The organism is Pararhizobium sp. DWP3-4 (assembly GCF_049898205.1).
In the GTDB taxonomy this organism is placed as follows: Bacteria; Pseudomonadota; Alphaproteobacteria; order Rhizobiales; family Rhizobiaceae; genus Pararhizobium.
Window position 1 is genome coordinate 280,987 of the sequence record NZ_JAFCXF010000003.1, and the last position, 113,491, is coordinate 394,477.

Below are 113,491 nucleotides of genomic sequence, written 5' to 3' on the forward strand. Positions count from 1 at the left end.
CGGCACATCGGGCGCGACCCTGCGCGTCTATATCGAACGCTACGAGCCCGATGCTTCCAAGCATGACACCGAAACCCAGGAAGCCCTTGCCGACCTGATCACCGTCGCCGACGAGATCGCCGGCATCAAGACCCGTACGGGGCGCACGGAACCCACTGTCATTACCTGACCGGATGTTCTAAGGGAGGCATAGCCTCTCTTCACCCTCTCTTGAGGGGGAGGGTCGGCACACCGTGCCGGGGTGGGGTGGCCACCCAGAGCTCAATCGCCTCAGATCACCGACCAAACCCAGCTGCACAAGGAAACGCGACAATGACCGACGACGATCTTGTCGCCCTCTACAAGGCGGGGAAATTCAAGGAAGCGCTGGCTGCGGCCATCGGCGAAAACGGCAAATCCAAATCCACGCCAACCCGCCTCGTCATGGACAAGCAGGCAGGAAAGCTGCGCTGCTACCGCGGCAACAAGCGCGTCGAGAAGGACGCCAACGGCGAGTGGCAGCTGGTAAAGCTGCTGGGGTGATACGGTTTCCGGTTGATGAGTTCCGCTCAATCCGAAATCCCGGCGGCTTAACCCCCTCTGTCACTTCGTGACATCTCCCCCTCAAGGGAAGATTATTCTTTTCCCTGGCGATTTTGGAGGCTGATGTTGATCTCCCCCCTTGAGGGGGAGATGTCGGCGTCGCCGACAGAGGGGGTTGAGCCTCCTCAATCTCAGAGGCGATCAACCGGAAACCGTATGAATGCAGCCAGCCATACCGTCAAATTCCGATTTTACGCCACCGGCCGTCCGGTCGCCACTTCCAGAACCTCAAACCAGTCCTGCAGCTCAAACTCGATCTCCACCGCACGCGCCAGCGCCCTCACCCGTTCAGGGTCGGTCGAGCCGATGATCGGCAGCGGCTTCGACGGCAGGCGCAACAGCCAGGCAAGCGCCACCGTGCCCGCACCGTGCACGCCGTATTTGTCTGCAAGGGCGCTCAACAGATCGACCAGAGCCGGGTTGCCTTTCTCCCGGTCGAACAGGCGCCCTCCTCCCAGCGGCGACCACGCCATCGGTGAAATCCCGTAATTGACGCAGTCGTCCAGCGTCCCGTCACAGATCGGCGCGGTATGCGTCACCGAAAGCTCGATCTGGTTGACCATCAGCGGAATGGGCAGCTTCGATTGCAGCATCGCAAATTGTGACGGCGTATAGTTCGAAACCCCCACAGCCCGCGTCTTGCCTTCCGAAACCAGCGCTTCCAGAACCTCGGCCACCTCGGCTGCATCCATCAGCGGATCGGGCCGGTGCAACAGCAGCAGATCGACATGATCGGTCTTCAGGTTGCGCAGCGAGTTTTCCAGCGACCAGCGGATATGAGCGGCCGTGCTGTTATAATGCTTGACGCGATGCTCCGGCCGCGCCGGACCAGTCAGGGCAATGCCGCATTTCGTGACCAGCTCGATCCGGTTGCGCAGGTCGGGACGGGTTGCCAGCATCTCGCCGAACAGCGCCTCGACCCTGTAGCCGCCATAGATATCCGCATGGTCGATCGTGGTGATGCCGGCATCCAGGCAGGTATCGACGGTGCGGGCGATCGAGGCGATCCCGCTCGTTTCCCGGTTGTCGGCAATACGAAAGGCGCCCCAGACCATGCGCGAAAATTCCGGGCCGTCGCGATGGATCTTGATACGGGATGACATGGGCACTCACTCGACGGTTGGTGAAACGGGGAAATTATTGGGGCACGGCTGTGACCGCCAACGTATAGAGTCTCGGCAAACCCGGCACAACGGATGCGCGCGACGTTGGCGGATGAAAAAATTCATCCCCGCAAATCCCCGCCCTCAAAACCCGTGCCATCATCAGTGCGTCTTGTCATCGGCGAGACTGCTAGGCGTAGCGGTGAGACAGGGCCGGTGCCGGGTGAAGGACAGACGTAAGCCTTTGCCGGTGGATGGTCAGAAAGTGGTTTCCCTCTCGTCTGCAAAATGGCGGGGCGTGCCTGTGAGGCACACATGAGGACCGGCGACTGGTGTGTCGAAAGACAGGCCTTTCGCGGCGAGACGGCGAACAGCCGTAAACGCCGCCCCGTATCAAAAGGGCGCCGCCATCCCCGCAGAGAAACCGGAGTTGCCCATCGGCAAACACTGAACGGGGCGCTGGAAGGCGTCATATAAACAAACTTAGCTCCGGCACTTTCCAGCGCCCCGGCCAAGTTAGTATCACAAAAAACCACGGCGGATTTTTCCGGGCGTGGCTTGAGGTGTTGAAGGTTCGGCGATCTCCCTCTTCTCCCCCGCGGGGAGAAGGTGGCCCGCAGGGCCGGATGAGGGGGGCGAAGCCATTGACTCCAGAGTTTGCCGAACCGCCCCCTCATCGCCTCGCATACGCTCGGCACTTCTCCCCGCAGGGGAGAAGCGTAGCTCCCATCTCCCCCTCAAGGGGAGGGTAAAACATACCGCTTGCAAGATCCCCCAAAGCAGAGACAAATCACTGTCAAACCAATCTGATACGCAACCGCAAAGCCCCGCCAGTTCATCCCAAGGTGACCCCGATGCCGAACCCTCTCGCTTCTTCCCTCGGCGCCACGCTCACCGCCAGCGGTACGACCTTCGCGGTCCGGTCGTCCTCGGCCTCCGGCATCGAGCTTTGCCTCTACGACGCGACCGGCGACCGCGAACTGCGCCGCCTGCCGATGCAGCGCGGCGCGGATGATGTTCACAGCCTGACCGTCCCGGATGCGCGGGCCGGAACCCGCTACGGTTTTCGCGCCTCGGGGAGCTACGATCCCGATCATGGCCTCTGGTTCGACCCCGCCAAGCTGCTGGTCGATCCCTATGCCCGCGAACTCGACCGCCCCTTCCATTACGATCCCCGCCTGTCGGCCTTCGGTGACGACACTGCCGATCTCGTTCCCAAGGCGATCGTGACGGAACCGCAGAGCGCGCAACGGCAAGCCCCGATTTTCCAGGCCGGCGGCCTGATCTACGAGGTCGCTGTCCGACCCTTCACCATGCTGCATCCGGAGGTGCCGGAACAGCAGCGCGGCACCGTCGCAGCGCTCGCCCATCCCGCCGTCGTCGCCCATCTGAAGCGCATCGGCGTCTCCGCCATCGAGCTGATGCCGATCACCGCCTGGATCGACGAGCGCCACCTGCCGCCACTTAAGCTCACCAACGGCTGGGGCTACAATCCGATCGCCTTGATGGCGCTCGATCCACGCCTCGTGCCCGGCGGCATGACCGAGCTGCGCGAGACCGTTGCAGCTCTTCATGCCGAGGGCATCGGCACCATTCTCGATCTGGTCTTCAACCATTCCGGCGAAAGCGACCGCTTCGGCGCAACGCTATCGATGCGCGGTCTCGATAATCACATCTATTATCGCCACGCCACGGATCGGCCGGGCGAACTGGTCAACGATACAGGCACTGGCAATACCATTGCCTGTGATCACCCGGTGGTGAGCCAGCTTATCCTCGACAGCCTGCGCCACTTCGTCCTTGCCGCCGGCATAGACGGTTTCCGCTTCGATCTCGGCTCGGTCCTCGGCCGTGACATCAACGGCTTCAACAGCGATGCCGTGCTGCTTTCAGAGATACGCGCAGACCCGGTCCTGAAAGACCGCGTGCTGATCGCCGAACCCTGGGATATCGGCCCCGGCGGCTACCAGCTCGGCAATTTCCCCGCCCCCTTCCTCGAATGGAACGACCGGGCGCGCGACGACCTGCGCCGCACCTGGCGCGGCGACAGCCACACGATCGGGGACCTGGCGACGGCGCTGGCCGGCTCATCCAGTATCTTTTCCCGCAATGGCGGCGAACAGACCCGTAGCGTCAACTTCATCGCCGCCCATGACGGCTTCACGCTGATGGACCTGGTCTCCTACGCCGGCAAGCACAATGAAGCCAATGGCGAGGACAACCGCGACGGCCATAACGAAAACCTTTCCTGGAACAACGGTGTCGAAGGCGCGACCGCCGACGCCGAGGTTCTCGGCTTTCGCCGCCGCGATGTCATGGCGCTGCTGTCGACCCTGTTTGCCACGCGCGGCGCCATCATGCTGACCGCCGGCGACGAGGGCGGCCGCACTCAGCGCGGCAACAACAACGCCTATTGCCAGGACAATGCCATCACCTGGGTCGATTGGAGCACTTTGGACGAGACGCTGATCGCCCATACAGCATCCCTTTCGCAGATCCGCGCCCGCTTCGATGTCTTCCGCGACACCACGTTTTTCACCGGAAACGGCGATGTCGAATGGCTGCGGTTCGACGGCCAGCCGATGACGACGGGCGATTGGGAAAGTGCCACGGCCGATCATCTGGTCATGCTACTCTCAACCGGCGACAGTGTGCAGAACAGACGAACCCGGCTCGCCGTCGTGATCAATCGCAGCCACGCGCCGCATCCGGTGCAGTTGCCGGTCCGGCACGGGTCCGGCTGGCAGAGCCTCTTGCCATCCGCCACGGCGGGTATCGGCACCATCGCGGCGCGCAGTGTCGGTTTCCACGTCGAAATTTTATGAACCTGTACTGCTCCCCCGATTGCCGTTTTTCCCCAGAGCGGCCTATAGAAAACCGGGGGGATGTTTTTGATCGGAAAAGAGAATGCCGCAGGAAATTTCGCTAACGGACGTCAAGAACCTGGTGGGCACCGAGGTCGGCATTTCCGACTGGATCACGGTCACACAGGAAACCATCGACAGTTTTGCCGGCGCAACCGACGACCACCAGTTCATCCATACGGATCCGGCCCGCGCCGCCGCCGAAACCCCGTTCGGCGGCACGATCGCCCATGGATTCCTGTCGCTGTCGCTGTTGTCGGCAATGAACTACAATTGCCTGCCACGCATACGTGAACAGACGATGGGCATCAACTACGGCTTCGACAAGGTGCGGTTCGTGGCACCGGTGAAAAGCGGCGCCAAGGTGCGCGGCCGCTTCACCATGGCCGAAGCCCGCTTCCGCGGTGCCGGCATGCTGATGGTCACCTATGAGGTCACCGTCGACATTGAGGGCGAACGCAAACCGGCGCTCACCGCCACATGGCTGACCATCATCCAGTTCGACCCGAAGGATAGGCCTGACGATGCCTGACTCAAAGACGACAGAGGACAGCGTCCGTCTCGCATTCGTCCAACAGGCGAGTTCCTGCCGCGAGCTCGGTTCCCCCTTCACTGCAAGTCTCTGCGCGCTTACCGCAGAGCGGCTGACCGGTGACCACCCGGTTGGCGCAAAAATTCTGTCCTGGTCCGGCGACCCTTCGCCCGGTGGCGATTCCGTGCCGCTGCGCCTTGCCGGCGCGCTGCATGCGCTGGTGCTGTCCGGCTCGGACAAACAACTTGCCTCAGTCTATCCGCCTCACGCGGCAGGGGCGGATGATCTCTGGAGCTCCATCGACAATGCCCTGCGTACGCATGCCGCCTTCATCTTCGACCGGCTGAAATCGGCGCCGCAAACCAACGAAGTGCGCCGGTCCGGAGCTCTGCTTCCCGGTTTCCTGACCATTTCCAGCATGTTCGAAAAACCGCTCGTCCTCTCGGAAGTCGGCGCCAGTGCCGGACTCAATCTTCATTGGGATCGCTACGAGTACCGGCTCGACGATAGGACCTGGGCTCTGCAGCCGTCACCCGTGCTGATCGCACCGGAATGGCGCGGGGTCCATCCGCCCAACGTTCCCCTTCACATCACCAGCCGCGCCGGCTGCAATCTCAACCCGCTGAACCCGGCAAACGAAGAGGACGCCCTGCGGCTTTTGTCCTATCTCTGGGCCGACCAGACGGACAGGATCGAGCGCACCCGCTTTGCACTCGCCATTGCCGCCACCAACCGTCAGACGGTCGATCGCGCCGATGCCGTGGATTGGCTGGAAAAACGTCTGCAAGAGGTCCACGAGGATCAGGTTCACGTGGTCTACCACACCATCGCCTGGCAATATCTGCCCGCGCATTCAAAGGCAAAGGGCGAAGCCCTGATCGCCGCCGCCGGAGAGCGCGCAACGGAAAGCGCGCCGCTGGCACGCCTGCAGATGGAAGCAGACGATCAGAAACACAGCGCAGCACTGACACTGCAAGTCTGGCCCTCCGGCGAAAAACACCTGATCGGCCGCGCCGATTTTCACGGCCGCTGGGTGGAGTGGATCGGCTGGCCCGGAGCACATTGAGGCTGGGCCAACGATATCAGTTCCCCGCATCCTCGGCAGCTTCCGCTAGAAGCGTCGACACATAAGGCGAAAACGATCGCCAGCATTCGACCCGGAACGTTTCCTCGGCGGTGCGCAACAGCACAATTTCCGCCTTGGCCAGAACCGTGCGCGAGCAGGCGCCGACCGGGAATGCTGCCAGCGACAGGTCCTGCGGGCAACCACCATTGATCGCCACTTCGGCGCCACGTCCCTTAACGATCAGTGCCGTGTTGCGATGGGAAATATCCGTTGCCGAATGCAGCACGTTGCTCGACGCCACCGCCGCCATCAGATCGGCCTCGTTCTCGTCGATGACCAGCCATTCGTCCGGCCCGAGCCAGAGCGCATGGCGGCCGTTTGCGGACGTCGATGTCTTGGCCTTCACCGGCAGCGAAAGGCCAAGCGCACCGGACAGTGCCGAGACGGCATCGGGCTTTGCCCGCAGCGATATCCGGGTTACGGGTGCCGCGACGGAAAGCGAAGCGGCGCCGGAGCCGCCGTGGAAACCGGACAGCGGCAGGGTGCGAGTGGCCAAATCAGCCCCAATCAAATCAGCCATTGATGCGGCCTCCTTCCTTGTCAAAGAACACCATGTCGCGCACCTCGACGGCGATCGTCTTGTCGGGCATCGGCACATACAGCGTCTGGCCGACCTTCGCCTTGCCGCCGGCAACCAGCGCCAGAGCAATCGACCGGCCGCAGTTTTCCGACCAATAGGCCGAGGTCACATGGCCGATCATCGTCATCGGCAGCGGCTGGTTCGGATCGGCAACGATCTGCGCGCCCTCCTCCAGCACCACCTTCGGATCCTTGGTCAAAAGCCCGACCAACTGCTTGCGGCCATCGGCGACCAGATCGGGACGGCGCAGGCCGCGAATGCCGACAAAATCGGTCTTCTTCTTGCCGACCGCCCAGCCGAGTGAGGCATCATCGGGGGTCACGGTCCCGTCGGTGTCCTGACCGACGATGATATAGCCCTTTTCGGCGCGCAGGATGTGCATCGCCTCGGTACCGTAAGCGCAGGCGCCGAGCGCCTCTGCCCTCTCATGGATCGCCGCCCAGACGGCCGGGCCAAAATCGGCGGGAACGTTGACTTCGAAGCCGGTTTCGCCGGTGAACGACATACGGAACAGCCGGGTCGGCACGCCGCAGATTTTGCCTTCGCGAACGCTCATATGCGGGAAGACTTCGTTCGACAGGTCGATGCCTTCGACCAGCGGTGCAATGATCTCGCGCGCCTTCGGTCCCTGAACCGCGATGACGGCCCACTGTTCGGTGGCCGAAGTCAGCCAGACGTTCAGATGCGGAAACTCGGTCTGCAGATAGTCTTCCATGTGGTTCATGACACGGGCGGCACCGCCCGTCGTCGTCGTCACGTGGAAGCGGTCCTCCGCCATACGGCCGACGACGCCGTCGTCATAGACGAAGCCATCTTCGCGCAGCATGATGCCGTAGCGGCAGCGGCCTGGCTTCAGCGTATCCCAGCTGTTGGTGTAGATGAGGTTGAGGAACTGCGCCGCATCCGGGCCAACCACTTCGATCTTGCCGAGCGTCGAGGCATCGAAGATGCCGGCGACATCGCGCACGGTCTTGCACTCGCGGTTGACGGCCTGATGCATGTCCTCGCCGGGCTTAGGATAGTACCAGGCGCGCTTCCACTGACCGACATCCTCGAACACCGCGCCTTGTGCTTCTTCCAAAGCGTGCATCGGCGTCTTGCGCGTCGGGTCGAACAGCTCGCCGCGCGAATGGTTGATCAGCGTGCCGAACGTCACCGGCGTATAGGGCGCGCGGAAGGTCGTCAGGCCGACCTTGGGAATTTCTCGGCCAAGCGTTTCGGCAGCGATCGCAAGGCCGTGGATGTTGGACAGCTTGCCCTGATCGGTCGCCATGCCGTTGGTGGTAAAACGCTTGATATGCTCGATCGAGTGCATGCCTTCGCGCACCGCAAGGCGGATATCCTTGGCGCAGACGTCGTTCTGGAAATCGATGAAGGCCTTGACAGTGGTATCCGGTCCCGCTCCCTCGGCCGCACCCGCCATGCCGCCGGTCCAGGCAAACGCATTCGCACCCTGAAGCGCCAGCTTTTCCTGGGCGGTAAACCCGGACGCATTCGACATCAGTTCGCCGGCAGCCAGCGATTCCTCGATGGTCGCCTGCAGGTCGTTGGTGCCGTTGCAGGCGCCGACGGAGAGGCAGTCCTGGGCATAGGTACCGGGCAGGAAACGCTCGGTCTCGAAGTCGTAAGCCACCTTGCCGCGCGACTGCGAGAACATGTGCACCGACGGCGTCCACCCGGCCGACATCAACAGTGCGTCGATGGCGATCTTGCGGGCGCTGCCGCCGCCATTGCGGGCGACCGACATGGAGGAGACCCGGAGCTTGCCGCCGGTATCGACGACGCCATGACCGGTGAGAACCTCGATACCAAGCGAACGGGCCTCGGCAAGCACTGCCTCGCCCGGCTGTTCGCGGCTATCGACGATGGCAGCAATGGTAACACCGGCCCGCTTCAGGTCGAAGGCTGCTTCATAGGCGGAATCATTGGCCGTATAGACACCGACCTTATTGCCGACGGCGACGCCGAAATGATTGAGGAAGGTGCGGGCGGCAGACGCCAGCATGATGCCGGGACGGTCATTGTTGGCAAACACCATGTGACGCTCGATGGCGCCGGTGGCGATGATGACGCGCTTGGCACGGACCTGCCAGAGACGTTCGCGCGGCAGTTTCCTGTCGGGCTTGGCCAGATGCTCCGTCACACGTTCGTTGAGACCAACGAAATTCTGGGCGTAATAGCCGAAGGCCGTCGTGCGCGGCAGAACCGTGACGTTGCCCATCTTCGCCAGATTGGCTGCCGTGCCTTGCGCCCAGGTGAAGCCGTCCTGACCGTCGATGGTGACGCTCTTGTCGTAGTGCAGCGCACCGCCGACTTCCGGCTGCTCGTCGCAGATGATGACGCGAGCACCGGTCTTGGCGGCGGCCAGCGCTGCCGAGAGGCCGGCCACACCGGCACCGATCACCAGCACGTCGCAATGGGCATAACGGCTGGAATAATGATCGGTATCGTCCTCGGTCGGCGAAACGCCGAGACCGGCAGCAGCGCGGATCTGCGGCTCATAGACATGCTTCCAGGCCTGCTTCGGCCACATGAAGGTCTTGTAGTAGAAGCCTGCGGCAAAGAAAGGCGCCAAAAGGTTGTTGACCGCGCCGACATCAAAGGCGAGCGACGGCCAGCGGTTCTGCGAGATCACCTTCATGCCGTCGAACACGTCCTGCACGGTGGCACGCACGTTCGGCTGCTTGCGGGCAGCGTCGCGCTCGACGCCGATCAATGCGTTCGGCTCTTCGGCACCGGCCGACACGATACCGCGCGGACGGTGATATTTGAACGAGCGGCCGACGAGATGGACGCCATTGGCAAGCAGGGCCGAGGCGACGGTGTCACCTTCCAGTGCCGCATAGCTCTTGCCGTCGAAGACGAAACGGGCGGTTTTTGCAGGGGTGAGACGGCCTGCACCGGGGATACGATTGGCGCCGCTCATTTCGCGTCTGACTCCGTGGCTTCATAGGTTTCGACCGTCGCTTCCGTTGCCGGACGCAGCGTGCCGAGGTCCGGGCGCGGCAAGCCGGCCTTGTAGGTGGTCAGGAACTTGTCGCTGACGGTATCGCGGGCCGCATTGAAGAAACGGCCGCAGCCGTTCAGGTGCCGCCAGCGCTCAAAGGTCAGGCCCTTGACGTTGTCACGCAGGAAGAAGAACGCCTCAAAATCCTCGTCGGTCATCCCGGTCATGTTGGTGGGGCGGGCGATATGGGCGTCGCCGGCCTGGCGGAATTCGAGCTCGGAACGCTCTTCCTCGCAATAGGGGCAGTAGATCAGAAGCATGGGAGACTCCCTGCCGATTGGGCATGACGAAATGGGATGACAAATTCAGCATCGTCTGCGGGGAGACTTACCCCCCTCTGCCCCTCATGGGGCATCTCCCCCTCAAGGGGGGAGATCAGCCGCTGACTTTTGTGCCTATAAGGAAAAAGAATGATCTCCACCGTTGAGGGGGAGATGTCACGAAGTGACAGAGGGGGGTAACCACGAACTCTGAGCATCCTGATCCCCTCAGTGCGCAACGGCGGCGGCGGCCGCTTCGTCGATCAGGCGGCCCGAGCGGAAGCGCTCCAGCGTGAACGGCGCGTTGATCTTGTGCGGCGCGTCGTTGGCGATGGTGTGGGCAAAGACATTGGCCGAGCCCGGCGTTGCCTTGAAGCCGCCGGTACCCCAGCCACAGTTGACGTAGAGACCGGAAACCGGAGTTTTGGCCAGGATCGGCGAGCGGTCCGGCGTCACGTCGACGATACCGCCCCAGGACCGCATCATCTTCATGCGGCGGAAGATCGGGAAGAGTTCGCAGATGGCGTCGAGTGTGTGGGTGATGATCTGCAGGCCGCCGGTCTGCGAGTAGGACGAATACTGGTCGGTGCCGGCGCCGATGACGAGTTCACCCTTGTCCGATTGGGAAATGTAGGCGTGAACGGTGTTCGACATGACGACGCAGGGGAAGATCGGCTTGATCGGCTCGGAGACCAGAGCCTGCAGCGGATAGCTGACCAGCGGCATGCGCACGCCGGCCATTTCCATCAGCACCGAGGTGTGACCGGCAGCAACGACGCCGACCTTCTTGGCATTGATCTGGCCGCGATTGGTATCGACACCGGCAACCGAACCATCCGGATTGCGGCGGATGCCGGTGACTTCACAGTTTTGGATGATGTGCACACCGCGATCGGCGGCGGCACGGGCATAACCCCAGGCGACGGCATCGTGACGGGCGGTACCGCCGCGGCGCTGAAGGGCGGCACCGTTGATCGGATAGCGGGCGGTGCGGGAAATATCGAGCGGCGGGCAGAATTCCTGCGCCTGCTCTGGCGTCAACCATTCATTGTCGATGCCGTTCAGGCGGTTGGCATGGATGTGACGTTTGAACACCTGCTGGTCATGGATATTGTGCGACAGCATCATGACGCCGCGCGCCGAATACATGACGTTGTAGTTGAGATCCTGGCTGAGGCCATCCCAGAGCTTCAGCGCGTGGTCGTAGATCCCCGCACTTTCGTCATAGAGATAGTTGGAGCGGATGATGGTGGTGTTGCGGCCGGTATTGCCGCCGCCGAGCCAGCCCTTTTCAAGCACGGCGATGTTGGTGATGCCGTGCTCCTTGGCGAGGTAATAGGCAGTGCCCAGGCCATGACCGCCGGCGCCGATGATGATGACATCATATTCCTTACGCGGCTCGGGCGAGCTCCACTGCGCCTCCCATCCCCTGTGGCCGCGCATCGCTTCGCGAGCGACAGCAAAAACCGAATATTTGCGCATCCGCTTTCACACTCCGTAGTCCTGCCGAAAGGCCGGTGAATTTCCTGTGGTCGATCTAGAAATCGCAAATCCCGGACTTCCGCAACGTTTCTTTTGCGACGCGAGACGGCGCTTGTCGCACGAGTTGCGACATGCAGTTCCCCGCGCGCAATATAAGGCAGCACACATATTGAGAAAGCACGATACGCCCGCACCACACGGCGTCGCCTCCTCTCCATTCCTATCACCGAGACCTTAGAACCAGCGTTTTGCGGCGCTTTCAGCCGTGGAAGGCAACTCGCGGCTGGACTTTGAGCAACCGATCTGGTATCCGCTCTCCCAATCGTAAAGCTCTCGGGCTCCGCGAACCATATTTTTTTGCCTCGTTGACCTGACTTCATGAGGCGATCACTCGAAACTGAAGGAACGGGATTCACGTGCAGGTACTAGTCCGCGACAACAATGTCGATCAAGCGCTTCGCGCACTCAAGAAGAAGATGCAGCGCGAAGGCATTTTCCGCGAAATGAAGATGCGTGAGGCCTACGAAAAGCCATCCCAGAAGCGCGCTCGCGAAAAGGCTGAAGGCGTTCGTCGCATTCGCAAGCTGGCCCGCAAGCGTTTGCAGCGCGAGATGGGCATCGTTACCCCCCGCCCTTCGGCGGCGGCGGCACGCTGATCGGCGTTCACTGCGCATCTAACGCGTAAATCGGGCGGGGGCGACACGATCGCCACCGCTCTTTCTGTTTCAATCGCATGGTGCCGGATTTAATTCCGGATACAGGCGACCAGCGCGCAGAGCGTGCTACACTGTCTTCGGACGCGAAACGGCACCCATGATGGTGTATCTGCCGTGCCCCAGGACTTTGACACTGCTGGCCCGATCCGCCGTTTAAGGCCCGGGACATGCCGAGACGCTTCGCTTAATTGAGGGAATCAATCTTGACATCGACTGCCAGGACTGCGGACTTTTCCGACCATACCGGCTTTGCCGGGCGCTCCAATCGGCGCGGTGTTTTCCTCGCCTCCATGCTTGCCGTGACCGGCGCGCTGATGCTGTCAAGCTGCACCACCGCAGACACGCCGAGCAACATGATGCGCGTCGAGCGGGCGCAGGGATCAGACGAGAACATCGCCTCCCTGTCCACCGTGATCTCCGCCAATCCGAGCGACCCGGAAGGCTACAATGTCCGCGGTTCGGCCTATGGCCGCGCCGGCGAATTCCGCCGGGCTCTGGCTGATTTCAACAAGGCGATCGAACTCAATCCGCGTTTCTACCAGGCCTATGCCAACCGGGCGCTTGTCGAACGCAACATGGGCGACCAGTCTGCGGCGCAGTCGGACTATAACATGGCTCTGCAACTCAATCCGCGCTACGACGTAGCCTTTATCGGCCGCGGCAATCTCTACCGCCAGGCCGGTCAACTGGATCAGGCTTTTGCCGATTTCAACAAGGCGATCGAACTCGATACGACGGACCCTCGCGCCTACCACAATCGGGGCTTGATCTATCAGGCCCGCAAGCAGCATGCGCAGGCGATCGAGGACTTCTCGACGGCGATCTCGCTGTCGCCGAATGCCCCAGAGCCCTATAACGGCCGCGGCATTTCCTACGTCGCGACCAATGACGACGACAATGCGTTTGCTGATTTCAACACGGCCATCAACCTGAACGGCAAGATCGCCGAATCCTGGGCCAACCAGGCGCTGGTCTACGAGCGCCGCGGCGACAAGGCGAAAGCGGCAAAGTCCTATGGCCACGCGCTGTCGCTGGATTCCAAGTATGAACCAGCCCGCGCCGGTCTCGCACGGGTGAAAGCCGCCGGCTGACAGCTCACCCAATGTCCGGACGAAATTGGACTCGCTGCCACCGCAGCGGGTTTTTTATTGCCTGTTTGTCGCACCGCAGCGGAACCATCCATCCCGCGAGCCGTTATCAGGCCGTCAGCGCATCGTTTCCAGAGTTAGGATGCGCACAGCGAAATACACGCCCTCTGCAACCGGATTGCAGGTCCGGGTCGAATAGGAGTAAAATCATGGTAAAACGCGCAATCATCGCCGCCGCCGCACTTGCTGCGATTTGGGTCGCACCGGCAGGTGCCGCGAACTACGTGACTGTTGGACGGCTGGTTTGTGGCTCTGAAGGCGGCGTAGGTATGATCGTCACATCCGAGAAGGCGCTGAGATGCACCTATACATCGGCGGCCGGTGGCCCGGCTGCCGTCTATGACGGCAAGATCCAGAAATTCGGCATCGATCTCGGCCAGACCGGGAAGAGCGTGATGATATGGGATGTGCTGGCCAAGACCGGCGCCAGCGATGCCAACTTCCCGCTGAGCGGCGAATATTATGGCGTTGGCGCCGACGCAAGTTTTGCTGCGGGTGCAGGCGCCAAAGTTCTCGGCGGTGGGATCGATAAGGCCTTCATGCTGCAGCCAGTCAACGTTCAAGTCCAGGAAGGACTGAATATTGCTGTTGGCGTCGAGAAGATAACGCTGGCACCGGCTGCCATCTAAGCCAAGCATCCTGACCTCCAGTCGCAAAAATGCCCGCCTCGCCGGCGGGCATTTTTGTGTTCCAGCATCTGCGAAGAACCGTCAGCGGTTCATCATCAATGGTTCATGGCCTTGACGATATCGTCGGTCATCTTCTTGGCGTCGCCGAGCAGCATCATGGTGCCGTCCTTGTAGAACAGCGTGTTGTCGATACCGGCGTAACCGGAGCCGAGCGAACGCTTGACGAACAGGCAGGTCTTGGCCTTGTCGACATCGAGGATCGGCATGCCATAGATCGGCGAGGTCTTGTCGTCGCGCGCCGCCGGGTTGGTGACGTCGTTGGCACCGATGACATAGGCAACGTCGGCCTGGGCGAATTCGGAGTTGATATCCTCCAGCTCGAAGACTTCGTCATAGGGCACGTTGGCTTCGGCAAGCAGCACGTTCATATGGCCCGGCATACGGCCGGCGACCGGATGGATGGCATATTTTACCTCGACGCCGTTTTTCTTCAGCGCATCCGCCAGTTCGCGAACCGCGTGCTGCGCCTGCGCCACCGCCATGCCGTAACCCGGAACGATGATCACTTTCGACGCATTGGCCATCAGGAAGGCGGCGTCATCGGCCGAGCCCTGCTTGACGGTGCGCACGACGCCATCATCGCTGGCAGCCGCTGCAGTATCGCCACCGAAGCCGCCGAGGATGACCGAGATGAAGGAACGGTTCATGCCCTTGCACATGATGTAGGACAGGATCGCACCCGACGAGCCGACCAGCGCGCCGGTGATGATCAGCGCCAAATTACCGAGCGTAAAGCCGATACCGGCGGCGGCCCAGCCGGAATAGGAATTCAGCATCGAGACGACCACCGGCATATCGGCGCCGCCGATCGGGACGATCAGCAGAACGCCCAGCGCCAGCGACAGAACGACGATCGCCCAGAAATCGAAATGGCTTTCCGAAGCCGCAAGCCCGACGATGAAAAAGATGATCAGCAACAGAAGCACTGAGTTGATGACATGGCGGAACGGCAGCATGATCGGCTTGCCGGACATGCGGCCATCGAGCTTCAGGAAGGCGATGATCGAGCCGGTGAAGGTGATGGCGCCGATGGCGACACCAAGCGCCATTTCGACCAGCGCCTGAGCATGGATTCCGCCGATCTCGCCGATGCCGAAGGAGGACGGGGTATAAAGTGCGGAGGCCGCGACCAGAACGGCGGCAAGGCCGACCAGCGAATGGAACCCGGCGACCAGTTGCGGCATCGAGGTCATCGGGATCGAGCGGGCGATATAGGCACCGGCACCGCCACCGATGGCAAGGCCGAGCACGATCAGCACCAGTCCGCCAAACGACGGGGTGGCGAGCAGGAGTGTGGTGACGATGGCGATGCCCATGCCGACCATGCCGAGGATATTGCCCCGGCGCGAGGTGGTCGGATGCGACAGGCCGCGCAGCGCCATGATGAACAGGACGCCGGAAACCAGATAGAGGAAGGCTGCGATATTGGCACTCATGACGGCAGCCTCACTTCTCTTTTTTCTTGTACATGGCGAGCATGCGCTGGGTCACCAGGAAGCCGCCGAATATATTGACCGAAGCGAGAACCAGCGCCACGAAGCCGAAGCCGGTGGCAAGGCCGGAGGCAGAGATGCCAACGGCCAGAAGCGCGCCGACGACGATGACCGAGGAAATCGCGTTGGTGACCGCCATCAGCGGTGTGTGCAGTGCGGGGGTTACCGACCAGACGACATAATAGCCGACGAAGATCGACAGGACGAAGATCGCCAGCTGGAACACGAACGGATCGATCGCGCCGCCGGACAGCCCGTGGACAACATTGCCGGCGGCATCCGGCACATATTCGGCGGCGGTGCGCACCGCCTCGACCGCCCGGTCGAGGTCTCCGATCGCCTTGTCGAGCATCTCATTGGCCATCATATCTCTCCCTTAGGCAGCCACGCTTCTCCCCGAAGCACGCACGCTACCCTCTCCAATTTTAAGCTGTTGCTGCGACCACGGGCGCTGCGGCGAAACTCGGATGCACCACGGCACCGCCATGCGTCAGCATCGTCGCCTTGACCAGTTCGTCCTCGACATTGAGGGCAAGCACCTTGGTTTCCTTGCCGACCATGGTCTCGAGGAACGTCACGAGGTTCTTGGCATAGAGCGCCGAGGCGGAAGCCGCGATGCGGCCCGGCATATTGGTGTAGCCGACAACCTTGACGCCCTCGACCTCGACCACCTGATCGGCCACAGCACCTTCGACATTGCCGCCGCGTTCGACAGCGAGATCGACGGCGATCGAGCCGGGCTTCATGGCTTTCAGCATGTCGCGGGTAATCAGGCGTGGTGCCGGACGGCCGGGGATCAGCGCCGTGGTGATGACTATATCCTGTTTGGCCAGATGCTCGGCGGTCAGCGCCGCCTGCTTGGCCTTGTATTCGGCCGACATTTCCTTGGCATAGCCGCCAGATGTTTCGGCCGCCTTGAATTCCTCGTCCTCGACCGCAATAAATTTAGCGCCGAGCGAGGCGACCTGCTCCTTGGAGGCCGGACGCACGTCGGTCGCGGACACGACCGCACCGAGACGCCGCGCCGTGGCGATCGCCTGCAGACCGGCAACGCCAGCGCCCATGACGAAGACTTTCGCCGCAGGAACAGTGCCCGCAGCCGTCATCATCATCGGCATGGCCCGGTCATATTCGGATGCCGCTTCGATCACCGCCTGGTAACCGGCAAGGTTTGCCTGCGACGACAGCACGTCCATCGACTGGGCGCGGGTGATGCGCGGCATCAATTCCATCGCAAACGCCGAAACGCCGGCCTTGGCCATATCCGCCAATGCCTGCTCGTTGCCATAGGGATCCATGATTGCCAGCACGATGGCACCGGGCTTGTAACCTGTGACCTCTGCGGATGTTGGGCGCCGTACCTTCAGCACCACATCGGCGCTCGCCGCATCGGCAGCGGAACCGATCCGCGCGCCGGCTTTCTCGAACTCGCCGTCCGGAATGCGCGACAAGGTGCCGGCACCGGCCTGAACGACAACCTCGAAGCCGAGGGTCTTGAGCTTCTTCACACTTTCGGGTGACGCCGCGATACGGCCCTCGCCCGGAAATGTTTCCAACGGTATGAATACGGTCTCTGCCACAGGTTCCTCCCTGACACGGGCTGGAACACGGCGGGCCGCGATTTCCACTTTCCCGTACACTCGATAATCGCGCCTTGAGCCGCCCTTTGGTGGCCTGCGCGCATGTCTCTCCCGGCCCGGCAATCACCGGGCCATGGAAAAGCCGGCACCTCACTCCCAAGTGCCGCTTTCATCAAAACTTTGGAAAACCGGTCAGCGCAGAAGCACGAAACCGGCGATATTGAGGAGAACGAAGAGGACGAAGGCGGTGAAGAAACCGGCGCTGGTGAAGAAACCGGCAGCCATGGCGATCAGCAGCGCGACGCAGAAGATCGTGACAATTTTCGTCGCCTCAAGGAAGAAATTGTATGTCTTCTCGTGTTCGGCATAATCCATCGGTGCGCCCAGTTCGGCCGGTCCGGAATGATGTTCAGCCATCGTCCATATCTCCCTGAAATTCAGCCGCACCCTACTCTGCCCTTGGCGGCGAGCGCGGCATCTCGTCTCTCTTCCATTCTATGCGCATCCAGAGTGCCCGGAGACATCGATCGCGCATAGGTGGCCTTACACAAAGCCACGGTCAAACGCAACGAAAACTGCAGGCGCGCCATGCGGCATAACGGTTGATCAGACGACTGTTGCAACAACACGAAAGCCTGATCAGGCCTGGCTGCGCGCGCGGCTCTGCATCGTCAATGCCAGGCGGGCTGTCGGCAGCACCGTCAGCGGTGCATACTGGGTTTCCCGGTCATCCCCAAACATCATGCGCCGCTCGAACGGTTCCGAATCGAAGAATGGAAAACGGGTATAGAGCCAGGGCCGGATTTCGCGGACGCGGGCAGCCAACAGTGTCAGGTCGATCTTGTAGTTGCCGCAATTCTTTTGCGGGGAGACGATCGTGTCGGCATCGAAGACCCGCTTGTAGAAGGCGGCATGCTGCGGCTTGACCAGCGACAGGCAGCGGTCGACGTCGAAATGCTCGGACGCCATGGTGGCGACGCGCAGGGTGAGATAGGGGATGGCCGGCATTTCCCGCAGGATTTCGGGATCGGCGGCAAGCCGGACCGGATCGATCAACGACAGGCCCGCGTCCAGAAAGCTGTCAATCTCCGCTCCAAAGACCGAACCGGACGAGCTGACACGATGCTCGGGCGTCACATGATGCACCCGCACGGTACTGATCAGCCGCTCTTCGAAATAGATACCGAAAACATAGGCGTGACTGTCGAAATCGATATCGTCGATCAGCATCGTGCCAGACAAGGGCAGGATGTCGGCCATCTTGTAGGCCTTGAAACGGATACGGGCGACATCTTCCATGTCCTCGCCCGTCTCGACCCGGCGATATTCTACATGATCCAACAGTTCCAGCAGTCGCTCTGAAAACCTGTTCTGCTGCTCCGCTTTCATTTCATCAAACGCCCCCGTTGAAGGGGCATTCATCGTCCAAACGGAGGCACCTCACAATGTTTTAATGGATCATTAATCATAAACCATTTGTTAAGGTTAACAGACAGTTAATGCTAAATTACCATTGCATTTCTTGACCGCTTAACAGCTTGAAACTGGTGCTCTTGCGGTGTTACGCACCTATCACGCGATCGGGTTGCAAGTAAAAGCGGTGAAAGGCTGAAAATCTACGCAGTGGGCCGATTGCGCCGTTTTGGCACGGACAGCTTCTTCAGCAATGTGTCCGACAGGCTTTCGATCGCCAGCGACGGCATGGGGGCAGCGAAGACGTAACCTTGTATCAGGTCGGCACATTTATACTGATTGATCAGCGCCAATTGATCACTTGTCTCGACCCCTTCGATAACGATCTTCAACCCCAGCTCGCGCGATAGGTTGACCATGCCGCGCAGAAGCTTGAAGCGGCGGGCATCCTCGCGGATATTGCGCACGAAGGAGCGATCGATCTTGATGATATCGAGCGGCAGCGCATCGAGATAACTGAGGCTCGAATATCCCGTTCCGAAATCGTCGATGGCGATGGTGATGCCGCGGGCGCGCAGCTCCTGGAGAATCATCTGCACCTTGGCCGCCTCTTCCATCAGGCAGCTCTCCGTTACTTCAAGGTGAAGCCGGGACGGATCCAGCCCGGTTTCCGACAGAATGTCCGTGACGGTCGGAATAATTTCGCCATTGCGCAGGTCAAGGACCGAGAGATTGACGGAAACGGCGATGTGGCTGGGCCATTCCAGGCAATCAAGGCACGCCTGGCGCAGCATAAATTTGGTAATGCTGGAAACGACACCGATTTCCTCGGCCAATTGAATGAACACATCCGGCGGAACTGGGCCGCGTTCCGGATGGGTCCAGCGCGCCAGCGCCTCACAGCATTCGATGCGGGAGCCATCGGCGAGAAACATCGGCTGATAGGCAACCGACAGCCCGCCCATTGCGATAGCCTCGCGCAGATCTGTCTTCAGTTTCTGCCGGTCAAGATAGTTCGCATCCATTTCCGCTTCGAACGCAGTGCAGCTGCCTTTTTCGCGGCTCTTGCTTTCAAATAGCGCAAGGTCGGCCTTGATCTGCATGTCTTCCAACCGGAAATCGGAACTATCGGCGATCACATAGCCTGCGCTCATCGAAATATTGAAGGTAAATCCGCTGGCGAAATAAATGCCACGCATTTGCATATGCACCGCCCGCATGCGCTCTTCGAGGACACGCCGGTTGTTTTCGCCTGAAAAGAACAAGACGAATTCATCGCCCATCAGGCGGGCCGCAATCGCATTTTCCCCCGTCACCTTCTTCAATCGTTCGGAGATCGCACACAGCAATCTGTCGCCGACGACGTGGCCGCGCGTATCGTTCACATGCTTGAACTCGGCGACATCAAGAACCATGAAACCGGTGAGGCCCGTACGGCTTTGATCGACCAGCGCGTTGCCGACAAGCTCGCCGAAATAGTCGCGATTGGGCAAGCCGGTAAGCGTATCGAACCGGACCATCTGTAGGATCTTTTTTTCCGCCCGCACGCGCGCCGTCACGTCTTCAAAGATCAGCACGATACCGCCACTGGCGCGCCGGCTTGCGGAAAATTCGAGGAACAGATCATCAGAAAAAGGGATAAGCGCACGCGATTGCATGCCCTGCATCAACTGGTCCAACTGCTTCAGGACCTGCTTGGCCTGATCCTGCTCCAAAAATGTGTGACGGACGCCATAGCGCAGCACGGCATCGAGATGGCAATCCTTGAGACGTTCTTTATCGCCCAGATTAAGAAGCTCGCAGGCGCGCCGGTTGGCAACCAGAATGCGGTGGCCGGCATCGAGCATGAACAGGCCATGCGGCATGTTGTTGAGGGCGAGGTCGAACCGGCCGGCGATCGTCGATATCTCGCGCGCAGCCAGCACATTCCTGTGCAGCGTTTCGCGCACCCCGCGCGCCATCGACCAGGTCGTCAGGATGAACGGCACGATCAACACGGCCAGAATGGCCATGAACCCATCCATCAGGCCAAGCAACCCAAGGATGATCGGCACGCAGGCCGATAGGGACATGACGACGACCGCACGGGCCGAACCGTAATTACGACCGACGAGCGACACCATGGTAGCGAGCGTCACGGAAATGCAGGCGAGCTCGGCAAAGGGGTCGCGAGTGACGAGAATGGCATAGCCGCACGCCATACCGAGCGTGATGGTGGCGCAGACACCGCCAGCATTGTAGCGGTTTTCCCAGCGGCGAATGCCTTCAAAATCCAGCGAAGCCAGATCTTCGCGATCGAACCGGCGCATATCGATACCGCGAACGAACCAGATCAGCACAATCGCAATCGTGCAGCCGATGAAAAAGGGATCACTGGTTTTTGCAAAAACGAGCAGGAATGTCACGACATGCGACAGCATGCCGATCAAAAGCATCTGGCGGTAATCGTAAAGCGAGCTTACGAACGAAAGGTACACATCGGTCGGAAGAGCGCTCTGTTCATTTGAATTCATGAACCCCCTGCTCCGGTTTGGCGAAGTGTTATTCCCGAGGGTTTAACGAAAGATTTCGCGCGCTTACCGGAAAAAATCCTCCCATATATTAGGGTGTGTGGTCCAGATACTGAATTATTGAAATATTTCAACCCAGTATTGCAGCTGGCGCTAAGGATTATTGTTTTTGTACAACCGTGCATGGATTCAACTTCGAACCGGTTATACGCTGCGCGCCAGCCCGGATATTTCTTCTGATTTCTGCCCTTCAATTTATCTGCCGCAATGGTTACTCCAATTCTAAGGCAAAGGGCCAAATCTTGCCAGTTGCACGCAACCGGTTTACGCACAGAACCGCCGTCAACGGGATTGACTTCCCTTGTCCTCGACGGCAATGGCTTGATAACGTGACATAAGGCCTTGCTTCGCGGAGCGACGAGCCGCCAGTGGAGATCTCGCAGTGCCAAAACCCGTCGTTGCCATACCCGCCGATTTCAGAGCATTCGACGGCAACGTCTGGCATGCCACGCCGCACCAATATGTCCGTGCAGCCGTCGAAGGCTCCGGCGTCATGACGTTTCTCGTTCCAGCCCTTGAGAGCGGCAACGACGCCGACGAAATCCTCGACCGGGTGGATGGTGTTCTTGTCAGCGGATCGCGCACCAATGTGCATCCCTCGCTGTATGGACAGGAAGCGACGAAGGGCCACGGTCCTTTCGACCCCGGCCGCGACGCGACAAGCCTTCCGCTGATCCGCCGTGCGCTCGAGCGCGGCGTGCCTCTGCTCGCCATTTGCCGCGGCATCCAGGAACTGAACGTTGCGCTCGGCGGCACGCTGGCAAACGAAATCCAGGATCTGCCCGGCATTTCGGATCACCGCAAGCCGGATGTGCCGGATCTCGATATTGCCTATGGCATCCGCCAGAACGTCGTCGTCAAGGAAGGCAGCTGTCTCGCCTCGGTGCTCGGTGCCGGCGAAGTACGGGTCAATTCGCTGCACCGGCAGGCAATCTCCAAGGCCGCTCCGCGTCTGGCCGTGGAAGCCGTCGCCGAAGACGGCACGATCGAGGCCGTCTCCGTTATCGACGCAAAAGCCTTTGCCGTCGGCGTGCAATGGCATCCGGAATACTGGGTCGGCAAGGACGCACCGTCCTCGACCTTGTTTCGGGCATTCGGCGATGCCGTTCGAGAATATGCTGCGGCGAAAAGGAAGTCTTGACGGCCTTTACGCCGTCTTCCGCTTGAACGGTGTTTCAGCAACCGGCGTCAACGCGGCGCCGTTTTCGAACCATGCAACAAGATTATCGACGACCAGATCGGCCATGGCATTGCGCGTCGCCTGCGAGGCGGAGCCGACATGCGGCAGCAGCGAGGCGTTCGGCAAGGCCAGCAGCGCCTCGGGCACCTGCGGCTCATTCTCGAAGACATCGAGACCGGCAGCGGCAATGACGCCGCGCTGCAGCGCATCGGCAAGGGCCGCTTCGTCCACGGTCGTGCCGCGTCCGACATTGATCAGCACGCCCTGCGGCCCCAAGGCTTCCAGAACCTCGGCATTGATCGTCTTGCGGGTGCTTTCGGTACCGGGGACGATCACGATGATCGTATCAACCGCCTCAGCCATGCCCTTCAGTGTCGGATAATGGCTATAGGCCAGCCCCTCGCGCGGCGTGCGGGTATGATAGGCGATGGAAACGCCGAACGCTTCCAGTCTCTTCGCAATCGCCAGTCCGATGCGGCCGAGGCCGTAAAGCCCGACCGTGCGGCCGCGCAGCGTCAGCGGCGATAGCGCGAAAGCGCCGTCCTTTACCCAGCGGCCCTGGCGCAGCCATTGTTCGGCCGCCGGAAAACGCCGCAGCGTATTGAGCAGCAGGCCGATCGCCGTATCCGCCACCTCCTCCGTCAGCACATCCGGCGTATTGGTGACGACAACGCCACGCTTTGCCGCGTGGCCCGCATCGACACCATCGTAACCGACGCCGAAATTGGCGATGATTTCGAGGTTTGGAAAAGCGTCGATGAATTCGGCCGCGATCTTACCCTGGACGGCGATCCCGGAAACACCGGCTGCAAGGTCGGCCGTCACCAGCGTGGGATCGGCGGCCGCGACGAAAACGGGCTCGAAATGATCCGGCAGACGGTCGAGCACACGCTGGCTCATTTTTCCGGGCACGAGAATACGCGGGCGGCCGTTGGACATGGTGTGCTCCTTGCGGAATTGGATCGAGTTATTCGGTGGACTGGGGCCGGAGCGGGCCGGTCGACTGGCGGATCCGCATTTCGGGCTTGATCAGGTGGATACCATCCGGCTCGTGGCTGCCGTTCAGCTTGTCGAGCAAAGCGCGGGCGGCACTGCGGCCGACATCGGACTGGCCGTTCCAGACAGTGGTCAGCGCCGGCGTCGAGATCGAGGCTTCCTCGAGATCGTCGTAACCGGTGACCGACACATCGCGACCCGGAACGAGGCCGGCGCGGGCAATGCCGTTCATCATGCCGATGGCGACAAGATCGTTCCAGCAGACCACGGCCGTCGGTTTCTGCGGCAGGGAAAGCAGATGCACGGCAGCTTCGAAGCCGCCCTGCATGGAGCGGGGACCGGGAATGCGCAGGTCCGGATCGACATCGATATTAGCCTTGCGCAACGCGTTGACGTAGCCCTGATAGCGGTCGCGGCCGGTCGAGGTCTGGTCCGTGCCTCCGACCATGGCGATGACGCGGTGACCAAGGCTGATCAGGTGATTGGTGGCAAGCGAGATGCCATAAGCATCGTCACCCCGGAAGATCGGCACGTCGAGGCCCTCGATCGAGCGGGCGATCAGGATGGCCGGCATGCCATTGTCTTCGGCAAGCATGATATCTTCCGGCGGCGTGCCGATGGCGGGCGACATAATGACACCGTCGCCACCGAGCTGCAGCAGCGTCTCGATGAAGGCGCGCTGCTTTTCGACGGAATCGTAATGGTTGGATAGAATGAAGGTCTGCCGGTCGCGGTCGAGTTCGGCCTCGATGGCTTTGAGGATTTCGCCGTAGAACGGGTTCATGATGTCATGCACGACGACGCCAATGATGCCGGAGCGGGAGGTCCGAAGGCTGGCGGCGCGGCGATTATAGATATAGCCGAGTGCGCGGGCCTGTTCCTTGATCTTGTCGCGGGTCATGGCGGCCACAAGCGGACTATCGCGCAATGCTAGGGAAACGGTTGCCGTGGACACACCAAGCGTTTCCGCAATGGTGGAGAGCTTGATCTTCTGCGCCACGTTTCCCCCTCAGGTATCCCGGCTCAATACCGCTATTTTTAAATCCTCTTTAAACTGTTTAAATTGTCGCTGCAATCGCCAATTAAGGCACGGCATGAGGGAGGCCCTATTCTTCTGCAGCCGTGCCCTGGAGATTGCCATCGACGGCGCGCAAAAGCTTCATCAGCGTCTTGATCTGCTTTTCGGTCAGACCCTTGGTCGCCATGTCTTCAGAAATCTTGCCGGCTTCGGCAATGGTCTGCAGCCGGTCCCGGCCAAGGGTGGTGAGATAGACCTTGGTCAGCCGGGCATCCTCATTGTCGGCCCGGCGCTCCAGAAACCCTTGGGCTTCCATGCGGCCGACGGTCCGGGTCATGGTCGGTGCCTTGACGCCGAGCTTCATCGCCAGAACACCCGCTGTCAGCCCGTCGGTTTCGGCCAACGCCAGCATGACGCCGTCCTGGCCGGCATAGAGCCCGCTTTCAAGCAGGTTGCGAGACAGCACAGTGCGCATCGAGCGCGCCGCCTGCACCAGCACAGATGCGAGGTCCTGCGCGTGGACTTCGACGTCCTGCCGTTTTTTCTTGCCGCCCTTGGCTTTCTTTTCGGCCTTGCTCTTCTTTCCCATCGGTCCTCCACCAAATTTCTTGCGCGGCCATCCGTCACCTGTATGACTCAGATGACGGCCATACCGCAAGTACAACCGAAAGGCTCTCAGGAGCATGACAGTCCCCGCACCGCATTGGAAAGACAATGTTTCCGATCTTCCGCCCACAGCGAGAGCGGACTGGATTGCCGTACTGCCGCTCGGCGCCCATGAACAGCACGGACCGCACCTGCCGTTCGAAACCGATACGCTGATTGCCGAGGGTCTCGCCGAACGGCTCATCGCCCGCCTGCCACCGTCCCTGCCCGTCACGGTTCTGCCGACGGAACCTGTCGGCTATTCGATCGAGCATCTGGACGTCGAAGGCACGCGTTCGCTGGGATATGATGAGGCGGTGCAACGCTGGCTCAGCATTGCGCAGGATCTGAACGAAAAGGGCATCCGCAAATTCGTCATGCTGAACGCCCATGGCGGCAATTCCCCGCTGATGACCATTGTTGCGACGGAGGCGCGCGTCCGCTTCAACATGCTGGCGGTGGCGACCAGCTGGACGCGGTTCGGGCAACCTGATGGTTGGATCAGGCCGGAAGACAAGGCGATCGACATTCACGGCGGCGCTATCGAGACGTCGGTGATGCTGGCGATGTATCCGGACAGGGTGGATATGGCAAAGGCACAGCGCTTTACCTCACACCAGTCAGACTTTACCCTTCGTTTCAAACATCTTCGCGCCTATGGCCCGCACGCCTTTGGCTGGAAAATGTCGGATCTGAACGCGCAGGGTGTTGCCGGTGACGCGTCGGCGGCGACGGCCGAGCGTGGCGAGCAGCTGACTGCCCACGCGGTGACCGGCATTGTCGAGTTGCTGCAGGATGTTGCCGCCTTCGATCTCTCCACCTTGCGCTAAGCAGCGACCATCCCACGCGTAGAAAAACAGCGTGAAGATCGCGCCCGCATTTGCGCTGACGCCTTCCATCTCCTATATCAGCGATACCCCTGTGCCCGAAGGCATCCCGATTTTTCCGAGGTTCCCATGACCGAAGCAACCACAGCTGCCGCCAAGCCCATTCCCGTCACCGTGCTCACCGGCTATCTCGGCGCCGGCAAAACGACGCTTTTGAACCGCATCCTGACGGAAGCCCACGGCAAGAAATACGCCGTCATCGTCAACGAATTCGGCGAGATCGGCATCGACAATGACCTGATTGTCGAATCCGACGAAGAAATCTACGAAATGAACAATGGCTGCGTTTGCTGCACCGTGCGCGGTGACCTCATCCGCGTTGTCGAAGGCCTGATGCGCCGTCCCGGCCGCTTCGATGCGATCATCGTCGAAACCACCGGCCTTGCCGACCCGGTGCCGGTCGCCCAGACCTTCTTCATGGATGACGACGTGCGCGCCAAGACCGAACTCGACGCCGTCGTAGCGCTCGTCGATGCCAAGCACCTGCCGCTGCGCCTGAAGGATAGTCGCGAAGCCGAAGACCAGATCGCCTTTGCCGATGTCGTTTTGCTGAACAAGACCGATCTGGTCACGCCGGAAGAACTGGCGAAGATCGAAGCCACCGTACGGGCGATCAATCCGTCCGCCCGCATTCACCGCACCGAGCGCTCCAATATCGACCTGACCAAGGTGCTGGACCAGGGCGCCTTCAGCCTGGAACGGGCGCTGGAAAACGAACCGCATTTCCTCGACCACGATGATCACCACCACGACCATGCGTGTGGTCCGGATTGCGGCCACGATCATCACCATCATGACCATGACCATGGTCGTGATCACGACCACCACGATCATGATCATCACGGCCATGACCACCATCATCACGATCACGCTCCTTCGCCGATTCATGACGTGACGGTGCAGTCGGTTTCGCTGCGCGGCGGCGAGATGAACCCGGACCGTTTCTTCCCCTGGATCCAGAAGATCACCCAGACGGAAGGTCCAAACATTCTGCGCCTCAAGGGCATCATCGCCTTCAAGGACGATGCTGAGCGTTACGTTGTTCAGGGCGTGCACATGATCATCGAGGGCGACCACCAGCGCGCCTGGAAGGACGGAGAAAAGCACGAAAGCCGTCTGGTCTTCATCGGCCGCGAACTGGACCGCGAAAAGCTCGAACGTACGTTCAAGGCCTGCGAGGCCGTTCCCGCCGAGGCCGCAGCTCACTGATGCCGACAGTTGCTCCTCTCGACCTCCAAGGTCACGTCGCTGGCGTGGCCTTTCTCGGCGACATCCCGTTCTTTGCCGAATCCTCCGGCCTCATCCACAGCCTCGATCACGGCCACAAGACCATCGAGGCGCATGAGGGCCTGCTCTCCTGCATCCGCGATGAAGCAACCGACACGCTGCTGACCGGCGGCGAAGACGGCAAGGTGCTGCGCGTCAAGGCGGATGGCATAACGGCCGAACTCGCCAATGTTCCGCGCAAGTGGATTTCGCAGGTCGCTGCCGGACCTCAAGGTGCGGTTGCCTATGCCTATGGCAAGACCGCGCATGTGCGGCTGGCCGATGGAACCGTCAAGGATTTCGCCGAGGAACGCACCGTCGAGGGCATTGCCTTTGCGCCCAAGGGCCTGCGCATTGCGCTTGCACGCTATAACGGCGTCTCGCTGCATTGGGTGGCGATTGCAGGCCAGCCGGTCGACCTGGAATGGAAAGGCGCCCATACCGGCGTCACCTTCTCGCCCGACGGCCGTTTCGTCGTCACCTCGATGCAGGAAAATGCGCTGCACGGCTGGAAACTCGACACCAAGCCCGGCGCCGAGACCCGCCATATGCGGATGACCGGCTATCCGGCCAAGATCAAATCGATTTCGTGGTCCGCCAAGGGCAAATGGCTGGCATCCTCTGGCGCCCCTGCGGCAATCGTCTGGCCCTTCCAGGCCAAGGACGGCCCAATGGGCAAGGCACCGCTGGAACTCGGCACCCGCGCCAACATCATGGTGACGCAGGTCTGCTGTCATCCCGTCGAAGAGATCGCGGCGATCGGCTATGCCGACGGCATGATCATGGTGGTGCGCTTCACCGACAGTAAGGAAGTGCTACTGCGCCGCCCCGGCAAGGGCGCGATCACCGCCATGGCCTGGCACAAGAACGGCAGGCAGCTTGCTTTCGGCTCGGAAGCAGGCGATTGCGGCGTCGTCGATATCGCCGGCTGACGCCGGGCTTGACCATCAGCAGCAGGCTTGACGATCAGGACCTGCCGCGCGAAAATCGTTGAATGCTGTTCAAAAAGGATGTGCTCGCCGGGATTGCCAAAGGTGACGTGACGCTGGCGTTCCGGCGTTGGCAAAAGCCGACCGTGCGGGCCGGCGGCACATTGCGCACCGCTGCCGGCGTGCTCGCCATCGACGCGATCGACATCGTGGATGCTGGCGGCCTCACCAATGAGGATGCCTCGTGTTCAGGCTATTCTTCGCTGGACGCGCTGCTTGCCGATATAGCTGGACAACGCGCGGGCGCCCTCTATCGCATCGCTTTTCATCTTCTCGGTGCGGATCCGAGGGTGGCCTTGCGCGATATCACCGATTTTGGCTCCGGCGAGCACGGCGAACTACGGCGTCGCTTGACTGCCTTCGATGGCGATATTCCCTGGACGTTGCAAACGCTTCGGCTGATCGCCGCACGTGACGGCATCACGGCCGGAGAGCTCGCCGCGAGCATCGGCTTTGAAAAAGCCGCCCTCAAGCAGAAAATCCGTAAGCTGAAAGAGCTCGGCCTGACGGAAAGTCTGCAGAGCGGCTACCGGATCTCGCCGCGAGGACGTGCTTTCCTCGCGGAGACCTGAAGATCCGTTTTCACCACGCCAGTTCCACCTGCGGCCGGCCGTTCGAAGTTTTCTCCACCGTTCGCCCGGTTTCATCGATCGTGCAATGAACGCGTTTACGGAAAGCCGAGAAGCTGTCGAAGGTGACGACATCCACGGCTTCGTCGAAATCCAGTGTCAGCCGGTAGCGCCCGGGTTGTGCAGTCACGGCCTGCACCCCGAGGATTGTCGCTTCGAAGCGCTGGCCGAGGTAATGGCCCTTGACCCGCGAGCCAAGCATCCATGGATTGAGCGGCGGCCGGTTGCCGACCACAGCATGCAGCGTGTTCCAGTCGCGAAAGCCGTATTGGGCTGCCAGAAGCTCCAGCGATTTCGAATGGGTGATGTCCTGACCGCCGGCGGCAAGACCGGCGCGTAGCCGCTTTGCCTGGTCCTTCAGGGCATCGAGTGAGGGAAGCGGGATCGATCCACGCATCGTTCAGTCTCCAACATGGAGCGTGCAATCATTCGGAGGGGGTCCGCCTTGCCGCCGTTCGCACGCCACAAGGATGGACGACCGAAGAAGAACGAGAGACTTCACCAAAAGCTTGGAGCTTGCGGACGGCCGGGGTTCTCACCCGTGGCCGGGCATGTAATCCATTGCGCAGCCCCTGTCAAATATGGCCCAACGCAAGACGGCCGGCGTTACCATCAAGCATCGCCCACCGTTGTCATGCAGCCCCGATCGACGGCAGGGAGAGGAGGGGCTAACCCCTCTCCCTGCGTCTCAGTGCTAGCGGCGCTTTTTGCCGCCATCACCAGAGAGGACACCGAGACCAAGGATGCCGGTGTTGTTGCCCGAAAGGATGCCGCTGAGAATGCCATTTCCGCTGCCGTTCAGGGCGCCATTGAGAACGTTGTTGCCGGAAAGGACATCACCAACGCCCACGGCTGGCGCGATGACGATGCCGCCATTGGCAATGCCGTTACCCTTGCCGTTGAACAGATTGAGCGAGAGGCCGCCGGCTGAAGCCGGAGAAACCGGCGCAGCAACAGCCGCGAGAGAGGCGAATGCGATGAATGCGGATTTGAAGTTCATGTCTTACCTCCGTTGTTCGTGCATCCCTTGTGCACAACCAGGAGGATATTCTTGAAATCAAAACACTCAAGCAGATAAGGAATTCATAATAAATTGTTAACCATAATAAATACAACTTTAACATTTATTATAAATCAGTTAAGTTCACGACTGCAACTGCTGGAAATAGCCTTGAACACCTGGACCGAAGGCATCCATAGGAGTTATTTAACCATCTAACTGCAGAGTGTACTTAAGAAACCTTAAGTTGAGGAATTCATGAATGCGCACCTTGCTGATCACCGTGCTGACCATGGCATTGCTGCCGTTGGCACGGGCGGCGCGGAGTGAGACAACTGTCGAATATTGGACCAAGCAGGGTTATTCGAGCAATCTTTTGGAAAGCCCAGACCCGCTTTCTGGTCCATTTTGGCAAGGCTCTCTCAAACTGAGAGGTACGGTCGGCCAGGATGACGCGAAGCTCAGCTATGCAATCTATCAGGAAGAGCTGCGAACCGGCGACTGCCGGTTTGGCGACACGCATGAAACCGGATTCAACCTTGGATATGCGCAACAGCTGGGAAAAGACGCAGTAGTCGAGCTTGAAGGCTCCTACATCCGCAACAGTTCCGGAGATGTCTTCCTGCAACTTCCGGGAAACATCATCGGATACAGGGCAGTGGACCGCGCCGTTCAGGTTGGCGGAAAAATTACAACCGCCGCGTTTGGGGACAAAACGGTCTTCACAGCAAAGATAAGCCAATTACTCAAAGGCGATGCGCACTTCACGACCGACCTGCTGAGGCCTGCCAAGCTGGACCCCGATGTCGGGCTTCTGACGCTCGGTGCCAGCCGTTTCATCGCGGCCAAAGGCGGCGAACTCTGCCTCTGTCTCGAGTATAATCAATCGATGATCGATAAGGATGAGCAGGCCGTCTACGCCCGCTTTCCGGCCTCGACCTTGCGCGGCTCCCTCGCCTACGGCAAGGAATTCACCGGAAGCCTGTCGCTGATCGCCGAAGCCGGTATCATCGTGCTGTCCAGCGACAACCTCAGCCACGGCGGACGGCAAAGCCGCCCCTATCTGCGCGGCGAAGCCAAGTGGAAAGCCCCGGCCGAACTCGAGTTCGCCGCCGCCTACAAACATGACGTCGCCATTGGCGATATAGACGATGCGCTGGCGGAGGTGGTCGATGGCTATAAGATTTCGGTATCCCGCCAGCTCAATCCGTGGGCAAAAGTGACGCTCGCCTACGATCGCAGCGAAAGCGAATATGTCTATTATGCCTACGACCGAACGACGCGGAACGTCTCGGTCAAGCTGACGCTTGGCGAGGAGAAGAAACCGAAATTCGAATTCGGCTATGCCCATGTCAAACAGACAGAGGCGGACCCGGCCAATAATTACAAGGGCAGCGAGGTCACAGCCCGCGTTAGTGGCTCATTCTAAAATACGCTTGGGATGCCGCGTTTGATAACGGCATCCCATAGCAACGGCGAAGCGTGCTTGGCCGCGGCTAGAAACGATAGGTAATGCCCGTGCCGATCAGCCAGGGATCGATTTTGGCCTTGCCGCGCAAGGGACCGAGCGTATCGTGATCGGCCGACCAGTCGGTTTTGAGAAAGATCTTTTTGACGTCGAAGTTGATGCCCCAATTGTCGTCCAGCATATAGTCGAAACCGACCTGCAGAGCCGCACCCAAATGGCTCTTGACGTCGAGATTGCTGAAGCCGGCTTTTTCAGTCTGATTGTAGAACAACGAATAGTTGATGCCCGCCCCGACATAGGGCTTGAACGCGCCGAAATCGGTGAAATGGTATTGCAGCGTCACAGTGGGCGGCAGCAGCCAGGCCTTGCCGACCGGCACACCGACCGCCCCATCCTCATTGATATTGGCATAGGTGGTGCCGAGGATCAGTTCGGCGGCGATATTGTCGGTGAAGAAATAGCTGATATCGAGTTCCGGGACCAAGGTATCGGAGTAGGTGAGATCGGAGCCGGGCACGCCGTCGATAGAGCCGCTGTCCCGCGTGATGACGCCCAGCGCCCGCACGCGAATTTGCCAGGGGTTGCGGGCCGTCAGGCTCTCGATGGAGACCGGCTCCAGCGGAGCCTGCGCCAAATCTGCCGCTGCGGCTTGTCCCGTCAGGAACACTGCACATCCCGCCGCCAGCGGAGCGATCACTGCGCGTCCGTATCTCATATTGCCTCTCCTTGAAATGTCGAATGACTTTGACAAGGGAGGACTACGCCCACGGAGCGGCAATGCTTTGATTCAAATCAATGTATGAGAAGCGAGACTGCACAATTTCGCTCACGGGAAGCAACCGGCGAAGACCGTTGCATCCATGTTACAGGAAATGCCCTGCCTGCTTGAGGCAGGGCTTTCTCACCCTATTTACCGTGCCGCCCTGGCGAAGGCGCAGCCGCTCGCGACCATGATGCCGGCAGCGCCCTCCAGCCAGCCGTCCTTCAGTTCCAGCGCCAGAAAACGGTTGCGCTCGAACGGACCGGGCATGACGAGGTGTTGTGCCTTGGCAGCAAAGAAGCCGAAGCGCTCGTAATACGGCGCGTCGCCGACCAGCAGGATGGCACCGTGACCACGGGCCTTTGCTTCGCCGATGGCCGCACGCATCAAGGCACCGCCGATACCCCGCCCCTCGTAGGCGGCATCGACCGCCAGCGGGCCAAGCATCAACGCATCGACGGGAACGCCTTCGCGGCTGACGCCGGCTTCGACGTTCCACAGGCGCACGGTGCCGATGACATGGCCATCCGGATCGCGGGCAACCAGCGCCAGACCTTCAGCCGGAACGCGGCCACGGCGCAGCGTCTCGGACGACTTGCGGCGGCGGTTCGGGCCCATGGCCTGATCAAGCAGATTTTCGCGCGCGACGACGTCGCCCGGATTTTCGGTGTCGATAGTGAAGGCATTCTGCGCAAAGAAGGCGCGGACAGAATTAAGAACAGCGGCCATCTTGGCCTCCCGTACTCAAAACCGATTCAAACGGTATCGAAGACAAATTGTGAAGGTGCTGCTCCGGCTTGACCCGGAGCAGACTTTTCAGATGACGCCAATCAGATGACGTAGGCCTTCAGCGGATCGAAACCGTTGAAGGCCACGGCCGAGTAGGTCGTCGTATAGGCGCCGGTGCCCTCGATCAGAACTTCGTCGCCGATCGAAAGTGTGATCGGCAGCGGATACATGTTCTTCTCGTACATCACGTCGGCCGAATCGCAGGTCGGGCCGGCCAGAACGCAGGGCTCCTTTTCGTCGGCATCATGGATGGTGCGGATCGGGTAACGGATCGCTTCGTCCATGGTTTCGGCGAGACCGCCGAACTTGCCGATGTCGAGGAACACCCAGCGGTGGTTGTCATTGTCCGACTTCTTCGAGATCAGGACGACTTCCGCCTTGATCACGCCGGCATTGCCGACCATGCCGCGGCCCGGCTCGATGATGGTTTCCGGCAGGTTGTTGCCGAAGTGCTTGCGCAGCGACGAAAAGATCGCCTGGCCGTAGGCTTCAGCCGACGGCACGTCGCGCAGGTACTTGGTCGGAAAACCGCCGCCCATGTTGACCATCTTCAGCTCGATGCCCTGCTTGGCCAGCTGCACGAAGACGCGCTTGGCATCGGCAAGAGCCGAATCCCAGGCATCGACCTTGGTCATCTGCGAACCGACATGGAACGAGACGCCGTGCGAGACGAGACCCAGCTGATGTGCGTAGACGAGAACGTCGACGGCCATCTGCGGGACGCAGCCGAACTTGCGCGACAGCGGCCATTCAGCACCTTCGCCGTCCGTCAGGACGCGGCAGAATACGCGGGCGCCGGGTGCTGCACGGGAGATCTTTTCGACTTCCTCATGGCTATCGACGGCGAACAGCGAGACGCCGAGCGCGTGCGCCTTGGCGATATCGCGTTCCTTCTTGATGGTGTTGCCGAAGGAAATGCGCGAAGCAGTCGCACCGGCATCAAGCGCCATTTCGATTTCGGCCACGCCGGCGCAATCGAAGTTGGAGCCCATGGAGGCGAGCAGACGCAGGATTTCCGGCGACGGGTTTGCCTTGACGGCGTAGTAGATCGAGCTGTCCGGCAGAGCGTGACGGAAAGCCTTGAAATTGTCGCGCACGACATCGAGGTCAACCACAAGGCAAGGGCCTTCGGGACGTCGGGTGTTCAGGAAGTCGATGATACGTGCAGTCGTCATGGTTCTATCCCCAATCAGGTACGCTCCACGAAACCGTGGAGGACAAAGGACATACGCGAACATGTCCCGGAACCAGCCGGTGGAGACCCCGGATCCAGACATGCGCACGATGCGCGAATGATGGAACAACGCCCCGCCAAGAGCTTTGATCCGCTTTGTCTGCCATTGATTGGAAGGATGACCCTACCGCACTTCCGGCAATGAAGGTGTGCCTCTTCAGTAACCCCCGCTGATGGAAAGCAGGGAGAGAACAAAAAGGCCCGCACCGTCGTTGCTTCAGATGTCCTCGCATTTTCCGGTTGGCCGGAGGAGCGACTGGAGGGGTTAATTCCAGGTACCTTACCGATTTCCTCACCAAATTCGAGGGTCGGCGGACACCCATGGGCACGTGCGACTTTGGGCTGCAGCGGAGATAAGAAAAAACCTTGTCGTAATCAAGACCTTTTTCAAATCGGCTGTTGATTTTTTATTCGCAACAAAGCCCGTTAAGATGTTCACAAGCGCTGAACAATCGCCGTACACTTCCTGTGAAAACCAAGGCCTTGTTTTATAGCCACTTTTGGAAAACAGCTTCCGGTTTTTCCGGAATGCCAAATGTTAACGTCGCCCGCAGTCTTTCGGACGCCGGCAACTCCGGTTTATCGTTGCCGCGACGAAAATAGCGAATCAGAAACGGGGCGGTGGCCCAAGCAGGCAGGAACAGCAGCCCGATGGATACATTAACCCGCATACGCGCTTTCATCGACGTCGTCGATGCCGAGGGATTTTCGGCGGCAGCACGGCGCGTCGGACGCTCAAAGGCGCTGCTGTCGAAATATGTGCGGGAGCTGGAAGATGAACTCGGCGCCCTTCTGTTGAACCGCACGACCCGGCAATTTTCGCTCACGGAGGCGGGCCACACCTATTACCGCACGGCATCGGAGATTCTCAAGGAGATCGACAACCTCGCTGACCTGGTTCGCGCCAGCAATTCCGATCTCAAGGGTCGCCTGCGCATTTCCGCACCGCGCACTTTCGTCGATGCCGAAATCGGCCAGTCGCTGATCGATTTCGGCAAGGCCCATCCCGAACTGTCGCTGGAGATCATCTCAGACGACCGTTTCGTCGATCTGGTGGAAGAAGGTTTTGACGTGGCGATCCGCATCACCAAGCTGGAGGATTCGACGCTGATCGCCCGCAAGCTCGATGATTTCCAGGTTCTGTACTGCGCGACACCGGCGTTTCTTGAGGAATTCGGACCGATTAATCACCCGTCCGAGCTGTCGCGCCACTCCTGCATCATCGACACCAATGGGCGGTCCTACAGCAACTGGCGCTTCACCGAGCCGGACGGCACAGGCTTCAGCGTTCCAGTTGGCGGGCCGATCGAAGTCAACAGCCCGCTTGCTGCCGTGCGGGCGGCGGAATCCGGCATGGGTGTCGCCAGCGTTCCCGATTTCATCGCCCGGCCGAAGATCACCGCCGGCACGCTGGTTTCGATTTTTGAAGACTATGTACCGAAGGATCGCGGCATTTACGCGATCTATCCGCACCGGCGCTATCTGCCGACCAAGGTGCGTACGTTCGTCGATTTCCTGCATCACTGGTTTCGCAAGAACGCGGAAAAATGACGGGGCCGCCACGGCCAGAAAGTCCCAATTCCGTCCCATTTGACATACATTGCAAGAGTGTTGGCATTGCAAGAGTGTTGGCGTTGCGCCCGAAATAGCCAAAGGAATCATCACAGCATGAAACGATCCTCTCTGATCTTGGCGGCAGCGGCCGTGCTTGCGCCCTGCGCAGCATTTGCCCATCCGCATATCTTCGCCGAGGCCCGGCTTGAGATCGTGGCAGATAACACGAACCGGATCACCGAATTGCGCAATGTCTGGCGCTTCGACGAACTGTTTTCCGCCAGCGTTGTGATGGATTTCGACAAGAATTCCAATGCGCAGCTCGATCCAGACGAGTTGCAGGAAGTCGGCCAGACCGTTCTGGATTCGCTGGCGGAGTACAATTACTACACGACGATCACCGAAAACGGCAAAACCATCAAGGTCGATAAGCCGAATGAAATCACCGCCGACTACAAGGATGGCCAGTTGCTTTTGATGTTCGCGGTCAAGCCTGCGGAGGCGATGCCGCTCAAGGGCAATATGTCGTTCGGCGTCTATGACCCGACAATGTACACCGCGATGGATTTTCCGACGGACGGCGATCTCGTTGCGGTCGGCGACCAGCTGAATGCCTGCGAACACAAAGTGGTGCGCCCGGACCCGGACGAAGTGCTCGCCCAGAACCAGGCGAGCCTGACGGACGCCTTCTTCAACGACCCGACCGGAACCGACATGTCGAAGATGTTTGCCACGCGAATCGAGTTCAAATGCTGACGGTGCGGGGTCCTCTCCGCCTGATCGGCCTGGCACTGTTCGTGGCAGCCGCCGGGATCAGCGTTGCCCATGCGCAATCCCCGCTTGGCATCGGCACCGCCGAGCCATCCTTCAACACCGGCGGTATTTTCGGTGGGTTCTTCGGCTGGATAAACATGGAGCAGCAGCGCTTTTACCATACGCTGACCGAAGCGATCAAAGCCATGCGGGATGACCCGTGGCATCTCTGGTCGCTGATCGGGCTGTCCTTCGCCTACGGCGTCTTCCACGCCGCCGGGCCTGGCCACGGCAAAGCGGTTATTTCCTCCTACATGATCGCCAACGAGACGGAACTGAAGCGGGGCGTGCTGCTATCCTTCCTGTCTTCGCTGATGCAGGGGGGCGTTGCCATTCTTCTCGTCGGCGCCGCCTATCTCGTCCTGCGTGGATCGTCGATCTCGATGACGCAGGCGACGCATTTCCTGGAAGTGGTGAGCTACGCATTGATTGCCGCCTTTGGCGGCTGGCTGCTGTTCCGCAAGCTGCGGGGCCTAAAGGCGCGGCGCTTAGCTCCCGCGATAACGCAGGGGCACGCTCATGCGCACGGCCATAGCCATGCACATCACGCGCACCCTGACGATCACAACCATAACCATGCGCCGGGCGACGTCTGCGACACCTGCGGCCACGCGCATGCACCCGACCCTTCGATGCTGAAAGGCGATCGGTTCGCACTGCGTGAAGCGTGGTCGGCCATCATTGCAGTCGGCCTGCGCCCCTGCTCCGGCGCGTTGATCGTGCTGAGCTTTGCGCTTCTGAACGGTCTGTATCTCGGAGGCGTGCTCTCGGTGTTTGCGATGTCGATCGGCACGGCCATCACCGTCTCGGTGCTGGCGACACTGGCCGTAACCGCCAAGGACCTCGCGGTGCGCTACGCATCCAGCGGATCGTCGGCCATGCGCATCAGCAACGGCATCGAAATCTCCGGTGCGATGCTGGTACTGGTACTCGGCATTGTGCTGCTTGGCGCGTCGCTGCAGGGCTGAACTTTAGAGCCCGCGGCCCCGCTGGTAGCGGGCTCGTAGCCAGAAAATCAAGAAGAAACCGAGCACGAAAACCGCGCCGAATGCTGCGGCCAGCCAAGGCGAATATGTGCCGATCCAGAGCATGATTTTCGGCAGGATAAAGAAACCCACCCCAACGACAAGCAGGATGACTGCTGCGGCAATCGCCGGCGAGCGTTCCTTCTTTTCCGGGGTGTTCATGCGGTCTCCTTTTGGGCCAGTTCAGTGCGAATATCTTCAAGCTTGCGCTTCTGTGTGCCGTCACCAGCAAAATTATCCGGCGACAGCCAGGCTTCGAAAGCGGCATTGAGCAGCGGCCATTCGCCGTCGATGATCGAGAACCAGGCGGTATCACGATTGGCGTGCTTGGATAGCATATGTTGGCGGAAGACGCCTTCAAAGCTGAAGCCGAGCCGATTGGCCGTCTTCTTGCTAGCTTCGTTGCGATTGTCGCATTTCCACTCGTAGCGCCGATAGCCCAGATCCTCGAAGGCGTGCTTGGCCATCAGGTAATGCACTTCGGTGGAAAGCGGCGAGCGGGCCATCGAGAAAGAGTGGGCGACACCGCCGACCTCGACCACGCCATTGGCGGGATCGGGTCGCATGTAATTGGCCATGCCGACGACATCGCCGCTGGCCTTGTCGTAGAACACTTCGGTGATCCAGCCGCCCTTCTGCGCGGCCGTCAGCCAAGCGTCGAAATCCTCGATGCTGCGAAAATCATCCTGCGCGAAATACTGCAGGCGGGCATTGATCTCCAACCCGCCAAAAGCCTGCCACAGTGGTTCCAGATGCGCGGCGCGATCATAGGGCACGATCCGGACGTAACGCCCTTCCAGAGCCACCGGCATTGGGGCCGGGCAGCCAGTCCAATGGGTCAAATCACGCATCTGCACACTCCAGGAGAGACCATACCATCAGCCTTCAGACCGGCTCGGAAACAACCGCGCCGGTCATGCAAAGGCCTTGACGCTGGCATAGGACAGCTCAGGCATCCGCACAAATGCAAAGTGATGATGGATCCATCACCACGGCGACTTGATCGGCGGTTGACCGGTCTGCGGCACCGAGGTCTGCGCCGGGTTTGCCTGCGCCTCGATAACCGGGGTCTTGGCCGAAGAGACCGTCGCCTCAATGTGATCGATCAGCGCATCGGCAAGGCCAAGGCGGCCGGCCAGCTGATCAAGATAACCGCGCTCGGCCCGGCTGTCGGCATCAATGGCCAGACGCGAGGCCGTATAGAGCTCAACGCGTTCTTCCTCGGTCACGGCTGCAGCGACCATGGCATCGAGATCGACGGGCTTGCTGAGTTCCTCGTGCAGAAACTGTCCGGCTTCGGAATCGAGGCCGGAAACCTTGACCTTGTCCATGATGCGGGCGCGCTCGACATCATCGATGTGACCATCGGCGCGGGCAGCGGCGATCATGGCGCGGACAAGCACCAGCACGAAATCGTTGCGGAGAACGGCAGGCTCGGTACTGAAACCGGAATCGGCCGGTGGCGGCAGGAGTTCAGGCTGCGCCTGCGCTCCCGGCTGCACGACCGGCTCCTTGCCCGCCTGGTAATTCTTGTAGGCCTGATAGCCAAGGCCGGCGATGGCGGCAAGACCGCCGAGCTTCAGGGCCGAACCCGCAACTTGACGGCCGGTACCGGTGCCAAGCAGGACAGCGGCGATGGCACCAGCGGCCAGTGGGTTGTCCTTAGCCAGCTGCGTCGCCTGTCCGGCGCGATCGCGCACAGTGCCGCCGGCACCGGGGATCTGCGAACCCAACAATTGATCCAGCAATTTCTTCGCATCAAACATTCGGTCCACTCCCTTGAGGCCGGTTTCAGTCGGATAGAGACATAGGAATGCAACGAGAGGAATACAAATGAAAGCGCCAAGCAAATCTACCGCAATCACCGAATGTTGGATACACGATCGCGCCAGCGATGGTTCTCTATCTATTTGAACTCAGCGCAATATTTTTTGCAGGTGGTCTTCGTGACCAACCGAAATTGGCGTAACGCTCGCGGCAAACCGTTTTCCAGTCACCTCCTCGAGGTCGCCACCCCTTGATGTCATAAAAGCATTCCCCGCGGCGGGAAGAGGCCGAGTACTTCTTCTGCCCATCCACCAAAAAGGTCGTATTCCACCCCGCCTTGACGCAGGGTGGAAAGAACGTTGCGTACCGTTTCAGGGCCTCGCATGGAGAACAACTCCATCCGGCACGGATGCGAAAAAAACGATCAGCCGCGCAGCGCGAATGCTTCGGCAGCGAGCTTGGTAATGCCGGCCCAATCGCCCCTGGCAACCAGTTCCTTCGGCGCAACCCAGGAACCGCCGACGCAGACGACGTTGGGCAGCGACAGGTAATCCCTGGCATTCGACAGCGAAATGCCGCCGGTCGGGCAAAACAGCGTGCCGGCAAGCGGTGAAGACAGCGACTTCAGGTAGGCCGCGCCGCCCGCCTGTTCGGCCGGGAAGAACTTCATCACCTTATAGCCTTCTTCGCGCAGGCCCATGACTTCACTGGCCGTGGCAGCACCCGGCAGAAGCGGGATTTCGGAATCGTTGGCAGCGTCGATCAGCTCCTGCGTCGTGCCGGGGCTTACGATGAATTTTGAGCCCGCCTCGACAGCCGCCTCGTATTGCGCGGCATTGAGGATGGTTCCGGCGCCGGCGACGGCCCCCTCGACTTCGTTGGCAACGGCGCGGATCGCTTCGAGAGCAGCCGTGGTGCGCAGGGTGATCTCGATCGCCTTCAGGCCACCGGCAACGAGGGCGCGCGCCAATGGAACGGCGGTCGCAAGGTCATCGATGATCAGCACCGGAACGACCGGCTGCAATTTCAGGACGGAAAGAAGTCTATCGGTTTTCTCGCTCATGCCGGACAGCCCTTTTAAAACGATTGAAGTGAAGGTTCGAATACTCTTCCCATCCGCTTTTGTCGATACCAAACGGACCGGCCGAACCTATTCGGACATGGTGACGCATGGTTGACAGCGGCGCCGACCCAACGCCGCAACAAGCCCGAAGTGGATGCTTGTCCCCACGCCACAATTCTATAGTCTGGATTGTATCGAGGTCGAAAACGGCAGGCTTATCAATGGCCAAGGAAATTGAACGGAAGTTTCTGGTGGCATCGGACGGCTGGCGCAATATTGCAGACGGCGGCACACGCTTTCTACAGGCCTATATCGTTACCATGGACGACCGTTCCGCACGTGTGAGGCTGATGGACGACAAGCGGGCGAAACTGACGATCAAGATCGGCAGCGGCTCGATGACCCGCGATGAATTCGAATATGAGATCCCCGTGGAGGACGCCAGGGACATGATGACGAAAGCCATCGGCCTCGTCATCGAAAAGACCCGCTACGAGGTCAAGCATCGGGGCTTCCTCTGGGAGGTCGATGTCTATGGCGGCGCGCATGAAGGCCTTGTGGTCGCTGAAGTCGAACTCGGAACCGAAGACGACAAACCAATTCTGCCGGGCTGGCTGGGCACCGAAGTGACCGGCGATCCGCACTATTCGAACCAGTATCTCTCAACCAGCCCATTGGTATCCAAGGCAGATCATGAGCTATCATATTCGCCCTTCTGAACATTTCACTGAAGAATTCAAGGCAGTTGGAGCCGAGCAGCTGACACTTGCCATCGCCGCGTTGACCGACCGTCCGCAAGGGCTGCCGGAGGCGATCCACGGCGCCCGCAAAGAACTTCAAGAGGCTGCGCTCCCTCTACCGCCTCGCGGCAGCCGACATCCCGGCCTTCCGGCGCTCGGAAAATGTGCGCATCCGCAACATGGCACGGACGCTTTCGACCTCCCGCGACGCAACCGCGCTTGTCGAAGTCAGCCTGTATCTGCTTGATCATGCTGGAAACACCGACGAACGCGCCGCGCTGAAACGGATCGGCAAGCTGCTGACCGCCCGGCGCGACGAACAGGTCGCTGAGGGGAACCAACTCGAAGAAGGCGTGGCGGCGGCGATCTCAACCTGCGGCCGGGCACTGGATTCGCTCTCCCGCATCACCTTTCAGGATGGCAGTAAAAAGGGCGCCAAACGCCTCGCCAAGGGTTGGCGCAAGGCGCTGGAGAGAGTAGCGGTAGCGCAGCAGGCCTGCACGGACACCACCGATGCACATCTGTTTCACGAACTGCGCAAACGCAGCCAGGACTACCGTTTCTATCTGGACATGTTGCAGCGGCTTTGGCCGTCGGCGATGCATGCAAAGCGGATCGAGGTGACAAAGGTTGTCGATCTTCTCGGCCATCACAACGATCTGGCACTGCTTGCCTCCCTGGTCGATGAACAGCCACAGCTTTTCGGCAAGAGCGAGGACGTCGCCTATCTGCTCTCGGCCGTCATTACCCGGCAGAAAATCCTCCGGGAACAGGCACTGACGGTCGCTGCTTCGGTTTTCCGCGATGATCCGAAAACGGAAAGCCGCAGGATCAAGCTCCTGTGGCGGGACGCAGTCTGAAGCGGCCCTCCTTCCCGGCATTGATACTGCCAATCCCTGTCAGTATGATCGGCCATGTCCCGTTCCACCCGCCTTCTCGACCTGATCCAGCTTTTGCGCACCTACCGCCGGCCGGTGAGCGGCAACTCGCTGGCGCAGCGCATGGGCATCAGCATCCGCACGCTTTACCGCGATATCGCCACGCTGCAGGCGCAAGGCGCCGACATTCAGGGCGCGCCCGGCTTCGGCTATGTGCTCAAGCCCGGCTTCCTGATGCCGCCGATGATGCTCAGCGAAGAGGAGATCGAGGCCTTGGTGCTCGGCGCACGCTGGGTGGCGGCGCGGGCCGACGACGAATTGAAGGATGCGGCGCAGAACGCCTTGGCAAAGATTGCCGCCGTGCTGCCTGCAGATTTGCGCCATGAACTGGAGACCAATTCGCTGCTCGTCTACAACACGCGCGATCTGCGGCTCGGTACCGTCGACTTTCCCGCCATTCGCGAAGCCATCCGGCTGGGCATGAAGATCGACATCGACTATGCCGATGTCAACGGCCAGCCGACGACACGGCGCGTCTGGCCCTTTGCGCTGGCCTATTTCGAAGAGACGCGCGTGCTGGCCGCCTGGTGCGAATTGCGCGGTGACTTCCGGCATTTCCGTACCGACCGCTTCACCACGATGACCGTGACTGACATCCGCATCCCGCGTCGGCGCGACCTGCTTTTGGCCGAATGGCGGCGTGCTCACAATCTCACGCAGGACATGTGATCCTACTGCCAGAAATTGACAGCAGGACGGAATAAAAGGTCTCCGAACCCCCCGAGAGGAGACTGCCATGAAAACCGATTTTGTTCTGCCTGTCGAAAGCCCGGCCGAGAGCGCCGTTTTCTACATGGCGATGTTCGGCGCGTTGCCGCTGGAGCTGTCGCCGACTTATGCAGTCGTCCTGATGAACGATGCGTTGAAACTTGGCTTGGCGAAGAGGAGGAAACTGCCGGCGGCTGTGAATGCCAATGATGCCGAACTTCCGATCTTCGTCGCCGGCCGGGAAGGCGTCGATGCGCTACACGATGAATGGCGCAGGAAAGGTGTGACGATCCTGCAGGAACCCACCTCGTCGGCGTCTGATTACACGTTCACCTGCACCGATCCGGACGGCCATCGCCTGCGGGTCTTTACGCCGCAGGCCGCCTGACCAGTACTTTCCGGCCGCACACCCCGATTGCGTGCACGGCCGGAAAGCTGTATTTCACGCCGCATGACAGACACGATCCATATTCCTCGCCCGGAAGCCAGCGGCCAGTTTCTGGTGGCGGCGCTTTATCATTTCGCCGGTTTCGAACGCTTCGCCGACTTCCGCGAACCGTTGCAGGCAATTTGCGACGGCAATGGCGTCAAGGGCACTTTGCTGCTCGCGCATGAGGGCATCAACGGCACGATTGCCGGGCCGGAAGATGGCATCCGTACCGTGCTCGCCTTCCTGCGCGCCCAGCCCGAATTCGCCAATCTCGAGCACAAGGAAAGCTGGGCGTCGTCGATGCCGTTCCTGCGGATGAAGGCGCGGCTGAAGAAGGAAATCGTCACCATGGGCGTTGAGGATATCGACCCCAACAAGATCGTCGGCACCTATGTGGCGCCGCAGGACTGGAACGCGCTGATCTCCGATCCGGATACGCTGGTGATCGACACCCGTAACGATTACGAGACGGCGATCGGCATGTTCCGTGGCGCTGTCGATCCGAACACCAAAAGTTTTCGCGAATTCCCCGACTGGGTGAAGAACAACCCGGATCTCGCCGCCAAGCCGAAGATCGCCATGTACTGCACCGGCGGCATCCGCTGCGAGAAAGCGACTGCCTTCATGAAGGAACAGGGCTTTGACGAGGTCTACCACCTCAAGGGCGGCATCCTGAAATATCTGGAGGAGATGCCGGAAGAAGAAAGCCTCTGGGACGGCGCCTGCTTCGTCTTCGATGATCGCGTCTCGGTAACCCATGACCTGAAGGAAGGCGAACACACCCTCTGCCACGCCTGCCGCCAACCGTTGACGCCGCAGGACCTTCTGTCACCCCATCACGAACATGGCGTCACCTGCATCCACTGCTACGACACCCGCACCGACGAGGACCGCCAGCGCTACCGCCAGCGGCAGCAGCAGATGGACCTGGCGAAGAAACGCGGCGAACGGCATCTGGGAAGCTGAAGCGCTCAGATGGCCTCAAATCCTGAGTGTCAGCATGGCCGGCCCAGTACCGGCTGCGCTGATGCCAACAATCCCGGCCGAGACGATCGCATCCCAATCCGTCTCTTCCACCAGAACGACGGGACAATGAACCCCATATAACTCGGCAGCAACCATCGCACCGACGGTGACGATGGCGTCGCGCATCATGAGGACGATACCAGCCGGTCCTGTTTTCCGGCGGATTGCTTCGGCCAGCACCGAACTTCCCGAGCTGGAACCACGCCCGGCTTTCATGATGAGAATACGGCCGGTCAAAACCTCACCCTTCTGGGGATGCCATTGATCGATGATCCGGCCGGTGGCGGAATCGAGACCGCCCCAGAAGCTCAAGGGCTCGCTCAATACGAAGGTCTGCCCTTCCGCCTGCCCGGGCACCAGCGTAATCGCCTGGATGGTCACAGCCGCACCACCTTTCCGGCCCGGGCCGAGGCCATACATTCGGCCAGCGATCCAAAGGCGATATCGACACCGATATTGCCCGGCGCGTAATAGGCCATCTTGCCGGAATTGGTCATGATCGCACCGGACATGTCGCGCATGATCGCCGTGACATAAGTGCAGGTATCGATCACCAGCGTTACACCTTGCGCCTGCAGCACCGTGTCCCAGCCTCTGTCCGTGAGTTCGCTCAACACGCTGCGATTGGTGTTGATGTAGATATCGATGAGCGGCCGCAAGCCCTTCATCAGCGGCATCAGACGGGCGAATTCCTCCAAGGAAAAATGCGGCGTCCCGAGGCTGACGCCGACAAGCGGCGTACCATCCGGCACTGTCGAGAGATTGCGCACCGTGTGGCGCAGATCGTCGGCCGTCAGCCGGATCGTCTCAATCGGCTGGCGGCCTTGAAACGCCGCTTCGACCGTCGGCGCTTCCGGCGTCAAACCGACGGCATGGAACAGCGCGACGGCGCCGGACGACGCAGCGACCGCCCCGAGCGCCTTCAGGTCATCCTCCTGCGTATGGGCCGGTAGACCGGTGATCGCCGGGATGAGGCTTCCGCAACGTTTGCCGATGGCATGGCCGACCGCAACGCAGGCCGGACCGGCGTCCGGCCACTCCTCCGGTAGGCTTTCAATCTCGACCAAAATCTGGGCGCGCCGGTTTTCCGGCAGATGCAGCCCGTAATAGGGCGCCCTGCCCGTCAGCGCGCAACAGAGATCGATGAAATCGCCGTAGCGATTGGTGCGGGCGCCGATCACCGAATTGGCAAAGACGATGGCATTGGATTCCGCCCAGGCGATCTGCGCGCCGAAACGTGGGCGGAAGATCGTCTGATAAGGCGCGCAGGTGAAAGTCGGAAAGCAGCCCAGTGCCTCATGCGCATGCATCAGCCGCGCGCCGTTGGTTCCAATCTTGCCGTCGCCATGGAACAACTCCGGATGAATGAGATCGACCGAGCCGACATTCAACGTCGTCGGTACGCGAACGCGGCCTTTCAGGCGAACGAGATGCTGGACGAAATCGAGGCTGACCTCTCCGAGATACAGACAACCGTCGATATGGGCCGCTTCGATATCGATGAAACTGCCGGCATCGACGGCTTCGGCGAAACGCGTCAGAAGCCGCATGCAGAAAGCCGCCGCCTCGCCATGCGTGCCGTCCAGCAATTCATTGTCAAAGGCAGAGAGTTGAAGAGCCATGATCCGGCTTAGAATGCCGGATCATTTGCTGTCAATCGGGGCTTATGATCTCCGCCAAACACGACCGTCAACCGGCCTTGTGATTGCCCCTCGGAAACTGTTCGGCCAGTTCCTTGTACCAGTGGCCGCTCTTCTTGATGGTGCGGACCTGGGTGTCGTAATCGACATGGACGATGCCGAAGCGCATCTTGTAGCCTTCCGCCCATTCGAAATTGTCCATCAGGCTCCAGGCGAAATAACCCTTCATCGGATAGCCTTCCGTGATCAGGTCGGCCGTCACGGCCAGATGCTCAGCGATGTAATCGAGCCGCGGCTGATCATCGACCACGCCGTTTTCGACGCCCATGTTGTAGGCGGCACCGTTCTCGGTGATATAGCAATCCGGCAGCGCGTAGCGGTCGTTGACCGTGCGGATGAGATCGCCCAGCGCCTGCGGAAAAACTTCCCAGCCGATATCGGTCTTGACGTCGCTGACCGGCTTGGCACTGACCGTCGCCGGGAACTCGGCAGCTTCGGCCGGATCGTGAGAAACGCGCATCGGCGTATAATAGTTGACGCCCCACCAGTCGGTCTTCTGGCTGATCGTCGCCATGTCGCCATCCTCGATGGCCGGCATGCGATGGCCAAGCGCCGAGAGGAAGCTTTCCGGGTACTCGCCCTTGAAGATTGGGCCGAAGAAGACGCCATTGTGGAAATCGAACGCCCGCTCAGCCGCAGCCTTGTCGTCAGCACTGTCGCTGCCGGGATAGACGTGCATCGGGTTAATGACGATGCCGACCGGCAGGTTCGGCTGCAACTCGCGAAAGGTGGCAACGCCGAGGCCATGAGCGAGATTGGTGAAATGCAGCGCATGCAGCGCTGCATCCATGTTGCGTTCGCCCGGCGCATGGATGCCGTAGAGATGGCTGAGCCAGACCGAACACCACGGCTCGTTGAAGGTTGCCACCGCATCCAGCCGGTCGCCCAGCCGGGCTATGACGGTTTTCGCGTAGCGCTGGTAGGCATAGGCCGTCGTTCGCGCCGTCCAGCCGCCGTCCCCCATCAGCGCCAACGGCAGGTCCCAATGGTAGAGCGTCGCGAATGCCTTGATATTGCGCTGCTTCAGGCCATCAACGAGGCGATCGTAGAAATCGAGCCCCTTCTCGTTGATCGGCCCGGTGCCTTCCGGGATGATGCGCGGCCAGGCGATCGAGAAACGATAGGCCTCGACACCGAGGCTCTGGATCAAGTCGAGGTCTTCATCCAGCCGGTTGTAGTGATCGCAAGCGATATCACCATTATGGCCCTGATAGACCCGGCCCGGCATATTGGAGAACGCATCCCAGATCGACGGCTTACGGCCATCGGCCTTCGTCGCACCCTCGATCTGGAAGGAGGCGGTCGCAACGCCGAAAATGAAATCACCGGGGAAGCGCTGGGCAAGGGTTTTGGGATCGATCATGAAACACTCCGGATAAGCGACATCTACTGCAACGTTGCAGTAAAACGGTTTGCAAAAAAGTCAACCTCGCGCTGGCACGAGTTGTAAGTTCACGGTCGCAGAGAAGATGAGATATTTATGTTTCAGGGAAAAGAATGGCTTCATAGTCCTGAACACCATTCAGAACATGCAGGATTTCCACCCTGTCTTCATTGACGGTGTAAAAGATCAGATAGCCTCGATAGGACGTCTTCGAACACCAGCCTGCGCATAACGCGGCACGATCGGAAACGCATGGGGCGATTGAGGCAGCTGTTCGCAGCGATCGATCAGTTCACGAATAAAGGTCACGGCACGAACGGGATTATCGCGAGAAATATAATCGGCGATATGTTTCATGTCCGCCTCGGCCGCAGCGGTGAAAACGACGATCACGAATTGCCGTCTTTCGCCTCGCCCTCATATTTGGCCACAAGGCGCGCAAGCACATCCTTTGCAGGCTTCACACGGCCTGCCTTCACGTCGTCGAGTCCTTGGGCGATCGACTGGTCGAGGGCAGCCAGCCTTTTCTCGCGATCCTCGATCATACGGACACCTTCTCGCAGCACCTCGCTGCGAGAATTATAGCGCCCGTTTTTCACCAGATCGGTCACATAGTCTTCCAGATGTTGCCCGAGGTTCGCGCTGCTGGCCATGCTGCTTCCTTTGTGTCCACCGACAGGAGACAATAATAGTTAGCATAACAGCATGCGCGAACCGGATAAAGATCGCGGAAAAGCTTAAACCTTGATCCAGGCGCCATTGCGTTTTGACGACTGCACGCAGGCATCGACGAACACCATGCCCTTCATGCCATCGTCGATTGTCGGATAGATGACAGCCGGATCGACCGCAACGCCCTTGCGCTTGGCAAAGATGGCGCGGGCCGCTTCGGTATAGATATTGGCAAAGCCTTCGAGATAGCCTTCCGGATGGCCGGACGGAATGCGGGAAACGCGCGCCGCGGCCGGGCCGGAGCCTGCACCGGCGCGGGTGATCAGGCGCTTCGGCTCGCCGAACGGCGTGTACCAGAGATAATTCGGGTCCTTCTGCGTCCATTCGAGGCCGCCCTTGGTGCCATAGACGCGCACCATCAGGCCGTTCTCGTGGCCCGGAGCAACTTGGCTGCACCAGAGCAGACCCTTGGCGCGCTGGCCGTTCTTTTCCTTGAAGCGCATCATCACATGGGCGTTGTCATCCAGCGCCCGGCCTTCGACGAAACTGTCGAGATCGGCGGCAAGCTCTTCCAGTTCGAGGCCGGAAACGAAGGCCCCGAGATTATAGGCATGCGTGCCGATATCGCCGGTGGAACCGCCAGCACCCGACTTCGACGGATCGGTGCGCCATGCGGCCTGTTTCTGGCCGGATTGTTCGATGTTCTCCGTCAGCCAGTCCTGCGGATATTCCATCTGTACCAGGCGGACAGCGCCGATATCGCCGTTCTCGACCATCTCGCGGGCTTGGCGGACCATCGGGTAACCGGTGTAATTGTGGGTCAGCACGAACAGGGCTTCGCTCTCGTCCGCCAGCTTCTTCAGCTTCCTGGCATCCGACAGCGTTGAGGTCAGCGGCTTGTCGCAGATCACATGAATGCCGCGCTTCAGGAATTCCTTCGCCGCTTCGTAATGCACATGGTTCGGCGTGACGATCGCAACGGCCTCGATGCCGTTCTTCAGCTTGGCCTCGCGGATCGCCATTTCCTTGAAATCGGAATAGCTGCGCAAAGGATCAAGGCCAAGCTCGGCGCCAGAGGCTTTCGCCTTTTCCGGCGTCGACGACAGGGCGCCGGCGACCAGCTCGAAATGATCGTCAAGCCGCGCAGCCATGCGGTGGACGGCGCCGATAAACGCACCGGAACCGCCGCCGACCATGCCGAGGCGGATGCGTTTTTCGCGAACCTCAGTGGTTCCTTCGATTGCCATGAGAGTGTCTCCCTTGATTTTTGAGTTTGCGGAGAGCTTCACCCCCCTCTGTCGGCGACGCCGACATCTCCCCCACAAGGGGGGAGATTAACTGCGAAGCTCATGCGTCCCTTACGGCAGGGCGATGAGGGAAAAAAACAATCTCCCCCTTGTGGGGGAGATGTCACGAAGTGACAGAGGGGGGTACCCACCCTCGAAAGAGACTAAAGCCCCAGCATGCGCCGGTTGGCCGCGTCGTCGGTGCCGCTATCAGCGAAATCGTCGAAGGCCTTTTCGGTGACACGGATGATGTGGTGCTTGACGAACTCGGCACCTTCACGGGCGCCGTCTTCCGGATGCTTCAGCGCGCATTCCCATTCGACCACGGCCCAGCCGTCGAAATCATTAGCCGTCAGTTTCGAAAACACCGCGCCGAAATCGACCTGGCCGTCACCCGGCGAGCGGAAGCGCCCGGCCCGGTTCACCCAGCCCTGATAGCCGCCATAGACGCCCTGGCGACCGGTCGGATTGAACTCGGCATCCTTGACGTGGAACATCTTGATGCGCTCGTGGTAGATATCGATGTTGTCGAGATAATCCAGGCACTGCAGGATATAGTGCGAGGGATCGTAGAGCATGTTGGCGCGGGGATGGTTGCCGACACGCTCTAGGAACATCTCGAACGTGACGCCGTCATGCAGATCCTCGCCCGGATGGATCTCATAGGCGATATCGACGCCGCAGTCTTCGGCGTGGTTGAGGATCGGCGTCCAGCGGCGGGCCAATTCGTCAAAAGCGGTTTCCACCAGACCGGCCGGACGCTGCGGCCACGGATACATGAACGGCCAGGCGAGCGCGCCGGAAAAGGTCGCATGCGCCTTGATGCCGAGATGCTTCGACGCCGTCAGCGCCATCTTGACCTGCTCGACGGCCCATTCCTGGCGAGCCTTCGGATTGCCGCGCACTTCGGGAGCGGCAAAACCATCGAAGGCTTCATCATAGACCGGATTGACCGCAACCAGCTGCCCCTGAAGATGGGTGGAAAGCTCGGTCACCTCGATGCCGTTCTCGCGCGCCTTGCCGGCAAACTCGTCGCAATAATCCTTCGACGAAGCTGCCTTTTTCAGATCGATCAGCTGGCTGGCCCAGGTTGGCACCTGCACGCCGATATAGCCGCAATCGGCGGCCCATTTGGTGATCGAATCCCATGAGTTGAACGGAGCGGCATCACCCGCGAATTGTCCGAGGAAGAGCGCCGGGCCCTTGATGGTCTTCATGTCAGATTCCTCCCTGATTATCGACCGTAAACGTTTCCGAAGTGGTTTAACACGCCGTTCATCGCGGGCAAGACGCCTCTTACCGATAACGGCCAGCTGGTGGGAACAACCAGAATTCCAGTGCGCCGGAACCTAATCACGGACTTCGCATGGCGGCAAGAGGTACGTGCCGCAAAACTGAAAACAAAGACCGGCAACCCTAAGCCATAAAAATGGGCGCCCGTTTTCGCGGGCGCCCGGTAGTGAGTGGAACCGATCAGAACGGTGAATCGGGGAAGTAGAAGTCCTTGGCATTGTCCTTGGTGACGAGCGTTGCGTCGATCGTATAGACGCCGCGAACCGGAACCTGACCGTAGAAATTGGCAACGGTCATTTCAAGCGCCGTACCCACCATTGCCGGCGGATAGAGCACATCGACCGGGATCATCTTGTCGCCGTCCATGACCTTCTTGATCATGTCCTTGGAACCGGCACCGGCCACGACATACTGGATGTCGGTGCGCTTGGCCTGGTCGATGGCCTGCAGTACGCCGACAGCCATGTCGTCGTCCTGGCACCAGACCACGTCGATCTTCGGATACTTGGTCAGGTAATCCTGCATGACCTTGAAGGCATCGTCGCGGTTCCAGTTGCCGAACTGGCGGTCGAGAACCTTGACGTTGGAGCCTTCGATACCCTTGTCGAAACCGTCCTGGCGCTGCTGGTCGATCGGGATCGGCAGGCCGCGGATGATGACGACTTCAGCGTCCGGCGTCGTTGCCTTGATGTATTCGCCGGCCGTCTGGCCAAGCGCGGGGTTGTTGCCGGCAACGTAAAGGTCGCGAACGGTGTTGTCGTTGACCGACGGTGCGCGGTCGACGATGGCAACGAACGTGCCCTTGCTCTTGACTTCCTTGATGGCGTTGACCAGCGGATCCGGGTCGGACGGCAGGATGACCAGCGCGTCGATGCCCTGGGTCTCAAGGTCCTGCACGGCATTGGCCTGACTTGCCGGATCCGGCGACGTCTTGACGATGATGTTGAGGCTCGGATGCTGCGCCATCAGAAGCTTGGCGACGCGCTCTGCGTGAAATACCACGCCCGAGGTCCAGCCATGGTCGGCAGCCGGGATCGAAACGCCGATCGTGACCTTCTTTTCTTCCTGTGCATGGGCCACGCCGGTCAGCGCCATCATGGCGACGGCTGCAGCGCCAAATAGTCCTTTACGCATGTTTCTCTCTCCCTAGTGATGCGGGTCTTGCAGTCTTTGCGACCGGGCGACCCCCTGAACCCGGCACTTCACGATTTCCGTACCAGCGAGCGCTGGACGAGCATCGCAACAATGATGATCGTGCCCTGGATGGCGCCGATCAGATATTCGCTGATGAAATTGGAAAGCAGCATGATGTTGCCGACCAGCTCGAGAATGAAGGCGCCGCAGATCGTGCCCCAGACCCGGCCGGCTCCACCCTTCAATGCAGTTCCGCCGACAACCACTGCGGTGATCGCCTGGAGTTCCCACAGGATACCGGTGGTTGCCGAAGTCGAGCCGAGGCGCGGCACGTAAAGCAGAACCGCAATCGCTACGCACAGGCCCTGGATGACGAAGGCGATGGTGCGGACCCGGTTGACCGGAATGCCGGAATAACGGGCGACATCGGCGTTCGAGCCGACGGCAACAACATGACGGCCATAGCGGGTCCGATAGAGAATGAAGGCCGCAACGCAGGTGACCGCCAGGATCACCGCAATCGGCACCGGTACGCCGAGGATCGAGCCAAAATAGGCCGGACGGTAGATTTCCTGGAGGGCCGGATCCTTCAACGTGATCGCGCCGCCCTGCGACAGCCAGGTGGTGAGGCCACGATAGATGCCCATGGTTCCCAGCGTCGCGATGAACGGCTCGATCCGGCCGACCGTGGTGATCAGGCCATTGGCAAGGCCGCAAAGCGACCCGGCAACCACGGCGAACAGCACGGCCGCCGTCAGCATCAGGGTGGGATCGGCGATGACGCCTGAATTCATGAACAGGATCATCAGGCTGGCAACGAACGCAACCATCGCGCCGACGGACAGATCGAGATCGCCGGAGGAAATAACGAAGGTGGCGCCAATCGCAATGATGGCGATGAAAGCGCTGCGGGTTGCGACATTGGCGAGGTTGTTCAATCCGATGAAGTTCGGATTGACGAGCGCCCCGAGGATGAGCAGCAGGATCAAAGCCGCAAACGGTGCGACGGCCCGAAGGTCGATATCCCGCCAGTTCCGGCGCCGCACGTCCCGGGTTTCCTCATTCACGCTCGTGTCCACTTCAACCTCCCGTCCCATTATCCCTGGGGTTTGTTTTTCAGTGCCGTCCCCGCGGTTGCGCGGCTCAGGCTGCAGCCTTTTTCTTCAGTCCGGCCGCATAGCGCATGATCTCCTGTTCGGAGATTTCATCGCCCTCCAGCATGCCGACAATCCGCCCTTCCCGCATCACTGCGACGCGGGTGCAAAGGCCGATCACCTCTGGCATTTCAGAGGAGACGACGATGATGGAACGGCCGTCACGCGCCAGTGCCGAGATGAAATGATAGATCTGCTGCTTGGTGCCGACATCGATGCCGCGGGTGGGCTCGTCGATGATGATGATTTCGGGTTCGGTTTCCATCACCTTGGCAAGCAGCAGCTTCTGCTGGTTGCCGCCGGACATGCGGCCGGCCACGACATTGCCATCGCGCACCCGGATATCGAAGCGGCGGCGGGCGCGTTCCAGCGCCTGTGCCTCGCTGGCGGGATTGAGGTATCCGAGCTTGCCGTGATTTTCGAGCGACTGCAGGGTCAGGTTCGCGGTCATGCGCGAATTGAGAAGCAGGCCCTTCGACTTGCGGTCCTTGGTCATGTAGGCAAGGCCCTGCCTATTGGCGGCATGCACGTCGCCGGATGGGACGGTCTCGCCGCGAATGATCACTTCGCCCGAGGCGCGAGACCTCAAGCCCGCAATCGCCTCCATCAGCTCGGTGCGGCCCGAGCCGATCATGCCGGAAAACCCGAGGATTTCACCCTTGCGAACCTCGAAAGTCGCGTCCTTGACATAGCCGGTCGACAGCGCATCGACGCTCAGTACGACCTCTTCATCGACATTCGGCTCGCGCTTGGCCGGATAGAGCTTCGACAACTCACGGCCGACCATCAGCTGGGCGATCGATTCCCCGTCGAGGATCGATGTCGGCGAGGTCTTGATCCATTGACCATCCCGCAGCACCGTCACCCGGTCGGTCAGCGCCATGACTTCATCGAGCTTATGCGACACGAAGACGAAGCTCGTGCCCTGATCGCGCAGCTTGCGCACCTGTTTGAACAGGAAACTGGTTTCTTCGCCGGAGAGAACAGCCGTCGGCTCATCCATGAAGACGACGCGGGCATCGCGGCTGATCGCCTTGGCGATCTCGACCATCTGCTTGTCGGCAATGGACAGCGAACTGATCATCGCATTTTCATCGACATGCGAACCGAGCAGGTCGAGAACACGCCGCGTTTCGGCCCGCATGAACTTACGGTCGAGCATGCCGAAACGGGTGATTTCGCGGCCGAGAAACAGGCTCTCGGTGACGGTCAGATGTTCGGCGAGATTGAATTCCTGGTGGATGATGACGATGCCGAGCGCTTCTGCGGCGCCATTCGGCGGCAGCTTGACCGGATTACCATCAAGGATAATTTCACCGGATGTGGGCTGCTCGAAACCGGACAGAATCTTGACGAGCGTGGATTTCCCAGCGCCGTTTTCTCCCATCAAAGCATGGATTTCGCCAGCGCGGAGATCGAAGTCAACGCTGAACAGGACCTGCACGCCGTTGAACGACTTGCTGATGCGTCGAGCAGATAGCACGACTGCGCCGTCACCGGCGCCGCTGGTCTGCGCACTCATGTAATCCTCCCTGCGGCTCCCGTCCGCTTGCAAGCTATGTAAACCTTTACATACGCCATGTAAAGGTTTACATCAGGGCGTAACCGAGAAATTCTTCGCGTAGGATTTGACCTCCGGGCAAGTCTGTGTAGTGTCCCGCCGAGACTAAAACCAAGGCAGAGCGCAGTGTCGAATTCCACGCCGGCAACCATTGAAGACGTCGCCCGGATCGCGGAAGTGTCGATCGCGACAGTGTCGCGCGCCATCCATATGCCGGAGAAGGTCGCCAATTCGACGCGGCTGAAGGTGAGCCAGGCGATCGCCATCACTGGCTACACCACCAACGCCATGGCTCGCAGCCTCAGGCTTGGCCGTTCCAACATGATCCTCGTTGTGGCGCCCGATATCGGCGACCCGAATTTTTCCAACATTCTCGTCGGCCTGGAAAACGAGGCGCGTTCGCATGGTTATGGCGTGCTGATCGGCCATACGCAGAATGACGCCCAGCGCGGTCTGGAATACTTGAAGTTCCTCAATTCAAACCAAGCCGCCGGATTGATCCTGTTTACCGGCATCCTGCCTTTCGGCCATCAGTCGATGACGGCAAGGCTGCCGCCGAGCGTCGGCGTCTTCGAGCCGGTTTTCAATGGCGGCATTCCCTATGTCGGCGTCGACGATACCGAGGGCGCCCGCAAGGTGATCGACCTGCTTCTCGCCGAAGGCCATCGCAAGATCGCTTTCATCGGCGATTCCCGCACCCGGCTTGCCTATAGCCGGCGCCGGATGGGCTACGAGGCCGGACTGGACGCGGCCAATGTCGGCGCCGATCAGCGCATAGTCTTCGAGGGCGACGGCACGATCGAAAGCGGGCGGCTGGCGGTCGAGCAGCTGTTCATGCGCGACACGCTGCCAACGGCGTTCATGTGCGTCAACGACCAGACGGCGATTGGGGTGATGATCGGCCTTGGCGCACGTGGCTATGATATCCCGCGCGATTTTTCGGTGACGGGTTTTGACGATGTTCCGCAGGCAAGCTTCATGTCGCCGGCGCTGACCACCATTCGCCAGCCGCGAACGGCCATTGGCAAACATGCGATGGCGCTGCTGCTGGACCTTCTGTCCGACGGCCAGCCACCGGAAACGGAAATCCTGCTTCGTCCCGATCTGGTGGTCCGCAACTCTGTCGCGGCCCCGTCGCTCAAATGGACGAAGCGCTGACCGTCCGGCCTGATGCTTCGCCTGCAGTGTCCGTTTAGGCGTAGCGCCGCTGGTCCCGCTGACGAACAGGCGCTGGCACGCGCCGCCCACCCGAAACCGTGAACTGATCGGCCAGAGCCTTCAAGGTGGTGCTGACGCGCATTAGATTATGGGTAGCTGCGTGGGTCTGTTCGACCATCGCGGCATTCTGCTGGGTCATGTGATCCATCCCGGTGACGGCCGTGTTGATCTCGGTAATGCCGATCGCCTGTTCCCGTGCCGAGCCGGCAATGGCATCGATATGGCCGTTGATATGGGTGACCTGTTCGCCGATGGTCCTCAGCGCATCGCCGGTTTGATTGACCAGCGAGACTCCCCTGAGAACATCCTCGAACGACTTGTCGATCAGCCCCTTGATCTCCTTGGCGGCATCAGCCGATTTCTGTGCCAGTTCACGCACTTCCTGGGCAACCACGGCAAACCCTTTGCCGGCATCACCGGCACGTGCAGCCTCTACCCCGGCATTCAGGGCGAGAAGATTGGTCTGGAAGGAAATCTGGTCGATGACGCTGATGATCTGGGTGATCCGGCGGGAGGATTCCTCGATCGCGCTCATGGCGCTGACGGCCTGCTCGACCACCGCCCCGGACTTATGCGCCTCCTCTGTGGCATGTCCGACAACGCGACGGGCTTCCTCGGTCCGCAGTGCCGCCTCCTTGGAAATCGTGGTGATTTCTTCCAGCGCTGCTGCAGTCTGTTCAAGCGAGGCAGCCTGCTGTTCGGTGCGGCGGGCCATGTCATCGACCGCAGTCACCAGTTCGCCAGCATTGCCGGACGTTTCGTCGGCAGCCAGAACGATCGAACCCAGGGCTGTATCGAGCGTCCCGAGTGCTGAGTTGAAGTTGGTTTGCAGGCCGTCGAACTGCGGCGCCAGAGCTGCGCTGAGCTTGGCGGTCAGGTCGCCATTGGCAAGCCCGGTCAGCGAACGGTCAAGCGCAGACAGGGCTTCGTCCTGTTGTGTCGAAAGTGCTGTCCGCTCGGCATCGCCGATGGCCCGCTGCTCCTGCAACGCATCCAGATAGACCGAGATGGCGTAGTCCATGTCGACGAACGCCGCCTTCATGATGGCGGTCACCTCGATCGTGATGTCCTTCGCCTTCTTCTTGTAGAGAAAGCCTTCAAGGTGTTTTTCGACAACGGCCTTGATGATCGATTCCATGATCAGTGCGTAGCCGCCGATATACCAGCGCGGCTCCAGCCCGAGGCGCGCATGGGTCTTGCCGATCGCGGTCACAGCATCGACATATTTATCGTCGAATTCGCCGGAAGCGATCTGGTCCCAGTGACGGACCTGCCTTGTCTTGGCGCTTTTTACATGCGCTTCACTGGCAAAGAACTTCGCCGTTTCCGGATTGGCGGTCGCCTTCGCGTAGAACTTGTCGAGTGCACCATCAAGGGAGGCAGAAATGGTCGGCCTTGCCCGCACGAGAGCAGCACGCTCTTCGCCAACAAGCCCGACGAAATCGAGACGTTCATTAAGGTGTTTGGTCGTGGAAACGGGCGCAGACATACGGGAGCATCCTAAATCGAAACGGGGAAAGGCATGCGCGCTGCGCGATCGGCATCATGCCGGCAGATGGGTTAAGGCGTGACCGGAGGATTAGGCCCGCATAGTTAAGAATGCCTTTAAGAGGGCTTGCTTATGTCGAGGACAAGCAAGAGTAACAACCTGTTTTCCTGGCATATTCTCTCAAAAATGCGACAAAGTGACCGAGGCTGGTCCACAGCCGAGAGAGCAACCCTTTCACAAATGCCGTACGTCCGCCGGCGTCGAGCCCCAGTCGTTGTTAAGTCCATCATAATAGGTAACCGGAGCCGCCATCAGTTCGTCGATATCGAGATCATCAAGGCAGGCGAGGTTGATATTATAGTATCTCTCGCCGGTCATGTTCGGCACGTCCACCCACTCGAAGGGGCGCACGCCGCAATGCCGGCAGAAGAAATGGTGGGCAACCGTATTGGCGCCTTGGTAATCGACCAAGGCTGCTTCACCTGCCAGCAGCCGGAATGCCGCAGGAGCCGCTTTGACCGACCAGAGACGTATCTTGGTGCAGAAGGTGCAATTGCATTTTCCAGTCCCCGCACTGATGTCCAGATCTGACGTGAAGCGGACTGCACCGCAATGACAGCTGCCGCAATAGGTCTTGAACATAGCCGTATCCTCTCTGCCAGCCCGGAGTCCGCTCTGTGCAGATATGTGCTCTTGAAGGATATTCGAAGGCGAGGGTGTTGGCCACTGCGGCGTTAACAAGGAAAGGGCGCCACAGCGCCCTTTCCTTCCTTGTTCAATCTGCCGTGCGACGCCGCTTAGACGTAGCGGTTGACAACGTTTTCGAGCAATTCCTGCTTGCCGGATTTCGGCTGCGGGTTGAGATCGGTCTTTTCGACATGGGCCGCGATCTCTTCCAGCGACATGCTGGTCAAGCGCTTCTGGCCCTCATCCGACGCCCAGCCGGCGTAGCGCGCGTCGAGCGGACCGGACAGTGCCTTGTCCTCGACCATTTTGGCTGCGGCGCGCAGGCCCCGGGCGCAGCAATCCATGCCGCCGATATGGCCGATCAAGAGGTCTTCCGGATCGATCGACTGACGGCGCAGCTTCGAATCGAAATTGGTGCCCCCGGTCTTGAAACCGCCGCCAGAGAGAACCTGATAATAGGCCAGTGCCATTTCCGGAACGTTGTTGGGGAACTGGTCGGTATCCCATCCGGACTGGTAATCGTTGCGGTTCATGTCAATCGAACCGAAGATGCCGAACGCATTGGCCAGCGCCAGTTCATGCTCGAACGAATGGCCGGCCAGGATCGCATGGCCCTGCTCGATATTGACCTTGACCTCGTTTTCAAGGCCATAGGTCTTGAGGAAGCCATAGACCGTCGCGACGTCATAATCATACTGATGCTTGGTCGGTTCCTGCGGCTTCGGCTCGATCAGGATGGCGCCCGTGAAGCCGATCTTGTGCTTGTATTCGACGACCATGTTGACGAAACGGCCGAGCTGGTCGAGTTCCTGCTTCACATTGGTGTTGAGCAGGGTCTCATAGCCCTCGCGGCCGCCCCAAAGCACATAGTTCTCACCGCCGAGCTTCAGTGTCGCATCAAGGCAAGTCTTTACGGTTGCGGCAGCAAAGGCAAAGACGTCCGGATCCGGATTGGTGGCGGCACCGGACATATAGCGGCGATGGGAGAACAGGTTCGCCGTGCCCCAGAGCAGCTTGACGCCGGTATCCGATTGCTTCCGGGCGAAGTAATCGACGATCTCGTTGAGGTTCTTGGTGTTTTCGGCAAAGTTCTTGCCTTCCGGACGCACGTCGGCATCATGGAAGCAGTAGAAGGGCGTGCCGAGCAGCGCGAAGAATTCGAAGGCGACATCAGCCTTCAGCTTGGCTGCCTGCATGCTGTCTTCAAACCACGGCCGCTCAAATGTCTGGCCACCGAAGGGGTCGCCGCCCGGCCAGACGAAGGTGTGCCAGTAGGCAACCGCAAAGCGCAGATGATCTTCCATGCGCTTGCCCATGACGATCTCGTCCGGGTTGTAGTGGCGGAAGGCCAGCGCATTGGTGCTGTCGGGTCCTTCATATTTGATCTTGGCGATATCGCCGAAAAAACCTGTGCTCATGGGTGTTTCCTCTGGGTTTGTCGTTGGATTTCGAATTCCCCTCTCCCTGCTTCAGGGATGAAGGGCATGCATCAGAACATCGCGGACTTGACCGCCGGATAGAGGCGGCGGTAGCGCTGGTAGGCATCCGCGTAGGCGCCGTGCAGAGCCGTATCGGGCTCAATGGTTTCGGCTGTTGCCGGGGCGGTGAAGACGGTGAGCGGATCAGCCTTTGTCGCAGCGACCAGTCCAAGGCGGGCGGCGCCGAATGCCGCACCGAAATCGCCATCGGCAGGCACGTCGACCGGCAGGTTCAGCGCCGTCGCGATCGATTTCAGCCAGTAGCGCGAGCGCGAACCGCCGCCGATGGCCGTGACCCTTGAAAGCGTGGTCCCGGCGACACGCAGGGCCTCAAGGCTGTCGCGAAGCGCGAAGGAAACGCCTTCAACCACGGCTTGCGTCAGAACCACGCGGCTGCTTTCATGGGCAAGCCCGGCAAAGACACCACGAATGGCCGCATCATTGTAGGGCGTGCGTTCGCCCGAGAGGTACGGCAGGAAAGTCACCCCTGACGGTGCGTGGAGGTTGTCGCCAAGCTCGGTGGTCAGGTCAGCAGCGCTCTTGCCGGTGATCTCCGAATGCCAGTTGAGGGCATCGGTGGCCGACAGGATGACGCCCATCTGGTGCCATGTGTTGGGCAGCGCGTGGCAGAACGCGTGTACGGCACTGGCTGGATTGGGCAGATAGCTGGTATTGGCGGCAAACAACACGCCGGAGGTGCCGAGCGATACGAAGGCATGACCTTCGCCGACCGTGCCCATGCCGCAGGCCGATGCGGCATTATCCCCTGCCCCGCCGGCAACGACGACACCCGCGCCCATGCCCCATTTGGCGGCGAGATCGGCTTTCAGGGTGCCCCCCTGCTCCGTACCTTCGATCAATGACGGCATTTGGCTTTCGGTCAGTCCAGTCGCATCGAGCAGGCTTCCGGACCAGGCGCGCTTGCCGGTGTCGAGCCAGGAGGTGCCGGCCGAATCCGACATTTCGGAAATATGCTCGCCGGTCAGCCACAGGCGCAGATAATCCTTCGGCAGCAGGACCCAATCGACCTTCTCGAAGGTTTCGGGTTCGTTTTCGGCCACCCAGGCAAGTTTCGGCGCGGTGAACCCCGGAAAGACGATATTGCCGGTCAGCGCCCGGAACTGCGGATCGGCGTCAAGCGCCAGGGCCTGCTTGTGGCTGCGGGTATCGTTCCAGAGAATGCAGGGACGCAGAACCTTGTCATTGTCATCCAGAAGCGTCGCGCCGTGCATATGACCGGAAAGCCCGATGCCCTTGACAGCAGCCAGTTCCTTGGGATGGGCCGCCTTCAATCCGGCAATGGCTTCTTCCGTCGCGCGGATCCAATGGGCCGGGTCCTGTTCCGACCAGCCCGGATGCGGCCGCGAAACGTCCATGGCGCCGGATGCGGAACCGATGACCCGTTGGCCGCCGTCGATCAGCAATGCCTTCACCCCGGACGTGCCGAGGTCGATACCAAGATACATGTTGATCTCCCTAGTCTTGCCTGCCCCGTTCGGGCGCTTGGTTGCTGTCCTGCTCGAAGGGCAGGTTGTCCTTGAGAAAAATGTCGAGGCGGATGCGCTCCTGTGCACCGATCACGGCAACGCCGTCGGCCTTGGCTTTCAGCACGCGGACAGCGCTACGCACCTCATGCCCGGCATCTTGATTGAGAATGACATCGATCAATCCTTCGTTTAACGCTGCCCGCGTATGCTGCGTCAGTTCATGGGCGATGACACAGACCGGAGCCGCATTCTTTCGCCGTTTCAAAGCAGAGATGAGGCCGCGATTACCGGCGCCAAGGCTGTAGATTCCGGCAATTTCAGGCGCTGCGGCAAGCGCTTCGCCGACCAGTCTCTCCACAAGGTCAGGATCGTCCTGCCCTTCGATGACAGGCAATAGAGCGTGCCCGCCAAAATTCTCCCTCATCACTGCCCGGAAGCCGTCAAGCCGTTCGCGATGGTCGCGCACCAGCATCGAACCGGCCAGCACCGCAACCGGTCCGGAACGGCCGCCGAGAAAACGTCCCATCAGGCTGGCTGCTGTACGGCCCGCGGCAATATTGTCGATCCCGGCGAAATGATCGCGGGCGGAGCCGGCAAGATCCGAGACCAGCGTAACGACGGGGATACGCGCGGCCGAGAGGCGATCAACGGCGGCCACGACATGCGGGGAATCGATTGCAACGACGGCGACACCCGCCGGAGATACCGCACGAGCCTCATCCAGCGCTGCGACCAAGGCTTCGGCGTTAAACGCCGGGACGGTAACGATGGAAATATCGGTGCGCTCGACAGCGGAGCGGCCAATCGCAGCGCGCACCTGCGCCTCCAGCCCGCGCATGAAGGAATTGTCGCCGGAGGGCAGGATGAAGGTGAAGGGGTAGACGCGGCTCTTGGCCAGGTTTGCGGCGGCCACGTCGCGGACATAGCCGATACGCTCGATCGCCTGCTCGACCCTTTCACGCGTGACGGTGCGGACCCCGGCGCGCTGGTTCAAAACGCGGTCGACGGTTGCAAGGCTGACCCCTGCTGCAGCGGCAATATCGTGAACTGTCGGGCGCATGTTTCCTCCGGAAAAAAGCCTTAGAGGAAAACCTGATGTACGTAAATCAGAAAATTCAAGCCAGTCTCCGCCCCTTGCTGCCCGTCGTCCTCCGCTCCCCGGATCAGGCCAATGGTTTGCTGAAAGCTTTGAGGAAATTCACGTTCCCCTCTGTTCCCTGCGCCTCGGCAATGACCACATCCATATAATGATTGGTAATGTGAACGGCTGCAAAGCCGCCCTTGAAGGTGGCGGTCGGCTTGAACAGGTCGAGACCATCCTGATTGTAGATCATCGGCGTATCGTGTTCGTGGCCGTGGAACAGACCAACGACGTTGTAGCCCTTGAGTGCGCCCAGCAATGCCGAGCGCTCTTCCTCGCCCCACCAATGGGCGTGGCCGGAGCCCTCGTCATTGAAGGTCATCTTGGCCGGATCCCATTTCTCCAGCGAGAAAGGATCCCAGCCATAATGCTGGAACAGCACCACCGGCCGGCCATCGGCAGCCGAATTGGCGAGGTCCTGTTTCAACCAGTCCAGGCCGCTGATCGCACCCTTGCTGGTATCGCCGCCGAAGCGCTGGAGTTGCACCAGATGCAGGCCGCCCCAGTCCCAGGAATAATTGTCGGAATCGATATCGTAATTGGCAACTGCCACCGGCGGCTTGTAGAACACCGTCTGGCGATGATTGAGTTCGACATAGTCGCGCAGTTCGCGGCGATACCAGTCGCTATGCGGCGGCGCTCCGTCCTGATCGAGATCATGATTGCCAAGGCCGTTATAGACCGGGAAATGCACCCGGTCCGAGCCAGTACCTTGCTGATAGCGGCTGTTAAATTGTAGCAGCTGATGACCTTCGCTGGGGACTTTCACCTGCCCGCCGCCGTCATCGGTCATATCCCCCCCGATGACGAGCCCCAGCGGCGTGGCGATCTTCTGCCCGGCCCCCGCAAGCCCTGTGGCCACACCACCGATCTGCGTTGGCCAGTCAAACTCCGTGATGCGGTTCAAAGCCGCCACATGCCGCAAAAGATTGGCATCGGTCTTGCCCTCCTGCGCACAGTTGGGACTAAGCACGCCGCCGGAGATGAGGCATGTGTGAACATCGGCCGTGAACAGAAATGTTGCGTCGGTCGGAGGCCACGCCGTCTTTGTGGTGGCCGCGAATGCCGGACCAACCGATGACACGACACCGAGGCTAAGAAGGTTGGCGAGAAACGAACGCCTGGGAAGCCGAGGAAACATATGACCTGTCATGCGGAATGCCCCGAAGTTTTGCCTTCAGGGCATTCTGGCTGATCAAAGCTGCGGCGTACAGGTCGGATACGCAGCGGTCTTAACGGCTAGTGTCCGCCGCCGGCTCCCGTTGGCACAGGTTGCGGCTTCTGGATCAGGAAAGCGCAAAAGACCAGGGCGCCGAACAGGCCGGTGAGGATCAGGAACACATCGATGAACGACATGACCATCGCCTGCTGAGTGACGATCCCGGACAGCTTCTGGATGGCGATGGTCGCGCCGTCGAGGCCATGCGAATTGTACTTGGCGATCATGTTGTTCAGCTGGTCCATGGCTTCAGGGTTGCCCCACTGCACATGCTCCTGCAGGCGGGCGTAATGCTCCTCCTGGCGCTGGGTCAAAATGGTGTTGATCGCGGCGAGACCAACGGCGCCGCCCAGATTACGCGTCAGGTTGAACAGCCCGGAAGCACCTCGAATACGGGCGGGCGACAACGTGCCGAGCGCGACGTTGTTGATCGGCACCATGCACATCATCAACCCGAAACCGCGCAGGATCTGCGGCACCAGCAGCTCATAAAAATCCCAGTCGGCCGTCAGAGAGCTCATCAGCCAGGTACCGGATGCGAAGCTGGCGAAGCCGATCGCCATCATCACGCGTGGATCGAGCTTGGTGGAGAGCCTGCCGGCAATCGGCGCCGTGCAGAACATCGCCAGACCCGACACGAACATCGTCTCGCCGATCATCAGCGAATCGTAGCCGCGGATCCGGCCGAGATAGAGCGGATAGATGTAGGTCAGGCCGTAGAGGCCGATGCCCATGACGAAGGAGAACAGCGAGCCGAAGGCAAAGTTTCGATTGGAGAAGGCCCTTAAATCGACGATCGGAAAATCGACCTTGAACGCTCGATAGAAGAAGACCAAAGCACCGATCGCGGATGCGACCGCACCGATGAAGATATATTCGTCGCTGAACCAGTCGTTCTTGTTGCCTTCTTCCAGCACGTATTCCAGCGCACCGAGGAAGACCGCCATCGACAGCAGCCCCCACCAGTCGAACTTCTTGAACAGGCTGAGTTCCGGCTTGTCGAAATCGATGAAATTCCAGGTCACGATGGTGACGATGATGCCGGGAATAATATTGACGAGGAACAGCCAGTGCCACGAGAAGGCGTGGCTAAGATAGCCGCCGACGGTCGGGCCGATGGTTGGCGCCAGTGTCGCGACCAGACCGATGATCGGCGAGACGATACTGCGCTTGGAGGGCGGAAAGATCGTGAATGCGGCCGCAAAGACGGATGGGATCATGCCGCCGCCGATAAAGCCTTGCAGCACCCGGTAGACGATCATCTGGTCGATATTGGTGGCTGTCGCCGCAAGGGCGCTGGCGATCGTAAAGCCAGCAGCCGACACCGAGAACAGCACCCGTGTCGAAACGATCCGGGCGAGCGTGCCCGACAGCGGGATCATGATGACTTCGGCGATCAGATAGGCCGTCTGCACCCAGGCGACCTCGTCGGAGCCGGCGGACAGACCGGCCTGAATTTCGGCCAGCGAGGCCGAGACGATCTGAATGTCGAGGATCGACATGAACATGCCGAAGACCATCGCGAAAAAGGCGATCAGCCGTTTCGGATCCATCTTCTCTTCCGCGCGGGCGGCAGGAAGCGGCATCGTACCCGCTGTTGCAGTGGCAGCCATCGGCGTTGCTCCTGGCGTGACCGCGTTCAGACGAACGTGGGAGCCATCATGGTCATGAAAACTGGTGCATCACAGGGTCCAGGCGCCTCGGCCCGGGACATCTACTCAACCGTTGAGGCCGCGCCATGACGGCGCGGCATACGGATCACTTGACCGCAGCGGTATCCTGCTTCGGAGCCGTGCGGGTATCGACATCGACGACGACGCTCAGGCCGGCGCGAAGACGGCCGCTGTCCAGCACCTCTTGGGGGAAGACGATGCGGACCGGAACGCGCTGGATCACCTTGGTGAAATTGCCCGTGGCGTTTTCAGCCGGCAGCAACGAGAACACCGAACCGGAGGCCGGCGAGATCGACTGCACGGTGCCGACGATCGGCGCCTCATCGAAGGCATCCACATGGATGCTGACCTTCGAGCCAGGAACCATATGGGCGATCTGCGTTTCCTTGAAATTGGCGTCGATATAGAGCTGATCGGTCGGCACCAAAGCCGCCAGACGCTGACCGGCGGACACGAGGTCGCCATCCTGAACGGCCAGATTGCCGATCACACCATCGTAAGGCGCCTTCAAAACCGTGAAGCCCAGGTCGCGCTGCGCCTTGTCGCGGGCGAGTTCCAGCGACCGGATCGTGCTTTCAGCCTCGGCGCGCTGGGCAACCAGCACGGCGATGTTGGCATTCGCCGTGGCGATCTGCGCATCGCCGCCAATCAGGTTTGCCTTGGCTTGATCGAGCGCCACCGTTGCATCATCGAGCGAGGCGACCGTACCGACTGCCTTTGACTGGAGGTCGCTCGCACGTTTCAACGTGGTTTCAGCACCTCGGACGGTCGCCTCAAGGGCGGTTTTCTGTGCTTCTGCCTGCTGGACGCTGGCCTTGGCACCAGCGATCTGCGCGTCGAAACGCTGCAGCGACAGTTTTTCCGTATCGATCTGAGCCTGCGCCTGATCGGCAGCAATGCGGTAATCTTCCTTGTCGAGCGTGATCAGCGGGTCGCCGGCCTTGACGTGCTGGTTGGCAACGACGTTGACCTTCTCGATATAGCCGGAAACCTTTGGAGAGATCGACGCGATATCGCCTTCGATATAAGCGTCGTCGGTCGAGATCATGAAGCGGCCGTTGGTCCACCAGTCGTAACCATACCAGCCGCCGGCGGCGAGCGCGGCGATGGCGATAATGGGAAACACCAGCTTGCGGCGCTTGGGAGCGGGTGTCTCGGCGGCGGCGGCAACCTGCGGAGCAGCCTGCTGTTCAGCGACGGGCTCCGTCACGTGCTTGGCTTCGGGAGCCTCGACTTGTTCGGCGGGCGCCTTGAAGTCGTCGCCGACGGGGCGGACATGGGCAGCACCGGATTTGCTTGAAACTGACATATTGCACTACCAGCCATGATATGAGAAATTCGAACCGAACCGAACCGTTCAGTTCGATTTGACTTAATGCGAAAACACTCACTTATCAAGTCAAATCGAACCGTTCGGTTCGAAAAGTTAACAATGAGACAAAAATGTCCGAAGGTAACGAGCAATTGACAGAAACAACGGATACACTAGATTGTCCGGGCGAGGCCTTGTCCGGCCGCCGCGCCGCCGGCGAAGATCCGGCAAAGCGCGAGCAGATCATCGAGGGCGCAAAACGTGTGTTCATGAGCGTTGGCTTCGATGCCGCCAGCATGAATGACATCACCCGGGAAGCAGGCGTTTCCAAGGGCACGATCTACGTCTACTTCCAGAACAAGGAAGACCTGTTTTCGGCGATGATCGAAAAGGAGCGGGCTCTTTTCCTGGCGGCGGTTCGCACGGTTTTGGCCGCGCACGAGGATGCCGAAACCGGCCTTTACAAGTTCGGCGTCAGCTTCGTTTCGCATATGACCGACGAAAAGGTGATCACCGCGATGCGCACCGTTCTCGGCGTCCGCGATCGTATGCCGGATCTGTGCAAGCGCTTCTTCAAGGGACCGGAAAACCTGCGGTCGGTCCTGCAGGAATTCCTGGCGCACCAGGTTGATATCGGCAGTCTGAAGATCGATGATCTCGATCTGGCGGCAGGCCAGTTTCTCGATCTCTCAAGTGGCGGCTTCTTCAAGCTTCGCCTGTTCGGAACCATGGAATCCGCCCCGCCGCTGGAGGAAATCGACCGGGTGATTTGCGGCGCCGTGCGCGTTTTCATGGCTGCCTACGCAACACGGCAGACAGGAACGGCCTGACGACCGCTGACCTTGCAAACAGGAGGATGGCATCAATCGCGCAACTGCGATCAAGTTAAGCTGCCTGATCGGCGCTAAGATCATATCGGTTTGCTGCGGGAGGTTGGATGAATGCGATCGGCAAGGCGCTGTGGTTTATAGAAAGCCACTACGCCGGGGATATTTCACTGGAGGATATTGCGGAGACGGCGGGGCTTTCCCGTTATCACCTGTCCCGTGTCTTTGGCCTGACGACGGGATTTTCGATCAGTGGTTATATCAGGGCACGGCGTCTCAGTGCCGCAGCTCTGTCCCTTGCCGAGGGCGCATCCAGCATTCTCGCGGTCGCTCTCGATGCGGGCTACAGCTCGCATGAGGCCTTCACACGTGCCTTTCGCGACCATTTCGGCGTGACGCCGGAAGAGGTTCGCAACAGGGGGCATCTTGGCGATCTCGATCTTATGGAGCCTATCCGCATGAACACCGCACCACTTCCCAAACTCAACGAACCGCGATTTCAAACCACGCCACCCATGCTGATGGCAGGCCTGCAGCAGACCTACACTTACGGTGGCAACGCCGGCATTCCCTCGCAATGGCAACGGTTCAACGCCCATGACGGCAGTATTTCCAGACAGATCGGCAATGCTGCGTATGGGATCTGCACACAGGAAGAGGGACAGGACGGCAGCTTTCAATACATGACCGCCGTCGAGGTTCGCGACACTGATGCATTACCCGAGGGTTTTGAAAACCTCAAGCTTCCCGCCCAGACCTACGCGATCTTCGCGCATCGCGGCCACATTTCCGGCATCCAGGCAACCTGCCATGCGATCTTTACCGATTGGCTGCCCTCGTCCGGCTACAGCCATGCCGGGCTCCCGGACCTGATGGAGCGTTACGACGAGCGGTTCGATCCAAGGACGGGCATGGGGCTGACGGAAATCTGGCTTCCGGTGAAGAGTTAACGGTATCGCGGCCCATTTGAGCGCCCTCTAGCGCTTGCCTTGTCGCGTTTTCCACATACATAAGGATTATCAATTAAACCCGCGCTGCCCACCGGCTGCGCGGGTTCCCGTATATGTACCTTGACCATCGAGGAAGGAACCACCGCCGATGCAGGATATTCTGCTTCTGATGCAAGATCCGACTGCCTGGATTGCCCTGATCACCCTGATCGTAATGGAAGTCGTGCTCGGCATCGACAACCTCATCTTCATTTCGATCCTGACCAACAAACTGCCGCCGGAACACCGCGAAAGGGCCCGCCGCATCGGCATCGGTCTGGCACTGGTCATGCGCCTGGCACTGCTCGGAACCGTCGCCTGGATTGTCCAGTTGACCGAACCGGTGTTTGAGCTCTTCGGACATGGCTATTCCTGGAAGGACATGATTCTGATCGCCGGCGGCCTGTTCCTCGTCTGGAAGGCAACCAAGGAAATCCATCACACCGTCGATCCCGTCGATCACGAAGAGGATGCGCTTGCCAAGGCGGGTACGACCACTTTCGCTGCCGCCATCGGCCAGATCCTGGTCCTCGACCTCGTCTTCTCGATCGACAGCATCATCACGGCCGTCGGCATGACCCCGCACCTTCCGATCATGATCATTTCGGTCATCTTCGCAGTGACCGTCATGCTGGTGGCAGCCGGGCCGCTCGCCCGCTTCATCGAAAAGAACCCAACCATCGTCATGCTGGCGCTTGGCTTCCTCCTGATGATCGGCACGACGCTGATCGCCGAAGGCATGGGCTTCCATGTTCCAAAGGGCTATGTCTACGCGGCCATGGCCTTCTCGGCACTGGTTGAGGTGCTCAACATGCTGTCGCGCCGCAAGCGGCAGAGGGACAAGGCAGCCAAGCTCTAATCGGGCTTTGGTCTGGTTTAGATCGACGAGGGAGCGCAACCGTCCGGCTGCGCTCCCTTTTTTATACGATGGGAACGACATCAAAAAGCCCCGGGGACGGGGCCCCGGGGCGATTCGACATTGCGCTTGGTGAGGATACGAGGCGGAAGGGGTAAGAAGCTCGACTGCCGTTTCGTTGGCCGCAGAAAGAAACCAGAAAAATCTCTGCGTTCTCCATCTCCCTCAAGTCCGGTTGGCACCGCCCCGCACTCCTCGGGACGAAAACGGTCCTAACCGGGTTTGGTTCCCAATTTGAAGCCTTACTTCTCGGCGAGAGCCTTCAGATTTTCGAGCCCCTTGGCAAAATCGTCGCCGATCATCGTGTCCATGTTGAAGAACAGACCCATCACCTTGGCAATCAGCGGGCTCGGCCCATCCATTGCCCAGGTCACCGTTGTGCCTTGTGCCGCCGGCGAGAGCGTGAACGTTGCGACGTTGTGACCTTCGAACGGACGAACGAAATCGAGCTTGATCTCAACCTTGGATGACGGCCTCGCTTCGGTGATTTCCATCCGGCCAGCGCCGACATCCTTATTACCATCCCAATTGTATACGGCGCCCTGGCCGCTGGTCGCGCCTTCAAACGTGCGCTTCATCGCCGGGTCCTTCTTTTCGTAGGGCGACCATGCCTGCCACTGGTTGAAATCGTTGATCAGCGGAAAGATCTTTTCCGGTGGTGCATTGATAATGGCGCTGCGTTCGACATGGAATGTATCGGGTTTTGTCGCGGCAAAGACGACGGCGCCGAGCACAAGTACGACGATGACGGCAAGGATAATCAGCAGAATTTTCAGCATAGTCGGGTTCCTGTTGCGTATGGGAATAAGGCCCCTGAAGAGGCTGACGCGCACTTCAGGGGAATTTGGGTCCGATAAATTTCAGGCGTTGGAAGCGGCAGCGATGACGTCGGCGAGCTTTTCGAGGCTCTGGCTCCAGCCTTCTTCCATGCCGTCGAGCGCAGGCAACACGGCTTCCGTCGCTCTCAGCACCTGCGCATGCAGGGTCAGAACGGTCTTGCCGTCCGTCTCGGTGAATGTCACCGTATTCAGCGCTTCGAGCATCGTGACGCCGTCTTCGCTGTCATAGGTGCTGGTAAAGACCAGACGCTCGTTCTCGACGATTTCCTTGAAGGTACCGTTCGACGGATACATCTGCCCGTCCGGCCCTTTCATATGGATACGAATGACGCCGCCGGGCCTCAGATCGACCTCGCAGACGGGATTGGTAAAGTTGTGCGGACCCCACCACTGAGCCAGATGATACGGGTCGGTCCAGACCTTGTAGACCAATGCTGCCGGGGCATTGAATGTCCGCGTCAGCACAAGGTTGGCCTTGCCTGCCGGGACAACGTCAGCTCTTGCGTGCATTTCCATCTCCCTCTTGAAGTTTTTGCAGGTAGAGGTCGAGCTTGTCCAAACTCTCCTCCCAAAATTGCCGGTAGTTATCGAGCCAAGCATTGAGGTCCTTCAACGGCCCCGCTTCCAGTTTGCAAGGGCGCCACTGCGCCTCACGCCCACGACTGATCAGGCCGGCCTTTTCCAGCACTTTCAGATGCTTGGAAACGGCAGGCAGGCTCATTGCGAAAGGTTCGGCCAATTCATTGACCGACGCCTCGCCCAAGGCGAGCCGCGCCAGGATAGCCCGCCGCGTCGGATCGGCGAGCGCCGAAAGAGTTGTGCTGAGTTGATCCTGGGTCATTTGTATTAAACCATAAATTTAATTAACTTTAGAGTTAAATAAATAAAATCGGATCATTTGTCAACGGTCCCTCAGAACACCGTCGCCGCCGCCGCAAACGCAGTTTTCCTTGACGCGCCCTTTTGAATATGGTCTCACGCCAGCCATACGGAATTTCCGATATTTTCCGCCGTTTCAGGCATCGATCGGGCATTTCCTTCCCTTAAAAGCATGCGCCTTCACATCCGGACGTCTCCTTTCCGGCGGAAGGCCGAAAGCACGTAAAGCACGGGCCAGGATCATGACAGACAGACCAGTCCGGGTGCGCATTGCACCTTCCCCCACCGGCGAACCCCATGTCGGCACCGCATACATTGCGTTGTTCAACTATCTCTTCGCGCAGAAGATGGGTGGCGAGTTCATCCTGCGTATCGAAGACACCGACGCGACCCGTTCGACGCCGGAATTCGAGACCAAGGTTCTGGACGCGCTGAAATGGTGTGGCCTGAAATGGTCGGAAGGCCCGGATATCGGCGGCCCCTACGGCCCCTACCGCCAGAGCGACCGTAAGGACACCTACCTCCCCTTCGTCGAAAAGATCGTTTCCAACGGTCACGGCTTCCGCTGCTTCTGCACGCCAGAACGGCTGGCCGAAATGCGGGAAGCGCAGCGCGCCGCCGGCAAGCCGCCGAAATATGACGGCCGGTGCCTGACGCTGTCGGCAGAGGAAGTCACGACACGCATGGATGCCGGCGAACCAACCGTCGTGCGCATGAAAATCCCGACCGAAGGCTCCTGCAAGTTCGTCGATGGCGTCTACGGCGAAGTCGATATCCCGTGGGATGCGGTCGATATGCAGGTTCTGCTGAAGGCCGACGGCATGCCGACCTATCATATGGCCAACGTCGTCGACGACCATCTGATGAAGATCAGCCATGTGGCGCGCGGCGAGGAATGGCTGTCCTCGGTACCGAAGCACATCCTGATCTACCAGTATCTCGGCCTCGAGCCGCCGGTGTTCATGCATCTCTCGCTGATGCGCAACGCCGACAAGTCGAAGCTGTCGAAGCGCAAGAACCCGACGTCGATCTCTTATTACTCGGCCCTCGGCTACCTGCCGGAAGCGCTGATGAACTTCCTCGGCCTATTCTTCGTGCAGATTGCCGAAGGCGAGGAATTGCTGACCATGGAACAGCTGGCGGAGAAATTCGACCCGGCCAACCTGTCCAAGGCCGGCGCGATCTTCGATGTGCAGAAGCTCGACTGGCTGAACGGCCGCTGGCTGCGCGAAGGCTTGAGCGAAGACGAGTTCGCCGCCCGCGTTCTTGCCTGGGCGATGGAAAACGACCGGATCAAGCAGGGCCTCAAGCTCTCGCAGTCGCGCATCTCCAAGCTCGGCGAACTGCCGGATTTGGCAGGCTTCCTTTTCAAATCCGACCTCGCGCTTGACGCCGCATCTTTCGCCAAGGTCAAATCGAGCCCGGAAGAACTGGTCGAGATCTTCAACACGGTCCAGCCGGACCTGGAAAAGATCCTCGAATGGAACGTTGAGGCGATCGAAGCCGAACTGCGCGCCATCGCCGATCGCATGGGCAAGAAGCTCAAGGTCATCGTCGCGCCGCTGTTCGTCGCCGTTTCCGGCTCGACCCGCTCGCTGCCGCTGTTCGACTCGATGGCCATCCTCGGCCGCTCGGTCGTGCGCCAGCGCCTGAAGGTCGCCGGCCAGGTTGCGGCCTCGATGGCTGGCAGCGGAAAATAACGCTTGCGCGGTAAACTCCCTCCCCCTTGTGGGGAGGGTTGGGGAGGGGATTTTCCTTTCAAGAAAAGAAAGAACTCCTCCCCTCCGCTGCGCTCCGACCCTCCCCACAAGGGGGAGGGTTAGACCAGGCACGCCGCACCGGCTGCGAATGACACAATTTCAAGATATGCCGCATTGATAAGGCGAGCCCTATGACCGAAAAGACCGAAACCGCCCTCTCCTCCGACGTCACCGAAGTGCGCGCCCAGAAGCTGAAAATGCTGCGCGAAAAGATCGGCGACGTCTATCCGGCGCATTTCCACCGCACCATCACCAATGCGGAACTGGCCAGCAAATACGAAAGCCTGGAAGCGGATGTGGTGACGGACGATGTCGTGACAGTTGCCGGACGCGTCTACTCCTCGCGCAATTCCGGCATGTTCATGGACATCCATGACGCCGGCGGCAAGATTCAGATCTTTTCCCACAAGGACACGACACCGGAAGACGCCCGCGCGCTGCTGCCGCTGATCGATATCGGCGACATCATCGGCGTCACCGGCGTGGTCCGGCGTACCAAGCGCGGCGAACTGTCGATCAACGCACAAGAAATCACCATGCTGACCAAGTCGCTGCTGCCGATGCCGGAGAAGTGGCATGGCCTGTCCGACATCGAGCAACGCTATCGCAAGCGCCATCTCGACATCATGACCAACGAGGACTCCAAGCTCCGCTTCCAGCAGCGCTCGAAGATCGTTTCCGGTATCCGCCGCTTCATGGAAGACGACGGCTTCATGGAAGTCGAAACGCCGATGCTGCATTCGGTCTATGGCGGCGCAACAGCCGAGCCGTTCAAGACACATCACAACACGCTGAAGCTCGACATGTACCTGCGCATCGCGCCGGAACTGTTCTTGAAGCGCACGCTGGTTTCGGGCCTCACCGACAAAGTATTTGAGATCAACCGCAACTTCCGCAACGAAGGCGTCTCCACCCGGCACAATCCCGAATTCACCATGATGGAATGCTACTGGGCCTATGCCGACTACGAGGACATCATGGACCTCGTCGAGCGGCTTTTCTCGACACTCGCACTATCGATCCACGGCACCACCGAATTCATGTTCGGCGACAAGGAAATCTCCTTCAAGGGTCCGTTCAAGCGCGTGCCCATGCCCGATGCCGTCAAGGAAGCGACCGGCCTCGACTTCATCGCCATGAAAACCGATGAAGAAGCCCGCACCGCCGCCAAGGCTGCCGGCTTTGCAGTCGAAAAGGACTGGACCTGGGGCGAATGCCTGGCCTTCATCTTTGAAGAAAAAGTCGAGGGCACGCTGATCCAGCCGTCGCACGTGACGCATTTTCCGAAGGACATCTCGCCGTTTGCCAAGGAAGTGCCGGGCGAACCGCGCTTGGTCGAGCGTTTCGAGACCTATTGCAACGCCTGGGAACTGGGCAATGCGTTTTCGGAGCTCAACGATCCGGAAGAGCAGCGCAAGCGCATGGTCGAACAGCTGGAACAGGCCCATGCCCGCGGCGAAAAGGACAAGCAGCTGGACGACGAATTCCTCGATGCGATCGACCAGGGCATGCCGCCGGCCGGTGGCCTCGGCATCGGCGTCGACCGACTGATCATGCTCTTGACCAACGCGCCGTCGATCCGCGATATCATCCTCTTCCCGGCCCGCCGCAACAAGGCGGACTGAGATAAAACCAAGAACGCGTCATCCTGGAAACAGGATGGCGTATTCCCATGAGCTGATGGAACTTTTCCAGGTCCTGCGCGTCTATGTCGGCAGAATTTAAAAGGACCCCTCCATGCTGAAATGGGCGCTTATTTTCCTGGTTATCTCGCTGATTACCGGTTTTCTTGGTTTTTCCGGCGTTTCAGCCGCAACCGCGACGATCGCGCGTGTGCTGTTTGCCATCGCCGTGATCATCTTCCTGATTTTCGTGGTTCTCGCCGTCATCGCCGGCAACGCCATCGTCTGATCGGGACGAACGATAGTATCCCAGTCCCGTCAGTGTCCCGCTGGTTTTTCCAGGGGGCTCTCGGCGGGATTTTCCGTTGTGGGTTCAACAGATGGGCTCGACGGCTCTCCGCTATCACCGCCCATAACCATGGCCAGCATGGAGCCGAAGAAACCCTTTTTTTCGGGCTTTGGCGGGCTCTGCTCCGTCGCAGCTTCAGTACCATGTTCCGGTGCCGCAGCACCCTCGGCGTGAGCGGCAGGCACCTCGTCACTTTCCGCTTCTTCTCCATGCGCGGGCGCAGCTGCTGCTTCGCCATGGCTGCCGCTCTTTGATCCGGTAGCGCCCGGCTCTGCTGCGGCAGCGGCGGCAACCGGATCGAAACAATCCGATTTGTCGTCCATCGCCGTCAGCGTGGTCTTGACGTCCTCCGTCGCGAGGGCGATTTCGCGGCCATAGAAGAGACCGACGCTATTTGCCTTGGCGTCCGTGTAGCGGGCAACGAAGGGCGTGCTCATTCCCGGCAGCTTGGACGGATCAGGCGCATACAGCACCTGGGCACCGATAGCAGCGCCGCGACGGCCGGCACGATCCGAAGGCCCGGCGGCATCGAGCACCACGACCTGATAGAGATCGGCCTGCTCTTCCTTGGCCAGCAGGCCGGCAATGCGCAACGCAGTGCGGACGCGATCGACGCCACCGGCAGATTCCGTGCTTACATACTTGCGGATCCAGCGCTGACCGTTGCGGCGCATCTTCAGCGTCTCGAGCGTGGTGCAGGCAAGCCCCGAAATTGAGGGCTTTTGCGGCCCAACCATGCCGAGAAAGGTTTCCTTGCCGGAATAGACAGCATAGGCGCCGGACGCACCCGACAGCACGAGAATGCCGGTAATGACGAACATCACCTTGCGGGGGAGACGTATCTTTTTAAAGACCGACATCACGTGCGCTGTTCCGTCATCAGCTTCAACTCCCGGCCCCCGCCGCGCCATGCGCGGATGCAGGAACGCCCCCCGCCTTTTGATCGAGCCCCCACCCTATCGTGGCCACGTTTCGGAAAGTTTAAGCGTCCTGGCGGTTTCTTGCCGCCCAACGGCCGATTTGCCCCGATTTGAAACTTTGGTCGATTTCAGTCCGCAAAATCAGTTGCTCTTGGCTGGCGCACCGCTAAAACCGGTGCTCACACCTTCCGGCTCGAAACAGGGACATATCCGACATCATGGCGCGCATTGGTATCGCAGGGGCAGGCATCATCGGATGCGCCACCGCCGTTCACCTGATCGAACAGGGGCATGATGTCACCGTATTCGAAAAGGACATCGGCGGGCTGCCCGCATCCGTCGGCAACGCCGGCATCCTCGCCGTTCCCGAGATCGATCCGCTGGCACGGCCCGACATGCTGTTGTCGGCGCCGAAATGGCTGCTCGATCCGCTCGGACCCTTGACCCTGCGATGGCAGGACCTACCGGCTCTCACGCCTTGGCTCATCAACCTGCTGATGGCCGCCACGCCTGCGCGGGTGGAGCGCTCGCGAACGGCCCTGCTCGGCCTTATGCGCGAGGCTCTCGGTGCCCACGAAGACCTTGCCCGCATGGCCGGACTATCCGGGCACATGAAACCCAGTGGTGCGCTGACCATTTTCGATACTGAAAAGGCTGTCGATGCCGCGTTCCGTCATGAGAGCGGCAATGCAGCTCTGCTCGGCTATGCGGTCGAAAAACTCGATGCCGCGCAGGCACGGTCGCGGGTACCGGCTCTTGAGGGAAGCTTTGCCGGTGGGGTCTTTTCCGCCGGTTACCAGACCTTTCTCGATCCACTCGCCCTGCTCCGGCATCTGCAGGCCTATGTGCGCGAACGCGGAACGCTCGTCGATGCACAGGTGGAAAATGTTCGCCAGGAGACCAACGGCATCACGTTCATGAGCCGCGGGCAATCCCCCCAAACCTTCGACAAGGCGGTGATATCGGCCGGCGTCTGGTCGCGGACGCTGGTGCGCGGTCTTGGTCTCAAGGTTCTTCTGGAAAGCGAACGCGGCTACAACACCACCTTCATCAATTCACAGGTGACACTGGAATTGCCGGTCTTCTTCGCCGAACACGGCTTCGTTGCCACCCCGCTGAAAAACGCCCTTCGGGTCGGCGGTGCGGTGGAGCTTGCCAAGCCGGACGCACCGGCAAACTTTGCCCGGTCCGCCGCAATGCGCCAGAAGATGCGCCGCTATGTGCCGAGCCTGCCGGAGACCGGCGGCAGCGAATGGATGGGCCGGCGGCCGTCCACGCCGGATTCCGTACCGGTCATCGGCCTCTGCCCGCACGATCCGCGCATCGCACTCGCCTTCGGCCACGGCCATCTCGGCCTGACGCTGTCGGCAATCACCGGAAAAAAGGTGGCAGCACTTCTGGATCATGGCGATCAACCCGATCTCCAATCCTTCAGCATTCAGCGGTTTCAGTAATGACAAGCGACATCGGCGCGGTTGACTTTCACAGCCGGGCCGAATTCAACTCGGAAAACCGCGACAGCCTTCCATTCAACGAAAAGAACACATCATGCATAAGGTAATTTTTGATACGGACCCCGGCGTCGATGACGCGATGGCCCTGTTGTTCCTGCACAATCACCCGGATATCGACCTGATCGGCATCACCACCGTTTTCGGCAATGCGTCGATCGAGACGACGACCCGCAACGCGCTCTATCTGAAGCAGCAGTGGGATATCGCGGCCCCGGTTGCCAAAGGGCTTGGCGAGACGCTCGACCCTTCGCGCGCCCATGTCGGCTGGCCGACCTTCATCCATGGCGATGACGGTCTTGGCAATATCGGCGTTCCGGAAACGGTCGATCTCGCCTGCGATCCGCGCCCGGCCCATCGCTTCATCATCGACACCGTTCGTGCAAATCCCGGTGAAGTGACCATCGTCGCCGTTGGCCGTATGACCAATCTGGCGCTTGCGCTTCGGGACGATCCTGACATCGCGGTTCTGGTCAAGGACGTCGTCATCATGGGTGGCGCGTTCGACATGCGCGGCAACATCACGCCGGCGGCCGAAGCCAATATCCATGGCGATCCGGAAGCAGCTGACGCGGTGATGACGGCCCCTTGGCCCGTCGTCGTCGTCGGTCTCGACGTCACCGAGAAAACGGTGATGACACGCAGCAGGCTGGCTGCGATCGCTGCGAGCGGCGGCAAGCGGGCAAAGCTTTTGTCGGACATTTCGCAGTTCTACATCGAGTTCTACGAGCAGCATGTCGATGACGGCATGGTGGTGCATGACAGCTGCGCCTGCGTCTATGTCGTGGCGCCCGAACTCTTCACGTTGCGCAGCGGTGCGATCCGCGTCGTCTGCGGCGGCATTGCCGATGGTCAGACCATCCAGAAGGCCGACGATCACATCTTCCCGCCGAGCGATTGGGACAATCTGCCCAGCCAGAACATCTGCATCGACGTGGATGCTCAGGGCGTGCTTGAGCTGATCTCAAAGACGCTGGGACAGAGCCCCGCAGCCTGAGCCGTTAAAAATTCGCTGTGATAGCTGGCAGTTGCGCAATTGCCAGCTATCTTCGTCTCCATGAAACCGGAAACGCTGCTCTACCCGACGCCCAGGGGTCTCTTTTGCGAGAAGGGCGGCTTCTATATCGATCCCGTCCAGCCCGTCGAACGGGCCTTGATCACCCATGGCCACGCCGATCATGCGCGCTCCGGCCATAGCCATGTGATGGCGACGCGCGCGACGCTCGACATCATGCGTATTCGCTATGGCGACACATTCTGCGTCAGCACGCAGGAGGCGATGCTCGGCGCACGAACCACGATCGGCGATGTCACCGTCAGCTTTCACCCGGCCGGCCATGTGCTCGGATCCGCGCAGATCGCCGTTGAAGCGGGCGGCATCCGCATCGTCGTCTCGGGCGACTACAAGCGCCGCCGCGATCCGACCTGCCTGTCTTTCGAACCTGTGCCCTGCGATGTGTTCATCACCGAGGCAACCTTCGGCCTGCCGGTGTTTCACCATCCGGACGATCGCGGCGAGATTGCCAAACTGTTGACCTCGCTCAGCCAATTCCCCGAGCGCGCCCATCTGGTCGGCGCCTATGCCCTTGGCAAGGCGCAACGGATCATCGCACTGATGCGTGAAGCGGGTTACGACGCGCCGATTTTCATTCACGGCGCTCTTGCAAGGCTCTGCGACTATTATGAAAGCGAAGGCATCGCGCTGGGTGATCTCCGGCCCGCCACGGTTGATGCGAAAGACAAACAATCCTTCGCCGGTGCCGTCGTCGTTGGTCCACCTTCCGCCTTTGCCGACAAATGGGCAAGACGCTTTCCCGATCCCATTCCGATCTTCGCCTCCGGCTGGATGATGGTGCGCCAGCGCGCCAAGCAACGCGGCGTCGAATTGCCGATCATCATCTCGGATCACTGCGACTGGCCGGAACTGATCGAAACGATCAATGAGATCAAGCCAGGCGAGGTCTGGGTTACGCACGGCCGTGAAGAAGCACTGGTGCGCTGGTGCGAGCTGCAGGGAATCGCCGCCCGGCCGCTGCATCTGGTCGGCTACGACGACGAGGGAGAATAGCAAATGCGCGCCTTCGCGGAACTGCTCGACCGTCAGGTTCTTACCCCGCAGCGCAACGCCAAGATCAAGCTGATGACGGATTATTTTCGCAGCGCCCCCGATCCGGACCGCGGCTATGCGCTCGCCGCCATCGCCGGCACGCTGACGCTCAAGACCGTGAAGCCGAATGTGCTGCGGCAACTGGTGCTGGAGCGCATGGACGAGGTGCTGTTCCGCTATTCCTACGATTATGTCGGCGACCTTGCCGAAACCATCTCGCTGGTCTGGGAACCGCCGGCAGACAGCCAGACAACGGCCAGAGACCTGTCGCTCGGTGCCGTCATGCACCAGCTGGAAACGGCGGGGCGGGCCAATGTGCATGGCTTGGTGCGCGATCTGCTTGATCAACTGGAGGGATCGAGCCGGTTTGCCTTCCTCAAGCTCGTCACTGGCGGGCTGCGCATCGGCGTCTCGGCGCGGCTGGTGAAACAGGCCCTTGCCGATATGGGTACCGTCGATGTCACCGAGATCGAAACGCTCTGGCATGGCCTGTCGCCCCCCTATTTGTCCTTGTTCGAATGGCTGGATGGAAAAGCGCCCAAGCCGGAACTGGATATGCCCGCAGTGTTTCATGCGGTGATGCTGGCAACGCCGGTCGGCGACAATGATCTTGCTGCGCTCGATCCGAAAGACTTTGCCGCGGAATGGAAATGGGACGGCATTCGCGTCCAGCTTGCCAATCTGGCCGGCACGCGGCGGCTCTATTCTCGCAGCGGCGACGACATTTCCGGTGCCTTTCCAGACATCCTCGAAGCGGCGAATTTCGAAGGCATCATCGATGGCGAGCTTCTCGTCGGCGGCACCATGCGCACCAATCGCGCGACGCGGACATTTTCCGATCTGCAGCAGCGGCTGAACCGCAAGACGGTAACGCGGAAGATGCTGGACGACTATCCAGCCTTCATCCGTGGTTACGACCTGTTGTTTTCCGGTGACCGGGATATGCGCCCGGATAACTTCCTGACCCGGCGCGCCGCTCTTTCCGCCCTGATCGAAACGGCCGCCCCATCGCATTTCGATCTCTCGCCGCTCGTCCCCTTTTCCAGCTGGGAAGAACTTGACCGCCTGCGCAAAGACCCACCGGATCCGGTGATCGAAGGGATCATGCTGAAACGTCTGGATTCGCCCTATACATCAGGGCGCTCGAAGGGTCCTTGGTTCAAATGGAAGCGCGAGCCCTATAATGTCGATGCGGTGCTGATGTATGCCCAACGCGGTCACGGCAAACGATCGAGCTACTATTCCGACTTCACCTTCGGGGTCTGGACAACCAGCGATGGCAAGGACGTCCTGGTCCCTGTCGGCAAGGCCTATTTCGGCTTTACCGACGCGGAGCTTGAGGTGCTGGATCGCTACGTGCGCAACAACACCATCGAGCGTTTCGGCCCGGTGCGCTCTATCCGGGCGGAAGCCGATCACGGTTTCGTCGTCGAGGTCGCGTTCGAGGGCATCAACTTTTCCAGCCGGCACAAATCCGGCGTTGCCATGCGCTTTCCGCGCATCTCGCGGCTGCGAACCGACAAACTGCCGCGCGATGCCGACCGGCTGGAGACGCTGCTTGCAATGATCGCCGCGCCTGAAAGCAATTTGCCGGAGCCGGCGGAACCAATCTAGAAAACAGTTGTTAAGGAGGCATCCGAGTGGAGGAGAAAGTCGATGCCTGCAAAATCCCAAGCCCAGCAAAAAGCCGCCGGAGCGGCACTATCCGCCAAACGCGGAGAGACTAAGAAATCCGAACTCAAAGGCGCTTCGAAGAGCATGGAAAAATCGATGTCGGAAAAAGAGCTGAAGGAGTTTGCGGAAACGGACCGCAAGACGCTGCCGAAAAAGAAGAAAGCCGAATAAAGCACTAGAATTGACGGGGCGCTCAAGCACATCTTGTTAAGACGCGCTTGCGACAATCCGATCCAATTGCTGTCGGATAGTGAACAGCTTTGGAGATCATGTGTTTTCCGGACTGTCGAATGCGCTCAGAAAGTCAACAATAGTTCGGTTTCTCAAGCCGAACTACATGCCTACCTATGTTGCACTGATGGTGGTGATTGCAGCGGGCCTGTTTGCCGAGCAGCAAAACAGCGCGGTTCATGCAGCAAGGATGCGGGCGGCTGTGATCGCCGAGCTTAATCCGATCCGCTCGAAGCTCGAGGCCAACATCAACGGTGACATTCAGCTGGTGCGTGGATTGATCGCTACGATCTCCACGGAACCGGGCATGAACCAGAAACGGTTCTCCGATCTGGCCCGCAACATTTTCAATGAGCGTTCCAGGCTGCGCAATATTGCAGCGGCGCCCAATCTCATCGTCTCCCTCGTCTACCCGCTCGATGGAAATGAGAAGGTTCTGGGCCTCGACTACCGCAAGAACAGCAATCAGCGCGCCGTAGCACTCAAGGTTCGTGAGCTTGGCAAAATGGTCTTGGCTGGCCCCCTGGATCTTATCCAGGGTGGTCAGGGCCTAGTCGGACGCTTTCCCGTATCGCTTCCCGACGGGGGCGAGTCCAACCGGTTCTGGGGTCTCGTCTCCGCAGTCATCGATGTCGATCGGTTGTACCAGGATAGCGGACTTCTCTCGCCCAAGCTCGATATCGACGTGGCGATTTCCGGCCGCGACGGTTTGGGCGAAGACGGCGCATTGTTTTATGGAGACAGCGGCGTCAAGGCAGCCGATCCTGTCGAGGTGAGCCTCTTCCTACCGGGTGGATCCTGGGTGATCAGCGCAGTGCCGAAGGGCGGCTGGGTCGCTACCCCGCCGAACGCCGGGCTGATCCGCACGCTGGTCCTCATCGGCGGCCTTTTCATCCTTGTGCCGATGTTCATCAGCGGGCGGCTGATCGAGGAGCGCAAACGCAATATCCAGGTTCTCGAGAGCAACAAGGACCAGCTCCAGGAACTGTCTCATCGGCTGAAGATCGCACTTGACGCCTCGCAGATCGGCATCTGGGAACTCGACATTGCCTCGGGCAAGCTTCTGTGGGACGACCGTATGAAGGAATTGTACGGCCTGCGGCAGAATGCGAGAGAAGTCTATGAGGATTGGCGCGACGCGCTGCACCCGGACGATCTGCAGCAAGCCGAACAGGAATTCGGCAATGCGCTGCGGCATGGGGCGAGTTACGTCTCGCACTTCCGCATCCGGCTCCCCGGCAGCCGCGTCCGGCACATTCGCGCGGTTGGCTCGACATATATCGGTGCGGGGGGCAATGAGAAGATCGTCGGCGTCAATTGGGACGTAACCGCCGATGTCGAAAAGAACGAGCGGCTTGAAGCCGCCAAAGGGCAGGCCGAAGCGCACAGTGCCGAACTGGAGGCAGCACGGCACAGAATGGAATTCAATGCCCTGCACGATCCGTTGACCGCGTTGCCCAACCGGCGGTACCTCGACGAGATTCTTGCGAAAAAACACCCGGGCGGCATAAAGTCGGGCCTCGCCAGCATCTTCCATATCGATCTCGACCGGTTCAAGGAAATCAACGACACGCTCGGCCATGCGGCAGGCGACGAAATCCTCCGGCATGCCGCCCAGATTCTTCGCGCCAACACCAGCGATGACGACTTCGTTGGCCGCATCGGCGGAGATGAGTTCGTCATCATCTCACGCAAGGGCGAGATCGAGGGCGATGAAACCGCGCTCGCGCAACGCATCATCGACGCCATGAGTATCCCGGTCCGGTATAAGGAGCAGGAATGCCGCATCGGCGTCAGCATCGGCATTGCTCATCAGGCAAGGCAGGAAGAGGATCTCTGCCAGGTTCTGGTCAATTCCGACATTGCGCTTTATGAAGCCAAGCGCCGCGGCCGCAACCGCTACGAATTCTTCACGCACTCCCTGAAGACCGCTGTTTTCAAGACGAAGCAGACAGCAGACGAAATCCTGCGGGGGCTCGAACAGAACGAGTTCATCGCCTATTTCCAGCCGCAGTTCTGCCCCACGACCCTCGATATCATCGGCGTCGAAGCCCTGGCGCGCTGGGATCATCCGACCAAGGGACTGCTGGCGCCGCACGCGTTCTTGAAGACGGCCGAAGACATCAACGTGCTTTCGGAGATCGACCAGCGGATCCTTGAACAAGCACTGTTCCAGTCGATGCGATGGGAGGCAAGCGGGATCAATATCCCGAAAGTATCCGTCAATCTCTCCTATCACCGCCTGCACGATGAAAAACTGATCGATCGCCTCAATCAGATGGCCATTCCGCGCGGCAAAATCTCGTTCGAATTGCTGGAATCGATCTCGTTCGATGAAAGCGACATGACCGTGCTTTCCAATATCGAGCAGATTAAAAACCTCGGCATCGATATCGAAATCGACGACTTCGGTACCGGATATGCCTCCATCGTCAGCCTTTTGAAACTCACCCCGCGCCGCCTCAAGATCGACAGGCAGCTGGTGATCCCGATCCTGACTTCCACCAAACAGCGCCAGCTGGTTGCCTCGATTATCGACATCGGCATATCGCTCGGCATCGAAGTCATCGCCGAGGGCGTCGAAACCATGGAACATGCCCGTATTTTGAAGGATCTGGGTTGTCACGGACTGCAAGGCTATGCGTTTGCCAGACCCATGAGCGCGACAGACCTTGCAAACTTTGCCCGCGAACGCCGATGGCTGGCGGCCTGATCCAAGCGAGCTCCGTGCCGCATCGCGAGTGCGCGACGTCTTCACGGCCGCGTGCTGGAAACAATTCGACATCGGAGTGACAAACGCCAGACACGCACACCCTTTAAGGGGTCAGTTAATTATTAACATTCAAGCAGGCACACTGTTGGGATCGGAGTGATTCGCACGGACGATTTTTTATCAGGCGCCCTTGAAATCGCCGCTAAAACGTCCAAGCCGTGGCACTTGGGAAACACCAAAGCTGGGGATCGTCCATTTCGGACACAACTTTGCAATTGTTCCCTCGCAAGCGGCGCGGAAAATGTTAAAGACGAAAAAAGTGAATCGTTTGTTACCGACCCATGCGGGCCGGATGGGGACCCAGATGAAAATTGCTAAAGTGCTCTTTCCCTTGAGCCTCGTTCTTCTTTCGGGCTGCGTTGTCGGGCCTAACTATCAATCTCCGAACGCGGCGCTGCCGGCTAAATTCTCGCAAGGGGGCCAGGCGGAAGCGGCGGATGTAACGCTGAAGCCATGGTGGGAAGCCTTCCGCGACAAGAAACTGAACGGCCTCGTTGCCAAGGGTCTCGGCGAAAACCTTGACGTTCAGCAATCGATCGAGCGCATCATCGAAGCCCGCGCCAATGTTATCGTCGCAGCATCCGGCGGCCTGCCGCAGATCAATGCGAGCGGTTCCGCAAGTGTTGCTGGCCAGGATGGCTCCTCGCGGCGCAACAGCGGCCAGGGCGACCACAGCGAAACCAAGACAATCGGCGGCGGCGGCGATGCTTCCTGGCTGATCGATCTGTTCGGCCAGTACGCGCGTGCCAAGGAATCGGCCAACGCGTCGCTTGATGCCGCCTATGCCGACGTCAACGTTGCCCGCCTTGCCTACCTGTCCGACCTGACGACGTCCTACATTGAGGCGCGTTACAACCAGGAAGCCTATGCGTTGCAGCAGAAGAGCCTGGCCTCGCGGCGCGAAACATTGAAACTGACGAACGACATCAAGGCAGCGGGCGCAGCCTCCAGCCTCGACGTTGTTCAGGCCGAAGGCCTGGTGAACAGCACGCTGGCCGAATTGCCCGGTTACCAGACCGGCTTCAACCAGGCGGCAAACCACATCGCCACCCTGCTCGGGTTGCCCGCAACCACGGTCACAGCCGGCTTAAGAAACGGCGCGTCTCAGCCCTCGCCGCGCTACAACACCAAGATCGGCATTCCCGCCGATCTCGTGCGCAACCGGCCGGACATCCGCAGGGCGGAACGTCTGCTGGCAGCGGCCACCGCCCAGATCGGCGTCGCCGAGGCTCAGCTTTATCCAAGCCTCAGCCTGAGTGGCTCGATCGACGGCTCCCGTATCGTCTCTGCGGTCGCCGGGGGTCTCAGCACATGGTCCTTCGGCCCAAGCCTGAATATTCCGATCTTCAATGGCGGACGTTTGAAGGCTAACGTCGATATCGCCAAGTCCGGCGCGCAACAGCAATACCTCTCCTGGAAGCAGACCGTTCTGAACGGGATCGAGGAAGTCGAAAACGCGCTTGTCGCGCTGCGCAACAACTACCAGACCGTGGCAGCCCTGCGTAAGGTGGTGGATTCCTACGAGCAGGCCTTGGGCCTGGCACGCGAAAGCTACAAGGGCGGTGCAACATCGCTGCTCGACGTGCTGGACGCCGAACGCTCGCTGGCGACGTCGCGTATTGCACTTGCATCCGGCATTCGCAACCTCGCCAACAACTATGTAGCTCTGAACATCGCCATCGGTGGCGGCGCAGGCATCCAGGCTATCGGACAATAAGACGAACGCGACCTGCTCACCGTCGCCAGGTGGGCCGGAACGCCAGGATCAATCAAGCGCGGCCGATCATCGGCCGCGCTTTTTCATTTTGCGGCGGGTCCTGAGCGGCTGGAGGTCATCGCTGATCGCCTGGTGTTAAAACGCGCTGAGGCGCTCCATGCGCAAAGGCAGGACGTGCCGTGCCCATCGGCTGATCGCCATGTCGGCTGCATCGACAGCAAATCGGACCTATCAGGCCACTCAGCCTCAATTGGCTTTCCGCGCCCGCGCAGAAGCAGCGTGCTCGATCAATCCTACTCTGGTTTGCACAGCGGCAGACGCACCGTCTGCAACAGGCCTCCCTCACGGCGGTTGACAATCGTGATCGTACCGCCATGGCTTTCGATGATTTCCTGCGAAATGGCGAGGCCGAGACCGGCTCCGGGCACAATCTGCCGCCGGGCCTGATCAACACGAAAGAACGGCTCGAACACACGGCCGAGCAGATCCTGCGGAATACCGGGGCCGCTGTCCATAATCGTCAAGACAGCCTCGCCGCCATAGCGGGAAAGCGAAACGCGGGCCCCGAGGCCATGGGTCGCGGCGTTCACCACCAGATTCCGCAGCGCGCGCTTGAGAGCGAACGGTGCACCCTTGACCAGTACCGGCTTGATCGCCCCCTGTTCAACGGGGAGATCTGTTTCGCTGATCTCCTCTGCGACGGACCGCAGAACCGCGTCCAGCGACACCTGTTCCTGCGCCGCAGGACTGATTTCCTCACGCACCAGCCGGATCGCGCTGTCGGCGATATGGTCGAGTTCGTCGAGATCTTTCAACCACGACTGCCGGTCGTCGCCATCGACGACAAACTCGGCGCGAAGGCGCATGCGGGTCATCGGCGTGCGCATGTCGTGACCTGCGGCCGCAATCATGCGCATGCGGCTGGAGACCGCTGCATTGAGACGCGTTGCCAGCCTGTTGATGGTCTTGGCGGTGGTACGGACCTCCATCGGTCCGGTCTCAGGCAGTTCGGGAATAATGCCATCAGGACGGATATTGGCGATCGTTTCATCAAGGATGCGCAACGGCCGCATCATCACGTTGCTGACATAGGTTGCAATACCGGTCATGCCGATGGCAACCAATGCCAGATAGGCCGCCAGCGGCAGATACGGAAAAGGCGCGGGATCGGGAAAATCCAGATACGCCCAGCGGCCATCATCCAACCGAATAGCGATATCCCAGCGATGCGGATTAAAGCTCTTCAAGACGACGACATCCGCCGTGTAACCCTGGCGGCGCCCCTCCGCGAGGATATTGTCCGTTCGCTCCTGATCAATACGGCCTTTCGCCGGCTTTTCTTGAATCGTAATATGCAGTGTCTGCGCCGCCAGCGGATCGGCGCGAAGCAGAAGCAGCGCGAATTCTGCTTTTTCAGCCAGAACACGGTCGTACATAACCTCCGGCGGCTTTCGCAAAAGCCAAGCCGTGATGACGGCAGCGATCACCAGCACCAGAACGACCGAGATGATCAGCAGTGCCGTAAACCGCGTACGAAGCGACAGCATCTAATTGCTCCGCTCGACGGGAACCGCGAGTTGATACCCCTTGTTGCGTACGGTCTTCAACATCGCAAATACGCTGGCATCGCCGAGCTTGCGGCGCAGGCGGCTGACCAGGATATCGATCGACCGGTCGAACGGATCGGCCGTCCGCCCCTGTGTCAGGTCAAGCAGTGAATCACGCGACAGGACACGGCCCGGACGCTGGAGAAACACCACCAGCAGTTCGAACTCGCCGCCCGTCAGATCGACGGCGCTGCCATCGGGTGCAAGCAGCGTGCGGCTTTCGATATCGGCGACATAGTTGGCAAACACGTATTGCCGGCTGCCGGCCGGTGCCGGTTCCGCGCGGCCACGGCGCAGCACTGCCCGGATACGGGCAGACAGTTCGCGCGGGTTGAACGGTTTTCCGAGATAATCGTCGGCACCGAATTCAAGTCCGATGATCCGGTCGACATCCTCCTTCAGCGCCGTCAAAAGGATGATCGACAGCTGCGGCATCCTGCCCCGCAAGGAACGGCAGAGATCAAGCCCGGAACCATCCGGCAGCATGACGTCGAGAACCAGCAGATCGATCTTCAACTCGGCCAGCTTGGCCTCGCACTCGCCTTTGCTACCGGCCAGGCTGATGCGGAAGCCCTGACCATCAAGATATTTTCCAAGCAGCCGGCGAATCTCCGGATCATCATCGACGACAAGGATGTGCGGTATTGTGTCCATGCCGTGTTTATATCAGCAGCAAGGTAAAACGCACGCGTCATGGTGGCTGCCATCAGCCGTTTTGAGTGTCGAAATATTTCCCGTAATACCGATCCTACATTTCGTTACAAAAATCGCAGCCTGATGCTTCCAAACACAGATTGCGCGGTGCACGGGACGGTCCGCCATCAAGTTGCGGGTTTGCGGCACGCCCGGCAACGAATTGCCGCAAGCGGTCGTTTTTATCACTGTTGCGGGTTGGCATGGCAGCCGAAAGCAGCCATAAAAACAATGTGCTCTTGCGCCGTTTCGCGGTGCGCTTCGGGCACCGCTGCGGCGCGCAAATGCTGCCGCATTCACGGACCCCTCGCGGTCCCGACATTTCGGAAAGCTGTAAGGAAACGGGCACATAGAGATCGCAGCGACATTGCTTCTGATTCTGGTTCTTGCGCCTTTCGCGGGGAGCCTTGTTGCAATATGCATTCCAGGGCACAAGGGCACAGCCAGCGCCTGGCTTTCAGGCTCCATAGCCCTGTTCTGCCTGGTCGCATCGGCCGGCCTCTATCCAATCGTCGCTGCAGACAAAGTGCTTCGCTACGATATCAACTGGCTTCCAGAACTGGGACTGAATTTCTCGCTGCGCATGGACGGGTTCGCCTGGATGTTTGCAAGCCTGGTCACTGCGATCGGCCTGCTCGTCGTCATCTACGCACGCTATTACATGTCGGCCAACGACCCCGTGCCGCGCTTCTTCGCGCTGTTTCTCGCCTTCATGGGCGCCATGCTCGGCGTTGTGCTCTCGGGCAATCTGATTCTCCTGGCGATCTTCTGGGAACTGACCAGCATCATCTCTTTCCTCCTGATCGGCTACTGGCACCACAATGCCAATGCCCGCGACGGCGCCCGCATGGCCCTGACGGTCACCGGTACCGGCGGCCTGTGCATGTTCGTCGGCCTGATGCTGATCGGCCATATCGTCGGCAGCTACGATCTCGATGTCGTGCTGTCATCCGGCGACCTGATCCGCAACGACCCGCTCTATACCACCGTGCTCGTCCTCATCCTGCTCGGAGCGCTGACCAAGAGCGCGCAGTTTCCATTCCATTTCTGGCTGCCGCATGCGATGGCCGCGCCGACACCCGTTTCGGCCTACCTACATTCGGCGACCCTCGTCAAAGCCGGGGTCTTCCTCTTGATCCGGCTCTGGCCGGTCATGGCAGGAACCGACCAGTGGTTCTGGATCGTCGGGCTTGCCGGCCTCAGCACGCTTTTGCTGGGTGCCTATTTCGCGATCTTCCAGCAGGACCTCAAGGGCCTGCTCGCCTATTCGACGATCAGCCATCTCGGCCTCATCACGGTTCTGCTCAGTCTCGGAAGCCCGCTGGCTGCGGTCGCCGCAATTTTCCACACCATGAACCATGCCACCTTCAAAGCCTCGCTGTTCATGGCGGCGGGAATCATCGATCATGAAACGGGCACCCGCGACATGCGCAAGCTGAGCGGGCTATTCAAATACATGCCAATCACCGCGACCCTGGCGATGGTTGCCAGTGCCTCGATGGCGGGCGTGCCGCTGTTGAACGGCTTCCTGTCGAAGGAAATGTTTTTTGCCGAGGCGATCGAAACCCATAAATACAATCTTCTCGACACGATCACGCCCTATGTCGCCACGCTCGCCAGCATGTTTGCCGTCACCTATTCGCTGCGGTTCATCTACAGTGTCTTCTTTGGCCCGCCACCGCAGGATCTGCCAAAGTCACCCCATGAACCACCGCACTGGATGCTGGCGCCGATCTATTTCCTGGTGTTCTCCTGCCTCGTCGTCGGCGTCATCCCGGCCTGGACAATCGGCCCCTTCCTGCACACAGCCGTCCAATCGGTACTGGGCGACGCGACACCGGTTTATAGCCTTGCCGTCTGGCACGGCTGGAACCTGCCGCTGTTCATGAGTCTGATCGCACTGATCGGTGGCATCGGGCTATTTTTCATCATGCGCCCCTATCTTGCCACCAGCATCGAAGGACCACCCTTCTTCCGCCGCCTGAAGGGCCAACGCATCTTCGAGCGCGTATTGGTGACCTTGTCATGGAAATGGGCACGGTCGATCGAGATGCGCGCCGGTACGCGCCGGTTGCAACCACAAATGCGGGTTTTGGTCGCCGTGGCGCTGCTCGCAGGAGCCGTCACGCTGCTCTCGCAAGGTTTCAAACCGGCTAATATCGTCCTGCGCAACATCGATCCGGCCTTCGCGCTGCTCTGGCTGGTCGGCATGGTCTGTGCCGTCGGCGCCGCCTATCAGGCGAAATTCCATAGGCTCGCAGCGCTCGTTCTGCTCGGCGGCGCCGGCCTTGTCACCTGCGTCACCTTCGTCTGGCTTTCAGCGCCCGATCTTGCGGCGACGCAATTGCTCGTCGAGATCGTCACGACAGTTCTCATCCTGCTTGGCCTGCGCTGGCTGCCGAAGCGGATTGAAGATCCCGATGATCCGGAAATGATGACCATCTCCACCCGCCTGCGCCGCCTGCGTGATCTCGCCTTTGCCGTGTTTGCTGGTTTCGGCATGATGCTCATCTCGTACACGGTGATGAGCCGGGAAATGCCGGAAACGATTTCGAGCTATTTCCTCGAGCGCGCTTATCGCGAAGGCGGCGGCACCAACGTGGTCAATGTCATCCTCGTCGATTTCCGCGGTTTCGACACGCTCGGCGAGATTGCTGTTCTGTGCATCGTTGCCCTGACCGTGTTTGCGCTTCTCCTGCGCTTCCGCCCCGCCACCGAAAGCCTTGAGGCGCCGGAGCAGCAGCGCGTCCAGAACGCCTTCGACGATGATCACCCGGACCGCAAGAAGGGCGACAGCATCGCCGAATACCTGCTGGTTCCGTCGGTGATCATGCGCTGGATGTTCCCGGTCATCGGGATGCTGGCGGCCTTCCTGTTCTTCCGCGGCCATGATTTGCCGGGCGGCGGCTTTGCGGCAGGTATCGCCATGTCGATCGCATTTATCCTGCAATACATGGCCGGCGGCACGCGCTGGGTCGAGGAACGGCTGCGGATCCATCCGCTGCGCTGGATGGCGATCGGCCTGCTCGTTGCCACGGCGACCGGCCTCGGGTCCTGGGTCTTCGGCTATCCGTTCCTGACCTCGCACGCGCAATACGTGAACCTACCGGTCCTCGGCAAGATTCCGCTCGCAAGCGCGATCCTGTTCGATCTCGGCGTGTTCTCCCTGGTGCTCGGCGCCACCGTGCTGATCCTGATCGCACTTGCCCACCAGTCCGTGCGCTCTCCCCGCGCCCAGATCAGGGCCGCGAAGCTGGCTGCGAAGGAGAACACATAATGGAACTGGTTCTCTCTGCAGGCATCGGCGTCTTGACCGCTTCCGGCGTCTGGCTTCTGTTCCGCCCGCGCACCTATCAGGTCATCATCGGCCTGTCGCTGCTGTCCTATGCCGTCAATCTTTTCATCTTCGGCATGGGCCGTTTGAGGGTTAATGCACCACCGGTGCTTGAACCCGGTGGTGCCGGCGGGCTTTTGACCCATACGGATCCCATTCCGCAGGCATTGGTGCTGACAGCCATCGTCATCGGCTTTGCCATGACCGCGCTGTTTCTCGTCGTCCTTCTCGCCTCTCGCGGCTTTACCGGCACCGACCATGTCGATGGCAGGGAGTAAAGCGGCATGAATTGGCTTCACCACCTGATTATCCTGCCGATCCTGTTGCCGATCATCACCGCAGCCGCCCTCATTCCCATTGATGAACGAAACCGGACGCTGAAAGGCGTGATCGCTTTTGCGTCCACTGTGTTTGTTTTCATCATCAGCATTCTGCTGATGCGGATGGCGTCGTCATCGGGAGAAGGCGAAACGGGTGCCAACGTCTATCTGCTTGGAAACTGGCCGGCACCCTTCGGCATCGTTCTGGTGCTCGACCGGTTGTCCGCCCTGATGCTGGTGCTGACCGGGCTGCTGGCGATGGCGACGCAGGTGTTCTCGATGGCGAAATGGCATCGGGCGGGCTATCATTTCCATTCGCTGTTCCAGTTGATGCTGGCCGGGCTCAACGGCGCCTTCCTGACCGGTGACCTGTTCAACCTGTTCGTATTCTTCGAGATGATGCTGGCTGCTTCCTATGGACTGCTGCTGCACGGCTCGGGCCTGATGCGCGTCAAGGCAGGTCTACACTACATCGCCGTCAACCTTGCAGCCTCCTCGCTGTTCCTGATCGGCGTCAGCCTGATCTATGGCGCCACCGGCACGCTGAACATGGCCGATCTTGCCATGCGGATCACCACGATCGGTCCGGAAAGCCGGATGCTGATGGAAGCGGGGGCTGCCCTTCTTGGCATCGCTTTCCTCGTCAAGGCCGGCATGTGGCCGCTGGGCTTCTGGCTGCCCGCCACCTATTCGGCAGCAACCCCGCCGGTCGCCGCGATCTTTGCCATCCTCACCAAGGTCGGCGTCTACATCCTCCTGCGCCTCTCCATGCTGCTGTTCGGCGCAGATGCCGGTGCCTCCCTCGGCTTCGGGCAATCGGTCCTGCTCTATGGCGGCCTTTTGACCATCGGTTTCGGCGCGATCGGCGTGCTGGCCTCGCAGGCCATGGGCCGGCTTGCCGGCTATTGCGTTCTGGTCTCCTCCGGCACGCTGATGGCGGCGATCGGGCTTGGCAATGGCGCCGTCATCGGCGGGGCGCTGTTTTACCTAGTCAGTTCGACACTGACGATCTGCGCCTTTTTCCTGTTGATCGAACTGGTGGAACGCGCCCGCGACGCCGGCGCCGACGTCCTGGCCGTGACGATGGAAGCCTATGGCGATGTCGACGAGAACGAGGCCGAAAAAGAGGGCGGCGTCGCGGTGCCCGGCACCACGGCCGTGCTTGGTCTCTGCTTCTGCGCCTGCGCCATCCTGCTCTCCGGCCTGCCACCGCTCTCCGGGTTTCTCGCCAAATTCGCTATGCTGCACGGCCTGTTCAATCCGAGCAGCTTCGGCGGTGAGGCCCAGGTCTCCGGCGCCGAATGGGCCTATACCGCCCTCCTCATCCTATCTGGCCTTGCAGCCATGATCGCCATGAACCGTGTCGGTATCCGCACCTTCTGGACATCGATCGAAGGCACTATCCCGCGCGTCTTCCTGATCGAGATCGCACCCGTTCTGCTGCTGCTGACGGCCTGCGTCTTCCTCAGCTTCCAGGCAGGTCCCGTCATGCGCTACATGGACGCCACGGCGAAATCGCTGGGGGAACCGCATAACTATATCGGACGCGTGATGTCGGCTCCACGTGTCGGCCCTGCGGCGGGGGAATAGGCCATGCGCTACTGGTTTCCTTATCCGCTGCTGTCACTGGCCCTTTTGATGTTATGGCTGTTGATCAACCAGTCGCTGTCGCCCGGCCAGATCGTGCTCGGTTCCATGCTCGGGATCGCGTTTGCCTGGGCCATGGTCAACCTCCAGCCCGACAAGACGCGGTTGAAGAGTTATGGGCGCATCGCTGTACTGGCCGGACATGTGGCCGTTGATGTCGTTCGCTCCAACATCGCCGTGATGGGCGTGATCCTGCACGCCGCAAAACGGCCGGTGAATTCCGGCTTTGTGGCAATCGACATCGGTCTGCGCGACGAGAATGCGCTGGCACTTCTAGCCTGCATCCTGACGGCGACACCGGGAACCGCCTGGCTCGAATTCGACCGCCAGACCGGCGTTCTCTTGATCCACGTGCTGGACCTGGAAAACGGCGCAGCGTGGTCCGACCTGATCAAACGCCGTTACGAAACCCCGTTGAAGGAGATATTCGAATGAACGAGCTCTTCATCATCTGGTCGATCCTGGCGTCGCAGATCCTGCTTGGACTGGCCATGGGATGCGCCCTGTTCCGTATGGTCCAGGGACCACGCGCCCAGGACCGCATCCTCGGCCTTGATGCGCTCTATATCAACGCCATGCTGTTGCTGCTGACATTCGGGATCCGTACTGCCAATTCGATCTATTTCGAAGCGGCACTGATCATCGCCCTGCTCGGCTTCGTCTCGTCTATCGCCTTTGCCAAATTCCTGATGCGCGGCGAGGTGATCGAATGAGCCATCTGACCGACCTTCCGGCCTGGGCGGCGATCCCGGTCTGCATGCTTCTTCTGCTCGGCTCGGCTATCACCCTCATCGGCTCGATGGGTCTGATCCGGCTGAAGACGTTCTATGGCCGCCTGCATGCACCGACGCTCGGCGCCAGCGCCGGCACGATTCTGATCTGCGTTGCCTCGATGATCACCTTCGCCGTGCTGCAGAACCGCTGGATCCTGCACGAAGTCCTGATCATCGTCTTCGTCATCCTGACGACACCGGTAACCTTGATGCTGCTCGGTCAATCAGCCCTTTACCGCGACCGGATCGAGGGCAAGAACGACGTGCCGGGCAAGACGACAGGCGAGCAGCCGGACACGTCGGGCATGGATATCTGACCCTGTCTACAGGCCGTCGCGACCGCGAAACCGCCGCTGATAGGCCGCATCATAAAGCGAACTCTCGCGGAAATCGGTGGCACCCAGCGTACGGCCGACAAAGATCAGTGCCGTCCGTTCGATCGGATCGGCCGCCACCTTCGCCTCGATATCGGCGAGCGTGCCACGGATCACCCGCTCATCCGGCCAGGATGCCTTGACGACGATGGCCACCGGGCAGTCCGCGCCGTAAAGCGGCGTCAGCTCCTCGACCACCTGCGCCAAGGCATGGATTGCCAGATGGATGGCGAGCGTCGCACCGGTGGCACCGAACCCGGCCAGAGTCTCGGCATTCGGCATAGGCGACGCGCGCCCGGACACGCGCGTCAGCACAAGGCTCTGGGCAACGGCAGGTATGGTGAGTTCTCGGCCAAGCGTCGCAGCAGCGGCGGCAAACGCCGGCACACCGGGCGTCATCGTATAATCGAGCCCATGCTTCTCCAGCCGGCGGATCTGTTCGGCAACGGCGCTCCACAACGACAAATCGCCGGAATGCAGCCGCGCCACATCATGGCCAGCGGCGGCGGCTTTGACATATTCAGCCTCGATCTCGTCAAGCGACATCGGCGCTGTATCGACGATGCGCGCACCTTCCGGGCAATATTGCAGCAGGTCCGGCGAGACGATCGAACCGGCATAGAGGCAGACCGGGCAGCGGGCGATGAGATCGCGGCCGCGCACGGTGATCAGGTCTGCGGCACCCGGGCCTGCTCCAATGAAATGAACGGTCATGCTCTGTCCTTTTGAAATTCCGGCATCATGGCTTGACCCATGACCATTGCGTCACCGGCATCGCCGGACGCCAGCCGGTCATGGCGCCAACCGGAGACGCGCGAGCGATATCGATGCGGATCAGCGAACCGCCAAGCCGTGATTGATGCGTAAGAAGCACCGCCTCCATCTGCGTTGTGACGGCATTGGCAACCAACCGGCCACCAGGTTTCAAGGCGGCGATCGCCGCTGCCATCACGCCCTCTTCGCTACCCCCGCCACCGATAAAGATCGCGTCCGGAGACGGCAACCCGGCAAGGGCCTCGGGCGCTGTGCCATGAACAACAGTCAAACCCGGCACGCCGAATTTCGCCGCGTTTCGCCTGATGCGCTCGGCGCGCTCATCCGAGCCTTCGACAGCAACAGCGCGCATGGCGGGGTCGGAGAGCATCCATTCAATCCCGATCGAACCGGAGCCTGCACCGATATCCCAAAGCAGTTCACCGCGCCGGGGTGCAAGCGCAGACAGCGTCAACGCGCGGACTTCGCGCTTGGTGATCTGGCCATCATGCTCGAACAACCCGTCATCAAGGCCCGGTGCCAGCGGCAGAATACGGGCACCCGTTTCAGCCACGACCTCGACGGCGCAGATATTGAGCGGATTGATCTCCGTCAGCGAAAACTGCGCAGCGAGTTGCGACGTCACACGTTCCTGAGCGCCACCCAGCGCCTCAAGCACCGTCAGCCGGGACCGCCCGAAGCCGTTCTCGACAAGCAACTGTGCAAGCTGACCCGGGCCTTGCTCATCGGATGTCAGCGCCAGAATGCGCGATCCCGGCTGCAGATGCGGCCGGGTCAGATCAAGTGGACGTCCATGCAGGGAAACGATCGCAGTATCCTGCAGCGCCCAACCGAGGCGGGAGGCGGCAAGGCTGAACGAGGACGGAGCGGGAAGAACGCGCATTTCCGAACGAGCGATCTGCCGCGAAAGCGTCACCCCGACGCCGAAGAAGAACGGATCGCCGGAGGCAAGCACCACAACAGGCGTTCCGCGCAGCGCAACCACGGCCTCAACGGAGCGTTCGAACGGGCTCAACCAGCTGTGTTGCTCACCGGCAACCAGTGGCGCTGCAAGCTCCAGATGGCGCGCACCACCAAAAACCACCGAGGCACTGGCGATGCGGCGCTTGGCCTCATCGCCGAGACCGGGTAAACCGTCTTCACCAAGGCCGATGATCGTCAGCCAGGCCAGAATGTTGCCGTTAGAAGAGGTCTGATCGTCACCCATGGGCAAACACCGCATCCTGATCCTTGGCGGCACGACCGAAGCGCGGCAGCTGGCAACCGCGCTGGCTGAGCGCAACGATTGCGACAGCCTGCTTTCGTTGGCCGGACGCACGGCAGAGCCCATGGCCCAGCCGGTTCCGGTCCGAAGCGGCGGCTTCGGTGGTAGCGCCGGGCTTGCCGATTTTTTGAAGGCTGAAAATTTCGATCTTTTGATTGATGCCACCCACCCCTTTGCGGCACGCATCTCGCACAACGCCGCCATCGCTGCGGGCAGCACCGGAATTCCGTTTTTTGCCTTGCGCCGCGCCATCTGGAAACAGGAACCGGGCGATCGCTGGACGAGTGTTCGCTCCGTCCCAGAGGCGATCGATGCTCTCGGCACCGTGCCGAAACGAGTCTTCCTCGCCATCGGCAGACAGGAGGCCTTCCACGTCGAAAGCGCTCCGCAGCACAGTTATCTGATCCGCAGCGTCGATCCCGTCACACCGCGGCTCGACATTCCCCAAGCGCATTACATTCTGGCGACCGGCCCCTTCGAGGAGGCGGCCGAACGGGAACTTCTGATCGAGAACCGGATCGAGGTCATCGTCGCCAAGAATAGCGGCGGCACGGCCACCCATGGGAAGATCGCGGCTGCACGCGCTCTCGGTATCGCGGTAATCATGGTCGAGCGCCAGCAACCGGACGATGTCCGCACGGTTGAGACTGTCAAAGACGCGCTCGGCCTGGTCGATCACCTTTTCTCCCCGGAGATGAAACGCGGCGTATAAACCAGATCAGGTTTGCCCGGACGCGGGATAATCCGCGTTTCCGGCGAGCCGATAATCACGCAGGTCGCCATATCGGCCTTCTGGGCATCGGCCTGCCCAAGCGGCATGACCAGCATGCGTTCATCCGGACGGCCAGCCGCGCGGCCGAAGATCACCGGCGTTTCCGCCGGCAGAACGGTACGCAGGATATCGAACGCTTCGCCGAGCTGCCAGGGCCGCGCCTTGCTGATCGGATTGTAGAGCGCGATCACCAGACCTGCTTCCGCCACCAGCTTCAAACGCCGCGTGATCACGTCCCACGGCTTCAGATTATCCGACAGCGAGATGGCACAGAAATCATGGCCGAGCGGAGCGCCGATGCGAGCGGCAACCGCCAGCATGGCGGTAACCCCCGGCACGATGACTAGATCGATCGCGCGCCATTCGTCCGGCCCGTTGTCGATTGCCTCGCAGACGGCGGCGGCCATGGCAAAGACGCCGGGATCGCCGCCGGAGACGACGCAGACATTGGTGCCCGAGACGGCGCGAAGGATTGCGGCATGCGCCCGGTCGAGTTCCTCGCGATTGTCCGACGCAATACGGTTTTGATCCGGGCGCAACGACAGCCGGTCGAGATAGGGGCCGTAGCCAAGGAAGTCGGTCGACTTTGAGACCGCGTCGAGGGCCTCGGGCGTCATCTGCTGTGGACCGCCCGGACCTGTGCCGATCACATAAAGCGTGCCGCTCATGGCCTGCCGCTCCAGCCGGGAACCAGAACCAGCGAAAAATAAGGTGCGACATCGTCGGCTTTTTCGGCCAGCGGTATCATCGCGGAATTCGCCATCGTGCCGCGCTCGACATAGACGGCCTGGCCAAGCTTGCCTGCAGCAATCAACGCACGCCGGATCTTCGGCAAATTGCGGCCGACCTTCATGATCACGGCTGCCTCGGTATCGCCGAGGCGGCGGATCAGCTGGTCCTCGCCCATCGTGCCCGGCAGCACGGAAAGCACATCGTCGCCCTGCACGATCGGCAGGCCAGCCAGCGACCAGCATCCGGACATGGCGGTGATCCCCGGAATGACCTCGACCGGGTAACGTCCGGCCAGACGTACATGCAGATGCATGTAGGAGCCGTAGAACATCGGGTCGCCTTCGCTGAGGATGGCGACGGTCTTGCCGGCGTTCAGATGTTCGGCAACGGCCGCTGCCGACGCATCGTAGAACCCGGTGATCTGGCTCTTGTAGTCGTCATGATCCTTGTCGATCTCGACGGTCACGGGATAATAGAGCGGTAGCTCAAGCAGGCCCGGTTTCAGCAGACCATCGACGACCGCGCGTCCGTTGCCGCGCCGCCCTTCCTTGGCGAAATAGGCAAGAACGTCGGCCGCAGCCAACGCCTTGATGGCCTTGAGGGTCAGAAGCTCAGGATCGCCGGGGCCAGTGCCGACACCGATCAGCCTGCCAATCGAAGCGCCGCTCAAAGTCCCGGCCTCGCCAGCGAATTGACCGCCGCTGCCGTCATCGCGCTACCACCAAGACGGCCGCGCACGATGGCATAGGGCACGCCATAGGAATTGTCGGCCAGCGCATCCTTCGATTCCGCCGCGCCGACAAAGCCGACCGGCATGCCGATGATTGCTGCGGGCTTTGGCGCGCCGTCGCGCAGCAGTTCCAGCAGGAAGAACAGTGCCGTCGGCGCATTGCCGATGGCAACAACCGAACCGGCCAGGCGCTCGACCCACAGCTTCAACGCAGCGGCAGAACGGGTATTGCCGATCTCACGGGCGATGTCCGCTGTCTGCGGCTCACGCAAGGTGCAGATCACGTCATTGTCGGCCGGCAACCGTGCGCGGGTAATGCCGTGAGAAACCATGAAGGCATCGCAAAAGATCGGCGCGCCGTTCTTCAGGGCCTGGCGGGCAGCCGGAACGAAGCCGGGAGAAAACTCGAAATATTGCGCCGCATCGACCAATCCGCAGGCATGCACCATGCGAACGGCCAGATCGGCCTCTTCCTCAGAAAAGCGGGAGAGATCGGTTTCGCTGCGAATAATGGCAAACGAGCGCTCGTAGATGGCATCGCCATCCCGGATATAATCGTAATCAGGCATCTCTATCCCTGTTGAACCGCGGCTCTTATCCCGTCCGCTCCGAGCCGTGTAAGGCAGGACCGGGCCGATTCGCCACCCTGTTTCCGCTCAGACACCAGCTTGTCGAGGTGTTCAAGCGCGGTTCTTATGTTGTTTTCTTCGATATAAGCGGTTGGCGCCGCCGATGCAGGGCCATTTACGACAAGGCCGTAGCCTGTTGGCGCAGCGGTGATCGTCAGAGCCGAAGCGGACGGTTTGGCACAGCCCTTGGCACAGCCGGACACATGCACCGTCAGCGATCCGTCGAGCAGCACCGGTGCTTTGTCTATAACCATGTGCGCCACGGCTCGCGTATCTATCCGCGCCGAGCGGCAGGCGCCGACACCGGCGCAGGCGGCGATGTGATTGCGCGGATCACGCGGAAATGCCCGCAAGCCATGGCCGAGCGCCAAAGCCTGCGCCGCACCGATCCGGTCAGCTGTAATGCCCAGCACCATCAGCGCGTGACCGGGGGCCAGGCGGATTTCCGTAGCCCCCAATATGTCCAGTGCCTCAAGCAATGCGCCAAGACCTTGGGCGTAGATTTGTCCAAATGGCAGGCCGATGCCGAGAACAGAGCGGCCTTCGCCAAGATGGTGAATACCAGCGGCGTTCGGTGCGGGCACCATGGACGGGATCGGATCAAGATCAGTTGCGGCGGCCCAGCGGGTTGATACAGCGCCGACGATATCGCGTGCTCGGGCATCCCTGCCGATCGCTGCAAGGTTTTTGAGAATATCCATCACTGCCGGGACGACAGCCGCTTCTTCCAGCACCGCAATCCGCCTTGCCGTCGCCTCAGTACCGGCAAGAGCCAGCAGCCAGCGCACTTGGCCGTCGGTCTGGACTGCGCGCAGCCTGATATCGGCGGTCACCGCACCCAGATTCAGCAGCCCGCCGCCATCCACCACCACAGACAGCTTCGGCGCCAGGATCAATGGTGGCTGATGCGCAGCTACAGCTACGCGCAACCGTTCGGCAACGGAAACGGCGTCGGCAATTTCGGCTGGGTCCAGCCCGGCCAGAGGGGGCGTTTCAATGGCCAGCCCCTGCGCGATCTCGATGCCAGCCTCTGCGATTTTTTGGGACAAGAGCGAGACGGTCTGCACCGTCAATCCACGGATTTGCAGGTTGCCCCGCGCGGTGATTTCCAGAATCCCGTTTCCACACAAAGCCGCCGCATCCGCTATCGCCATCAGATCGCGAAGCGCAAACCCAGGTTTTTCGGGCCGCAATCGTGCCAACAGGCCGTCGCCCGTCATCATCGGCGTTGACAGGGAGGGACACGCACCGCGGCGCATCGGCGCGAGCGGCGTGACTTCCATTGATCTGTCGGATGGTGCGGCACAAAACGTCATGACAGGCGGCTCGCCATCTCCAGGTTTCCAAAAGTGCAATCCAAGGATCGGGCCACCGTTGGCCCGTCACTGCATCACTCTACAACACAGCAAACCCGGCCGCCATGCCATGGCGCACGGCAAAAGGAAGCACCACTTTGCCCGCTACTCTTCGAAATCCACGCCCTTTTGCAAAAGGTAGATATCCATGATCCAGCCATGCTGCGCCCGCACCGCTGTTCTGGTTTGGAGAATTTCGTCCTTCACGTCGGCAAGACGGCCAGAAATAATGATCTCCTGTTCCGTGCCGAGATAGGCGCCCCAATAGATCTGCGCCTCGGGATCATCAATCTTCATGAAGGCTTGCTCGCCGTCGAGCATGACGACGGCCGTTTCGCTTTTCTGCGGAAAGCTCTGCGACAGAAGCCGCCCGGTGGTGATCTCCACCGACTTGCCGACGAGATTGAGCGGAATCCTGTGACTGGCGGCCAATGCCTGAATGCTGGTAATGCCGGGAATGACCGAATAGTCGAACGCAACCGTCGCCAAGGCGCGAACTCGTTCTATGATCCGGATCGTGCTGTCATACAGCATCGGATCGCCCCAGACGAGAAAGGCACCGGTCTGACTTTCGTCGAGTTCTTCGATCAGCAGGCGCTCGTAGGCGCTAGCGATCGCGGCATGCCAGTCATCGACGCTGCGCTGATAGGACCGATCCGCCACCTGGCGCACGGGAACTGCGAACTCCACCACCCGGCTGTTCGGATTGCTGACATAACGGGACACAATATCACGGCGGATATCGGCAAGCTGAACCTTCGCATCCCCCTTGGTGGGGATGAACAGAACGCCGGCCTTATTGAGTGCATTGATCGCCTGCACCGTCATGTGTTCAGGGTTTCCGGCGCCGATCCCCACGATCAGGACATTTCTCATTTCGAAGCCTTTTTCAACATATCGGTGTGTTTGGCGGATTGAGGAAAGCAGCGCAAGACAGTGGTGGCGCCCATCAAGTCTAAGCATCTGGTAAAACACGAAAAATACTTTACCACGATAATACAACCACTATGGCAAGAGCCCAATAGTTCCGCTATAAAACCGATAAATCCGTTTACATTAGCGATAAATCATTTACATAGACGCGCAAATGCAGCAACCGGCGATGCTATACGCCATGGCAGTTCGCATGTTCCCCGGGCGGCAGAATGCCTGGTAATGCGGCCCTAGAGAAATTGTGGCACATAGTGCACACCATTTGAGACGGCGAACGTCTCGCGAGGACCTCAACAGTGACCAATCCATTGAAGAACAAAGTCAGCGCATCCGATCCTGCCGCAGCTTTGTGGAACTGCAAGGCAGGCTTCATCGGCATCTTTATCGCCAGTGCGCTTGTCAATATCCTCTATCTGACCGGCTCCTTCTTCATGCTGGAAGTCTATGACCGGGTTCTGCCGAGCCGAAGCATCCCGACCTTGATCGCGCTCTGCCTGCTTGCGTTGTTGCTCTATGCTTTTCAGGGCGCGTTCGAAATGGTGCGCGGCCGGATGCTCGTGCGTGTTGCCGGTGCGTTGGACGAAGCCATGAGCGCGCGGATCTATCGTGCCGTGGTTCAGGCCCCCTTGAAACTGCGCACCCAGGGCGATGGCCTGCAAGCTCTGCGCGATTTCGATCAGGTTCGTTCCTTTCTCTCTGGCACCGGCCCCGCAGCATTCTTCGATTTGCCTTGGCTGCCATTCTACATCGGCATCTGCTTTCTCTTCCACCCGATGATCGGCATCGTCGCGGTCATCGGGTCGATCATTCTCATCGGCCTAACGTTCCTGACCAACCGCGGCACAAAAGGCCCATCGAAAAAGGCGTCGGAAGCGGGCAACCAGCGCAATGCCTTCGCTCAGGCCTCACAGCGCAATGCCGAAGTCATGCAGGCCATGGGCATGATGGGCCGGATGTCGCAGCTTTGGGAACAGCGCAACAACACCTTCCGCGAACAAAACCGGGAAACGTCCGATGTCGGCAACGGATACGGAGCCTTATCCAAAGTGTTCCGGATGGCACTGCAATCCGCCGTTCTCGCAACAGGCGCGGTTCTTGTCATTGAGGGCATGGCGTCGCCGGGCATCATCATCGCCGGTTCGATCCTGACCGCTCGGGCGCTTGCACCGGTGGAACTGGCGATCGGCAACTGGCGCGGCTACGTTTCCTGCCGGCAGAGCTGGCAGCGACTGAAGGAATTGCTCAACGCCCTGCCGGAACGCGAATCGCCGCTGGAGTTGCCGATACCGAAGGAAAAACTGAGCGCCGAAAACCTCGCAGGTGGCCCTCCCGGCGCGCAGCGTCTGACCTTCGCGGAAGTAAACTTCACGGTAAACGCCGGCAGTGCGGTTGGCGTTATCGGAGCCAGCGCCTCCGGCAAATCCTCGCTTGCGCGCGCCCTGATCGGCATCTGGCCGTCGTTTCGCGGCTCTGTCCGCCTCGACGGTGCAGCGCTGGATCAATGGGACAGCGACAGGCTCGGCCGGTCTATCGGCTACCTGCCGCAGGACGTTGAACTTTTCGCCGGGACCGTCGCACAGAACATTGCCCGCCTGGGTCAAAACCCGTCGCCGGATGCCATTGTTTCCGCCGCCAGGGCCGCCCGCGTACACGACCTCATTCTCAAGCTGCCCAACGGCTACGAGACAGAGATTGGCGAAGGTGGTGCAGCGCTTTCCGCCGGGCAGCGCCAGCGTGTCGCTCTCGCTCGTGCTTTGTATGGGGAGCCCTTCCTCGTCGTCCTCGACGAACCAAACTCCAATCTGGATGCCGAGGGCGAGCAGGCACTCAGCGAAGCGATCATGAGCGTGCGGGCACGCGGCGGCATCGTCGTCGTCATTGCCCATCGGCCGAGTGCGCTCGCCGCCGCCAATATGGTGCTGATGATGAACGAGGGACGGATGCAGGCCTTTGGACCGAAGGATGAAGTGCTCGCGCAGATCCTGCGCAAGGACAACCGTCAGCCAAAAATTGCAAGCCACGGATCGCTGAAAGTCGTGGGTGAAGGACAGGAGTCCGCGTCGTGACCCAGGCAGCAAAACCAATGAGCTCGCACCGGTCGCTGGGCCGGCATATCACCGCCGTAACAATCCTCGGCATCGCACTCGTCGTCGGTATCGGCGGCTGGGCGATGACCACCGAGCTGTCGAGCGCGATCGTCGCGAGCGGCACGGTCGTGGTCGAGAACAACGTCAAGAAGATTCAGCACCTGACAGGCGGCATCGTCGAGGAAGTGTTGGTCAAAGAGGGCGATACCGTCAAGGCTGGCCAGATCCTGCTCAAGCTCGACGGCACGACGGTGCGCGCCAACCTGTCGATCGTGCAGAACACGCTGGCACAACTTTATGCGCGCCGCGCCCGCCTGCTGGCAGAGCAGCTGGGGTCAAACGACTTCGCCATCCCCGAAGACCTAAGCCAGTTGATATCCGGCACCAGCACGCCCGGCGAGGTTCTGGAACAGAGCGAACGCAAGCTGTTCATCAGCCGCAAGAATGCTCTCGTCGGCATGAAAAGTCAGCTCGCATCGCGCAAGAGCCAGCTTGTCGATGAAACCAAGGGCCTAACCGTTCAGCTGACGGCGATCGAAGATGCGCTGAAACTGATCGGCGAAGAACTGTCGGGTCTCGACAAGCTCTATGGCAAGGGCCTCGTTTCCATGCAGCGCCTGACCGAGCTGAAGCGCGACCGTGCCCAGCTGGAAGGCGACCGCGGCGCGCGTCTCGCGGCCCGTGCACAGGCTGCCGGGAAATCCAGTGAAATCGACCTGCAGATCCTGCAGCTCGATGAAGACCGCCGCACTGAAATTGCCAAGGAGCTGACGGATGTCGAGGGCAAGATCGCCGAGTACGAGGACCGCCGCGTCGCCGCCATGGACCAGCTGAAACGTATCGACATTCGCGCGCCGCTCGATGGCCGGATCTATCAGTTGGCCGTGCATACCGTAAATGGTGTGATCAATCCCGGCGAAGTCCTGATGCTGGTTGTGCCCGGCGCCGACGGCCTGACGGTCGAGGCCAAGATTGCCACCCATGATATCGATCAGATTCGCCTCGGCCAGTCGGTTGAAGTCCGTTTCAGCGCCTTTAACCAGCGCACAACACCGATTGTCGAAGCGGAGGTGGTAACCATTGCGCCCGACCTCGTGACCGACCAGCGTACCGGCATGACCTACTATCCGCTCCGTATCAGGCCGAAGCCGGAAAGCCTGACCGGCCTGAAGGGCTTGACGCTTTATCCCGGCATGCCGGCTGAAGTGTTCATCAAGATCGCCGATCGCACCGTGATCTCCTACCTCGCGAAACCACTGACCGAACAGATACAGCATACGTTCCGCGAGGATTGATCCAGACAAGCAACACGGCGGTGCCCATCACCGCCGTGTTGCCCGAAAACGCCTGTTCAAACAAACAGGGCTGCGTCGCGAAAATCGCGTGGCGGCTTGCGGCAGAGCCGGTGTATGACCGTTGTCATGACCTCGAAGCGTACCGGCTATATCTTCGTCCTGCTTGCCCTTGTCATCTTCTCGATACAGGACGCGATTTCCAAACATCTGGGCGGTCTCTACCCCCCGGTCTTCATCACCATGATCCGCTATTGGGCGTTTGCCGCGTTCGCGATTGCGCTGGCGGCCCGTTCGCGCGGCGGATTATCCGTCACCGCAAGGACGAAACGTCCGATCCTGCAGATCCTGCGCGGTATCCTGCTGGTCGCACAGATCGTCATCGTCATCATCTCGTTCTCAAGGGTCGGTCTTGCCCATTCGCAGGCGATCTTTTCCTCCGGCCCGCTTTTTGTCGCGCTGCTGTCCATGCCGCTGCTCGGCGAGCGCGTCGGCTGGCGGCGCTGGACGGCGATCATCATCGGATTGCTTGGCGTCTTGCTCATCTTGAAACCTGACGACAGCAGCTTCGACATCAATTTCCTGATCCCGATCTCCTCGGCACTGATCTTTGCGATCTACGTCATCGCGACGCGGCTGGTCACCCGTGACGACAGCGCCATGACCAGTTTCTTCTATACCGGTGTAGCAGGCGCGGTGGCGATCACCCTGGTCGGCCCATTCTACTGGACGACGCTTGCGCCGCAGGACTGGGGCTGGATGCTGCTTCTGTGCATCACCGGAACGACCAGCCATTTCTTCCTGATCAAGGCCTATGAGCTTCTGGACGCGTCAGAGGTTCAACCGCTGACCTATCTCCAGCTGGTCTTCGCCTCGATCATCGGCGTCTCGATCTTTGGCGAGACGCTGAACCTCAACATGATCCTTGGCTCGGCAATCGTCGTCTGCGCCGGCATTTTCACCGTCTGGCGCGAAAGCGTCGTTGCCCGGCGCAATGCCAGGAAACCCGAACCGCCGTCCTCCCAGACGCTGACCTAAGCCGGTATCTCCGGATTGGCGGGCAGCGCCCAGTCGATCGGTTCGCGGCCTTTCGAGAGCAGAAAATCATTGGCCTTGGAAAAGGGCTTGGTACCGAAAAAACCGTTATGGGCCGACAGCGGTGACGGATGCGGCGAGCGGATCACCAGATGGCGCGACTGATCGACGAAAGCCGCCTTCTTCTGCGCATAGGCTCCCCAGAGGATGAAGACCACCGGATGCTCCTGATCGTTGACAGCGCGGATGATCGCATCGGTAAATTTTTCCCAGCCCTTGCCCTGATGCGATGCCGCCATCGCCCGCTCTACCGTCAGCACGCTGTTGAGCAGCAAGACGCCCTGCCGCGCCCAGCTTTCCAGGAAACCGTGACGGGCTGGCGGGATACCGAGATCGCTTTGCAGCTCCTTGTAGATGTTCACCAGCGATGGCGGTGAACGCACGCCGGGTTTGACGCTGAACGACAGTCCATGCGCCTGCCCCTCGCCATGATAAGGGTCCTGCCCGAGTATGACGACGCGCACCGTGTCGAACGGTGTGAGATCCAACGCGCGAAAATACTCAGGTCCCTTCGGGAAAATCTGCTTTCCCTCGTTTCGTTCCTCTACCAGAAATTTTTTCAGCGCGGCCATATAGGGGCTGGAGAATTCCGTGGCGAGAGCTGCTTTCCAGCTCTCGTCGATTCTGACACTCGATTCCATCGCGGTCCCTACCCTGTTCATTCCGGTCAATCCTGCGCCGCAGAATTTAACTTCAGCCGCGGCGATGGCAAGCAGCAGATCTCGGCTTGAAGCGAATGAGTTTCAATATATTTTGACAAACATAACGCTAGCAAATTGAATCGCACCGTTATATCTAAATGGATACCTCGAAACCAATGGGGAACCGCATGCGCACCGAACGTCGAACCCTGCTGAAATGTCTCGGAACTGCAGCCGTAGCGCTCTGGATCGGTGGCGCGTCGCTCCCCCAGCCGGCGCTCGCAGCCGAAAAGGTCACTATCTTTGCTGCGGCAAGCCTGAAGAACGCACTCGATGCCGTCAATGCCGAATGGCAGAAGGAGTCCGGCAAGGAAACCACGGTTTCCTATGCGGCAAGCTCGGCCCTTGCCAAGCAGATCGAGTCCGGCGCACCGGCCGACGTTTTCATCTCCGCCGACCTTGCCTGGATGGACTACGTCGCTGAAAAGAAGCTGATCAAGGACGACACTCGCGCCAACCTGCTCGGCAACCGCATCGTGCTGGTCACCGGCAAGAAGGATGCAGCCCCGGTCTATATCAAGCAGGGGCTTGATCTGAAGGCACTGCTGGGTGACGAAAAGCTCGCCATGGGTGCTGTCGATTCCGTTCCCGCCGGCAAATACGGCAAGGCAGCGCTTGCAAAGCTCGGCATCTGGTCGTCCGTCGAAAAGAATGTCGCCGGTGCTGAAAACGTCCGGGCAGCCCTTTTGCTCGTGTCCAAAGGCGAAGCGCCCTACGGCATCGTCTACCAGACGGATGCCGCCGCCGATAAAGGCGTGACGATTGCCGGCACCTTCCCGCAAGACAGCCATCCGCCGATCGTCTACCCGATCGCCATCACCGCCGACAGCAAGAACCCGGAGGCAGCCGCTTATGTCGATTTCGTCAAGTCTGCCAAGGCTGCCGCGCTGTTCGAAGTCCAAGGCTTTACGGTTCTGAAGTAAGTTGACCCAGAAATAAGACGGCGATGCGCTCTATCCGCGAATGGATGGAGCGCATATCGTTTGACCGTCAGGGACGGAGCACGCAATTTGGACTGGTTGACTTTAAGCGACGCGGAATGGACGGCGATCCGCCTCAGCCTGCGCGTATCTTTTGTGGCCATGATCGTCAGCCTGCCCTTCGCCATTGCTATCGCCATGCTTCTGGCGCGCGGACGCTTCTGGGGCAAATCCATCCTCAATGGCCTGGTCCACCTGCCTCTGATCCTGCCACCGGTCGTGACCGGCTTTCTGCTTCTGATCCTGTTCGGCAAACGTGGCCCGATCGGCGCGTTTCTCGCCGAATATACCGGCATCGTCTTTTCCTTCCGCTGGACGGGTGCAGCTCTCGCCTGTGCGGTCATGGCCTTCCCCCTGATGGTGCGCAGCATTCGCCTGTCGATCGAAGCCGTGGACCGCCGGCTGGAACTGGCGGCCTCGACGCTGGGGGCAGGACCATTCTGGGTCTTCCTCACCGTCACGCTGCCGCTGGTAATGCCAGGTATAATCGCCGGCATGGTTCTGGCTTTTGCCAAGGCGATGGGTGAATTCGGCGCGACGATCACCTTCGTTTCCAATATTCCTGGTGAAACCCAGACACTGTCTTCGGCGATCTATACCTTTACCCAGGTCCCCGGCGGCGACGCCGGTGCGTTTCGCCTGACGCTGATTTCCATCGTCATTTCCATGGCCGCGCTGATGGTGTCGGAAATCCTGGCAAACCTCGCAGCGAAGAAAATGGATCCCGCATGAGCCTTAAGGTCGATATACGCCATCGGCTCGGCGCCTTTTCCGTCGAAGCGGCCTTCTCTGCGAGCAAGGGCGTGACGGCCCTCTTCGGCCGCTCGGGATCCGGAAAGACATCGCTGATCAACATCATCGCAGGGCTGATGCGGCCCGGGAGCGGGTCTCTGATCTTCAACGGCGACGTGCTTTTCGACGGGGACAAGCGGGTTTTCGTGCCCGCGCACAAACGCCGCTTCGGTTATGTCTTTCAGGAAGCCCGCCTCTTTCCGCATCTGAGCGTGCGCCGCAATCTCGGCTACGGCCGATGGTTTGCCCGCCGCAGGTACGGCGGAGCGGACTTCAACCGGATCGTCGATATGCTCGGCGTCGGCGCACTGCTGGACCGCGCACCGGCCAACCTCTCGGGCGGCGAGAAGCAGCGCATCGCCATCGGCCGGGCGTTGCTGTCCAATCCGCGCCTGCTTCTGATGGACGAGCCCATGGCCGCCCTCGACGAGGAACGCAAGGCGGAAATCCTGCCCTATCTGGAGCGGCTGCGCGATGAGGCGGATATTCCGATCATCTATGTCAGCCACTCGATCGCGGAAGTCGCCCGGTTGGCGACAAAGGTCATCATTCTGGAAAACGGCCGGGTCAGCGCGTCAGGCGACGCGGCAACCATCCTCAGCCAGCCCTCTTCGACCATCAGCCGCCGCGAGGCCGGCGTGGTTATCGACGGCATCGTCGAGACGACGGACACAACGCATCAGATCACCGTCATCCGGGCCGGAAAGGCCGAAATCCGCGTGCCGCATCTCAATGCCCCCATCGGCAAGCGCGTCCGGCTGCAGATCGCCGCCCGCGACGTCATGCTGGCAACCAGCCGGCCGGATGGATTGAGCGCGCTCAATATTTTATCCGCAACGATCATCGAGATCGGCGAACCGGCGCTAGGCATGGTGGATATCCGGCTGGATTGCGCTGACGTGACGATCGTTTCGCGGGTGACGACCCTCTCGCGCGACGTGCTCGGACTGCATCTGGGCAAACCGGTTCATGCCATCATCAAGAGTGTGGCTCTGGACCTTTGATCGACGGCGCGCTGGCGCTGAGATTGTCTTGCAGCCAGGCCAGTTCCGATGCCAGCGCCGCCTGAGCCTTCGCCTCCATCGCGCGGAACTGACGGATCAATTCTTCGCCGAAGGGCGTCAGGATTGCACCGCCGCCCTGTTTTCCGCCGCGCTGCGATTCCACCGCCTCCTGTTGGAACATGCTGTTGAGCGCGCTCACCAAAAGCCAGGCCCGCCTATAGGACATATCCATGGCACGGCCCGCAGCCGAGATCGATCCGGTTTCGCGGATATGCTCAAGCAACTCGATCTTGCCTCGGCCGAGCCGTTCGGCATGGGGGAAATCGACCCGCAAAACGGGGTGGAGACTGCTGTGATCTGTCTGTGTCATGCGGTTCTACGTGCCCTGGCTGGATCGATAAAAGATTATCGCGCCCGCCTGCCGATGTATAGCGCCGCCCTCACTCCAGAGTGGCTGTCGCCTTCAAACCCGCAGTCCGGTCTGATCATCGAACACGTGCACATCGGCCGGACGGATCGATACATCGATGACATCTCCCGTGCGAACCTGCCTGCGCGACGTCTCGACGATCGTCACCTCCGCAGCCGTGGAGGTGGTGATATAGGTCGCCGAGCCGGTGCTCTCGACGATACCGACGGGCAGACGGAAGACGCCCTGCCCCGGCTCGACGAAATGCAGGTGTTCGGGTCTCAACCCCGCCGTCACCTTGCGGCCGGGCTGCAGCTGGCGGTCAAGAACGATGGTCTGCTTTTCACCGACATCGACCGCCAGCGAACGGCCATCCTCGCCAACCACCGCAGGCACGAAATTCATTGCCGGTGAACCGATGAAGCCGGCGACGAACCTGTTGGCCGGCCGGTCGTACAGTTCGAGCGGCGCGCCCTGCTGCTCGATGACACCATCCTTCATGACCACGACATGGTCAGCCATGGTCATCGCCTCGATCTGGTCATGCGTCACATAGACGGACGTCGCGCCCAGCCGGTCGTGCAGCGTGCGGATTTCCTTGCGCATATGGACGCGCAGCGCCGCATCGAGGTTGGACAACGGCTCGTCGAACAGGAACGCCTTCGGATCACGAATGATCGCCCGGCTCATCGCGACACGCTGGCGCTGGCCTCCGGACAGTTCGCGCGGATAGCGGCCGAGAAGCTGCGAAAGCCCGGTGGTCGCCGCAACCTCTTCAGCCGCCTTCTTGGCTTGCGCCTTCGGCACACCGCGAATGCGCAGGCTGTAGGTCAAGTTCTGCTCCACCGTCATATGCGGATAAAGCGCGTAGGACTGGAACACCATGGCAATATCGCGCTTGCGCGGCGGCACGTTGTTCATCAGCTCGCCGGCAATCTTCAGATCGCCCGTCGAGATGCTTTCAAGCCCGGCCAAAGAGCGCAGCAGGGTGGACTTACCGCAGCCGGATGGGCCTACAAGTGCGACGAAGCTGCCCTTCTCGATGCTGAGCTCTATGTTTTTCAGGGCATGGAAGGCGCCGTAATATTTGTTGACGCCCGAGAGCTCGATCTGCTTGGTCATTTGATGGCTCCCGAAGTAAGGCCGGAGACGATGCGCCGCTGCAAAAGCACGAAGATGGCGAGGATGGGGGTCACGTAGATCGTGGCATAGGCCATGATATTGTTCCATTCGTTGGTGTTCGGCCCCATAAACGAATTGAGCCCAACGCTGGCGGGCTGCAATTCCACCGCTTGGATGATCGACTTCGAATAGACGAACTCGCCGAAGGCCTGCATGAAGATGAGGATGGCGCTGACGAGGATGCCGTTGCGGGCAAGCGGCAGCACGATATTGAAGAAGGCGCCGACCCGCGAATTGCCATCGACCAATGCCGCCTCCTCCAGTTCCTGCGGTACGGCCATGAAGGTGGCGCGCACCAGCACGACGAAGAACGGCATGCTTTTGGCGGCAATGGCAATGATCACGGCCAAGCGCGGATAGTTGAGCATACCGAGCTGCGAAAAGCCGACGAAGATCGGCGTGATCATCAGCGATGCCGGCAGAACCTGCAGCATCAGGATCAGGAACAGCCCGATATCCACCCAGACATTGCGGTAGCGCGCCAGCACATAGGCGCAGCCGACCCCGAGCACGGTGATCAGCGCGACCGAGCCGAAGGCAATGATCAGCGAATTCCACAGATAACGGCCCATGTCACGGCTTTCCCAGACAAAGGCATAGGTGCTCCATTGCGGTTCCGAGGGCCAGAAGCTCGGCGGCGTCGCAAACATCTCCGAACCGCTTTTCAAGGCGGTAATGAACATCCAGTAGAGCGGAAACAGATAGATCGCCGCCATCACGAGGGCGATGACCAGCATCAGGCGGTTGCGGTTGGTGTCGTTCATCCGCGCACCTCATGACGTGTGGAGCGGACATAGACGACCGAGGCGAACATCACGAAGACGATCATGATGACGGAGATCGTCGCTCCCTTGGCGAAGTCATACTGCCGGAAGGACAGGTCCCACGCCCAGTATTGCGTGACGTTGGACGAATTGTTGGGTCCGCCGGAGGTAATCGCCGCGAAAAGGTCGAATTGCTGCAGCGTGAAGATCAACCCCAGCGAGATAATGGCGCCGATGGTCGAGCGCATCATTGGCAGGGTGATCGTCCAGAACCGCTGCCAGGCATTGGCGCCGTCGAGTTCGGCGGCCTCATAGAGATCGCCAGGGATGCTCGCCAAGCCGACCGACAGCAGGATCATGTTAAAGGCCGTGCCCAGCCAGATATTGGCCATGATGACGGCATAGAGCGAATAGTTCGGATCGGAGCGCCAGAAGATATTGCCTGAGATGATGCCGGTTTCCCTCAGCATGAAGTTCAGCACCCCGAAATCGCCCGACAGGATCCAGTTCCAGATGGCGCCGACGACGAGGCCGGGCATTACCCAGGATACCAGGAACAGGCCGCGCAGCCACGAAGCACCCGGAAAATTCACCCAGAAGAACAGCGCCAGCCCGAAGCCGATCAGGAACTGGCCGGCAATCGAACCGATCACGAAGATCGCCGTATTGCCAAGGATCGGCCATGTCTCCGGCTGGGCAAACAGGTCCCGATAATTCTTGAAACCGACGAAGGGCCGCAGCAACGTGCCGAGGCTGAACATGTCGACTTCCTGAAAGCTCATCAGGATATTGTAGAGCAGCGGCAGACCCGCCATCAGGAATAGAAAACCGAGTGGAAAGGCGACGAGCACGATGTCGAAACCGTTGCCATCCCGGATGCTGGAAAGCAGCCTCTTCATGGGGGCCTCCGATGCTCCGAACGGGGTTGCCTGACGCATTGGCGCGCAAGACAACCCCTTCCGGGAGGAAATGATGATGGCGCAGGGCCATCCGTGAAGCCTCTTCTCCCCAGCGGGGAGAAGTGCCGAGCGCATGCGAGGCGATGAGGGGTCTATCCGCAAGCATGGAGATTGTGCCCCCTCATCCGGCCCTTCGGGCCACCTTCTCCCCGCAGGGGAGAAGAGAGAAGCCGCAAGCTCAGCCCAGCACAGCCTTGATCTTTTCGGCCGCCTGATCAAGCGCGTCCTTCGGGCTCGACTGGCCGGTTAGCGCGGCCTGGATGGCATCCTGGATCGCCTTGGAGATCTTTGGCCATTCGGGATGCGGACCGCGCGGCTTGGCGTATTTCAGTTGTTCGAGGAACACCTTGAGGCCGGCATCCTTGAGCGCCTGACCGGTTTCCGGGATGGAGATGTCGGAACGGGCCGGAAGCTGGCCGTAGTTCTTGAACATCTTGTCATCCTGCGAGGCGAAGAATTCGAGCGCCTTGAACGCTTCCTCCGGATGTTTGGTCGAGGCAAAGATCGCCCAGTTGAAATCGCCCATCGCCGAGGAGCGTTCGGCACCGTCCTGCGGCACCGGCAGCAGCGTCACGCCCCAGTCGAATTTTGCCTCCTGCGTCATGCGGTCGAGTTCCCACGGACCGGAGATTGCCATGGCGGCATTGCCGGAATTGAAGGTGCCGGTCGAATCCCACTGGCCCCGGGTCAGCGTATCCGGCGAGGCAAGCTTCTCATCCATGATCGTTTTCCAGACCGTAAGCGCCTTCACCGCACCTTCGGAATTGATGTTTTCGTAGCTGCCGCCACCCATCTGCGCCCAGGGCAGGAACTGGAAGGTGCCTTCCTCGCTCGCCTTGGCGGAGAAGGCCAGGCCATAGATGTTGGCCGCCGGATCAGTCAGCTTGCGCGCATCCTCGACAAGCTCATCCCAAGTCTGCGGCGGCTTGTTCGGGTCGAGACCCTTCGCCTTGAACATATCCTTGTTGTAGTAGAGCGCGATCGTGTTCGTCGCCTTCGGCACGCCGTAATATTTGCCATCCCACTCGACCGATTTCAGCGGCCCGGGGAAGTAGTTCTCCGGCTTGATCACCGTCGATTTCGAGATCATATCAGTCAGATCGAGGAAAGCGCCGCGCGATGAAAACAGCGCGTGCTCGGGATTGTCGATGGCGATGATATCCGGCGCCTGACCGGTCGAATAGGCGCGCATCGCCTCGCTCACCACGTCGTCGAAC

109 protein-coding genes (2 of these 109 running past the window's edge) are annotated in these 113,491 nt (G+C 60.3%); 49 read left to right on the forward strand and 60 right to left on the reverse strand.

Annotated features, from left to right (window positions below; genetic code table 11):
- Together ACP7E6_RS10715 and ACP7E6_RS10720 are read left to right on the forward strand one after the other, a co-directional pair.
- Positions 1 to 169, forward strand: the 3' end of a protein-coding gene (locus ACP7E6_RS10715; RefSeq protein WP_426229759.1) for an alpha-D-glucose phosphate-specific phosphoglucomutase. It extends 1,460 nt beyond the left edge of the window; the window shows 169 of its 1,629 coding nt (coding positions 1,461-1,629); the start codon falls outside the window, past its left edge; its stop codon occupies positions 167 to 169.
- 143 nt (positions 170 to 312) lie between these two features.
- Entirely contained in the window at positions 313 to 522 is a 210-nt protein-coding gene (locus ACP7E6_RS10720; RefSeq protein WP_426229760.1) for a hypothetical protein, read from the forward strand.
- A gap of 251 nt (positions 523 to 773) precedes the next feature.
- On the opposite strand, the gene ACP7E6_RS10725 is transcribed toward ACP7E6_RS10720, so the two are convergent.
- Positions 774 to 1,685, reverse strand: coding sequence for an aldo/keto reductase (locus ACP7E6_RS10725; protein ID WP_426229761.1), 912 nt, complete (start codon positions 1,683 to 1,685; stop codon positions 774 to 776).
- Between the two features lie 854 nt (positions 1,686 to 2,539).
- On the opposite strand from ACP7E6_RS10725, the gene glgX reads away from it, so the two are divergent.
- From glgX to ACP7E6_RS10740, 3 genes are all read left to right on the forward strand, one after another.
- Positions 2,540 to 4,510 (forward strand): glycogen debranching protein GlgX, encoded by a 1,971-nt coding sequence (gene glgX / locus ACP7E6_RS10730; RefSeq protein WP_426229762.1) that lies wholly within the window; start codon positions 2,540 to 2,542, stop codon positions 4,508 to 4,510.
- Between the two features lie 82 nt (positions 4,511 to 4,592).
- Positions 4,593 to 5,081 carry a MaoC family dehydratase gene (locus ACP7E6_RS10735; protein WP_426229763.1) on the forward strand — a complete coding sequence of 163 codons (489 nt, stop codon included), beginning with the start codon at positions 4,593 to 4,595 and terminating at the stop codon, positions 5,079 to 5,081.
- Positions 5,074 to 6,147, forward strand: a complete 1,074-nt coding sequence (locus tag ACP7E6_RS10740) for a DUF2332 domain-containing protein (RefSeq protein WP_426229764.1) — start codon at positions 5,074 to 5,076, stop codon at positions 6,145 to 6,147. Before ACP7E6_RS10735 ends, ACP7E6_RS10740 begins: the two co-directional genes overlap by 8 nt.
- Positions 6,148 to 6,163: 16 nt before the next feature.
- Here the strand turns inward: ACP7E6_RS10740 and ACP7E6_RS10745 are convergent, their stop codons facing one another.
- The 4 genes from ACP7E6_RS10745 to ACP7E6_RS10760 form a co-directional block, all read right to left on the reverse strand.
- Entirely contained in the window at positions 6,164 to 6,727 is a 564-nt protein-coding gene (locus tag ACP7E6_RS10745) for a sarcosine oxidase subunit gamma (protein WP_426229765.1), read from the reverse strand.
- A complete protein-coding gene (locus ACP7E6_RS10750; protein WP_426229766.1) occupies positions 6,720 to 9,713 on the reverse strand; it encodes a sarcosine oxidase subunit alpha in 2,994 nt (997 codons plus the stop codon). Before ACP7E6_RS10750 ends, ACP7E6_RS10745 begins: the two co-directional genes overlap by 8 nt.
- The gene (locus ACP7E6_RS10755) at positions 9,710 to 10,054 is read right to left on the reverse strand and encodes a sarcosine oxidase subunit delta (protein ID WP_426229767.1); all 345 of its coding nucleotides are present in this window, start codon (positions 10,052 to 10,054) and stop codon (positions 9,710 to 9,712) included. Before ACP7E6_RS10755 ends, ACP7E6_RS10750 begins: the two co-directional genes overlap by 4 nt.
- A 228-nt stretch (positions 10,055 to 10,282) precedes the next feature.
- On the reverse strand, positions 10,283 to 11,536 hold the full coding sequence (locus tag ACP7E6_RS10760; RefSeq protein WP_426229768.1) for a sarcosine oxidase subunit beta family protein: 1,254 nt from the start codon (positions 11,534 to 11,536) through the stop codon (positions 10,283 to 10,285).
- A gap of 416 nt (positions 11,537 to 11,952) precedes the next feature.
- On the opposite strand from ACP7E6_RS10760, the gene rpsU reads away from it, so the two are divergent.
- From rpsU to ACP7E6_RS10775, 3 genes are all read left to right on the forward strand, one after another.
- Positions 11,953 to 12,192 carry a 30S ribosomal protein S21 gene (gene rpsU / locus ACP7E6_RS10765; protein ID WP_113246608.1) on the forward strand — a complete coding sequence of 80 codons (240 nt, stop codon included), beginning with the start codon at positions 11,953 to 11,955 and terminating at the stop codon, positions 12,190 to 12,192.
- A gap of 263 nt (positions 12,193 to 12,455) precedes the next feature.
- Positions 12,456 to 13,343 (forward strand): tetratricopeptide repeat protein, encoded by an 888-nt coding sequence (locus tag ACP7E6_RS10770; protein ID WP_426229769.1) that lies wholly within the window; start codon positions 12,456 to 12,458, stop codon positions 13,341 to 13,343.
- Between the two features lie 206 nt (positions 13,344 to 13,549).
- Positions 13,550 to 14,029, forward strand: a complete 480-nt coding sequence (locus ACP7E6_RS10775) for a DUF992 domain-containing protein (RefSeq protein WP_426229770.1) — start codon at positions 13,550 to 13,552, stop codon at positions 14,027 to 14,029.
- A 95-nt stretch (positions 14,030 to 14,124) separates the two neighbouring features.
- Here the strand turns inward: ACP7E6_RS10775 and ACP7E6_RS10780 are convergent, their stop codons facing one another.
- From ACP7E6_RS10780 to ACP7E6_RS10805, 6 genes are all read right to left on the reverse strand, one after another.
- Positions 14,125 to 15,525, reverse strand: coding sequence for an NAD(P)(+) transhydrogenase (Re/Si-specific) subunit beta (locus ACP7E6_RS10780; RefSeq protein ID WP_113246606.1), 1,401 nt, complete (start codon positions 15,523 to 15,525; stop codon positions 14,125 to 14,127).
- Positions 15,526 to 15,535: 10 nt separating this feature from the next.
- Positions 15,536 to 15,946, reverse strand: a complete 411-nt coding sequence (locus ACP7E6_RS10785; protein WP_113246605.1) for an NAD(P) transhydrogenase subunit alpha — start codon at positions 15,944 to 15,946, stop codon at positions 15,536 to 15,538.
- Positions 15,947 to 16,007: 61 nt separating this feature from the next.
- Positions 16,008 to 17,162: a Re/Si-specific NAD(P)(+) transhydrogenase subunit alpha gene (locus ACP7E6_RS10790; protein ID WP_426229771.1), complete on the reverse strand. Its 1,155-nt coding sequence runs from the start codon at positions 17,160 to 17,162 to the stop codon at positions 16,008 to 16,010.
- Positions 17,163 to 17,354: 192 nt separating this feature from the next.
- Positions 17,355 to 17,579: an aa3-type cytochrome c oxidase subunit IV gene (locus ACP7E6_RS10795; RefSeq protein WP_060639570.1), complete on the reverse strand. Its 225-nt coding sequence runs from the start codon at positions 17,577 to 17,579 to the stop codon at positions 17,355 to 17,357.
- Between the two features lie 222 nt (positions 17,580 to 17,801).
- Positions 17,802 to 18,551, reverse strand: coding sequence for an N-acyl amino acid synthase FeeM domain-containing protein (locus ACP7E6_RS10800; protein WP_426229772.1), 750 nt, complete (start codon positions 18,549 to 18,551; stop codon positions 17,802 to 17,804).
- A gap of 227 nt (positions 18,552 to 18,778) precedes the next feature.
- Positions 18,779 to 21,088: a putative bifunctional diguanylate cyclase/phosphodiesterase gene (locus ACP7E6_RS10805; RefSeq protein WP_426229773.1), complete on the reverse strand. Its 2,310-nt coding sequence runs from the start codon at positions 21,086 to 21,088 to the stop codon at positions 18,779 to 18,781.
- 439 nt (positions 21,089 to 21,527) lie between these two features.
- On the opposite strand from ACP7E6_RS10805, the gene ACP7E6_RS10810 reads away from it, so the two are divergent.
- The gene (locus ACP7E6_RS10810; protein WP_426229774.1) at positions 21,528 to 22,286 is read left to right on the forward strand and encodes a gamma-glutamyl-gamma-aminobutyrate hydrolase family protein; all 759 of its coding nucleotides are present in this window, start codon (positions 21,528 to 21,530) and stop codon (positions 22,284 to 22,286) included.
- Between the two features lie 6 nt (positions 22,287 to 22,292).
- Here the strand turns inward: ACP7E6_RS10810 and ACP7E6_RS10815 are convergent, their stop codons facing one another.
- The 3 genes from ACP7E6_RS10815 to ACP7E6_RS10825 all read right to left on the reverse strand — a co-directional run bounded on the left by ACP7E6_RS10815 (position 22,293) and on the right by ACP7E6_RS10825 (position 24,928).
- Positions 22,293 to 23,264, reverse strand: coding sequence for a 2-hydroxyacid dehydrogenase (locus ACP7E6_RS10815; RefSeq protein WP_426229775.1), 972 nt, complete (start codon positions 23,262 to 23,264; stop codon positions 22,293 to 22,295).
- Positions 23,265 to 23,292: 28 nt separating this feature from the next.
- On the reverse strand, positions 23,293 to 24,321 hold the full coding sequence (locus ACP7E6_RS10820; protein WP_426229776.1) for a LacI family DNA-binding transcriptional regulator: 1,029 nt from the start codon (positions 24,319 to 24,321) through the stop codon (positions 23,293 to 23,295).
- 106 nt (positions 24,322 to 24,427) lie between these two features.
- A complete protein-coding gene (locus ACP7E6_RS10825; protein WP_426229777.1) occupies positions 24,428 to 24,928 on the reverse strand; it encodes a MarR family winged helix-turn-helix transcriptional regulator in 501 nt (166 codons plus the stop codon).
- A gap of 94 nt (positions 24,929 to 25,022) precedes the next feature.
- Between ACP7E6_RS10825 and ACP7E6_RS10830 the strand changes: the two genes are divergently transcribed.
- From ACP7E6_RS10830 to ACP7E6_RS10845, 4 genes are all read left to right on the forward strand, one after another.
- On the forward strand, positions 25,023 to 25,814 hold the full coding sequence (locus ACP7E6_RS10830; RefSeq protein WP_426229778.1) for a creatininase family protein: 792 nt from the start codon (positions 25,023 to 25,025) through the stop codon (positions 25,812 to 25,814).
- 126 nt (positions 25,815 to 25,940) lie between these two features.
- Positions 25,941 to 27,080, forward strand: coding sequence for a CobW family GTP-binding protein (locus ACP7E6_RS10835; RefSeq protein WP_426229779.1), 1,140 nt, complete (start codon positions 25,941 to 25,943; stop codon positions 27,078 to 27,080).
- Positions 27,080 to 28,069 carry a WD40 repeat domain-containing protein gene (locus ACP7E6_RS10840; protein WP_426229780.1) on the forward strand — a complete coding sequence of 330 codons (990 nt, stop codon included), beginning with the start codon at positions 27,080 to 27,082 and terminating at the stop codon, positions 28,067 to 28,069. Before ACP7E6_RS10835 ends, ACP7E6_RS10840 begins: the two co-directional genes overlap by 1 nt.
- A gap of 62 nt (positions 28,070 to 28,131) precedes the next feature.
- Positions 28,132 to 28,698, forward strand: a complete 567-nt coding sequence (locus ACP7E6_RS10845) for a hypothetical protein (protein ID WP_426229781.1) — start codon at positions 28,132 to 28,134, stop codon at positions 28,696 to 28,698.
- A gap of 10 nt (positions 28,699 to 28,708) precedes the next feature.
- On the opposite strand, the gene ACP7E6_RS10850 is transcribed toward ACP7E6_RS10845, so the two are convergent.
- Positions 28,709 to 29,152 (reverse strand): glyoxalase superfamily protein, encoded by a 444-nt coding sequence (locus ACP7E6_RS10850; RefSeq protein ID WP_426229782.1) that lies wholly within the window; start codon positions 29,150 to 29,152, stop codon positions 28,709 to 28,711.
- A 297-nt stretch (positions 29,153 to 29,449) separates the two neighbouring features.
- A complete protein-coding gene (locus tag ACP7E6_RS10855; protein WP_426229783.1) occupies positions 29,450 to 29,755 on the reverse strand; it encodes a hypothetical protein in 306 nt (101 codons plus the stop codon).
- Between the two features lie 262 nt (positions 29,756 to 30,017).
- Here ACP7E6_RS10855 and ACP7E6_RS10860 point away from each other — a divergent pair, with 262 nt between their 5' ends.
- Positions 30,018 to 31,184: a hypothetical protein gene (locus ACP7E6_RS10860; RefSeq protein WP_426229784.1), complete on the forward strand. Its 1,167-nt coding sequence runs from the start codon at positions 30,018 to 30,020 to the stop codon at positions 31,182 to 31,184.
- A gap of 67 nt (positions 31,185 to 31,251) precedes the next feature.
- Here the strand turns inward: ACP7E6_RS10860 and ACP7E6_RS10865 are convergent, their stop codons facing one another.
- The 3 genes from ACP7E6_RS10865 to odc2 form a co-directional block, all read right to left on the reverse strand.
- Positions 31,252 to 31,938, reverse strand: a complete 687-nt coding sequence (locus tag ACP7E6_RS10865; RefSeq protein WP_426229785.1) for an OmpW/AlkL family protein — start codon at positions 31,936 to 31,938, stop codon at positions 31,252 to 31,254.
- Positions 31,939 to 32,133: 195 nt separating this feature from the next.
- Positions 32,134 to 32,712 carry a GNAT family N-acetyltransferase gene (locus ACP7E6_RS10870; RefSeq protein ID WP_426229786.1) on the reverse strand — a complete coding sequence of 193 codons (579 nt, stop codon included), beginning with the start codon at positions 32,710 to 32,712 and terminating at the stop codon, positions 32,134 to 32,136.
- Between the two features lie 101 nt (positions 32,713 to 32,813).
- Positions 32,814 to 33,947 carry an ornithine/lysine decarboxylase gene (gene odc2 / locus ACP7E6_RS10875; protein WP_426229787.1) on the reverse strand — a complete coding sequence of 378 codons (1,134 nt, stop codon included), beginning with the start codon at positions 33,945 to 33,947 and terminating at the stop codon, positions 32,814 to 32,816.
- 710 nt (positions 33,948 to 34,657) lie between these two features.
- On the opposite strand from odc2, the gene ACP7E6_RS10880 reads away from it, so the two are divergent.
- From ACP7E6_RS10880 to ACP7E6_RS10890, 3 genes are all read left to right on the forward strand, one after another.
- Positions 34,658 to 35,557 (forward strand): LysR family transcriptional regulator, encoded by a 900-nt coding sequence (locus ACP7E6_RS10880; protein WP_426229788.1) that lies wholly within the window; start codon positions 34,658 to 34,660, stop codon positions 35,555 to 35,557.
- A 117-nt stretch (positions 35,558 to 35,674) separates the two neighbouring features.
- Positions 35,675 to 36,316, forward strand: coding sequence for a DUF1007 family protein (locus ACP7E6_RS10885; protein ID WP_426229789.1), 642 nt, complete (start codon positions 35,675 to 35,677; stop codon positions 36,314 to 36,316).
- Positions 36,310 to 37,341: a nickel/cobalt transporter gene (locus ACP7E6_RS10890; RefSeq protein WP_426229790.1), complete on the forward strand. Its 1,032-nt coding sequence runs from the start codon at positions 36,310 to 36,312 to the stop codon at positions 37,339 to 37,341. Before ACP7E6_RS10885 ends, ACP7E6_RS10890 begins: the two co-directional genes overlap by 7 nt.
- Positions 37,342 to 37,344: 3 nt before the next feature.
- Here the strand turns inward: ACP7E6_RS10890 and ACP7E6_RS10895 are convergent, their stop codons facing one another.
- The 4 genes from ACP7E6_RS10895 to ACP7E6_RS10910 all read right to left on the reverse strand — a co-directional run bounded on the left by ACP7E6_RS10895 (position 37,345) and on the right by ACP7E6_RS10910 (position 40,228).
- Positions 37,345 to 37,560, reverse strand: coding sequence for a hypothetical protein (locus ACP7E6_RS10895; protein WP_426229791.1), 216 nt, complete (start codon positions 37,558 to 37,560; stop codon positions 37,345 to 37,347).
- Positions 37,557 to 38,249: a GNAT family N-acetyltransferase gene (locus ACP7E6_RS10900; protein WP_426229792.1), complete on the reverse strand. Its 693-nt coding sequence runs from the start codon at positions 38,247 to 38,249 to the stop codon at positions 37,557 to 37,559. The genes ACP7E6_RS10895 and ACP7E6_RS10900 overlap by 4 nt, the downstream gene beginning before the upstream one ends.
- 135 nt (positions 38,250 to 38,384) lie before the next feature.
- Positions 38,385 to 39,164: a tellurite resistance TerB family protein gene (locus tag ACP7E6_RS10905; protein WP_426229793.1), complete on the reverse strand. Its 780-nt coding sequence runs from the start codon at positions 39,162 to 39,164 to the stop codon at positions 38,385 to 38,387.
- 425 nt (positions 39,165 to 39,589) lie between these two features.
- Positions 39,590 to 40,228, reverse strand: coding sequence for a 2-dehydro-3-deoxy-phosphogluconate aldolase (locus ACP7E6_RS10910; RefSeq protein ID WP_113317553.1), 639 nt, complete (start codon positions 40,226 to 40,228; stop codon positions 39,590 to 39,592).
- Positions 40,229 to 40,449: 221 nt separating this feature from the next.
- Between ACP7E6_RS10910 and ACP7E6_RS10915 the strand changes: the two genes are divergently transcribed.
- The 5 genes from ACP7E6_RS10915 to ACP7E6_RS10935 all read left to right on the forward strand — a co-directional run bounded on the left by ACP7E6_RS10915 (position 40,450) and on the right by ACP7E6_RS10935 (position 44,010).
- Positions 40,450 to 40,947 (forward strand): CYTH domain-containing protein, encoded by a 498-nt coding sequence (locus ACP7E6_RS10915; protein ID WP_426229794.1) that lies wholly within the window; start codon positions 40,450 to 40,452, stop codon positions 40,945 to 40,947.
- Positions 40,948 to 41,105: 158 nt separating this feature from the next.
- Positions 41,106 to 41,828, forward strand: coding sequence for a CHAD domain-containing protein (locus ACP7E6_RS10920; protein WP_426229941.1), 723 nt, complete (start codon positions 41,106 to 41,108; stop codon positions 41,826 to 41,828).
- Between the two features lie 54 nt (positions 41,829 to 41,882).
- Complete coding sequence (locus tag ACP7E6_RS10925) at positions 41,883 to 42,575, forward strand: helix-turn-helix transcriptional regulator (RefSeq protein ID WP_426229795.1); 693 nt, start codon at positions 41,883 to 41,885, stop codon at positions 42,573 to 42,575.
- A gap of 67 nt (positions 42,576 to 42,642) precedes the next feature.
- Positions 42,643 to 43,002 (forward strand): VOC family protein, encoded by a 360-nt coding sequence (locus ACP7E6_RS10930; protein ID WP_426229796.1) that lies wholly within the window; start codon positions 42,643 to 42,645, stop codon positions 43,000 to 43,002.
- A gap of 63 nt (positions 43,003 to 43,065) precedes the next feature.
- Positions 43,066 to 44,010 (forward strand): rhodanese-related sulfurtransferase, encoded by a 945-nt coding sequence (locus ACP7E6_RS10935; protein WP_426229797.1) that lies wholly within the window; start codon positions 43,066 to 43,068, stop codon positions 44,008 to 44,010.
- A 15-nt stretch (positions 44,011 to 44,025) separates the two neighbouring features.
- Here the strand turns inward: ACP7E6_RS10935 and ACP7E6_RS10940 are convergent, their stop codons facing one another.
- The 10 genes from ACP7E6_RS10940 to ACP7E6_RS10985 form a co-directional block, all read right to left on the reverse strand.
- Positions 44,026 to 44,451 (reverse strand): aconitase X swivel domain-containing protein, encoded by a 426-nt coding sequence (locus ACP7E6_RS10940; protein WP_426229798.1) that lies wholly within the window; start codon positions 44,449 to 44,451, stop codon positions 44,026 to 44,028.
- Positions 44,448 to 45,692 carry an aconitase X gene (locus ACP7E6_RS10945; protein WP_426229799.1) on the reverse strand — a complete coding sequence of 415 codons (1,245 nt, stop codon included), beginning with the start codon at positions 45,690 to 45,692 and terminating at the stop codon, positions 44,448 to 44,450. Before ACP7E6_RS10945 ends, ACP7E6_RS10940 begins: the two co-directional genes overlap by 4 nt.
- 67 nt (positions 45,693 to 45,759) lie before the next feature.
- Positions 45,760 to 47,133 (reverse strand): GH1 family beta-glucosidase, encoded by a 1,374-nt coding sequence (locus ACP7E6_RS10950; RefSeq protein WP_426229800.1) that lies wholly within the window; start codon positions 47,131 to 47,133, stop codon positions 45,760 to 45,762.
- A 207-nt stretch (positions 47,134 to 47,340) separates the two neighbouring features.
- A complete protein-coding gene (locus tag ACP7E6_RS10955) occupies positions 47,341 to 47,547 on the reverse strand; it encodes a type II toxin-antitoxin system RelE/ParE family toxin (RefSeq protein ID WP_426229801.1) in 207 nt (68 codons plus the stop codon).
- On the reverse strand, positions 47,544 to 47,807 hold the full coding sequence (locus ACP7E6_RS10960) for a type II toxin-antitoxin system ParD family antitoxin (RefSeq protein ID WP_426229802.1): 264 nt from the start codon (positions 47,805 to 47,807) through the stop codon (positions 47,544 to 47,546). Before ACP7E6_RS10960 ends, ACP7E6_RS10955 begins: the two co-directional genes overlap by 4 nt.
- Before the next feature lie 84 nt (positions 47,808 to 47,891).
- Positions 47,892 to 49,073, reverse strand: coding sequence for a Gfo/Idh/MocA family protein (locus ACP7E6_RS10965; protein ID WP_426229803.1), 1,182 nt, complete (start codon positions 49,071 to 49,073; stop codon positions 47,892 to 47,894).
- A gap of 203 nt (positions 49,074 to 49,276) precedes the next feature.
- Positions 49,277 to 50,329 carry a sugar phosphate isomerase/epimerase family protein gene (locus tag ACP7E6_RS10970; RefSeq protein ID WP_426229804.1) on the reverse strand — a complete coding sequence of 351 codons (1,053 nt, stop codon included), beginning with the start codon at positions 50,327 to 50,329 and terminating at the stop codon, positions 49,277 to 49,279.
- Between the two features lie 256 nt (positions 50,330 to 50,585).
- Entirely contained in the window at positions 50,586 to 51,539 is a 954-nt protein-coding gene (locus ACP7E6_RS10975) for a substrate-binding domain-containing protein (RefSeq protein ID WP_426229805.1), read from the reverse strand.
- Positions 51,540 to 51,607: 68 nt separating this feature from the next.
- Positions 51,608 to 52,636 (reverse strand): ABC transporter permease, encoded by a 1,029-nt coding sequence (locus ACP7E6_RS10980; RefSeq protein ID WP_426229806.1) that lies wholly within the window; start codon positions 52,634 to 52,636, stop codon positions 51,608 to 51,610.
- Positions 52,637 to 52,682: 46 nt separating this feature from the next.
- The gene (locus ACP7E6_RS10985) at positions 52,683 to 54,215 is read right to left on the reverse strand and encodes a sugar ABC transporter ATP-binding protein (RefSeq protein WP_426229807.1); all 1,533 of its coding nucleotides are present in this window, start codon (positions 54,213 to 54,215) and stop codon (positions 52,683 to 52,685) included.
- A 165-nt stretch (positions 54,216 to 54,380) separates the two neighbouring features.
- Here ACP7E6_RS10985 and ACP7E6_RS10990 point away from each other — a divergent pair, with 165 nt between their 5' ends.
- Positions 54,381 to 55,412 (forward strand): LacI family DNA-binding transcriptional regulator, encoded by a 1,032-nt coding sequence (locus ACP7E6_RS10990; protein WP_426229808.1) that lies wholly within the window; start codon positions 54,381 to 54,383, stop codon positions 55,410 to 55,412.
- 34 nt (positions 55,413 to 55,446) lie between these two features.
- Here the strand turns inward: ACP7E6_RS10990 and ACP7E6_RS10995 are convergent, their stop codons facing one another.
- The 8 genes from ACP7E6_RS10995 to ACP7E6_RS11030 form a co-directional block, all read right to left on the reverse strand.
- Positions 55,447 to 56,961, reverse strand: coding sequence for a methyl-accepting chemotaxis protein (locus tag ACP7E6_RS10995; protein ID WP_426229809.1), 1,515 nt, complete (start codon positions 56,959 to 56,961; stop codon positions 55,447 to 55,449).
- 234 nt (positions 56,962 to 57,195) lie between these two features.
- Entirely contained in the window at positions 57,196 to 57,603 is a 408-nt protein-coding gene (locus tag ACP7E6_RS11000; RefSeq protein ID WP_426229810.1) for a GFA family protein, read from the reverse strand.
- A gap of 155 nt (positions 57,604 to 57,758) precedes the next feature.
- Positions 57,759 to 59,066 carry a xylose isomerase gene (gene xylA / locus ACP7E6_RS11005; RefSeq protein ID WP_426229811.1) on the reverse strand — a complete coding sequence of 436 codons (1,308 nt, stop codon included), beginning with the start codon at positions 59,064 to 59,066 and terminating at the stop codon, positions 57,759 to 57,761.
- 71 nt (positions 59,067 to 59,137) lie between these two features.
- Complete coding sequence (xylB, locus tag ACP7E6_RS11010) at positions 59,138 to 60,592, reverse strand: xylulokinase (protein ID WP_426229812.1); 1,455 nt, start codon at positions 60,590 to 60,592, stop codon at positions 59,138 to 59,140.
- A 10-nt stretch (positions 60,593 to 60,602) separates the two neighbouring features.
- On the reverse strand, positions 60,603 to 61,673 hold the full coding sequence (locus tag ACP7E6_RS11015; RefSeq protein ID WP_426229813.1) for a LacI family DNA-binding transcriptional regulator: 1,071 nt from the start codon (positions 61,671 to 61,673) through the stop codon (positions 60,603 to 60,605).
- Positions 61,674 to 61,776: 103 nt separating this feature from the next.
- Positions 61,777 to 62,895 (reverse strand): metallophosphoesterase, encoded by a 1,119-nt coding sequence (locus ACP7E6_RS11020; protein ID WP_426229814.1) that lies wholly within the window; start codon positions 62,893 to 62,895, stop codon positions 61,777 to 61,779.
- A 98-nt stretch (positions 62,896 to 62,993) separates the two neighbouring features.
- The gene (locus ACP7E6_RS11025) at positions 62,994 to 64,586 is read right to left on the reverse strand and encodes a DHA2 family efflux MFS transporter permease subunit (RefSeq protein WP_426229815.1); all 1,593 of its coding nucleotides are present in this window, start codon (positions 64,584 to 64,586) and stop codon (positions 62,994 to 62,996) included.
- 145 nt (positions 64,587 to 64,731) lie between these two features.
- Positions 64,732 to 65,955, reverse strand: coding sequence for an HlyD family secretion protein (locus ACP7E6_RS11030; RefSeq protein WP_426229816.1), 1,224 nt, complete (start codon positions 65,953 to 65,955; stop codon positions 64,732 to 64,734).
- A gap of 134 nt (positions 65,956 to 66,089) precedes the next feature.
- Between ACP7E6_RS11030 and ACP7E6_RS11035 the strand changes: the two genes are divergently transcribed.
- The 3 genes from ACP7E6_RS11035 to ACP7E6_RS11045 all read left to right on the forward strand — a co-directional run bounded on the left by ACP7E6_RS11035 (position 66,090) and on the right by ACP7E6_RS11045 (position 68,633).
- Positions 66,090 to 66,788, forward strand: a complete 699-nt coding sequence (locus ACP7E6_RS11035; RefSeq protein WP_426229817.1) for a TetR/AcrR family transcriptional regulator — start codon at positions 66,090 to 66,092, stop codon at positions 66,786 to 66,788.
- A 107-nt stretch (positions 66,789 to 66,895) separates the two neighbouring features.
- Positions 66,896 to 67,735 (forward strand): AraC family transcriptional regulator, encoded by an 840-nt coding sequence (locus tag ACP7E6_RS11040; protein WP_426229818.1) that lies wholly within the window; start codon positions 66,896 to 66,898, stop codon positions 67,733 to 67,735.
- A gap of 148 nt (positions 67,736 to 67,883) precedes the next feature.
- Complete coding sequence (locus ACP7E6_RS11045; RefSeq protein WP_426229819.1) at positions 67,884 to 68,633, forward strand: TerC family protein; 750 nt, start codon at positions 67,884 to 67,886, stop codon at positions 68,631 to 68,633.
- 299 nt (positions 68,634 to 68,932) lie between these two features.
- Here ACP7E6_RS11045 and ACP7E6_RS11050 read toward each other — a convergent pair whose 3' ends face one another.
- From ACP7E6_RS11050 to ACP7E6_RS11060, 3 genes are all read right to left on the reverse strand, one after another.
- Positions 68,933 to 69,469, reverse strand: coding sequence for an SRPBCC family protein (locus ACP7E6_RS11050; RefSeq protein WP_426229820.1), 537 nt, complete (start codon positions 69,467 to 69,469; stop codon positions 68,933 to 68,935).
- 81 nt (positions 69,470 to 69,550) lie between these two features.
- Positions 69,551 to 70,039, reverse strand: coding sequence for an SRPBCC family protein (locus tag ACP7E6_RS11055; RefSeq protein WP_426229821.1), 489 nt, complete (start codon positions 70,037 to 70,039; stop codon positions 69,551 to 69,553).
- Positions 70,023 to 70,370, reverse strand: a complete 348-nt coding sequence (locus ACP7E6_RS11060; RefSeq protein ID WP_426229822.1) for an ArsR/SmtB family transcription factor — start codon at positions 70,368 to 70,370, stop codon at positions 70,023 to 70,025. The genes ACP7E6_RS11055 and ACP7E6_RS11060 overlap by 17 nt, the downstream gene beginning before the upstream one ends.
- A gap of 280 nt (positions 70,371 to 70,650) precedes the next feature.
- Between ACP7E6_RS11060 and gltX the strand changes: the two genes are divergently transcribed.
- From gltX to ACP7E6_RS11075, 3 genes are all read left to right on the forward strand, one after another.
- On the forward strand, positions 70,651 to 72,108 hold the full coding sequence (gltX, locus tag ACP7E6_RS11065) for a glutamate--tRNA ligase (protein WP_426229823.1): 1,458 nt from the start codon (positions 70,651 to 70,653) through the stop codon (positions 72,106 to 72,108).
- A 191-nt stretch (positions 72,109 to 72,299) separates the two neighbouring features.
- Positions 72,300 to 73,793: a lysine--tRNA ligase gene (lysS, locus tag ACP7E6_RS11070; RefSeq protein ID WP_426229824.1), complete on the forward strand. Its 1,494-nt coding sequence runs from the start codon at positions 72,300 to 72,302 to the stop codon at positions 73,791 to 73,793.
- A gap of 112 nt (positions 73,794 to 73,905) precedes the next feature.
- On the forward strand, positions 73,906 to 74,079 hold the full coding sequence (locus tag ACP7E6_RS11075) for a DUF1328 domain-containing protein (protein WP_037100293.1): 174 nt from the start codon (positions 73,906 to 73,908) through the stop codon (positions 74,077 to 74,079).
- Between the two features lie 29 nt (positions 74,080 to 74,108).
- Here ACP7E6_RS11075 and ACP7E6_RS11080 read toward each other — a convergent pair whose 3' ends face one another.
- Positions 74,109 to 74,999 (reverse strand): hypothetical protein, encoded by an 891-nt coding sequence (locus ACP7E6_RS11080; RefSeq protein ID WP_426229825.1) that lies wholly within the window; start codon positions 74,997 to 74,999, stop codon positions 74,109 to 74,111.
- Between the two features lie 278 nt (positions 75,000 to 75,277).
- On the opposite strand from ACP7E6_RS11080, the gene ACP7E6_RS11085 reads away from it, so the two are divergent.
- From ACP7E6_RS11085 to ACP7E6_RS11115, 7 genes are all read left to right on the forward strand, one after another.
- Positions 75,278 to 76,513: an NAD(P)/FAD-dependent oxidoreductase gene (locus ACP7E6_RS11085; RefSeq protein ID WP_426229826.1), complete on the forward strand. Its 1,236-nt coding sequence runs from the start codon at positions 75,278 to 75,280 to the stop codon at positions 76,511 to 76,513.
- A gap of 94 nt (positions 76,514 to 76,607) precedes the next feature.
- Entirely contained in the window at positions 76,608 to 77,567 is a 960-nt protein-coding gene (locus ACP7E6_RS11090; protein ID WP_426229827.1) for a nucleoside hydrolase, read from the forward strand.
- 60 nt (positions 77,568 to 77,627) lie between these two features.
- Positions 77,628 to 78,638: a ligase-associated DNA damage response exonuclease gene (locus tag ACP7E6_RS11095; RefSeq protein ID WP_426229942.1), complete on the forward strand. Its 1,011-nt coding sequence runs from the start codon at positions 77,628 to 77,630 to the stop codon at positions 78,636 to 78,638.
- 3 nt (positions 78,639 to 78,641) lie between these two features.
- Positions 78,642 to 80,291 carry a cisplatin damage response ATP-dependent DNA ligase gene (locus tag ACP7E6_RS11100; RefSeq protein ID WP_426229828.1) on the forward strand — a complete coding sequence of 550 codons (1,650 nt, stop codon included), beginning with the start codon at positions 78,642 to 78,644 and terminating at the stop codon, positions 80,289 to 80,291.
- A gap of 42 nt (positions 80,292 to 80,333) precedes the next feature.
- Complete coding sequence (locus ACP7E6_RS11105) at positions 80,334 to 80,522, forward strand: DUF3008 family protein (RefSeq protein WP_426229829.1); 189 nt, start codon at positions 80,334 to 80,336, stop codon at positions 80,520 to 80,522.
- 166 nt (positions 80,523 to 80,688) lie between these two features.
- On the forward strand, positions 80,689 to 83,295 hold the full coding sequence (locus tag ACP7E6_RS11110) for a bifunctional diguanylate cyclase/phosphodiesterase (protein WP_426229830.1): 2,607 nt from the start codon (positions 80,689 to 80,691) through the stop codon (positions 83,293 to 83,295).
- Between the two features lie 364 nt (positions 83,296 to 83,659).
- Positions 83,660 to 85,072: an efflux transporter outer membrane subunit gene (locus tag ACP7E6_RS11115; RefSeq protein ID WP_426229831.1), complete on the forward strand. Its 1,413-nt coding sequence runs from the start codon at positions 83,660 to 83,662 to the stop codon at positions 85,070 to 85,072.
- Positions 85,073 to 85,365: 293 nt separating this feature from the next.
- Here the strand turns inward: ACP7E6_RS11115 and ACP7E6_RS11120 are convergent, their stop codons facing one another.
- Together ACP7E6_RS11120 and ACP7E6_RS11125 are read right to left on the reverse strand one after the other, a co-directional pair.
- Entirely contained in the window at positions 85,366 to 86,619 is a 1,254-nt protein-coding gene (locus ACP7E6_RS11120) for an ATP-binding protein (protein WP_426229832.1), read from the reverse strand.
- Positions 86,620 to 87,333 (reverse strand): response regulator, encoded by a 714-nt coding sequence (locus ACP7E6_RS11125; RefSeq protein WP_426229833.1) that lies wholly within the window; start codon positions 87,331 to 87,333, stop codon positions 86,620 to 86,622.
- A 388-nt stretch (positions 87,334 to 87,721) separates the two neighbouring features.
- Here ACP7E6_RS11125 and ACP7E6_RS11130 point away from each other — a divergent pair, with 388 nt between their 5' ends.
- From ACP7E6_RS11130 to mnhG, 6 genes are read left to right on the forward strand one after another with little or no spacing between them, the layout of a single operon-like run.
- Complete coding sequence (locus tag ACP7E6_RS11130; RefSeq protein WP_426229943.1) at positions 87,722 to 90,649, forward strand: monovalent cation/H+ antiporter subunit A; 2,928 nt, start codon at positions 87,722 to 87,724, stop codon at positions 90,647 to 90,649.
- Complete coding sequence (locus tag ACP7E6_RS11135; RefSeq protein ID WP_113247198.1) at positions 90,649 to 90,984, forward strand: Na+/H+ antiporter subunit C; 336 nt, start codon at positions 90,649 to 90,651, stop codon at positions 90,982 to 90,984. The genes ACP7E6_RS11130 and ACP7E6_RS11135 overlap by 1 nt, the downstream gene beginning before the upstream one ends.
- A gap of 6 nt (positions 90,985 to 90,990) precedes the next feature.
- Entirely contained in the window at positions 90,991 to 92,616 is a 1,626-nt protein-coding gene (locus ACP7E6_RS11140) for a monovalent cation/H+ antiporter subunit D (RefSeq protein ID WP_426229834.1), read from the forward strand.
- A 3-nt stretch (positions 92,617 to 92,619) separates the two neighbouring features.
- A complete protein-coding gene (locus ACP7E6_RS11145) occupies positions 92,620 to 93,108 on the forward strand; it encodes a Na+/H+ antiporter subunit E (protein WP_426229835.1) in 489 nt (162 codons plus the stop codon).
- Positions 93,105 to 93,386 carry a K+/H+ antiporter subunit F gene (locus ACP7E6_RS11150; protein WP_426229836.1) on the forward strand — a complete coding sequence of 94 codons (282 nt, stop codon included), beginning with the start codon at positions 93,105 to 93,107 and terminating at the stop codon, positions 93,384 to 93,386. Before ACP7E6_RS11145 ends, ACP7E6_RS11150 begins: the two co-directional genes overlap by 4 nt.
- Positions 93,383 to 93,763 carry a monovalent cation/H(+) antiporter subunit G gene (gene mnhG / locus ACP7E6_RS11155; protein ID WP_426229837.1) on the forward strand — a complete coding sequence of 127 codons (381 nt, stop codon included), beginning with the start codon at positions 93,383 to 93,385 and terminating at the stop codon, positions 93,761 to 93,763. Before ACP7E6_RS11150 ends, mnhG begins: the two co-directional genes overlap by 4 nt.
- Positions 93,764 to 93,769: 6 nt before the next feature.
- Here mnhG and cobM read toward each other — a convergent pair whose 3' ends face one another.
- On the reverse strand, positions 93,770 to 94,534 hold the full coding sequence (gene cobM / locus ACP7E6_RS11160) for a precorrin-4 C(11)-methyltransferase (RefSeq protein WP_426229838.1): 765 nt from the start codon (positions 94,532 to 94,534) through the stop codon (positions 93,770 to 93,772).
- A gap of 25 nt (positions 94,535 to 94,559) precedes the next feature.
- Entirely contained in the window at positions 94,560 to 95,801 is a 1,242-nt protein-coding gene (gene cbiE / locus ACP7E6_RS11165; RefSeq protein WP_426229839.1) for a precorrin-6y C5,15-methyltransferase (decarboxylating) subunit CbiE, read from the reverse strand.
- On the opposite strand from cbiE, the gene ACP7E6_RS11170 reads away from it, so the two are divergent.
- A complete protein-coding gene (locus tag ACP7E6_RS11170) occupies positions 95,800 to 96,570 on the forward strand; it encodes a cobalt-precorrin-6A reductase (RefSeq protein ID WP_426229840.1) in 771 nt (256 codons plus the stop codon). The two genes, cbiE and ACP7E6_RS11170, sit on opposite strands and share 2 nt — an antisense overlap.
- Here ACP7E6_RS11170 and ACP7E6_RS11175 read toward each other — a convergent pair.
- From ACP7E6_RS11175 to cobF, 5 genes are all read right to left on the reverse strand, one after another.
- Positions 96,534 to 97,298, reverse strand: coding sequence for a precorrin-3B C(17)-methyltransferase (locus ACP7E6_RS11175; protein WP_426229841.1), 765 nt, complete (start codon positions 97,296 to 97,298; stop codon positions 96,534 to 96,536). The genes ACP7E6_RS11170 and ACP7E6_RS11175 overlap by 37 nt on opposite strands.
- Positions 97,295 to 98,032 (reverse strand): precorrin-2 C(20)-methyltransferase, encoded by a 738-nt coding sequence (locus ACP7E6_RS11180; RefSeq protein ID WP_426229842.1) that lies wholly within the window; start codon positions 98,030 to 98,032, stop codon positions 97,295 to 97,297. Before ACP7E6_RS11180 ends, ACP7E6_RS11175 begins: the two co-directional genes overlap by 4 nt.
- Positions 98,029 to 98,661: a precorrin-8X methylmutase gene (locus ACP7E6_RS11185; protein WP_426229843.1), complete on the reverse strand. Its 633-nt coding sequence runs from the start codon at positions 98,659 to 98,661 to the stop codon at positions 98,029 to 98,031. Before ACP7E6_RS11185 ends, ACP7E6_RS11180 begins: the two co-directional genes overlap by 4 nt.
- Before the next feature lie 2 nt (positions 98,662 to 98,663).
- Entirely contained in the window at positions 98,664 to 100,037 is a 1,374-nt protein-coding gene (gene cobG / locus ACP7E6_RS11190; protein WP_426229844.1) for a precorrin-3B synthase, read from the reverse strand.
- A gap of 144 nt (positions 100,038 to 100,181) precedes the next feature.
- Positions 100,182 to 100,952, reverse strand: a complete 771-nt coding sequence (gene cobF, locus ACP7E6_RS11195; RefSeq protein ID WP_426229845.1) for a precorrin-6A synthase (deacetylating) — start codon at positions 100,950 to 100,952, stop codon at positions 100,182 to 100,184.
- A gap of 353 nt (positions 100,953 to 101,305) precedes the next feature.
- On the opposite strand from cobF, the gene ACP7E6_RS11200 reads away from it, so the two are divergent.
- The 3 genes from ACP7E6_RS11200 to ACP7E6_RS11210 all read left to right on the forward strand — a co-directional run bounded on the left by ACP7E6_RS11200 (position 101,306) and on the right by ACP7E6_RS11210 (position 105,426).
- Positions 101,306 to 103,075, forward strand: a complete 1,770-nt coding sequence (locus tag ACP7E6_RS11200) for a type I secretion system permease/ATPase (protein WP_426229846.1) — start codon at positions 101,306 to 101,308, stop codon at positions 103,073 to 103,075.
- 17 nt (positions 103,076 to 103,092) lie between these two features.
- Positions 103,093 to 104,391 (forward strand): HlyD family type I secretion periplasmic adaptor subunit, encoded by a 1,299-nt coding sequence (locus ACP7E6_RS11205; protein WP_426229944.1) that lies wholly within the window; start codon positions 103,093 to 103,095, stop codon positions 104,389 to 104,391.
- Between the two features lie 126 nt (positions 104,392 to 104,517).
- Entirely contained in the window at positions 104,518 to 105,426 is a 909-nt protein-coding gene (locus tag ACP7E6_RS11210) for a DMT family transporter (protein WP_426229945.1), read from the forward strand.
- Here the strand turns inward: ACP7E6_RS11210 and ung are convergent.
- The gene (ung, locus tag ACP7E6_RS11215; RefSeq protein WP_426229946.1) at positions 105,423 to 106,124 is read right to left on the reverse strand and encodes a uracil-DNA glycosylase; all 702 of its coding nucleotides are present in this window, start codon (positions 106,122 to 106,124) and stop codon (positions 105,423 to 105,425) included. The two genes, ACP7E6_RS11210 and ung, sit on opposite strands and share 4 nt — an antisense overlap.
- Positions 106,125 to 106,312: 188 nt before the next feature.
- Between ung and modA the strand changes: the two genes are divergently transcribed.
- The 3 genes from modA (at position 106,313) to modC (ending at position 108,960) form a co-directional block, all read left to right on the forward strand.
- The gene (gene modA, locus ACP7E6_RS11220; protein ID WP_426229847.1) at positions 106,313 to 107,107 is read left to right on the forward strand and encodes a molybdate ABC transporter substrate-binding protein; all 795 of its coding nucleotides are present in this window, start codon (positions 106,313 to 106,315) and stop codon (positions 107,105 to 107,107) included.
- A gap of 87 nt (positions 107,108 to 107,194) precedes the next feature.
- Positions 107,195 to 107,896, forward strand: coding sequence for a molybdate ABC transporter permease subunit (gene modB, locus ACP7E6_RS11225; protein ID WP_426229848.1), 702 nt, complete (start codon positions 107,195 to 107,197; stop codon positions 107,894 to 107,896).
- The gene (modC, locus tag ACP7E6_RS11230; RefSeq protein WP_426229849.1) at positions 107,893 to 108,960 is read left to right on the forward strand and encodes a molybdenum ABC transporter ATP-binding protein; all 1,068 of its coding nucleotides are present in this window, start codon (positions 107,893 to 107,895) and stop codon (positions 108,958 to 108,960) included. The genes modB and modC overlap by 4 nt, the downstream gene beginning before the upstream one ends.
- Here modC and ACP7E6_RS11235 read toward each other — a convergent pair.
- The 5 genes from ACP7E6_RS11235 to ACP7E6_RS11255 all read right to left on the reverse strand — a co-directional run.
- Complete coding sequence (locus ACP7E6_RS11235) at positions 108,935 to 109,330, reverse strand: winged helix-turn-helix domain-containing protein (protein WP_426229850.1); 396 nt, start codon at positions 109,328 to 109,330, stop codon at positions 108,935 to 108,937. The genes modC and ACP7E6_RS11235 overlap by 26 nt on opposite strands.
- 93 nt (positions 109,331 to 109,423) lie before the next feature.
- Positions 109,424 to 110,491 carry an ABC transporter ATP-binding protein gene (locus tag ACP7E6_RS11240; RefSeq protein ID WP_426229851.1) on the reverse strand — a complete coding sequence of 356 codons (1,068 nt, stop codon included), beginning with the start codon at positions 110,489 to 110,491 and terminating at the stop codon, positions 109,424 to 109,426.
- Positions 110,488 to 111,315, reverse strand: coding sequence for a carbohydrate ABC transporter permease (locus ACP7E6_RS11245; RefSeq protein ID WP_426229852.1), 828 nt, complete (start codon positions 111,313 to 111,315; stop codon positions 110,488 to 110,490). The genes ACP7E6_RS11240 and ACP7E6_RS11245 overlap by 4 nt, the downstream gene beginning before the upstream one ends.
- Entirely contained in the window at positions 111,312 to 112,214 is a 903-nt protein-coding gene (locus tag ACP7E6_RS11250; RefSeq protein WP_426229853.1) for a carbohydrate ABC transporter permease, read from the reverse strand. Before ACP7E6_RS11250 ends, ACP7E6_RS11245 begins: the two co-directional genes overlap by 4 nt.
- 238 nt (positions 112,215 to 112,452) lie before the next feature.
- A protein-coding gene (locus tag ACP7E6_RS11255) for an ABC transporter substrate-binding protein (RefSeq protein WP_426229854.1) crosses the window boundary here: on the reverse strand, positions 112,453 to 113,491 show its 3' portion. The gene runs 194 nt beyond the window's last position; 1,039 of the gene's 1,233 nt are visible here — the last part of the coding sequence; its start codon lies beyond the right edge, outside the window; its stop codon occupies positions 112,453 to 112,455.

Coding starts and splice junctions, on each gene's coding strand:
- ACP7E6_RS11040 (WP_426229818.1), top strand. CDS start 66,896: ATGAATGCGATCGGCAAGGCGCTGTGGTTTATAGAAAGCCACTACGCC.
- ACP7E6_RS10745 (WP_426229765.1), bottom strand. CDS start 6,727: ATGGCTGATTTGATTGGGGCTGATTTGGCCACTCGCACCCTGCCGCTG.
- ACP7E6_RS11015 (WP_426229813.1), bottom strand. CDS start 61,673: ATGCGCCCGACAGTTCACGATATTGCCGCTGCAGCAGGGGTCAGCCTT.
- ACP7E6_RS11000 (WP_426229810.1), bottom strand. CDS start 57,603: ATGTTCAAGACCTATTGCGGCAGCTGTCATTGCGGTGCAGTCCGCTTC.
- ACP7E6_RS10760 (WP_426229768.1), bottom strand. CDS start 11,536: ATGCGCAAATATTCGGTTTTTGCTGTCGCTCGCGAAGCGATGCGCGGC.
- ACP7E6_RS10885 (WP_426229789.1), top strand. CDS start 35,675: ATGAAACGATCCTCTCTGATCTTGGCGGCAGCGGCCGTGCTTGCGCCC.
- xylB (WP_426229812.1), bottom strand. CDS start 60,592: ATGTATCTTGGTATCGACCTCGGCACGTCCGGGGTGAAGGCATTGCTG.
- ACP7E6_RS11035 (WP_426229817.1), top strand. CDS start 66,090: ATGTCCGAAGGTAACGAGCAATTGACAGAAACAACGGATACACTAGAT.
- cobG (WP_426229844.1), bottom strand. CDS start 100,037: ATGACGTTTTGTGCCGCACCATCCGACAGATCAATGGAAGTCACGCCG.
- ACP7E6_RS10935 (WP_426229797.1), top strand. CDS start 43,066: ATGACAGACACGATCCATATTCCTCGCCCGGAAGCCAGCGGCCAGTTT.
- ACP7E6_RS11240 (WP_426229851.1), bottom strand. CDS start 110,491: ATGACCAAGCAGATCGAGCTCTCGGGCGTCAACAAATATTACGGCGCC.
- ACP7E6_RS10785 (WP_113246605.1), bottom strand. CDS start 15,946: ATGGCCAATGAGATGCTCGACAAGGCGATCGGAGACCTCGACCGGGCG.
- ACP7E6_RS11045 (WP_426229819.1), top strand. CDS start 67,884: ATGCAGGATATTCTGCTTCTGATGCAAGATCCGACTGCCTGGATTGCC.
- ACP7E6_RS10975 (WP_426229805.1), bottom strand. CDS start 51,539: ATGCGTAAAGGACTATTTGGCGCTGCAGCCGTCGCCATGATGGCGCTG.
- xylA (WP_426229811.1), bottom strand. CDS start 59,066: ATGAGCACAGGTTTTTTCGGCGATATCGCCAAGATCAAATATGAAGGA.
- ACP7E6_RS11145 (WP_426229835.1), top strand. CDS start 92,620: ATGCGCTACTGGTTTCCTTATCCGCTGCTGTCACTGGCCCTTTTGATG.
- ACP7E6_RS10870 (WP_426229786.1), bottom strand. CDS start 32,712: ATGGCCGCTGTTCTTAATTCTGTCCGCGCCTTCTTTGCGCAGAATGCC.
- ACP7E6_RS11245 (WP_426229852.1), bottom strand. CDS start 111,315: ATGAACGACACCAACCGCAACCGCCTGATGCTGGTCATCGCCCTCGTG.
- ACP7E6_RS10835 (WP_426229779.1), top strand. CDS start 25,941: ATGACCGAAGCAACCACAGCTGCCGCCAAGCCCATTCCCGTCACCGTG.
- ACP7E6_RS10970 (WP_426229804.1), bottom strand. CDS start 50,329: ATGAAGACCATCAAGGGCCCGGCGCTCTTCCTCGGACAATTCGCGGGT.
- ACP7E6_RS10735 (WP_426229763.1), top strand. CDS start 4,593: ATGCCGCAGGAAATTTCGCTAACGGACGTCAAGAACCTGGTGGGCACC.
- ACP7E6_RS11100 (WP_426229828.1), top strand. CDS start 78,642: ATGCGCGCCTTCGCGGAACTGCTCGACCGTCAGGTTCTTACCCCGCAG.
- ACP7E6_RS10860 (WP_426229784.1), top strand. CDS start 30,018: ATGCGCACCTTGCTGATCACCGTGCTGACCATGGCATTGCTGCCGTTG.
- ACP7E6_RS11120 (WP_426229832.1), bottom strand. CDS start 86,619: ATGCTGTCGCTTCGTACGCGGTTTACGGCACTGCTGATCATCTCGGTC.
- ACP7E6_RS10910 (WP_113317553.1), bottom strand. CDS start 40,228: ATGAGCGAGAAAACCGATAGACTTCTTTCCGTCCTGAAATTGCAGCCG.
- ACP7E6_RS10805 (WP_426229773.1), bottom strand. CDS start 21,088: ATGAATTCAAATGAACAGAGCGCTCTTCCGACCGATGTGTACCTTTCG.
- lysS (WP_426229824.1), top strand. CDS start 72,300: ATGACCGAAAAGACCGAAACCGCCCTCTCCTCCGACGTCACCGAAGTG.
- gltX (WP_426229823.1), top strand. CDS start 70,651: ATGACAGACAGACCAGTCCGGGTGCGCATTGCACCTTCCCCCACCGGC.
- ACP7E6_RS11110 (WP_426229830.1), top strand. CDS start 80,689: ATGCCTACCTATGTTGCACTGATGGTGGTGATTGCAGCGGGCCTGTTT.
- ACP7E6_RS11210 (WP_426229945.1), top strand. CDS start 104,518: ATGACCTCGAAGCGTACCGGCTATATCTTCGTCCTGCTTGCCCTTGTC.
- ACP7E6_RS10985 (WP_426229807.1), bottom strand. CDS start 54,215: ATGAGTGCGCAGACCAGCGGCGCCGGTGACGGCGCAGTCGTGCTATCT.
- ACP7E6_RS10850 (WP_426229782.1), bottom strand. CDS start 29,152: ATGCGTGGATCGATCCCGCTTCCCTCACTCGATGCCCTGAAGGACCAG.
- ACP7E6_RS10980 (WP_426229806.1), bottom strand. CDS start 52,636: ATGGGACGGGAGGTTGAAGTGGACACGAGCGTGAATGAGGAAACCCGG.
- ACP7E6_RS10925 (WP_426229795.1), top strand. CDS start 41,883: ATGTCCCGTTCCACCCGCCTTCTCGACCTGATCCAGCTTTTGCGCACC.
- ACP7E6_RS11175 (WP_426229841.1), bottom strand. CDS start 97,298: ATGAGCGGCACGCTTTATGTGATCGGCACAGGTCCGGGCGGTCCACAG.
- modC (WP_426229849.1), top strand. CDS start 107,893: ATGAGCCTTAAGGTCGATATACGCCATCGGCTCGGCGCCTTTTCCGTC.
- ACP7E6_RS10840 (WP_426229780.1), top strand. CDS start 27,080: ATGCCGACAGTTGCTCCTCTCGACCTCCAAGGTCACGTCGCTGGCGTG.
- glgX (WP_426229762.1), top strand. CDS start 2,540: ATGCCGAACCCTCTCGCTTCTTCCCTCGGCGCCACGCTCACCGCCAGC.
- ACP7E6_RS10930 (WP_426229796.1), top strand. CDS start 42,643: ATGAAAACCGATTTTGTTCTGCCTGTCGAAAGCCCGGCCGAGAGCGCC.
- ACP7E6_RS10800 (WP_426229772.1), bottom strand. CDS start 18,551: ATGAAAGCGGAGCAGCAGAACAGGTTTTCAGAGCGACTGCTGGAACTG.
- ACP7E6_RS11250 (WP_426229853.1), bottom strand. CDS start 112,214: ATGAAGAGGCTGCTTTCCAGCATCCGGGATGGCAACGGTTTCGACATC.
- ACP7E6_RS11115 (WP_426229831.1), top strand. CDS start 83,660: ATGAAAATTGCTAAAGTGCTCTTTCCCTTGAGCCTCGTTCTTCTTTCG.
- ACP7E6_RS10945 (WP_426229799.1), bottom strand. CDS start 45,692: ATGGCTCTTCAACTCTCTGCCTTTGACAATGAATTGCTGGACGGCACG.
- ACP7E6_RS10795 (WP_060639570.1), bottom strand. CDS start 17,579: ATGGCTGAACATCATTCCGGACCGGCCGAACTGGGCGCACCGATGGAT.
- ACP7E6_RS11150 (WP_426229836.1), top strand. CDS start 93,105: ATGAACGAGCTCTTCATCATCTGGTCGATCCTGGCGTCGCAGATCCTG.
- ACP7E6_RS11125 (WP_426229833.1), bottom strand. CDS start 87,333: ATGGACACAATACCGCACATCCTTGTCGTCGATGATGATCCGGAGATT.
- ACP7E6_RS10865 (WP_426229785.1), bottom strand. CDS start 31,938: ATGAGATACGGACGCGCAGTGATCGCTCCGCTGGCGGCGGGATGTGCA.
- ACP7E6_RS11025 (WP_426229815.1), bottom strand. CDS start 64,586: ATGGCTGCCACTGCAACAGCGGGTACGATGCCGCTTCCTGCCGCCCGC.
- ACP7E6_RS10950 (WP_426229800.1), bottom strand. CDS start 47,133: ATGATCGATCCCAAAACCCTTGCCCAGCGCTTCCCCGGTGATTTCATT.
- ACP7E6_RS10900 (WP_426229792.1), bottom strand. CDS start 38,249: ATGCGTGATTTGACCCATTGGACTGGCTGCCCGGCCCCAATGCCGGTG.
- ACP7E6_RS11050 (WP_426229820.1), bottom strand. CDS start 69,469: ATGCTGAAAATTCTGCTGATTATCCTTGCCGTCATCGTCGTACTTGTG.
- ACP7E6_RS10845 (WP_426229781.1), top strand. CDS start 28,132: ATGCTGTTCAAAAAGGATGTGCTCGCCGGGATTGCCAAAGGTGACGTG.
- ACP7E6_RS10815 (WP_426229775.1), bottom strand. CDS start 23,264: ATGTCCAACGGCCGCCCGCGTATTCTCGTGCCCGGAAAAATGAGCCAG.
- ACP7E6_RS10905 (WP_426229793.1), bottom strand. CDS start 39,164: ATGTTTGATGCGAAGAAATTGCTGGATCAATTGTTGGGTTCGCAGATC.
- ACP7E6_RS11185 (WP_426229843.1), bottom strand. CDS start 98,661: ATGCCTGATTACGATTATATCCGGGATGGCGATGCCATCTACGAGCGC.
- ACP7E6_RS10915 (WP_426229794.1), top strand. CDS start 40,450: ATGGCCAAGGAAATTGAACGGAAGTTTCTGGTGGCATCGGACGGCTGG.
- ACP7E6_RS10750 (WP_426229766.1), bottom strand. CDS start 9,713: ATGAGCGGCGCCAATCGTATCCCCGGTGCAGGCCGTCTCACCCCTGCA.
- mnhG (WP_426229837.1), top strand. CDS start 93,383: ATGAGCCATCTGACCGACCTTCCGGCCTGGGCGGCGATCCCGGTCTGC.
- ACP7E6_RS11075 (WP_037100293.1), top strand. CDS start 73,906: ATGCTGAAATGGGCGCTTATTTTCCTGGTTATCTCGCTGATTACCGGT.
- ACP7E6_RS11085 (WP_426229826.1), top strand. CDS start 75,278: ATGGCGCGCATTGGTATCGCAGGGGCAGGCATCATCGGATGCGCCACC.
- ACP7E6_RS11090 (WP_426229827.1), top strand. CDS start 76,608: ATGCATAAGGTAATTTTTGATACGGACCCCGGCGTCGATGACGCGATG.
- ung (WP_426229946.1), bottom strand. CDS start 106,124: ATGGAATCGAGTGTCAGAATCGACGAGAGCTGGAAAGCAGCTCTCGCC.
- ACP7E6_RS11055 (WP_426229821.1), bottom strand. CDS start 70,039: ATGCACGCAAGAGCTGACGTTGTCCCGGCAGGCAAGGCCAACCTTGTG.
- ACP7E6_RS11030 (WP_426229816.1), bottom strand. CDS start 65,955: ATGTCAGTTTCAAGCAAATCCGGTGCTGCCCATGTCCGCCCCGTCGGC.
- cobM (WP_426229838.1), bottom strand. CDS start 94,534: ATGACCGTTCATTTCATTGGAGCAGGCCCGGGTGCCGCAGACCTGATC.
- ACP7E6_RS11140 (WP_426229834.1), top strand. CDS start 90,991: ATGAATTGGCTTCACCACCTGATTATCCTGCCGATCCTGTTGCCGATC.
- ACP7E6_RS10740 (WP_426229764.1), top strand. CDS start 5,074: ATGCCTGACTCAAAGACGACAGAGGACAGCGTCCGTCTCGCATTCGTC.
- ACP7E6_RS10855 (WP_426229783.1), bottom strand. CDS start 29,755: ATGAACTTCAAATCCGCATTCATCGCATTCGCCTCTCTCGCGGCTGTT.
- ACP7E6_RS10965 (WP_426229803.1), bottom strand. CDS start 49,073: ATGGCAATCGAAGGAACCACTGAGGTTCGCGAAAAACGCATCCGCCTC.
- ACP7E6_RS11170 (WP_426229840.1), top strand. CDS start 95,800: ATGGGCAAACACCGCATCCTGATCCTTGGCGGCACGACCGAAGCGCGG.
- ACP7E6_RS11095 (WP_426229942.1), top strand. CDS start 77,628: ATGAAACCGGAAACGCTGCTCTACCCGACGCCCAGGGGTCTCTTTTGC.
- ACP7E6_RS10960 (WP_426229802.1), bottom strand. CDS start 47,807: ATGGCCAGCAGCGCGAACCTCGGGCAACATCTGGAAGACTATGTGACC.
- ACP7E6_RS10725 (WP_426229761.1), bottom strand. CDS start 1,685: ATGTCATCCCGTATCAAGATCCATCGCGACGGCCCGGAATTTTCGCGC.
- ACP7E6_RS10780 (WP_113246606.1), bottom strand. CDS start 15,525: ATGAGTGCCAATATCGCAGCCTTCCTCTATCTGGTTTCCGGCGTCCTG.
- ACP7E6_RS11205 (WP_426229944.1), top strand. CDS start 103,093: ATGAGCTCGCACCGGTCGCTGGGCCGGCATATCACCGCCGTAACAATC.
- ACP7E6_RS10830 (WP_426229778.1), top strand. CDS start 25,023: ATGACAGTCCCCGCACCGCATTGGAAAGACAATGTTTCCGATCTTCCG.
- cbiE (WP_426229839.1), bottom strand. CDS start 95,801: ATGGGTGACGATCAGACCTCTTCTAACGGCAACATTCTGGCCTGGCTG.
- ACP7E6_RS11060 (WP_426229822.1), bottom strand. CDS start 70,370: ATGACCCAGGATCAACTCAGCACAACTCTTTCGGCGCTCGCCGATCCG.
- ACP7E6_RS10825 (WP_426229777.1), bottom strand. CDS start 24,928: ATGGGAAAGAAGAGCAAGGCCGAAAAGAAAGCCAAGGGCGGCAAGAAA.
- ACP7E6_RS10890 (WP_426229790.1), top strand. CDS start 36,310: ATGCTGACGGTGCGGGGTCCTCTCCGCCTGATCGGCCTGGCACTGTTC.
- ACP7E6_RS11080 (WP_426229825.1), bottom strand. CDS start 74,999: ATGTCGGTCTTTAAAAAGATACGTCTCCCCCGCAAGGTGATGTTCGTC.
- ACP7E6_RS10775 (WP_426229770.1), top strand. CDS start 13,550: ATGGTAAAACGCGCAATCATCGCCGCCGCCGCACTTGCTGCGATTTGG.
- ACP7E6_RS11105 (WP_426229829.1), top strand. CDS start 80,334: ATGCCTGCAAAATCCCAAGCCCAGCAAAAAGCCGCCGGAGCGGCACTA.
- ACP7E6_RS11235 (WP_426229850.1), bottom strand. CDS start 109,330: ATGACACAGACAGATCACAGCAGTCTCCACCCCGTTTTGCGGGTCGAT.
- modA (WP_426229847.1), top strand. CDS start 106,313: ATGCGCACCGAACGTCGAACCCTGCTGAAATGTCTCGGAACTGCAGCC.
- ACP7E6_RS10895 (WP_426229791.1), bottom strand. CDS start 37,560: ATGAACACCCCGGAAAAGAAGGAACGCTCGCCGGCGATTGCCGCAGCA.
- ACP7E6_RS10880 (WP_426229788.1), top strand. CDS start 34,658: ATGGATACATTAACCCGCATACGCGCTTTCATCGACGTCGTCGATGCC.
- ACP7E6_RS10755 (WP_426229767.1), bottom strand. CDS start 10,054: ATGCTTCTGATCTACTGCCCCTATTGCGAGGAAGAGCGTTCCGAGCTC.
- ACP7E6_RS10720 (WP_426229760.1), top strand. CDS start 313: ATGACCGACGACGATCTTGTCGCCCTCTACAAGGCGGGGAAATTCAAG.
- odc2 (WP_426229787.1), bottom strand. CDS start 33,947: ATGACGACTGCACGTATCATCGACTTCCTGAACACCCGACGTCCCGAA.
- cobF (WP_426229845.1), bottom strand. CDS start 100,952: ATGAGAAATGTCCTGATCGTGGGGATCGGCGCCGGAAACCCTGAACAC.
- ACP7E6_RS10995 (WP_426229809.1), bottom strand. CDS start 56,961: ATGTCTGCGCCCGTTTCCACGACCAAACACCTTAATGAACGTCTCGAT.
- ACP7E6_RS11135 (WP_113247198.1), top strand. CDS start 90,649: ATGGAACTGGTTCTCTCTGCAGGCATCGGCGTCTTGACCGCTTCCGGC.
- ACP7E6_RS11020 (WP_426229814.1), bottom strand. CDS start 62,895: ATGTTTCCTCGGCTTCCCAGGCGTTCGTTTCTCGCCAACCTTCTTAGC.